A 110,993-nucleotide genomic window follows, 5' to 3' on the forward strand; every position below is an offset into this window, starting at 1 on the left:
TCGGCGACGCAATCGGCGGTGATGTCGTCGTGGGTCGGGCCGATGCCGCCGGTGGTGAACAGGTAAGTGTAGCGCGCCCGCAGGGCGTTCACCGCCTCCACGATCATCGCGGCCTCGTCCGGCACCACCCGCACCTCGCGCAGATCGATCCCGGCGGCGGTGAGGAAATCGGCGATGGTGCCGATGTTCTTGTCCTTGGTGCGCCCCGACAGGATCTCGTCGCCGATGACGAGGATCGCGGCCGTGATCGAATCGGAAGGCTGGTCCATGGGACTCTGTGGTCGGAGGGCATGCTAAGGCCGGATCGGGATCCGGCCGATGGTCATCCTGCGCCCATCGGTCTCGCCGCCGCAGCGGTGAACCTTCGGCGGCGGATGATCAGCAGATAGCGCGGCCGCCGGCCCGGACCACACGAACCCGGAGATATCCACCCGATGCTCTTCGCCGCGCCGCTCGCGCCCGGATTGCTGGTGCAGCGCTACAAGCGCTTCCTCGCCGACATCGAGACCGCCGACGGCCTCGTCACCGTGCACTGCCCCAATCCCGGTGCGATGCTGGGCCTCAACCTGCCGGGCCGGCCGGTGCTGCTCTCGCGCTCGAGCAATCCGACCCGCAAGCTGCCGCTGACCTGGGAACTGGTGGAGGCCGACCTGCCGGGCGGCCCGCAATGGGTCGGCATCAACACGATGCGCCCCAACGCACTGGTGGCCGAGGCGTTTCGCGCCGGCGTGATCGATGCGCTCGCCGGCCACGACCTGTTCAAGCCGGAGGTCCGCTACGCCCAGGCCAGCCGCGTCGATTTTTTGGCGAGCGGCGCGGCCACCGGGCCTTGCCATGTCGAGGTCAAGAACTGCCACCTGATGCGCCGGGCCGGCCTCGCGGAATTCCCGGATTGTGTCGCCGCCCGCAGCGCCCGGCACATGCGCGACCTTGCCCAGGTCGTCGCCGAGGGCGGACGTGCGCTGGTGATCATCGTGGTGCAGATGCACGCGGAGGCGTTCGACGTGGCCCGGGACATCGACCCGGCCTTCGACCGGGCGTTCCGCGACGCCCGCGCGGCGGGCGTCGAGGTGCGAGCCTATCGCTGCGCCGTAAGCGCTGCTGGCGTCGCCCTGACGGACGAGATCCCGGTGGTTACGCCGGCCTGATCCAGGCCGTGCACACCGCGACGGGACTGTGTTAGCATCGCAGAGTCACCGCCGCGGTCCCGACGAAGCCCATGGCCGACTCTGCGCAGCTCGAACACCGTCTCTTCGACGCTGCCGCGTTCCGCGCCTTCCTGGAGACGCGCCCATCCGAAGAGCGATGGGAGCTGATCGAGGGCATCCCGATGCAATCGGCCGCGCCGAGGATCGCGCATCAGCGGATCGCGAGCAATTTCGAGCGGCATCTGAATGCCGTTTTGCGCCGCCTGCGGCCGGCCTGGCGCGCCGACCGCGAGATCGGGATCGAGGTCTCCAGCCGGTCGTCGTATCGACCCGAGCCTGAGGTCACGGTGATCGACGCGGAAACCGATACGGAGCGCAGCTTCACCGATCGCTTCTACCTCGTGATGGAAGTGCCCTCGGCCAGCGATCGCGGCCGGGTCCTGGAGAGCAAGCTCCGATTCTACCGCGCCCATCCGCACAACGGCTTCATCGTGGTGGCCGAGCAGGACATGCTGTCGGTGGCTGTCCACGAGCGCCGCGATGCCGGGGCCTGGACCGTCACGACCTACACAGCACCCGACGACCAGCTCGTACTGGGTGATTTCGGCCCGATCTGCAGCCTCGCCGACATCTACGCGGACACGCATCTCGACCCACGCCGCTGACCGGGCTGGCTGAAGGCTACGCCGCCGTAACGGACGCGCTACGCTCGTACATCAGGTTCAGGCGGGAGCGCGAGATCTCGCGATAGCCGAACTTTTCCAGGTGCTTCGGCAGGTCGATCTGCCACTGGCCGGTGCCGTTCTCGATCAGCAGGATGCGCGGGAGCAGCGCGTCCGGCGCCTCGCGCAGGAACGGCTCAAGGATCAGGTCTTCGGCGCCCTCCACGTCGAGCTTGACGGCGTCGACGCGGGTCAGGCCCTCGGCCCGCAGCAAGTCGAGGAGCGTTACCGCCGGCACGGTGATCCGGGCGCCCTCGTTGGTGCCGACGATCCGCAAGCTCGATTCGCCGCGGTTGCGGGGGTCGATGAACAGGGTCAGCTCGCCGGCCTTGTCGGCCACCGCGCAGGCCACCGCCTTCACGGTGTGGAACGGGTTCTGGGCGATGTTGTAAGTCAGGCGCGCGAACACGTCGGGCTGCGGCTCGACCGCGACGATCCGGGCGGCCGGCCCCGAGAACGCCGCCACGCACAGGGCATAGGCGCCGATATTGGCGCCGATATCGAGGAACACGCAATCCTGCGGCAGGCGCTCCTGCAGCAGCGCCCGCTCCTGCGGATCGAAGAATTGCGGCGTGAACAGCACCTTCTTCTCGCAGTTGTTGTTGTAGGGGTGCAGCCGCATCCGCGCGCCGTAGCGGGTCACGTCGAGGGGCTTGCCGCCGAGCCGCGAGATCGCGATCCGGCGCAGGAACAGCGCGAGGCGCCGGCCGTACCAGGATTCGGCCGGGATCCGGTTCGTCCGGCGGGTGATCGCCGCGACGAGGCCGGCCGGTTCGTAGGTGCCGTAGGGCTTAGGATCGGTCATAACCGGGGCGGTGTGCCAGCCGGCGCCCTTCCCCGCAAGCAGATGGATCCGCGTTGCTCCTTTGGGGCGCAGTGGTCTAAGCGTCGCGCTTCGTGAGAGTACCGACACGGCACGGGTTGCGCGGCATGGATCCCTTCGATTCGGACGGCGTGCGGATCGCCTATATCGACGTGCCGCCGGCGGAGGGGGCCGGTACGCCGATCCTGCTGATCCACGGCTTCGCCTCGAACCACGCGGTCAACTGGGTCAACACCCAGTGGGTGCGAGCCCTGACCCAGGCCGGCTACCGGGCGATCGCGCTCGACAATCGCGGCCACGGCGAGAGCGAGAAGCTCTACGATCCGGCGGCCTACAGCTCCGAGGCCATGGCGGGCGATGCGATACGGCTGCTCGACCATCTCGGGATCGAACGCGCGCACGTGATGGGCTACTCGATGGGCGGCCGGATCACCGCCCATATCGCTTTGGACCATGCCGACCGGGTCCGCTCCGCCCTGATCGGCGGCCTCGGCATGCATCTCGTCGAGGGCAAGGGCCTGCGGTCCGGGATCGCCGAAGCCCTCGAAGCGCCCCCCGGCACGCCCGCGCCGAACCCGACCGCTGCGGCGTTCCGGACTTTCGCCGAGCAGACGCGCAGCGACCTGCGGGCGTTGGCCGCCTGCATGCGCGGCTCGCGCCAGACGCTGAGCCGGGCGGAACTCGCCCAGATCGAGGTGCCGGTGCTGGTCTCGGTCGGCACGCTCGACACCGTGGCAGGCTCCGGCCCGGCCCTGGCCGCTCTGATGCCCGATGCCCGCGCTCTGGAGATCGAGGGCAAGGACCACTCCACGGCGGTCGGCGCCAAGCCGCACCGGGACGGGGTGCTGGCCTTCCTCGCCGCGCAGCCCTGAAATCAGCTTTTCAGGCGGTAGCCAGTACGAAAAATATAGGTGACGAGGCCGAGGCAGATCACCAGGAACAGGGCGGTTATCCCGAGGCTGATCGCGATGCTGACATCGGCCTTGCCGAAGAACGCCCAGCGGAAGGCGCTGATCAGGTAGACGACCGGGTTGATCAGGCTGACCGCGTGCCAGAACGGCGGCAGCATGCTGATGGCGTAGAAGCTTCCGCCCAGAAAGGTCAGCGGCGTCACCACGAGCAGCGGCACCAGCTGCAGCTTCTCGAACCCGTCGGCCCAAAGCCCGATGACGAAGCCGAACAGGCTGAACGTGACCGCGGTGAGCAGCAGGAAGCCGATCATCCAGACCGGATGATCGATGCGCAAGGGCACGAACAAGGCCGAGGTCGCCAGGATGATCAGGCCGATCAGGATCGACTTGGAGGCCGCCGCGCCGACGAAGCCGAGCACCACCTCCAGGGGCGAGATCGGAGCCGACAGGATCTCGTAGATCGTGCCGGCGAAGCGCGGGAAATAGATCCCGAACGAGGCGTTCGAGATGCTCTGGGTCAGGAGCGAGAGCATGATCAGGCCGGGCACGATGAACAGCCCGTAGGGCACGTCATCCACCGCCGAGACCCGGGATCCGATCGCGGCCCCGAACACCACGAAATACAGGGTCGTCGAGATCACCGGGGCCAGGATGCTCTGGCCGGCGGTGCGCCAGAAGCGGCCCATCTCGAACCGGTAGATCGCGCGGACCGCCGGCCAGTTCATGCTCATCGTTTCGCTCATGCCCGTGTCTCCCCTTCGCGCACGAGGCCGACGAAGATGTCCTCCAGGGAAGACTGCTCGGTGTGGAGATCGCTGAACTGGATTCCGGCGGCCGCCAGGCCGGTGAGCAGCCCGGTGATGCCGGTGCGCTCGGCGCGTGTGTCGTAGGTGTAGATCAGCTCGCGGCCGTCGCCGGCGAGCGCCAGCTCGTAATCGGACAGCTCCGGCGGAACCGCGGGGATCGGCGCCTGGAGCTGAAGGGTCAGCTGCTTGCGCCCGAGCTTGCGCATCAGCGCGGCCTTCTCCTCCACCAGGATGATCTGGCCGCGCCGGATCACCCCGATGCGGTCGGCCATCTCCTCGGCCTCCTCGATGTAGTGGGTGGTGAGGATCACCGTGACGCCCTGCTGGCGCAGGTCGCGCACGAGGCGCCACATGTCCTGGCGCAGCTCCACATCGACGCCCGCCGTAGGCTCGTCGAGGAACAGCACCCGGGGCTCGTGCGACAGGGCCTTGGCGATCAGCACCCGCCGCTTCATCCCGCCCGACAGGGTCATGAGGCGGCTGTCGCGCTTGTCCCACAGGGACAAGGCCCGCAGGATTCTTTCGATATGGGCCGGATCCGGCCGCAGCCCGAACAGTCCGCGGGAGAAGCTCACGGTGTTCAACACCGTCTCGAAGGCGTCGGTGGTCAATTCCTGCGGGACGAGGCCGATGGCCCGCCGCGCGGCGCGGTAATCCGAAGCGATGTCGTGGCCGTCGACCGTGACCGTGCCGGAACTCGGCGTGACGATGCCGCAGACGATGTTGATCAGCGTCGACTTGCCGGCCCCGTTCGGGCCGAGCAGCGCGAAAATCTCGCCCTTCTCGATGGCGAGGTCGATGCCGCTCAACGCGGTAAAGCCCGACGTGTAGGTCTTCGACAGCTTCGAAATGGAGATGATCGGCATCAGGGCCTGAATCGAATGCGGGGCCTCGTGCATCGGCGACCGCAATCCCGGCTCGGGGATGCTGCGTGCCGAAGAGGTCGCGATGGTCCTTGCGGCCCGCCGGTCCGGCGGCCCGCTCTCGGAAGCGGGCGCCCCTATAGCATGCCGTCGGCCCGGCTCTCACTGCGCTCACGTGCGCGAGCGCACAACCGGACCGCGACTCTACGTGTCGGTGCAGCGCTCGACCATCGCCAGGCATCGCCGGCGGGCTTCCGGATCGCGGATGCGCGAGAACGCCGCCAAGATCGCTGCACATTCCCTAGCGGTCGGACCTTCAGCCGGCGGGTCGACACGGCGGCGGCGAAAGACCGAGATGGGAAGGTTCAGCATGTCGGCCAGCTGGCGGAGAAGCCGCTCCTGCTCGCTGAGGCGCGGTGCGGCATCGAGGGCTACGAAGCCTCCTGCGTCGGTCATCGTGCCTTCCAGCCCAAACTGAAGCCGAGCATGGAAGCGCGCACGTCGACAGACCTGTCGCTTCCCGGGACAACATCCGAGGCGGCCATTCATGAGTTTTTGCTGCGCCGCAATCAATCGTTGCGCATCTCAGTAGTCAACCGAAATTCAAGTGTCGGTTGAATTTCGGATAACGTTGCAAATTTCTCCATGAAAAATGAATTTTGCGAGGAGTTTTATTATCATAATCTTCGAATCAGCAGTGCAGAATGCAATCGACGATCGCGTAGATCGATTGAATCGCCGTCGAGAACGCGCTTAGATGAATCGTCACCGGCGGCCTGAACTAGCAGGACGCCGACAATGCGTTGGCGTCAGGCGAAGTGGATATCGGTTCCGCGTCAGCGGGCGCGTTCAATCACTGGCTTTGAGCTATTCGCAATCGCAACGCCACGGTACACGACGCTGCCTCGGCAAGGCCGTTGGCTAAGCGGACACAAAGCTCGATCCGGTCCTGATTGGCGCTCCTCCAACCCAACCCCCTCATCCTGAGGCGTGAGCGAAGCGAGCCTCGAAGGAGCCCTCCAGTCTGCGCGCGATCCCTGGAGGGCTCCTTCGAGGGCGCCGCTGCGCGGCGCCGCCTCAGGATGAGGGGGGTGGATTGGACGGACGCCGATCAGGACGAAGCCAGCCCTTGTCGTGTCCCGTGTCGCAACCCGATCGGGAACGGCTCTAGCCGCCGCTCCGGAGGGTGACGAGCGCCGCGAGACCGATCAGCGTGGCGAGGCCGAGCAGCCTGCGCCAGGGATTGACGCCGCGCACGAGCTCATCGATCGCCCACCAGCCGAGGGCGAGGTCGGCCGCGATGCCCAGCCACGACGCGATGGGTTCGGCGCCGCGGGCGAGCCAGGCGGCCAGCGTGAGCCCGAGGAACAGCCAGAGCGGCAGGTTCGGCCATTGCGCGACGGTGATGGCGCCGGTCCGGCGATCCCGGAACATCCAATCGCGCGCCCGCACGATCGCGTTGGTCGATGGCTGCGTCATGAGCCTGCGCCTTCCCTGTTGCCACGCGACCGTGCGGCGCCGCATGGCCGGCCTGCCGAACCCGGCTTAAGACCGGTTCAGCAGCACAGGTTGATCTTAACCATTCATCAACCTTACCGGATGGAAAGCGCGGAACAATCCCTAACAGTTCCTGAAACGACTCGCGAAAGAGTCGTTAATCAGGTGATAATCCAGCATCCGAGCAACGACGAACCCCTTGATAAATAAGGACCGATCATGAGCACGCGTTTCGAAGACCTGAAGTTCATGTTCCTGCTCAGCGCCGTCACCCTGCTCGGCAGCGGCCTCGACATCATCCTGCGTTGATCGGCGCCATGCGCCGGGGCGCAGTCCGAGCGTTGCTCTGCCCGATGGCGCGTCCGAGGGCCGAACGAGCAACCGACTCGCGCGATTGACCCCCTCCGCGGCGATGCGCGCCGACGGGAACGTTGACGACCCGGGACGCGCCACCGCGCCAACGGCTCGGCGAGGCCAGTCCCGATGCGGAGAGCGAGCTCTGGCCGGAGCGGAGGAAATCGCGCAGATCAGCCACTCGCGCCTGGCGCTCGGCGCGGAGTACGAACCCGCCGACCACGAGACCAATCAGTCCGGACGTTTCGAGAACCGCCGCAACCACGTAACCCGGACCCATCTCACGTCACCGTCTGCACCGAAAAAACCGCCTGAGCCGGCGGTCTATGACCCTGTGGGCAATCGTGGTTACCGAGATATTAACGGCGTCGTAAATTGATACATACGGAGGTCGTTTCGGCTGTTATTGAACAGTCAAGGCAAAATTCAGTTCTGTCCGACGTCCGCGTATTCAGCTGATCAGCGCTCTTTCCAGGCGAGGAAATGCCGCGCTGGACCGGAATTTCATTGGATCCGCCTCTGCGGATAGTAATGACAGGTAAAATTTCTGTCGTCGGATCGTAAATATGAACTGGTATTGAGTAGCGGGCGTTCGGCGAAAGCGCCCATATGCCAATGTCCACCTGTCCGATTGCCGGCTTCGGAGCTGCTCTGGGCCGACGCTGGCACAGCGCAGGCGGAATTTGCCTTTTCCGTGAGGCTCCCTACGCTTGCTCTCATCCAGGGAGATTGCCATGGCTGAACCTGCGACGCGGCGCATGAATGCGGAGGAGTTCTTCGCGTGGCAGCTCGGCCAGGATGGGCTCTACGAGCTCGTGGATGGCGTGCCGGTGCCGCACATCAAGATGATGACCGGCGCGAGCACCCAGCACGATCAGGTGACCGTCAACATCATCGCCACGCTGCATCAGCAGCTCCGCGGCAGCGGCTGCCGCCCGACGACGGACGACATTGCCCTGCGCACGAGCATCGCGACGCTCCGGCGTCCCGACATTACGGTGGAATGCGGTGAGCGCGTGCGCGATATCTACGAAAGCCGCGCGCCCCGGCTCGTGGTCGAGGTGCTCTCGCCCTCGACCAGCAGCGTCGATCGGTTCCGGAAGCTCGACGAGTACCGGCGTCACCCGACCCTGCGCGGCATCCTGCTGGTGGAGACGCGCTTCCCAAGCGTCCTGCTCTACCGCCGCGTGGAAGACGCGTGGCTGGCAGAGACCTACGAGGCGCTGACAGACATCATCGACCTGCCCGAGATCGGTGCCCGGCTCGCGCTATCCGACATCTATGAGGCGGTGGCCTTCGAGCCGGGGCGCGAGCCGACTTGATGCGCCCTACCACATGTCCAGGGCGACGCGGGCCTCGTCCGACATGCGGCTCTGATCCCACGGCGGATCGAACACCATCGTCACGGCACAGGATTGCACCCCCGGCACGGCGCTGACCGCGTTCTCGACCCAGCCCGGCATCTCGCCAGCGACGGGGCAGCCGGGGGCCGTGAGGGTCATGTCGATCGCGACCTTTCGGTCGTCGCCGATATCGACCTTGTAGATCAAGCCGAGCTCGTAGATGTCGGCCGGGATCTCCGGGTCGTAGACGGATTTCAGCGCGGCGACGATGTCGTCGGTCAACCGGTCCAGCTCGGCCGGCGGGATCGCCGAGGCGGCTTCGACCGCGGGGGCGTTGGCGCCGCCGGTGATTGTGGCGTCGGTGCTCATGGTTTCCTTCTCCCCCGGGCCCGCGCAGACGGAACCGGTTTCATCGCAGCTCGCGCATCGCCCGCCCGATCAGGTCCGGGACGCTGCGCCGATCAGGCGAACATCATCTCGGCTTTGCCGAGCGCCTCGGCAAGGGCGTCGATCTCGGCGGTGGTGGTGTACAGGCCGAACGAGGCCCGGCAGGTGGACGTCACGCCGAATCGCGTGAGCAACGGCATGGCGCAATGCGTCCCGGCGCGCACCGCGACGCCCTGGCGGTCGATCACCGTGGCGATGTCGTGCGCGTGCGCGCCCTTCATCTCGAAACTGACGACGCCGCCCTTGCCCTTGGCCGTCCCGATGATCCGCAGGGCGTTCATCGCGCCGAGCCGCTCGTGGGCGTAGCGGGTCAGCGTCGCCTCATGGGCCGCGATGTTCTCCCGACCCAGCCCCAGCATGTATTCGAGCGCCGCGCCGAGCCCCACTGCCTCGACGATCGCCGGGGTGCCGGCCTCGAAGCGGTGCGGCGGGTCGTTGTAGGTGACCATGTCTTGGCTGACGGTGCGGATCATCTCGCCGCCGCCCTGGTAGGGCGGCAGACGCTCCAGCCATTCCTTCTTGCCGTAGAGGACGCCGATGCCGGTCGGCCCGTAGACCTTGTGGCCGGTGAAGACGAAGAAGTCGCAATCCAGCGCGCGCACATCGATCGGCTGGTGCACGGCACTCTGCGCGCCGTCGAGCAGCACCGGCACGCCGTGCGCGTGGGCGATGCGCACGATCTCCTCCGCCGGCGTCACCGTGCCCAGCACGTTCGACATGTGGGTGATCGCCACCATCTTGGTGCGCGGCGTGAACAACTTTTCGTACTCATCGACCAGGAAGTTGCCGTCCTCGTCGACGGGCGCCCACTTGATCACCGCGCCGCGCCGCTCGCGCAGGAAGTGCCAGGGCACGATGTTGGAGTGATGCTCCATGATCGACAGGATGATCTCGTCTCCCTCGCCGATCAGCCCGGCCCAGCCCATGCTGGACGCGACCAGGTTGTAGGCCTCGGTCGCGTTGCGGGTAAAGATGATCTCGTCGGTGGAAGCGGCGTTGAGGAACTGGCGCGTGGTCTCGCGGGCGCCCTCGAACCCCTCTGTGGCAGCGTTCGCCATGAAGTGCAGGCCGCGATGGACGTTGGCGTAGCCGGTCTCCATGCAGGAGACCATCGCGTCGATGACCTGCTTCGGCTTTTGCGCCGAGGCCGCGTTGTCGAGATAGACCAGCGGCTTACCGTAGACCGTCTGCGACAGGATCGGGAAGTCCTTGCGGATCGCCGCGACGTCGTAGCCGGTGGTGAGGACGGGTGCGTTCATCGTCGCGACCTTTTGAGACCTGAGTCCGTCCCAGGGGCAACCCCATCGGAGGTGCCGGAGTGAAGCGGAGGCCTCGACAGAGGCCTCCGAACGAGCGTTGCGATCCCCGATCGGGATCGGTTGAGAGGTCAGGCGCGCGCCGCGAGCCAAGCCTCGATCTCACCGATCAGCGCCGCGCGGGCGCCCTCGTGCGTGACCGACTCGACAGCCTCGCCGACGAAAGCCTGGACCAGCAGGCTCTCGGCCACGGCGCGGGGCAGGCCGCGGGCCATCAGGTAGAACAGCAGGTCGTCGTCCGGGGCGCCGCAGGTGGCGCCATGGCCGCAGGCGACGTCGTCGGCGAAGATCTCCAGCTCCGGCTTGTTCATCATCTGCCCCTCGTCGCTGAGGAGCAGGCAATCCGACTTCATCTTGCCGTCGGTCTGCTGCGCGGCCTGCCGGACGATGATCTTGCCCTGGAACACGCCGGTGGCGTCCCCGTCGATCACCGTCTTGAACATCTCGCGGCCGACGCCGCCCACGGCGGCATGGTCAGCAAGCAGCGTCGAATCCGCCAGCTGACCGTTGCCGAGCATCGCGGCGCCGTTGACCACGGCGTTCACGTTCTCGCCCGCGACATGCATGAAGATCTGGTGACGCGAGAGGACGGCCCCGGTGACGAGGTTGACCGTCTCCAGCTGCGACTCGTCATCGAGACGCACGCTGATCGTCGAGAGCGCGATGGCGGCGTCGCCCTCGCGGTTGAGCCGGGCATGGCGGAACACCGCCTGCTTGCCGACCCGCACGTCGAGGGCGTCGTTCGGCTGGTAGGTCAGGCCGTTCGGACCCTCGTGGCTCTCCAGCAGGGTCAGCTCCGCGCCGTCGCCGAGATCGACCAGTACGCGGGTGGCGGTCGAGAAGCCCTCGGACCCGGTGCCGATGAAGCGCAGGTGCAGCGCCCGCTCGATCTTCGTGCCGGCCGCCACCGAGATCAGAGCGCCGTCGGCCAGGAAGGCGGTATTGAGCTGGTAGACCGGGTTCTCCCGGGCCTGCTCGACGGGAGCCAGCAGCCTGAGGCGCGCATCGCTCTTGCCCATCGCGTCGTTGAGCGGCGTGACTGTGAGGCCTTCCGGCAAGCCGTCGAGGTCCGAGAGCGGCCGGATGAGATGGCCGTTGACGAAGGTCAGGCGTGCGGCATCGATACCGGCAAAGCCCTTCGCCGAGGCGACGGCGGCCTGCGCGGCCTCCGGCGACGGAGCCTCGGCCGGGGGCACGGCCTCCTTCATGGCGGCGCGCAAGTCGGTGTACTTGAACGCCTCGACCCGCCGGCTCGGCAGGCCGGTGGCTTCGAAGAAACGGAACGCCTCCTCGCGGGCGATCGCCTCTTCCGAGGCGAAGCTCTTGCGCGCGGATTCGAACAGGCTCGACAGCCCGGTCTCGGCGCTGGTGCGCAGGTTCTGGATGTCGGCCATGGGCTTACGCGGCCTCGTTGGTGCGGTACTCGGCATAGCCCGACGCCTCGAGTTCGAGTGCCAGATCCTTGCCGCCGGTCTTCACGATCAGGCCCTTCGACATGACGTGCACGGTGTCGGGCACGATGTGGTTGAGCAGCCGCTGATAGTGGGTGATCACCAGGAACGAGCGGCCTTGGGCCCGGAGCGCATTGACGCCCTCGGAGACGATGCGCAGGGCGTCGATGTCGAGGCCGGAATCGGTCTCGTCGAGCACGCAGAACTTCGGCTCCAGCAGCGCCATCTGGAGGATCTCCATGCGCTTCTTCTCGCCGCCGGAGAAGCCGACGTTGAGCGCGCGCTTGAGCATCTCCTTGTTGATCTCGAGCTTGTCGGCGGCCGCATTCACCTTGCGGATGAAGTCCGGTGTCGAAATCTCGCCCTCGCCACGCGCGCGGCGCTGGGCGTTGAGACAGGCCTTCAGGAACGTCATGGTGCCGACGCCGGGGATCTCCAGCGGGTACTGGAAGGCCAGGAAGATGCCGGCAGCGGCGCGCTCGTCGGCGGCCATCTCCAGCACGTTCTGCCCGTCGAGCAGGATCTCGCCGTCGAGGACCTCATAATCCTCCTTGCCGGCGATGACGTAGGACAGGGTCGACTTGCCCGACCCGTTCGGCCCCATGATCGCCGCGACCTCGCCGTCGTTCACGGTCAGGTTCAGGCCGTTCAGGATGCGGTTGTCCTCGATCTGTACGACGAGGTTCTTGATTTCCAACATGTTAGTTCAAGTCCTAGAGTCGTTGTCTGACGGCGGCTTGGAAAAACCAGCCGGTCACAAAAATTTCTGGAGTGCAGCGATCACCGCGACAGCCGCAGCGATGATCGCGCCGAGTTTTACGGTCATGCGAAGTTCGAGTTCACGAAGCGAGCCCTCGATCTCCGTCTTGATCGCCTTGATATCGGATCTCAGCGCGCGTTCGACATCCTGCAAATCCGCCCGCGTGGCGGAATCGGCAAGGATCATGTCGCGGGCGAGTTCCGCATGCGCGACGGCCTGCTCGCGACCGACACCCACCTGTTCCAGTCGCTGGGTGAACTTGAGGGTGTCGAACGCGAGAGCCATGACGCCTGCTACCCCACGGAGCCTTCGAGGCTGATCGAGATCAGCTTCTGAGCCTCGACAGCGAACTCCATCGGCAGCTGCTGCAGCACGTCACGGACGAAGCCGTTGACGATGAGTGCGGTCGCCTCCTCCTCGGAGAGGCCGCGCTGCAGGCAGTAGAACTTCTGGTCCTCGGAGATCTTGGAGGTGGTCGCCTCGTGCTCGAACACCGCCGAGGCGTTCTTCGACTCGATATAGGGCACGGTGTGTGCTCCGCACTGGTCGCCGATCAGCAGCGAGTCGCAGTTGGTGAAGTTGCGGGCGCCCTTGGCCTTCTTGTGGGCCGAGACGAGGCCCCGATAAGTGTTCTGCGAACGCCCGGCGGAGATGCCCTTCGAGATGATCCGGCTGGTGGTGTTCTTGCCGAGGTGGATCATCTTGGTGCCGGAATCGACCTGCTGCATGCCGTTCGACACCGCGATCGAGTAGAACTCGCCGCGGGACTCGTCGCCGCGCAGGATGCAGGACGGGTACTTCCAGGTGATCGCCGAACCGGTCTCGACCTGGGTCCAGGAGATCTTCGAGCGGGCACCGCGGCAATCGCCACGCTTGGTGACGAAGTTGTAGATGCCGCCCTTGCCCTCGTTGTCGCCCGGGTACCAGTTCTGGACCGTCGAGTACTTGATCTCGGCGTCGTCCAGGGTGACCAGCTCGACCACCGCGGCGTGGAGTTGGTTGTCGTCGCGCTTCGGGGCGGTGCAGCCCTCGAGATACGAGACGTACGAGCCCTTGTCGGCGATGATCAGCGTGCGCTCGAACTGGCCGGTGTCGCGCTCGTTGATGCGGAAATAGGTCGACAGCTCCATCGGGCAGCGGACGCCCGGCGGGATGTAGACGAACGAGCCGTCGGAGAAGACCGCCGCGTTCAGCGTCGCGAAGAAGTTGTCGGTCGAGGGCACCACCGTGCCCAGGTACTTCTTCACCAGCTCCGGATATTCCTGAACCGCCTCGGAGATCGGCATGAAGATCACGCCGGCCTTCGAGAGTTCCTTCTTGAAGGTGGTAGCCACCGAGACCGAATCGAACACGGCGTCGACCGCGACGCGGCGCTCCGGCGCGATGCCTTCCAGCACCTCGACCTCGCGCAGCGGGATGCCGAGCTTCTCGTAGGTCTTCAGGATCTCGGGATCGATCTCGTCCAGCGACATCGCCGCCGGGCGCTTGGGCGCGGCGTAGTAGTAGATGTCGTTATAATCGACCTTGTCGTACGAGACCCGCGCCCACTCCGGCTCCTTCATGGTCAGCCAGCGCCGATAGGCGTCGAGGCGCCATTCCAGCAGCCAGGCCGGCTCGTTCTTCTTGGCCGAGATGAAGCGCACGACATCCTCGGAGATGCCCTTGGCGGACTTCTCCATCTCGATGGTGGTCTCGAACCCGTACTTGTACTGGTCGAGGTCGATCGAGCGGACCCGGTCGATTGTTTCCTGCACGGCAGGCATTAGCATCTCCTGGCAAGCCCGGTTTCAAGGACCGGGAAGCGTCTGTCGGAAAGCGTGGGACGCGGTCGCTCAGGCCGCGTGCCCTCGCCGCTTATATAGGGGCTGCAAGGCCCGTTCGCAGGCGTCGAGAAAGCGTGACGCATCCTCGTCCACCGTGTTCCAGCCGAGGCTGACGCGCAGCGCCCCCCCGGCAAGCTTGGGATCGACGCCCATCGCCGCCAGCGTCGCCGAGCGCGCGACCTTGCCCGAGGAGCAGGCCGAGCCCGACGACACCGCCACGCCGGCGAGGTCGAGGGCGATCAGCGCCGCGGGGGCGTCGAGGCCCGGAACCGCGAAGCTGAGCGTGTTGGGCAGGCGCGGCGCATCGGCCGCGAACACCACCGCGTCGGGTGCCCGCGCAAGCACGCCCGCTTCGATCCGGTCGCGCAGGCCTGAGAGGCGTGCGGCTTCCTGGTCGAGCGCCGCGCCGGCGATCCGCGCCGCCTCGCCCATGCCGACGATGGCCGGCAGGCACTCGGTGCCGCAGCGCTGGCGCTGCTCCTGGCCGCCGCCGCGCAGAAAGGCGCTGTCCAGGGCGACGCCATCGGCCAGGATCATCGCGCCGACGCCCTTCGGCGCCGCGAATTTGTGGCCCGACAGGGTGAGCGCATCGAGCCCCAGCGCGTCCATGTCGAGGGCGATCTTGCCGACCGCCTGCACGGCATCGCTGTGCACCAACGCTCGGCCATGGGCGCGAGCCAGGGCGACGATCTCGGGCAGGGGCTGGATCGCGCCGGTCTCGTTGTTGGCGGCGTGGACCGAGATCAGCACGCTCTCGCCCGCCAACGCGGCAAGACGGTTTTCGAGGATGGCGAGGTCGATCACACCGTCCGGGGTGACTGGCAACTGCTCGACTGCGTCCTCGTGGAAGCGATGGCCGGCGGCCACGCAAGGGTGTTCCGTCGCCGAATGGAGAAGCCGGGTCGGCCTTGGCTGCCCGCGGCGGCCGAGCGCGCCGGACAGGACTGCGTTTGCGGCTTCCGTCCCGCCGCTGGTGAACACCACCTGCGCCGGGCGAGCGCCGACCAGGGCGGCGACCTGGGCGCGGGCGGCTTCCAGGGCGGCGCGGGCGGCACGCCCCTCCTGGTGGATCGACGAGGGGTTGCCGGGCAGCATCAGCGCGCGCGCCGCCGCATCCGCCACGGCCGGGCGGACCGGGGCGGTCGCGTTGTAATCGAGATAGGCGCGGGCCCGACTCATGCTGATTCCGTGTCGTCCCCTAGTACGGCGCGTACAATTCCTTGCCCGCGCACCGGTCCGCCGTGCTAAGGCGCGCCGACAAATGAGGTCTCGCCAACCGAAAGGCTGGCACAGGGAGCTAGCATGGCCTGCCGGCTCGCCATACTTTAGAATAGTTCTAATCGCCTAGAACTGTTCTAAGAGCGTTTGTATGGTGTGCGTGCGGCGAGTCAAGGCTGCCTCTTCACTGCCCCTGATCGCGCGGCCGGCGACCGCTGAAACGAGAGTCGAACGATGCCCGAAGTTATCTTCACCGGCCCGGCCGGACGTCTGGAAGGCCGGTACCAGGCCCCCAAGAAGCGCGGCGCGCCGATCGCCATCGTGCTGCACCCGCACCCCCAGTTCGGGGGCACGATGAACAATCAAATTGTGTACAACCTTTTCTACACCTTCGCCAATCGCGGCTTTGCAGCCCTGCGTTTCAATTTCCGCGGGGTCGGCCGCAGCCAGGGCGCGTTCGACCACGGATCGGGTGAGCTGTCCGACGCGGCCGCGGCGCTCGACTGGGTGCAGTCCGTCAACCCGGAGGCGAAGTCGTGCTGGATCGCCGGCGTGTCGTTCGGCGCGTGGATCGGCATGCAGCTGCTGATGCGGCGTCCCGAGATCGAGGGCTTCATCTCGATCGCCGCGATGGCCAACCGGTTCGACTTCACCTTCCTGGCCCCCTGCCCCTCGTCCGGCCTGTTCGTGCACGGCTCCGAGGACCGGGTCGCGCCGGCCCGGGATGTCATGCCGGTGATCGAGAAGGTGAAGGTGCAGAAGGGCGTCATCATCGAGCACCAGATGGTCGAGGGGGCCAACCACTTCTTCGACGGCAAGGTCGACGAGCTGACCCAGACGGTCGACACCTATCTCGACAAGCGCCTCGGCAAGCGCGAAGAGGCCGCCTGAGGCGGCGGGCCTCGCGCCTTGACGGGGGCAGGCCCGGGGAATACGGCGCGGGCTTCGAACGCCGCGGCTGAACCTTTGCAGGTCTGATGTCAGAGAGCCCGTCCGACCAACCTGTCGTGCTGCTGGTGGAAGATGACGGCCTCCTGCTCATGGAGGCGTCAGACACCCTGGCGGATGCCGGCTTCACCGTGCTGGAGGCCAGCCACGCCGACAAGGCGCTCAAGGTCCTCGAAAACCGCGACGATGTCGGCGTCCTGATGACGGATGTCGACATGCCGCAGGGCTCGATGGACGGGTTCGCCCTGGCCCGTCTGGTGGCGCATCGCTGGCCGTCGATCCCCGTGCTGGTGGTCTCCGGCATGGGCACGCCCGGCCCGAACGACATGCCGGACGGCGCCCGGTTCATTCCGAAGCCCTACGAGCCGACGACCCTGGTCCGAACCCTGCAGGCTTTCCTCCGTCGCGCGGCGTGAAGCCTTTCCCGGCTCGGGCGCATCGACGATCCGGGCGCCGAACACCCGACCGAGAGCCATGACGGATTTGAGCCGCAAGCACCGTTTCGCGACCCGGGCTATCCATGCCGGCGCGGCGCCGGACCCCGCCACCGGCGCGCGGGTCCAGCCGATCTACTTCACCAACGGTTTCGTGTTCGAGTCCACCGAGCAGGCGGCCGACATCTTCGCCGGCCGCCGGTCCGGTTTTTCTTATTCGCGGGGCTCGAACCCGACGGTGGCCGCCTTGGAGCGGCGGGTGGCCGACCTCGAAGGCGCCAAGGCCGGCGTCGCGGTCTCTTCCGGGCAGTCGGCGATGCTGCTCGTGCTGATGACGCTGATGAAGAGCGGCGATGCCTACGTGGCCTCGCCGCGGCTGTTCGGCGGGTCCCTGGGCCTGATGCGCCGCCTCGACGGCCGCTACGACCTGAAGCCGCGCTTTGCCGCCGGCATGACCCCCGAGGATTTCGAGGCGGCGATCACGCCGGACTGCCGGGCCATCTTCTGCGAGTCAATCGTGAACCCGTGCGCCTCGGTGGTGGATCTCGACGGGATCGCTGCGGTGGCCCGTCGCCACGGCCTGCCCCTCGTGGTCGACAACACCCTGGCCTCGCCGGCGCTGATCCGGCCGATCGAGCACGGTGCGGACATCGTCTGGCACTCGACCTCGAAGTTCCTGAGCGGTTCGGGCCAGACCATCGGCGGCATGATCTGCGATGCCGGCTCCTTCGACTGGACCCGGACCAGCGGCTACAACCTGATCACCGAGCCCTGGCCTGACTACGACGGCCTCGTCCTGACCAAGAGCTTCCCGGAGACGCCCTTCGCGGCGGCCTGCCGGTTCTTCGGCCTGCGCGACCTCGGCCCCGGCCTCTCGCCGATGAACGCGTTCCTGACCCTGATGGGCATCGAGACGCTGCCGCTGCGCATGGAGCGCCACTGCGCCAACGCCCGCGCCGTCGCGGCCTTCCTGAAGGACCATCCGGCGGTCGCCTGGGTGAGCTATCCCGGCCTGCCGGGCCAAACCGGAGAGGAGCTCGCCCGGCGCTACACGCCGCAGGGGCCGGGCTCGATCTTCACCTTCGCGCTGAAGGGCGGCGAGCCGGCGGCCCTGGCATTCATCGCCGGGCTGGAGCTGATCTCGCACCTCGTCAACATCGGCGAGATCAAGTCCCTGGCGATCCACCCGTCCTCGACCACGCACCGGCAATTGCCGGAGGGCGAGAAGGCTGCCGCCCAGGTCGGCCCCGAGACCGTGCGCCTGTCGATCGGCCTGGAGAACGAGGCCGACTTGATCGCCGACCTCAGCCAAGCGCTCGACAAGCTCGGCTGAGGGGATAGGGTCTGGCGGCTGACGCGCAGGATCGGGTCTATCCCAACCCTGCCCTCATCCTGAGGTGTGAGCGCAGCGAGCCTCGAAGGAGCCCTCCAGGGATCGCGTGGCCGGCTGGAGGGCTCCTTCGAGGCGACCGCTTCGCGGCCGCACCTCAGGATGAGGGAATTGGGTTGGAAGGGCGCCGCCGATCATGGCCTGGCGGGCCCCTTGTAGCGTACCGTCGCGGCCGGTGCTCAACGGCGGTTCTGACCTCGGCTCAGCGTCGCCGCTCCAGGATCGACACGTAATTGGCGACCGCCGCGCCGCCCATGTTGAAGATCCCGGCCAGGTTCGCGCCGGGGACCTGCATGTCGCCGGCCTCGCCCATGAGCTGGAGGCAGGCCATCACGTGCATCGAGACGCCCGTGGCGCCGACCGGATGGCCCTTGGACTTCAGCCCACCGGACGGGTTGATCGGCAGCCGGCCGCCCTTCTCGGTCAGGCCCTCGCGGACGACGCGGAAACCCTGGCCGGGTTCGGCGAGCCCCATCGCCTCGTACTCGATGAGTTCGGCGATGGTGAAGCAGTCGTGCGTCTCGACGAAGGACAGGTCGTCGTTGCCGATTCCAGCCTGCGCGCGGGCCTTCTCCCAGGCGAGCCGAGCGCCCTTGAATTCGGTCGGGTCCCGGCGCGACAGGGGCAGGATGTCGTTGACATGCGCCCGGGCGCGGAAGCCGATTGCGCGGGCCAACCCTTCGGCGGTCTCGGCATCGGCCACCACGAGGGCGGCGGCGCCGTCCGAGATCAGCGAGCAGTCGGTGCGTCGGAGCGGAGCCGCCACGTAGGGGTTCTTGTCCGAGACGGTGTTGCAAAACGCGAAGCCGAGATCTTTTCGCAATTGCGCGTAGGGGTTTGCGACGCCGTTGCGGTGGTTCTTGGCGGCAATGCGGGCCAGTTCTTCGCTGCGATCGCCGTAGCGCTGGAAGTAGCCCGCCGCGATCCGCCCGAACACGCCGGCGAAGCCGCCCTCGATGTCGGCCTCCTCCTTCCGGTAGGAGGCCCCGAGCAGGATGTCGCCGGTCTCGGCCACGGATTTCGCCGTCATCTTCTCGGCGCCGACCACCAGGGCGATCCGGCCGCGGCCGCTGTCGACGAAATCGAGGGCCGCGTAGAGCGCCGCCGAGCCGGTGGCGCAGGCGTTCTCCAGATGCGTCGCCGGCGCGTGGGCGAGGCCCGGCCGGTTCAGGGCGACCTGCGACCCCTCGAAACCCTGCTTCGAGAAGCCGGTGTTCATGACGCCGACATAGATCCCGTCGACCTGGGACTCCTCGACGCCGGCATGTGTCAGCGCCTCGCCCGACACCCGTGCGATCAGGCCCTCGACATCCGGTTCCTCGAGCTTGCCGAAGGGGGTGTGGGCCCAGCCCACGATGCAGGCACGCGTCATGTTGTCGACTCCTCCCGATTCTTCGCCGAACGATGGGCCCGGCATCCGCAGGGATCAAGCCGCGCGTCAGCCGGGCTCGCCGTCCCCGATCAGGAAGTCGAAGTCGCAGCCTTCCGGCGCCTGGGTGACGGTGCGCCGGTACAGCGCCTTGTAGCCGCGCTTGGGTGCCGGCGGCGGTTGATGGTCCGCGAGGCGCCGGGCGATCTCGGCCTCGCCCACCATGAGGTCGATCCGCTTGTCCCGGATCGACAGGCGGATCCGGTCGCCGTCGCGCACGGCCCCGAGCGGGCCGCCGATGGCCGCCTCCGGGGCGATGTGCAGCACGATCGACCCGAAGGCGGTGCCGGACATCCGCGCGTCGGAAATCCGCACCATATCCTTGATCCCCGCCCGAGCGAGTTTCTTGGGGATCGGCAGGTAGCCGGCCTCGGGCATGCCGGCGGCATGCGGTCCGGCATTCTGCAGTACCAGCACGTCGCCCGGCGCCACGTCGAGATCCGGGTCGTCGATGCGGCGGCTCAGGTCTTCGAGGCCGGTGAACACTACCGCCCGCCCCTCGGATTCGAACAGCTCCGGCGTCGCGGCGGCGCGCTTGAAGATCGCCCCGTCGGGAGCGAGGTTGCCGATGAGCGCGACCAGCCCACCCACCGGCGAGACCGGGTTGTCGAAGGCGCGGATCACCGCGCGGTCGACCCAGCCGGGCGGCTCGTCCAGGCGTTCGGCCAGCGTACGGCCCTCCACGTCCACGGTATCGAGGTGCAGGAGCGGGCGCAGTTCGCGCAGCAGCGCACCCATGCCGCCGGCCGCATGGAAATCCTCCATGTAGCCCTCGCCCACTGGCTTCAGGTCGACCAGCACCGGCGTCTCGTCCGAGATGGCGTTGAAGCGCCCGGCGGGGATGCGGATACCGAGGCGCCCGGCGATGGCCGTGAGGTGCACGATGGCGTTGGTCGAGCCGGACACCGCCATCAGGACCCGGATCGCGTTCTCGACCGATTTTTCCGTGATGACCTGCGCTGGCGTGACCTTGGTCTGGATCAGCCGCACGGCGGCGCGGCCGGTCTCCTCGGCGGCGACGAGCCGGTCCGAATGCACCGCCGGGATCGCGGCGGTGCCGGGCAGCGACATGCCGAGTGCCTCGGCGATGCACGCCATGGTCGAGGCCGTGCCCATCACCGCGCAGGTGCCGGCCGTGACCGAGAGCCGGCCCTCGACCTCGGCGATCTCCTCCGCATCCACCGTGCCGGCCCGGTACTTCGCCCAAAAGCCCCGGCAATCGGTGCAGGCGCCGAGGCGCTGACCCTTGTGGCGGCCGGTGGACATCGGGCCGGTCACCACCTGGATCGCCGGAAGGCCCGCGGAGGCCGCGCCCATGAGCTGGGCCGGCACGGTCTTGTCGCAGCCGCCGATCAGCACGACCGCGTCCATCGGCTGGGCCTGGATCATCTCCTCCGTGTCCATGGCCATTAGGTTGCGGTACATCATGCTGGTCGGGTTGAGGAAAACCTCGCCCAGCGACACGGTCGGGAAAGGCCGCGGCAGGGCGCCGGCGGCCAGCACTCCGCGCGAGACCGCCTCTACCAGTTCCGGCATGCTCCGATGGCAGTTGTTGAAGCCGGATGGCGTCATGGCGATGCCGACCACCGGCTTGTCGAGGAGCGTGCGCGAGATGCCCATGGACCGGGCGAAGGAGCGGCGCAGGTAGCGGGCGAAATCCCGGTCGCCGTAATTGGTCAGGCCCCGGTCGAGGCCGTGCGGTTCGGCGGTGCCGGACTCGTCGCTCATCGTTTCGCTCCCGAAGTGGTCCAGCTCAGCGCAGGTGGAACGCGATCCAGGCGACCGCGACAAACACCGCGCCGGTGATCAACCATTGCGCGAAGACGCGATAGCGGATTCTCACGCCGCGAAAAGCTCCGGATGGCGGGCGCGGAGCGCCAGGATCAATGTCAGCGTCTTCAGATCGGTGAGTTCGGCCCGGTCCGCCAGGCGGGCGAGTTCGGTGAGCGGCATTTCCACGATCCGGATGTTCTCGTGTTCACCCTCGGCGCCGCCACCCTGCTCGGCGCGGTCGGCCTTGCTATAGGGCGCGAGGTAGAGGTGCAGTTTTTCCGTGGTCAGGCTGGCGCAGGAATAGGTCGCGCCGACAAATTCCAGCTCGCGCAGGCGCAGACCCACCTCCTCCAGCACCTCCCGGCGACCGTTCTCCTCCGGGCTGCCGTCCTCGATCAGGCCGGCCGGCGCTTCGAGTTGGACCTGCTCGCCGGCGGCGAACAGGGGCGGCACCCGCAGCTCGCGCACCAGCGTGGCGACCTTTCGCTCGGGATCGTAGGGCAGGACGCCCACCGAGTTGCCGTGATCCTCGATCTCGCGCTCCACCACGGCACCGTCGGCGAGGCGCACTGTCGCGATCCCGAACCGGCTCCAGCCCTCGTGGATGAACCGGACGTCCAGGATCTCGGCTGTCATGGCGTATTCCCGTCTGCTGGGCCGGTGCACGGCACAGAACGACCTACACGAGGACGGGGCGTCGGGTTCCGCGTATGACGATTCGGAACGCTTCGAAACTGCGTCGCCCCGTCTGATCGGGATAGATCCGGAATGACGATGCAGTGCCGTTGCCAGTCGATATCACTGGACGAACGGCACCGCGTTCCGCGACTCAGGCTGCAATCTGCAAAGCTTCGACGTTTTTCTCGAAGCGACGCCAATGCCGTGAGCGTTCGGCCGGCGGCATCTTCTGATCGCGAAGCTGATAGACCCACTCATGCGCGAACGAGAGGTCGCCGACATCCAAGGTTATGCGGGTCTCGACGGATACGCTGCTCGGATCGATCGTCGGGTCGTCGGGAACGAACGGGCCGATCGTGATGTCCAGCCCGTAACCTTCGCGCAGAGCTCTGGCGATCTCCTGCTTCGGGCTATGCAGGCGCACGATGAACGGGTCGATTAGCGCTGGCGTCACGCTCGCGTTGTAGGCGCGCGTCAGCAACCGGTACATCTGCAACGGTCCGGCGAAATCGAGGTGGGCCGTCACAAGGACGAGGACGAACGCATTCAGCGAACGATCATAGGCCCAAAGCAAACCTTCCGGGTCGAGACCGAGCCGCTTCAGCGTGTCCCGATACTCGGCGCCGGCTCTCAGATGCTCAAACGGTAACGTGAGTCCAGCCACTGCAACACCCCATTCGCCCCCAGAGCGGCCGCGCACATATCTTCGGCCATCTTTAATGGCATCGCTCCCGGATTATAGGACTCCGTCCTTCGCCAGAGAAGCACGGTCATCCAGGCCGGTCCGACAGGGTCGCGTTTGAGCTGTGCACGATCGATACCCGCCAGGGCCATCAAATCGGTGAAATTGTGCGTGTAAAGATCTGGCCGCTCGGCTTGTGACGGCCATCGGTTGAACCGCTGGTGCCGGCAGACGGCTGCCTTCAGAGCGCATTCAGCGGCAAAGCCTGCGTGACTCCAGGCATCGATCGTATGCCGAGCAGCCAGCAACGTACGTGCAACTCCGGCCTGCTTCTCGGCAAGCCGGAACCAGTCTCTCGCGGTTTCGGGCTGTCCACCCAGGTCGAACACCGGCGTAAAGTGGCATGCGCCGATGCAGGGGGCAACGATGCCGCTGTCGAACCTATCAGTGACTCTACGGAGTGAACTGCCCGATCCGTAGGGCAATCCCCGGTCATCTTAAAGAATTCGCCCTCGATCATATCGAGGGACGGCGAACTTGCAGGTGGTGAATGGAATATCGACGACCAAGACTGTTTGTCGAATCGCTTGCCCAAACTCGGAACACGATCGGGGTGTCGTCGACGTTCAAATGATGGTGCCGGAGGAGGGATTTGAACCCCCGACCTTCGCTTTACGAAAGCGCTGCTCTACCACTGAGCTACACCGGCAACCGGCAAGGCCGGCGAACCGACCTCGACCCTCTGCCCCGAGCATGATTCGGGCCAGAATCCCGCGACGGCCTGAACCGTCCCGGACGTGGCAGGCTCATAGCGGTCCGACCGGCGCAAGGCAAGGCCGATGGCGCCGTCAGAGACGCGGGTCGGCGGCGAGTTCATCCTGCAGGAACGCCCGCACCTCCCCCCGGTCGATCCCGGGGGCGATGAAGCTCTGGCCGATCCCGCGGGCGAGAATGAAGGTCAGCGCGCCGTCGCGGACCTTCTTGTCCTGCGCCATCGCGTCGAGGAGGGCATCGGCGTCGCCGCAGCCGCCCGGCACCGCCTGGAGGCGGGTCGGCAGCCCGGCGAGCGCCAAGTGGTTGGCGACGCGGCCGGCATCCTGACCGGCGCAGAGCCCCAGCCGAGCCGAGAACCGGAACGCGAGCGCGGTGCCGATCGCGACCCCCTCCCCGTGCACCAGCCGGGCCGAGTCGTAACCGGTCAACCGCTCCAGGGCGTGGCCGAAGGTGTGGCCGAGGTTAAGCAGCGCGCGCTCGCCGTCCTCCCGCTCGTCGCGGGTGACCACCGCGGCCTTGGCGCGGCAGCAGGCGGCGACCGCCTCCTCGCGCTCCGGGCCGCCGGAAAAGATCCCGCGCCAGTTGGCCTCGCACCAATCGAAGAAGCCGGCATCCGCGATCAGCCCGTATTTGGCGACCTCGGCATAGCCGGCGCGCATCTCCCGTTCGGACAGGGTGTCGAGGGCCGCTGTGTCGGCGAGGACGAGGCGGGGCTGGTGGAAGGCGCCGATCAGGTTCTTGCCGAGCGGCGCGTTGATCCCGGTCTTGCCGCCCACCGAGGAATCGACCTGGGCGAGCAGGCTGGTCGGCACCTGCACGAAGCGCACGCCGCGCCGCAGGGTCGCGGCCGCGAAGCCGGCAAGGTCGCCGACCACGCCGCCGCCGAGCGCCACCACGAGATCGCCGCGCTCGACCTTGAGCGCCAGCAGGCCGTCGCAGACCTGCGCGTAGCCGGCGTAGGATTTCGAGCCCTCGCCCGGCGCCACCGTGACGACGCCGGACCCGAGACCCGCGCGCTCCAGGCTGTCGCACAGGCGGGCGCCGTAGAGCGCCCCGACGTTCTCGTCGGTGACGATCGCCGCCCTGCGGGCCCCGAGGGCGGCGATCCGTGCGCCCGCTGTCTCGATCAGGCCGCGGCCGATCAGGATGTCGTAGGCGCGGCCGGCATCGAGCGGCACGTGGACCGTCAAGGGAACCGGATGGGACGAGGGCTCGGTCAAGGACAGGCTCACTGCAGGGTCACTGGGCGGCGATGGGGCTCGGGGCCGCGGCGGTCAGATGGGCGTCCAGAGCCTCCAGCACGTCCTGGACGACGCGGTCGTGCGAGACCTCTCTGGAGATCACCACCACGTCGGCCGCCGCGTAGACCGGGTGGCGGACCGCCATGAGGTCACGCATCGTCGCCTCGGGATCCTCGGTTTGGAGCAGAGGCCGGCTGCCGCGCTTGCGCACCCGCCGCATCAGCACGTCGAGATCGGCCTTGAGCCAGACCGAGATGGCGGATTCCCTAATCCGCACCCGGGTCGCCTCGCGCAGGTAGGCGCCGCCGCCGGTGGCCAGCACCAGGGGGCCGGCACGCAGGAGGCGCGAGATGACCCGCTCCTCGCCGTCCCGAAAACTCGGCTCGCCATAGATCGCGAAGATGTCGGGGATGGTCAGGCCGGCCGCCGCCTCGATCTCGCTGTCGGCATCCTTGAAGATCAGCCCGAGCCGGCTGGCGAGGCGCCGGCCGACCGTGCTCTTACCCGCCCCCATCAAGCCGACGAGCACGATCGAGCGCAGGCCCAGCGCCCGGCGCAGGCGCGCCTCGATCGGTTCACCGACATCCTCTTCGTTCATCGACGGCAGCATCGCATGGTCGCGGCGTCTCCGGCTCCCTGTCGGCCGCCCCGTACGCGCCTCGCCGGGGGCTTCCAATCCTGTGCCAGGCTCTTAGCGCGATTCAAGCGGCCTGCGAAACGCATCGCTGTGTCCTTGCGGGCCTTGTCAGCGCCGCGATCGCGTGGTGGAAACCGATCTCTCGCGACATCTTGGGGGTGGCTTTTCGCGCGCTCCCCTCCCCGCCGACTGCGCTCGTCTGCCCGAGGTTCGACCGACGTGCCGACCCTGTTCCGTTTCTTCGCCACCCTCGCGATCCTAGCCGGGCTCGTCTTCGCGGCGATGTTCGCGCTGGCGAACTTCGTGGTGCCGACTCCCCGGGAGATGATCGTGACCATCCCGGCTTCGAAGCTCCAGCCGGGCAACCGTTGAGCGCGGCGGCGGCAGAGAGTCCGGCCCGGCCCCCCGCTCCGGAGGTCGCCGCCTACCTCGACATGCTGGCTGCCGAGCGCGGGGCAGGCGCCAACACACTGGCAGCCTACCGGCGCGACCTCGACGATTATCTCGCCTATCTCGGCCGCGAAGGCATCCCGCTCGAGGAGGCCGATACGCACAGCCTCCGGGCGTTCGTGGCCGATCTGGAGACCCGCGGGCTCATGGCGTCTTCGGCCGCTCGGCGCCTGTCCTGCGTGCGCGGCTTCCACAAGTTTCTCTACGCCGAGGGCTATGCCGAGGCCGATCCGAGCGTCGCGGTCTCGGGGCCGCGCCGGGGCCGGACCCTGCCGAAGGTGTTGTCGATCGCCGAGGTGGACGGGCTGCTGGCCACCGCGCATACGGCTGCGGCCGACAAGGAGGCGGGGCCGGCGCGCCGCGCCCGCCGGATGGTCTGCCTGCTCGAGCTTCTCTACGCCACGGGATTGCGCGTCTCGGAACTCGTCGCCCTGCCGCGGGCCGCGGGCACCACAAGCGAGCGCTACCTGTTCATCAAGGGCAAGGGCGGCCGCGAGCGGCTCGTCCCGCTGACCGAGGCGTCCCGAGCCGCGATGACCGTGCATCTCGCGGCGGTGCCGGAGGAATCCCCCTGGCTGTTTCCGGCCGACAGCGACAGCGGCCACCTCACCCGGCAGGCCTTCGCCCGCGACCTCAAGGCAGTGGCGGTCGCTGCCGGATTGCGCGCCGACCGGGTGAGCCCGCACGTGCTGCGCCACGCTTTCGCCAGTCATCTGCTGCAGAATGGCGCCGATCTGCGCATCGTCCAGGAACTGCTCGGCCATGCCGACATCTCGACCACGCAGATCTACACCCACGTCCTCGATGAGCGCCTGAAGGCGATGGTACGAGACCTGCACCCGCTCATGGATGGATGAACGGCGGAGACGATCTGTGTCCCTTCGCCCGTTCGCGAGAATTGTACAGGATTCACGAACTGACTAAGAGTGACCTGTCGGCATACCGGTACGATAGCCCGCCTTTACCAGAGAGAGTTCAACCAATGTCAGGCCCGACTGCTTCGCAGAGCGGCGCTCAGCCGAACCAGGCGGGTCGCGCGACCGGCGACCAGCCGTCGCAGCGGGATCGGCAGCGCCTCGACAACCAGCTGTGCTTCGCGGTCTACGCCGCTGCGCATGCATTCGGCCGTGCCTATCGCGCCCTTCTCAGCCGCTATGAGCTGACCTACCCGCAATACCTCGTCCTGCTGGTGCTGTGGGAGGAGGACGGGCTGTCGGTCAAGGAGATCGGCAACCGCCTGTTCCTCGATTCCGGCACCCTGACCCCGCTCCTTAAACGCCTGGAAGCCTCGGGCCGCGTCCGGCGCGCCCGGGACCGGGCCGACGAGCGGCAGGTCAGCATCTTCCTGACTCCGGCCGGCCAGTCGCTGCGGGACGTGCTCGCCTGCGTTCCCGACGAGGCGGGCGACCGGACCGGCCTCGACATCCAGGGCCGGAAGGATCTGCTGAACGACCTCGTCACCCTGCGGCTCGGCCTTCAGTCCGGTCTGATCCCGGAATAACGGGTCGTCGGGGCCTAAACGGAAAAGGGCACCCGCGCGGCTGCGCGGATGCCCTCATTGCGGCTGCGCTCTCGCGCGATGTTTCAGGACTGCGTCTTGAGGTAGGCGATCACGTCGTTGATCTTCTTGTCGTCCGGGTAGCCCTGGAAGATCATCTTGGTGCCGGGGACCTTGGTCTTCGGGTTCTTCAGCCACTCATGAAGATTGGCCTCGTCCCAGGTGATGCCCGAGTTCTTCAGCGCGGCGGAGTAGTTGTAGCCCTCGTAGGTGCCGGCCTTGCGCCCGACGACGCCCTTCAGGTCCGGACCCACGCCGTTCTTCTGGAAGTTGTGGCATGCCTTGCAGGGGGCGAACGCCTTCTCGCCTGCAGCCGCATCACCGGCCTCCTGGGCCTGCACTGAAAGTGGGATCAGGGCGGCAAGGACGGCGCCGAGAACGAAAGAACGCATGGATTTCCTCCTTATGGCCGCTGTCGCGGCAGCGTTTAGAGCAGAGCTTGCCTGCCTGGAACAGCTCTAAATGATTACACGTACATGGTGCAACGGCCTAGCCTAACGAGGTCGTCGTCCTGCTGATTGCGTGGACGGCCAGACCCTCAACACCGATCCTCGCGCTTCGCTGCCTGCGGCGGATGGAAGCTGGATCGCGGGGTGCCGGGGCGTGGCTCCGCTCGGCCAGAACGATGTCGGTCGGTCTCTGAATCCGCAACGCAGCTTTCCGAAAGCCGGCGATCGCCTTACGGGACGTTGCTCTAAGCAGGTCGGGCCGGCCAATCGGGCGCCGGGCCGCGGCGTCGCGATGGAGCGCCCCTCATGACCTTTCGCGGCCTAGCGATCTTCCTGACGCTCTGCGGCCTCGCCGCGATCGTGATCACGCTCGTCGAAGAGCCGGACCGCGTTTCGGTCGTCCTCGGCAAGCTTGGCGAGGGCGGGATGTGGACGGCCCTGGCGGTCTTCGTCGGGATTGCGGCGGTTCTCGGCTATCGGCGGCGCGACGCGGCCCGGCGCCGTCGCTGAGAGCCTGTTTGACGGCGTGATCGCAGTCGCGTGACGGTTCTAACTGACGTGTATCCCACTCGTCCCCTCATCCTGAGGTGCTGCGCAGCAGCCTCGAAGGAGGCCTCCAGCCAGCTGCGCGATCCCTGGAGGGCTCCTTCGAGGGCTCCGCTCCGCTACGCCACCTCAGGATGAGGTCGAGATTGGGAAAAACCGGTCACACAGGCTCTGAGCAAGCGCCGGCGCGCTCAGAGGCCGTGATAGCTCCGGTACCAGGCCACGAAGCGTTCGATGCCGAGCTTCAGCGGGGTCGCCGGCCGGAAGCCGGTGTCGCGGGCGAGGTCGTCGATATCCGCGTAGGTGGCCGGCACGTCGCCGGGCTGCATCGGCAGCAGGACCGTCTCGGCCTTGCGCCCGAGCGCGTCTTCGAGGAGCGCGATCATCCGCATCAGCTCCACCGGCTCGTTGTTGCCGATGTTGTAGACCCGATAGGGCGCCGCGCTGGTGCCGGGATCCGGGTCGGCGCCGCTCCAGGCGGGGTTCGGCGCCGCCGGCTTCTCGGAGAGCGCGACGATGCCTTCGACGATATCGTCGATATAGGTGAAGTCCCGGCGCATCCGGCCTTCGTTGAACACCCGGATCGGCTCGCCCGCCAGGATGGCGCCGGCGAACAGGGACATCGCCATGTCGGGCCGGCCCCAGGGCCCGTACACGGTGAAGAACCGCAGCCCCGTCGTCGGCAGGCCGTAGAGGTGGCTGTAGCTATGCGCCATCAGCTCGTTGGCCTTCTTGGTCGCCGCGTAGAGGCTCACCGGATGGTCGACGTTCTGATGGATTGAGAACGGCATGGCCGTGACCGCACCGTAGACCGAGCTCGACGACGCGTAGAGCAGGTGCGCGACGCCGCCGTGGCGGCAGGCTTCGAGGATGTTGAGGAAACCGACGAGATTGCTCGACGCATAGGCGTGCGGGTTCGTCAGCGAGTAGCGGACGCCGGCTTGCGCGGCGAGGTGGACGACGGTCCGAAAGCCATGGCGGCGGAACAGCGCATCGAGACCGGCCGCGTCGGTCAGGTCGAGGCGCGCGAAGCTGTAGCCCGCAAACGGTTCGAGGCGTCGGAGCCGCGCCTCCTTGAGGCCGACGTCGTAATAGGCGTTGACGTTGTCGAGGCCCACGACCTGCCGGCCGGCTTCGAGATAGCGCAGCGCGAGCGCGTTCCCGATGAAGCCGGCGACGCCCGTGATCAGGACAGGGGGCTGGGACATGATCGGGTGCCGCGAACCGGCCGTGCCGCCGGGGTCGGCCATCGGTATCATGAGTCCGCCTCCGTTTCATCCGCGGTCACCGTCTTGCGGCATGGGAAGGGAGACGATTAGTCTCGCGCTCCGTGAAGACCGACGAACCGAAGCTGCCGGAAAGCCTGACGCGCTTCCTCGCCGCGCCCCCCGCGGATGGGGCCGCGCCGGCGTCACGGCCTGCCGAGGCGAGGCTTGGGCCGATCGATCGGCGTTCCGCGCACCAGGCTCTGGAATCCGCGCTGCTGCGCGGCTTCGTCTCCGTCACGTCGGGCCTCGTCTGGCTCCTCGTGCTCGGCCTGGTCCTGCGTCATCTCGCGCGCTGAATTGCATCCGTCGCCTGTGGATAGCGGTCGATCCGGCATGGGCCTGCGCGATCGACCGGTACTTCAGCGGCCAAGTCCGGTATTGGGGCGCCGATAGCTGGGCCGTATCGGCTTAGCCGACCGCTTCGGGCGGGTCTGTTCGTGGGGATGGGACGATGGCTCTGACCGGGCGCTTCTGGTTCCGGAAATCCTGGACCGGCCGGCTCGTGCTGCTGGTCGAGGAGGTCCGTCCGCGCTGGTTCGGCCGCGGTGCCGGCAAGCCGCGCTGGCGCAATGCCCGACTGATGGATTTCGCCGAGCCCGAATTGCGGCCGCTGATGGCGATGGAGAAGCTGCACCGCACGGGCGGCCCATCCGCCACCGTCCACAGCCTCCGGCCGGTTCCCTTGGCCCCGATGGCGCAGGCCGCCAACGGCTGAGTCGTGCCGCTGACCCGAGCGCGTCCGATCCCCATCTGAACGGTTCGCTCGCTGCACGAGCGATCGACACCGGGGACGACGGCCATGCCGCGCTATTTCTTCCACACCCAGATCGGCGAGGACACGATCACCGATCCGACCGGCTTCGAGCTCCGCGACCCGGATCAGGCTTGGGAGAAGGCCCAGGAGACGATCCGCGCGGCCCTGGCCGATCCGCAGAACCAGGCCCGGCTGATGACCGCCTGCCTGATCGTCACCGACGCGGCGGGCGAGGTGGTGCTGGAATTTCCGTTCAGCGAGGCCGTCTCCCTCCCGCCGGACGCGGATCCCACGCTGCATTGAGCGCAAGCCGCCGCGCATCGTCTGCCCTACATCGCGGCGAAAGCCACGCATGAGGAGCAGCGCCAGCATGGATTCGCCCCCGAACGATCTCGACACGCACGCCCTTGGCCGCGCCGCGCCCGGCAAGGGTCTCGCCCGCGAGGCCTGTCCCTATGCCGAGGGCACGCAGGCGCGCACGCGCTGGCTTGCAGGCTACGACGAAGCCGTCTCCGATGGGGCCGAGCCGGTGACCGGGGGAATCGCCCAGCACCCGCCGACCGGGGAGCCCACGCGCTGATGGACGCCAAAACCACGCTACACGCCAGCGCGGCACCGCATCCCGCCCTCGACCGCAAGGCGGTCGGCGCCGTTGTCCTCGGCAACGCCCTCGAGTTCTACGATTTCACCGTCTACGCCTTCTTCGCCAAGCCGATCGGCGAGGCGTTCTTCCCGGCCACCGATCCGACCCACAGCCTGCTCGCGTCGCTGGCCCTGTTCGGCATCGGCTACGTGATGCGGCCGATCGGCGGCGTGCTGATCGGCGCCTTCGCGGACCGGGCCGGGCGCAAGCCCGCGATGCTGATCACCATCGCGCTGATGGCGCTCGGCATGCTGATGCTCGCCGCCTGCCCGTCCTACGCGGCGATCGGCGGCTGGGCGCAGGTGATCGTCATCGCCGGCCGCCTCATTCAGGGCCTGGCGCTCGGCGGCGAGGTCGGCCCGTCCACCGCCTACCTGCTCGAAGCGGCGCCGCCGGCCAAGCGCGGCTTCGTGACCAGCTGGCAGATCGCCAGCCAGGGCTGCGCCGCCCTGTTCGCCGGCATCGTCGCGACCATCCTGGCCCTCATCGTCGGTGACCAGGCGATGTCCGCCTGGGGCTGGCGGGTGATGTTCGCCCTGGGCCTCTGCGTCGTCCCGGTCGGCCTGGTGATCCGCAGCCATCTGCCGGAGACGGCCGGCGCCGAGGAGGACCCGCACGCCGCCCCCTCGACGCTCGCGGTGGTCAAGCGCCTCCTGAGCGAGCATGGCCGCCTGCTGGGTCTGACCTTCCTGGTCATCGCCGCCTCCACGGTATCGAACGCGGTTGGCACCAACATGCCGGTCTATGCCGGTGCGACCCTCGGCCTGAGCGAGACCGCCGCCACCGCGGTGCCGATCGCGCTGGGCCTCGCTTCGGTCATCTTCCCGCTGCTCGGCGGCTGGCTGGCCGACCGGGTCGGCCGGCGCCCGGTGATGATCTGGCCGCGGGCGCTGATCCTGGTGCTCGCCGTGCCGGCCTTCGCCTGGGTGGTGAACGCCCCGAGCGCGGCCAGTGTCTACGCGGTGACGTTCCTGCTCTCGGCCCTGTCCTCGATCAACGCCGCCGCGGTGATCGTCGGCATCCCGGAGGCTCTGCCGCGGGCGGTGCGCAGCGCCGGCCTGTCGATCGTCTACGCGCTCTCGGTCTCGGTCTTCGGCGGCAGCACGAACTACGTGATCAACTGGCTGATCGCGGTGACCGGCGACCGGCTGGCGCCGGCCTATTACCTGGCGGCCTTCAGCCTGGTTGGGACCATCGCCGCCTTCCTGCTGCCGGAGACCCGGGGCCGCGACCTCGACGCCGAACGCGAAGCGTAGCGTTGCATGTGCGCTCCCGCACGGCCCGGAAGCGGGGCCGTGCGGGAGCGCGTTCTCGGCGCTAGGTCGATGCCCGCCGCGGGCCTAGACCGCGCGCATGCCCAGCCCCTCCGAGACGCGCCGTCCGCTGGTCCTCGCCGCGGTGATGGCGGCGATGTTCATGATCGCCATCGAGGCGACGATCGTCTCGACCGCCATGCCGCAGATCGCCGGGCAACTCGGCGACCTCCACCTCTATGCCTGGGTGTTCGGCTCCTTCCTGCTCACCCAGACCGCGACCACGGTGGTGTTCGGCAAGCTGTCCGACCTCTACGGACGCCGCCCGGTGCTGCTGTTCGGCATCGCGGTCTTTCTGGCCGGCTCCCTGCTGTGCGGGCTGGCCTGGTCGATGCCCTCGCTGATCCTGTTCCGGCTGGTGCAGGGTGCCGGCGCCGGGGCGATCCAACCGGTGAGCCTGACGGTGGTCGGCGACCTCTACCCGGCTCGCGAGCGCGGCAAGGTCCAGGGTTATCTCGCCAGCGTCTGGGGCATCTCCTCGGTGGCCGGACCGCTGGTCGGCGGCCTGATCATCGGCCATCTGAGCTGGCCCTGGATCTTCTGGATCAACCTGCCGGTGGGCGTCGTCGCGGCCGCGCTGTTCCTGGGCTACCTGCGGGAGAGCGTCGAGCGCCGCAGCCGCCCGATCGATGCGCTCGGCGCCGCCCTGTTCACCGCCGCGATCGCGGCGCTGATGATGGCGCTGACCGAGGCCGGCACCTCGGCGGAAGGGGCGCTTTGGCCCGCTCTGGGCTTCGTGGTCGCCGCCTTCCTGTTCGTGCTCCAAGAGCGCCGGGCCGCCGACCCGATGCTCGACATCCGCCTGTGGATGCAGCGCCCGATCGCCACCGCCAACGCTGCGACGCTGCTCTCCGGCATGACGGTGATCGGCCTCACCGCCTTCCTTCCGATGTACGTCCAGGGCGTGCTGCGGCAATCGCCGCTGGTCGCCGGCCTGACCCTGACGCTAATGGTGCTCGGCTGGCCGATCGGCGCCACCACGGCGGCGCGCAACTTCGTGCGATTCGGCCTGCGCCCGACGCTGCTCGTCGGCGCGACCCTGCTGCCGCTCGGTGCCACCGCTTTCGTCGCCCTGGGGTCGGCGACCTCGCCGATCGTGGCCGCCTGCGGATCGATCGTGATGGGGCTGGGCATGGGCTTTCTCTCGACCGCCGCCATCGTGATCATCCAGGACAGCGTCGCCTGGGCCCAGCGCGGCGCCGCCACCGCCTCGAACATCTTTGCCCGCAACCTCGGCTCGACCCTGGGCGCCACCGCGCTCGGCGCCGTGCTGAACTACCGGTTGGTGCATCCCGCAAGCGGGCCGGCGGTCGATTCCGACCAGCTCCGCCGCCTTCTCGACGATCCCGCCAGCCTCGGGGCCGGCGGCGACGCGATCCGGGACGGGCTCCAGCACGCCCTCCACGGCACGTTCTGGACGGTTTTCGCCGTGGCGTCGCTGACGCTCCTGCTGTCGCTGTTCGTGCCGCGGGTGGCGATCTCGGATGCGCCGCACGAAATGGTCGTGGAATAGGCTGCTCCTCGACCTTTGACCTCGCGGCTAAGGCCGCCTAGCGTCCGCCCATGCCCCTCGTGCCGCCTCCGCGCCCCGCAGCCTCGCCCGCGGCGGATATTCCGCCGACCAGCGTGCTCACCGCCAACCAGCCCGAATGGTCGGTCGGCGAGCTGGCGGGCGCGCTCAAGCGCACCCTGGAGGACGCGTTCGGGCATGTCCGCCTGCGCGGCGAGATCTCCGGCTATCGCGGCCAGCACGGTTCCGGCCATGCCTATTTCTCCCTGAAGGACGGGCAGGCGCGGATCGACGCGGTGGTGTGGAAGGGCGTGTTCGGGCGCCTGCGCCAGAAGCCCCAGGAGGGGCTGGAGGTGGTCGCCACCGGGCGCATCACCACCTTCGCCGGCAAGTCCTCGTACCAGATCGTGGTCGAGAGCCTGGAGCCGGCCGGCCTCGGCGCCTGGATGGCCCTGCTGGAGGAGCGCAAGAAGCTTCTCGCCGCCGAGGGGCTGTTCGCCCCGGAGCACAAGCGGGCGATCCCCTACCTGCCCCGCGTGGTCGGCGTCGTCACCTCGCCCACCGGGGCGGTGATCCGCGATATCCTCCACCGGCTGGAGGATCGGTTTCCGCGCCCCGTCCTGGTCTGGCCGGTGCGCGTCCAGGGCGACGGAGCGGCGGAAGAGGTCGCCGCGGCGATCCGCGGCTTCAATGCTTTGGGTCCGGACAGCGCCATCCCGCGCCCGGACGTGCTGATCGTTGCTCGGGGCGGCGGCTCCATCGAGGATCTCTGGGCCTTCAACGAGGAATGCGTGGTCCGCGCCGCCTTCGAGAGCGCGATCCCGCTGATCTCGGCGGTGGGGCACGAGACCGATACCACGCTCATCGACTACGTTTCCGACCGAAGGGCGCCCACCCCGACCGGTGCCGCCGAGATGGCCGTGCCGGTCCGCGCCGATCTGATCGCCACGGTCTCTGACCTCTCCGCCCGGGCTGTCGGTTCGATCGGCCGCCGGGTCGAGCGCGACCGTTCGGACCTGCGGGCGCTGGCCCGAGCCCTGCCGAGCGCCGACGCCCTGCTGGCGGCCAAGCGCCAGCGTCTCGACCTCGCCGAGGCGCGCCTCGCCCCGGCGCTGGCGGCCGGCGCCAGCCGCCACCGCGCCCGGCTGCAACTCCTCCTCGACCGGATGGCGCGGCGCTCGCCGGACGTGGCTCTGGCCAATGCCCGCGCCCGCCTGGCCCGGATCGATCACCGGCCGCTGACCGCCCTGCGCAACGACGTGCAGCGCAAGGGTGAGGCCCTGGCTCAGCTCGGCCGCCGCCTCGTCGTCGCCCGGGATGCCAGCCTGGAGCGGGCGCGGGCGCTCCAGGCGCGTCGGTCCGACCGCCTCGTCGCCCTGTCCGATCGCCTGACCCAGGCCGGCTTGCGCGGCGTCGAGCGCCGCCGCGATCGGCTGGAAGGCCTTGCGCATCTCCTCGGCTCGCTCAGCTATCGGGCCGTGCTGGAGCGTGGCTACGTGCTGGTCCGCGACGCCGCCGGCCTGCCGGTCCGCCACACCGCCGAGGCCGCCGCCGCCAGCCGCCTCAGCCTGCAATTCGCCGACGGGACGGTGCATGCGGTGCCGGATGGGACGTCCGACCCCTCCGTCTCCGCCAAGTCCACCCGTCGCACCGCGCGGACGCAGCCGGCCTCCGGTGCGGAGACGGGGAAGCGCACGCCCGCGAGCGCCGCCGCACCGACGCGGCAGGGGTCGCTCTTCTGAACCGCGCTTGGGGGCTGAGCGGCGTGTGGATCGACATCTGGGATGGGCGGCCCTTTGCCGGCGCCAAGATCGCCCTCATCCTCGGGACCGAGATCCTCGTCTACCGGCGCGACGACCGGCCGGACATCCCGTTTCCAGGGCTTTGGGACCTCCCCGGCGGCGGCCGGGAGACCGATGAATCTCCGGCAGACTGCGCGCTGCGCGAGACCCACGAAGAATTCGGCTTGATCATCGAGCCTGAGCGGATCGTCTGGCAGCGTCGCTATCCAAGCTGGTCGGGCACTGGGGCCGCGGCCTATTTCTGTGCCGCGCCCCTACTGCCGGTTGAAGTCGAGAAGATCCGCTTCGGAAGCGAAGGCACCGATTGGACCTTGATGCCGGTCGAATGGTTCATCGCCCATCAACAGGCGGTGCCGCATCTGCAGGAACGCGTTTTTGATTATTTACGATCTGCCGAGAACTCGCCAGTGCAGCAATAGATCATAGATGGTGACGGATATCCAAATCATTCCCCTCATCCTGAGGTGCCGGAGCGTAGCGTAGGCCTCGAAGGAGCCTTCCAGGGATCGCGGAGACTTCTGGAGTGCTCCTTCGAGACTTCCGCTGCGCGGAAGCTCCTCAGGATGAGGTCGAGGATGGAAAGGGCTTTATTTACGGACACACCGAAATCGCTGATGGATCAAATCGGTTCCGGCCCAACCCGGTAGTGATAACGGTATAGCTCCCGTTCGAATCCCAGTCCCCGGTACAGCGCCCGGGCCGGCGTGTTCGCCGCAACCACTTGGAGGCAGGCCGCCCGTGCGCCCTGCCCCCGGGCCCAATGCAGCAGCGCGCCCACGGCGCGTTTGGCATGGCCGCGCCCGCGCAGATGTTTGACCGTCGCCACCGATTCGATCACCAGCAGGTCGCTGTCGAGCACCCCGAAGGCGAAGGCGCCGATGCCGCCGTCCACGGCCGCCGCCGCAAAGGCCCGCGGCAGGATCAGGGTCGCCACCGTGTCGCGAAACGCCTGCGCGGCTGCCGCGTCGGCCCGGTTCACAGCGTCGCGAACGGCCAGCCATTCCGCATCGGGCGCCGACGTGAGCCTGACTGCCGGATCCGGCGCGCCCGAAAGGTCGTCGAGGTCGCGGAACAGCGTGCAGGTCTCGTCGACGACGGTGTAATCGCCCCCGGTCAGGAGCGGCTCCATCTGTGGCGCGATCGCCGGTACCCGAAAAATCGCCCGGCGCCCGAGGGCGGCATAGAGCGCCTGCCCGGCTGCGATCGCCGGCTCGGGGGCACCGCTGCCCCGCAGGGGATTCAGGGAGTTCTGTCGCTTCGAGGTGCCGCCGGTGGCGCGCAGCAGGTAGCCGTGGACGAGGAGTTGGCGCGGGCTTGGCCAGGCGTTGAGGCAAGCCTCTTCCACGCGCCAAGCCAGATCGAAGTCGGACGTCATGATTCGCTCCGTCCTTCTGATCCCACGCCGATCGGGAGCGCGCCACCCCGGTGCGATCGGGTCCATGCGGCGTCGCGTACGCTTGAAGCATTCCAGCCTCGCGCGATCTCCGCGTCATGTCCGCGCCCGACCTTCTTTTCAGTCTCCATTTTCTGGGCGGAAGCGCCCGAACCTGGGAGCCCTTCTCACGCACCCTCGGCGATACGCCGACCTGCGTGCCCGTAGATCTGCCGGGCTTCGGCAACGCCGCCGGGACGACGGGCCATTCCATCGACGCCATGGCCGACCATGTGGCGGCGGTTATCCGCTCGAAGGCGCCGGCGCGCTTCGCCATCGCGGGCCACAGCATGGGCGCGAAGGTGGCGCTGGCCCTCACCCGCCGCTCCGAAGATGGCGAACCGGGCCTGGAAGGGCTCACCGACCTGATCCTGATCTCCGGCTCGCCGCCGAGCCCTGAGCCGATCCCGGAGGATCGCCGCGCCAAGATGATCGCCTGGATCGACGCGGATCCGGCAACCCGCCTGCGCGAGGCGAAGGCCTTCGTGCGCGCGAATGTCGGCGATGGGCTCGACCCGGAGATCGAGGCCCGCGCGATCGCCGATGTCCTGCAGGCCGCACCCGCTGCCTGGAAGGCTTGGCTTGAAGCTGGTTCTCACGAGGATCTGAGCCGCCGGATCGGCATCCTGCGCACGCCGGCCCTGATCATGGCAGGGTCCGAGGATGCCGATCTCGGAGCCGATGCCCAGCACGCCCTCATGGTGCCGCATCTCGCCCATCACCGGGTCGTCACGGTCGACGGCGTCGGCCATCTGCTGCCGCTGGAGCGTCCCGAGGCCCTGGCCGACCTGTTGCGCGAGCATATTGCCGACCGGCCGCGCGCGGATACTGCCCCGGCTCCCGAGGTGCCGCCGGCCTATTCCGCGCTGATCGCGTCCGAGCGGGTCAACAGCCGCCTGCGCACGGCCCTCGCGGAGCGCGCGGAACCCGACGATCCGGTCTACCAGCCCAAAACCCTCGATCCAGTGGAACTCGCGATCCTGCGCGCCGCCTGCGCCCGGGTCCTGCCGGCGCCCGGCCTGGACATCGCCGCCCGGCTCGACAAGCGCCTAGCCTCCGGGGCCGGAGACGGCTGGCGCTTCGTCGCCCTGCCGCCGGACCCCGAGGCCTATCGGGCTGCCCTGCGCACCCTCGACGCGGCCGCCCGTGCCGCTCACGGCCGTCCCTTCGTCGTCCTCGAAGGGCGGGAGCAGGATGCGCTGCTGACGCTCGCGGAGCGCGGCGACCTGTCGGTGCCGGAGACCCTCGGTGGTCGCCTCGACAGCGACCGGATGCGGTTCTGGTTCGAGGATCTGCGGGCCGATGCGGTGCGCCTGTGGCTCGCCCATCCGGCGGCCCTGGCGCGGGTCGGTTTTTCCGGCATCGGCGCTGGCGGCGACCGGCCGGGCCCGATCGCGGACGGATTGCCGGGCTTCCACGAAGTCGGGCTCGACGCGCCGGAACCCTGGGAACCGCGCCCGACGCATGGGGAGACGGCACGATGAACCTCGACGGGATGCGGACCTACCGCACGGACGAGTCGGTCGATGCGGTCATCGTCGGTACCGGGGCGGGCGGCGCGCCGCTCCTCGCCCGGCTGGCCGCGGCCGGCCTCAAGGTCGTGGCCCTGGAGGCCGGACCGAATTTTTCGCCGGAGCGCTTCGCCTTCGACGAGACCCTGGCGGACGAGATCTACTGGACCGAGGAGCGCCTGAGCGGCGGCTCCACCCCGGAGGCGTTCGGCGCCAACAACAGCGGCACCGGGGTCGGCGGCTCGACCCTGCATTGGGGTGCCTTCGTGCCCCGGGCCGATGCCCGCGACCTCCGGCTCCACACCGAGACCGGCGAGGGCGTCGACTGGCCCCTGAGCTACGATGAACTGGCCCCGTTCTACGAGCGGGTCGAGCGCTTCATCGGCGTCTCGGGGCCGCAATCCTATCCCTGGGATCCGGGCCGCCGCTATCCGCTTCCACCTGTGCCGCGCAACGCCCCCGCGCAGATCATGGCCGGCGCCTGCGATGCGCTCGGCATCCGCTGGGCCGACGCCCCCGCGGCGGTGGTCTCGCAGGATTTCGAATCCGAGGGCGGCCCCCGCCGCAACGCCTGCATCAATTGCGGCTTCTGCCACCAGGGCTGCCGCAACGGCGCCAAGACCAGCATGGACGTCACTTACCTGCCGCTCGCGGTCACCCATGGGGCCGAGATCCGAGCCGGGGCCTTCGTCCACGGGCTCGAGCGCGGCACCGACGGCCGGGTCAGCGCGGTGGTCTACACCCAGGACGGCCAGGAGCGGCGCCAGCGTTGCGGCACGGTGTTCCTTTGCGCCGGCGCCGTCGAGACGCCGCGGCTTCTGCTGCATCTCGGGCTCGCCAATTCCAGCGATCAGGTCGGCCGCAACTACATGGGGCACGTCGCCACGCAGGTCTGGGGCACCTTCGCCAACGAGGTGCGGATGAACCGCGGCTACCCCTCGTCGCTGATCACCGAGGACTTCATCCGCGCCGGGTCCGACTTCGCCGGCGGCTACCTGATCCAGAGCCTCGGCGTGGTGCCGCTGACCTTCGGCAACGCGGTGGCGCGCGGGCGCGGCCTGTGGGGCCAGAAGCTGCTCGATTATCTCGACGGCTACAACCACGTCGCCGGCATCGGCATCAACGGCGAGACGCTGCCGTGCGACGCCAACGTGCTGACCCTGTCCGACGAGACCGACGCGCGCGGGATGCGCAAGGCGCAGATCAGCTTCGGCTACAGTCGCAACGAAGAGCGCCTCAACGCCCACGCCACCAAGGTGATGCGCGACCTGTGGCAGGCGGCCGGCGCCGACGACATCTGGGTGCTGGAGCGGGTCGCCCACACGATCGGGACCTGTCGGATGGGGCGGGACGGGTCGAGCGCCGTAGTCGATCCTGTCGGCCGCAGTTTCGATATCGACAACCTGTGGATCTGCGACGGCTCGACCTTCCCGAGTTCGCTCGCCGCGAACCCGGCCCTGACCATCATGGCGCTCTCCTTGCGCACCGCGGAGGCTTTTTTGGCCGCCGGGGGCTGAGATCAGCCGGGCTCGGCGCGTAACGCGGCGAGCCCGCGCCGCTGTCGACCATCGGCATCGAAATTCGCCGGATCGAGCCAAGCCTTGAGGCCCGCCCGCACCCGTGGCCATTCGGCGTCGGTGATGGAAAACCACGCCGTGTCGCGGGAACGGCCCTTCACCACCGTGGCCTTGCGGAAGATGCCCTCGAAGGTGAAGCCCAAGCGCAGCGCCGCCGCCCGGGATGGAGCGTTGAGGCTGTCGCATTTCCACTCGTAGCGGCGGTAGCCGAGTTCGTCGAAGGCCCGGGCCATCATCAGCGCCATCGCCTCGGTCGCCGCAGGCGCGCGCTGGAGCTGGGGCCCGAAATGCAGATGGCCGACCTCGATCACGCCGTTGCCGGGATCGATCCGGAGATACGAGGCGATCCCTCGCGGCGCGCCGCTCGCCGGGTCGAGGATCGCGTGGAACAGCGGATCCTCGCTCGCCGCCCTAGCGTCGAGACGGGCCCGTAACGCGGCCTCGCTCTCCGGCATTTCGTCGGGCAGATAGGTCCAATTCCGCTGGTCGGGCGCCGCGCTGTAGGTGGCGAATAGGCCGGCCGCATGGGACTCGGCGTCCAAGGGTACGATCCGGCAGAAGCGGCCCTCCATCGGCGCCCGCGGTGGCCGGGGGCGCGCGGTCCAGTCCGGCAGGGCTGGTCCGATCGGCTGGCCGAAGGCGTTGAGGCGCTGGCTCACGATCCGCTCCGCTCGGTAACCATATCGGCGAGGATCGCCTCGCCCTCCGCCCGCATGCCGGCGATCACGCCGGCGCGGTCGGCATCGGGCCTGTTCTGGCTCATCTTCCACTTCCCCTCGATGCGGGTGATCGGGATCTCGATGCCGACGATAGCCTGCAGCTGCGCCGCCACGAACGGCGCGGGCGCGTCGTCCACCGCCCAGGGGGTAGCGCGCGGCGCCTCGCGCAGGGCGGTGAGGTCGGCGATCTGCCGGCGCAGCCAGTCCACATCCTCGATCACCCTCGGCCGGCCCCAGGCATGGACCGTGGCGTAGTTCCAAGTCGGCACCACCCGGCCGTGCTCGCGCTTGCTCACGTACCAATCTGGAGTGACGTAGCCCTGCGGCCCCTGGAACACGACGAGGCATTCGTCGGCCTCGGCCAGCGCCTGCCATTGCGGGTTGGCGCGCGCGAGATGGGCGCGCAGCGTGCCGTACGGGCCGGATTCATCCAGTAAGAACGGAACCGGGTTGGCGACCAAGCCGTCCGAGCCCCTGGTGATCAGCAGGCCGAGCGGGTGGGCGCGGATCAGCCCGTGCTGCGCAACAAGCGTGTCGTCTCGGAAGTGCGGCGGCTGATACATCGGACCTGACCTTTTGACGCCGCGATGCTTGACCGTGGAGCGGACCAGGCGAAAGGTCCGGTTTCCAAAATCCGACTGGACCGCTTTCCGCCATGGCCCGGGGCCCGCTACCGCTGCCCGTCAGCCTCGATCCGGCCGCACCGACGCCGCTCCACGTCCAGTTGCGCGAGAGCCTGCGCGCCGCGATCCTCGACCGGCGCCTGCCGCGCGGGGCCCGGCTGCCGGCTTCCCGGATGATGGCGGCCGATCTCGGCTGCGCCCGGGGTACGGTGGTGCTTGCCCTGGAGCAGCTCAGCGCGGAAGGCTACCTCACGGCCCGGTCTGGCTCAGTCACCCGCGTCGCAGCGCTTCTGCCGGACGACACCCTCCCCCGAACCCAAGTGGCGGAGCCCACCGGCACGGCGATGCCAAGCCTATCGCGCCGGGGCGCTCGCCTCGTCGTGGCGCCGGCGCGGCGGTTCATGGCCGGCCCTGGCGTGCCGGATGCGTTCGCGCTCGGGCGGCCGGCCCTCGATGCCTTCCCGTATGCGGTCTGGGCGCGCCTGCTCCAGGCCGAGTGGCGCCACGGACCGGCCGAGCGACCCGATCCGCGCGGTTCGCCGGCCCTCCGGGCGGCCATCGCCACCTATCTGGCGCAGGCGCGGGGTGTCGCCTGCGAGGCCGACGACGTGATCGTCACGGCGGGCATCCGCCAGAGCCTGCGCCTGCTCGCCGAATTGTTGCTCGATCCCGGCGAGACGGCCCTCGTCGAGGAGCCGGGCTTTCCCGGGATCGCTCAGGCGCTCGCGAGCGCGGGCCTGCGCCCGATCCCGATCCCGGTCGGCCCCGGCGGGCTCTCGGTGGCCGGTATCGGGCAACTTCTGCGGGATGCGCGGCTCGCCGTGGTGACGCCAGCCCATCATTACCCGCTGGGCCACGTGATGAGCCTGGAGAACCGGCTCGACCTCCTGGCCTGGGCGGAAGCCGCCTCCGGCTGGATCGTCGAGGACGATTACGACGGCGCCTATCGGTATGCCGGGCGTCCGCTGGCGCCGCTGCGCGCTTTGGATCGCGGCGGGCGGGTGATCTACGTCGGCAGCTTCTCCAAGCTGCTGCTGCCCGCGCTCGGCCTGAGCTACCTCGTCCTGCCCCGTGGACTCGTGGCGCCGGTGAACCAAGCGCTCGCCGAGATCGGCCCGGCGCCCCCCGGGATCGGCCAATGGGCGCTGGCGCGCTTCATCGAGGACGGGCATCTCGCCGGCCATCTGCGCCGGACCCGGCGGCTCTACGCCCTGCGCCAGGACGCCCTGGTCGACGCCGCCCGCCGCCACGCCGCCGACGTGATGAATGTCGCCCCGATGGAGGGCGGGATGCACGTGATCGCCCGGCCCGGCCCGGCTTGGCCGAACGCGCTCGGCGATGCCGAAGCAGTCGCGCGCCTCGGCCGGGCCGGAATCTCGGCGGTCGCGCTCTCGGCCTACCATGTCGGACCGCCGGAGCCGGGGCTGCTGCTCGGCTACGCGGCGGTGCCCGAGCGGGCGATCGAGCCGGCTCTTCGGCGCATGGCCGAGACGCTGCGGGCGGCCGATTGAGAGCCGGTTTGAATCCTCAGTTGCAGTCGAATAGAGGTTCCAACCGACGGAGATCCCAATCTCCTCCTCATCCTGAGGCCTCCGCTTCAGTCCGGCATCTCAGGATGAGGCCGAGGGTTGGGATGGACTGATCGAGCGGGCACTGAGCCCCCACGTGAGTCCCGGCGGGTCATTCACCGCGCGGGGTCAGCGTCACGGTAACGGGGCCGCGGCCCGCGCGCAGTTCCAGGCTCCGCAGGGTCTTGGGCCGCACGGTCGCGCCGCTCGATGGGCTGACGCGCTGCACCCGTTCGCCGTCGATGCGCAGGCTGACCACGCCCTCCGCGGTGATCCGCAGTGACGTGACGTTTCGGAAGGATTTGAGCGCCACCGCGGTCCAGGCCGGCCCGACTTCGATCCGCGTCGGGGCCGGGACGACGTCGCGCCGGGCCAGCGCGAGGGCGGCCAGACCGACGATGGCCGCGAGCGCCAGCACGGCCTGACGAAGCCGGACCAGCCTTTTGCGCCGACGCGGATTCGGGTGCACCGACGGGATCGGCGGCGGATGCGCTGCGGCCGGAGGCAGCTCCTCCACCGGCGGTTCGGGTGGCGGCATCGGCGCCGCGACAGGGCTGGCCGGGGCTGCCTCCTGCGCCATGGGCGGCGGCGGAGGTGGTGCAGGAGCCGGCGGCGGAGGGGCCGGCGGTTCGACCTGCGGCCGTACCTGTTCCGCCCCGCAGAACGGGCAGAAGCGCACCGGGACGTAGTGGCCGCGGTCGCAGGCGGTGCAGCGCCGGGGCGCGGTCGGGATTTCAGGGGGCACGGCGGAGCGCGGGTCAGTGCACGAGCGTGCGCGTTTCCATGAACCGGGCCAGGCGCTCCACCAGCGGCATGACCATCACCCGGTCGAGCTGCCGCAGCAGCCCGTGGCGCGCATGCGCGACATTCGCCTCGGCCTGCGCCCGCGCCCGGCGCTGCCAGGCGGCGCGGTCGCGTCGGCAATCGGCCCAGGCCGCCTCGATCGACCGGAACACCTCCGGAAGGCGCTCGATCGGGTTTGTGATCCGGTCGTAATGGTGGTCGATCAGGCTGCCGAAGGTGTGGAAGCCCAACTCGGACAGGAGCGCCACGGCGCGGGGCGCGCCGACCATCACGAAGGGCAGCCCCATGGCGGCGGCCTTCAGCGACTTCTCCGTGATGCGCTCGACGCCCAATTCAAAAAAATCGGTCTCGGAGATGATGGTCAGGTCGCAAGCCTTATAGGCCTGGGTATCGAGCGTCAGGACCATGTCGCCTCCCGGCGCCGGGGTGTCGATCCGCCTGGCCTGTCGGGGGATCCAGGTCCCGACATCCGCCAGCAGCGGCCCGAATGCCGCCGCGATCTCCGGCGGGGCATGGAACACGTCGATCCCGCCCGCCTTCGGATTGTCCGGGCCGATCCCGTGGAACGCGATCAGGCCCTCGCGGTCGAGGCGATGGAGCTGGAACCAGCGGAAGAGCAGCACCCGGTGCCAGCGCAGGGCCGCGTTCTGGCAGAGAAATCGGGCCGGTCCGGTGGCTTGAGCGAACGGTGCGTAGCCGGTCCGGTCGAGGGGATGCTCGGAAAAAAGCCTCGGGCCGGCCTCTTCGTCGAGCCAGAGCGCGACTTGGAGCGGGAAGAAGTCGAAGGTCCAGAATCGCAGGCCCTCGCCGTAGAGCTGCTCGTAGTCGAGCCGGAGCGCCCGGTTCTGGCTGACCAGGATGACCTGCGCCCGTGGGATGCCGAGCGTATCGAGGTTGCGGTGGAGCGCCTCGAAGGTCGGGGCGTGCAGGCCCGGCCCCTCGTTCGACAGGTCGAGGATCAGCGCCGCCCTTCCGGCGCGCAGGTTCTCGACGTCGCCGGGCTCGAGGAGGTCCAGCCGTCCGTTCGCCTCCGGGAAGCCGAGGCGGACGAAATCGAGCACCGGCAGGCAGAGGATGTGATTGGCCGCGCCTGGTTGGGCCGTGACGGTGATCCGCTTGCCCATCCAGCCGAGCGCCGCCGGCAGGAAATGGCCGCCCTCCCCGCGGGGAACCAGGACGATCTCAGGGGCGGTTTGGCTCATCGCGATGCTCGGGCGGCCGGTCGCACGGTGGTCCGCCGCCTGAAAGCCGCGCGACGCCGGATAAAGGCTTCGCGCGGATGCGTCGATCCCCGATGCCGTTCAGGCCGGGACCAGCTCCGCCGCGCGCACCGGGGTCGGTCCCGCCCGATAGGCGGCCGACGCCTCGTCGGTCCGCCAGCAGGCCACCTTATGTCCCTGGGAAATCTCGCCCACCGGCGGCATCTCCTGGCGACATCGCTCCTCGACCAGGAAGCAGCGCGGCGCGAACGGGCAGCCGGGCGGACGGTTGGCGAGGTCGGGCGGGCTGCCCGGGATCGTCTGGAGCCGAGAGCCCTTCGCCAGCGCCCCTTCCGCGCGGCTTCGGAGCAGGCCGATCGTGTAGGGATGGTGCGGGTCGAGCACGACCTGATGCGCCGTCCCAGTCTCGACGATCTTGCCCGCGTACATCACGGCGATCCGGTCGGCGACCTCGACGGCGGCGCCGAGATCGTGAGTCACGATGATGATCGACAGGCCGAGGTCGCGCTGCAATTCGCGCAGCAGCAGCAGCACCTGGATCTGCACGGTCGCGTCGAGGGCGGTGGTCGGCTCGTCGGCGAGCAGCACCTGCGGCCGGCAGGCGAGCGCGAGCGCGATCATGGCCCGCTGGCGCATGCCGCCCGACATCTCGTGCGGGTAATTGTCCAGGCGCCGCTCCGGGCTCGGGATCCGCACCCGCTCGAACAGGGCGAGCGCGCGCTTGCGGGCATCGTCCTTCGAGATTTTCTCGTGGCGATGGATCGCCTCGGTGATCTGCCGGCCGACCGTGTAGACCGGGTCGAAGGCCAGCAGCGGCTCTTGGAAGATCATCGAGACGTCGCCGCCGCGGAAATCGGCGAGCTGGCGCTTGCTCAGTGCCTGCACGTCCCGGCCGGCCGCCAGGATCATGCCCTCGATCCGGCTGCGCCCCTCGTGAAACAGCCGCAGGATCGCCCGCAGGGTGACGCTCTTGCCCGAGCCGGACTCGCCGATGAGTGCCATCGCCTGCCCGCGCTCCACGGTGAGGTCGACGCCATCGACGACCTGCACCTTGCCGAAGGCGACGCGCAGGTTTTTGAGGGTGACGGCGGGTTCCGGGTTCGACATCGGGGCGCTCATGCCGCGAGCGCCCGAGCCGGGGCGGCGGAATGGCCCGAGCCCGGCTGGCGGGCGAGGCACGACACCCGGTGCAGCGGCCCGACCGTGTCGAGGGGCGGCTCCTTCTCGCTGCAGACCGGCTCGGCGAGGCTGCAGCGGGGATGGAACCGGCAGCCGGAGGGCGGGTCGATCGGGTTCGGCGGGTCGCCGGCCAGCAGCGCCACCTCCGTGCGGTTGTCGGGGTCGAGGGACGGCATCGAGGCCAGCAGCGCCTCGGTATAGGGGTGTGCCGGCGCGTCGAGCACCGTGTCGGACGGGCCGATCTCGGAAACCCGGCCCAAATACATCACCATCACTCGGTCGGAGATGAACCGGACGACGTTCAGGTCGTGGCTGATGAAGATGTAGGTCAGGCCGAACTCGGCCTTGAGGTCGAGCAGCAGGTTGAGCACCTGTGCCTCCACGGATTTGTCCAGCGCCGAGACCGCCTCGTCCAGCAGCACCAGCCGCGGCTCCAGGGCCAGCGAGCGGGCGATGTTGACCCGCTGGCGCTGGCCGCCGGAGATTTCGTGCGGGTAGCGGCCGGCGAAGCGCTTCGGCTCCAGGCCGACCCGGGCCAGCAGGGCGCGGGCGCGCTCCACCGCCTCGCGGCCGGGCACGCCGTTGACCTTCGGGCCGAAGGCGATCGACTGCTCCACGGTCATGCGCGGGTTGAGCGACGCGTAGCTGTCCTGGAACACCATCTGGACCTGGCGACGGTACGACCGCCACGGCATCACCCGCTCGCCCACCGCCTGGCCGTCATACAGCAGGGAGCCGGAATCGCGCTCGATCAGGCCCATGAGCAGCTTGGCGGTGGTGGACTTGCCGCAGCCGGATTCGCCGACGATGCCCAGGGTCTCGCCCTTCAGCACGTCGAAATCCACGCCGTCGACGGCGCGCACCACCTGCTTCTTGCCCCCGGCCTTGCGGACCGGGAAGTGCTTGTAGAGTCCTGAGACCGACAGGAGCGGCTGGGCCGGTCCGCCGCGGTCGCGGGCGAACGGGTCGGGGGCGTCCGGGATGACGCTCACTGGCGAATCTCCATGGCGGCGCGCAGGCCGTCCGAGAACATGTTGAAGGCGATCGAGACGACGAAGATGCACACGCCCGGCAAGGCCGCGACCACCGGGTTGGCGTAGATCGCAGTGCGCAGGGTGTTCAGCATCAGGCCCCATTCCGGCTCCGGCGGGCGCACGCCGAGACCGAGGAACGACAAGCCCGAGGCCAGGATCATGGAGACCGAGATCAGGCTGGTGGCGTAGACGAAGATCGGCCCGACGACGTTGCCGAGCACCTGCACCCGCATAATCGTCAGCGGCGAGGCGCCGGACAGCTTGGCGGCGTCGATGTAGTCGCGCTTGCGGATGCCCGTGGTGACGCTCTCGGCGACCCGGGCGATCTGGGGCACGAACACGCAGGTCAGCGAGACGATCGAGTTAAAGATGCCGGCGCCCAGCGCCCCCGAAAGCGCGATCGCCAGCAGCACGGAGGGAAAAGCAAAAAAAACGTCGATGGTGCGCATCAGGATCGTGTTGGTCCAGCCGCCGACATAGCCGGCCAGGATCCCGATAGCGGAGCCGATCACGAAGGCGATCAGCACCGGGGTGACCCCGATGAACAGCGACAGCCGCGAGCCCAGCATCAGCCGGCTGATCATGTCGCGCCCGAGCTCGTCCGAGCCGAGCCAGTAGGTGGCGTCGCCGACATGCTTGAGGCGGCGCAGCATCGACCCCTTGTACGGGTCCATCGGGGTGATCCAGGGCGACAGAATCGCGATCAGGACCACGAGCAGGATCACGGCCCCGGCCCCCATGGCCACGGGATCGCGCATCAGCCGGTGGCCGACATGGCCCCAGAACCCCCGGGACGGGACGAAGGCGGCCTCCGGGACGGCGTCTCCGGTGGAGAGCACGCCGCCGTCGAGGGCCATGGAGGCTGCGGTGATCGGTGCGGTCATCATCGGCCTCCGGGTCAGGCGCGTTCGATGCGCGGGTCGAGGGCGGTCTGCATCACGTCCACCAGCAGGTTGAGGACGACGAAGAACATCGCCAGCACCAGGATCGAGCCCTGCAACAGGGGCAGGTCGCGCTGGAAGATCGCGGCGTTGAGGAGGAAGCCGGTGCCCGGCCAGGCGAACACGGTCTCGACCAAGATCGAGCCGCCGAGCAGGTAGCCGAGCTGGAGGCCCATGATCGCCAAAGCGGTCGGGGCGGCGTTGCGCACCACGTGCTTGAACACGCCGAACTCGTCCATGCCCTTGGCGCGGAGGGCCTCGACGAAGTCCTGGGACAGGATGTCGGCCACCAGCGCGCGGACCGTGCGGGCGATGATGCCGGTGGGGATCACCGACATCGTCACCGCCGGCAGGATCAGGTAGCGCAGGTGGTCGAAATCGGGCCGCCAGTTGCCGGAGCCGTCGGGCCCGGCGCCGGTGGGCGGCAGCCAGCCGAGGGTGGCCGAGAACACGATCACCAGCACCATGCCGAGCCAGTAATGCGGCACGCTCACGCCGAAGACCGAGAGCGCCGAGGCCGCCCGGTCGGCCACCGAGTTGCGGTGGTAGCCGGCCACGAAGCCGAACAGCGTCCCGAAGGTGAAGCCCAGCAGGGTCGCCACGGAGGCGAGGATCAGCGAGTTGACCACCGCGCGGCTGACCTCGCCCAGCACCGGCCGGCCGGTGGCGATGGAGGTGCCGAGATCGCCGTGGAGCACGTGCCACAGCCAGATCAGGTACTGGACCGGCAACGGCTTATCGAAGCCGTAGGCGGCCTTCATCTCGTTGATGGTCTCCTGGGTCGCGTCCGCCGGCAGCACCGCGCTCAGGGCATCGCCCGGCGCGAGGTGGACCAGCAGGAAGCAGACCAGGCTGACTCCGAACGCCACCGGCGTGACGTAGACCAGGCGTTTGAGGATGTAGATCAGCATCACGGGCCCCGATGTCGCGTTCCAGTCGGACGTGTTCCCTCGCAGGGGCTACGGGCAACACAGGTTTCGTTCGCAGCCGCAGCCCTGCCGCAGACTGGATAAGGCGCGGGGCCCCTCTCCCGTGCGGGAGAGGGACAGGGTGAGGGGTGCGACCTCTCCGGAAGGACCTGATCCCTCACCCCAACCCTCTCCCGCTCGGGAGAGGGAGCGCGTTGCGACTTGCAACAGCGCTTGTGCCTCACACGGGGGCCGCCCGTAGCCCTGAAGGTACGGAGACCGGCCCTGCTTTAATCACCGCCCCGCCGTCGCGATGGTGATCTTCGAAAAGTCCTGGAACCAGTTCTGGGCCTGGACGAAGCCCTTGACCTTCGGGCTCATCGCCCGCGGGTTCACATCGTGCGTGATCATGATGAACAGCGCGTCGTCGACGTACTTCTCGTGAACCTTCTCCAGGACCTTCGTCTGCTCGGGCTTGTCGAAGGTGGTGCGGACCTGGTCGAACAGCTTATCCATCGCCGGGTCGTTGTAATAGCCCCAGTTCGTGCCGTTCGGCGGGGCGAAGTTGCTCTGCAGATGGCGGATGAAACCGGTGAACGGGTCCTGGATGAAGTATGAGTAGTTGATCGCCGAGACGCCGCGGGAGATGTCGGCCTTGGCGCCGGCCCGCCAGATGTTGATCAGCGTGTTCCACTCGACCACCTCGTAATCGACCTGGATGCCCACGTCGGCGAGGTTCTGCTGCACGAACTCGTTCATCGGCAGCGGCTGCATCTGGCCCGAGCCCGACGCCGAGATCGCAACCTTCAGCTTCAGGGGCTTGGCCGGGCTGTAGCCCGCTTCGGCCATCAGCTTCTTGGCGGCGTCCGGATCGAACTTCACGTCGAAGCTCGGGTGGCCGAACCATTGATGGCCGGGGGGCATGAAGCCCTTGGCCGGGATCGCGAGGCCGCCGAGCAGCTCCTTCAGGCCGTCGCGGTCGATGGCGAGGTTGGCGGCCTTGCGCACCCGGATATCGTTCCAGGGCGAGCCTTCGACCCGGGACAGGTGCCAGGTCCAGTTATGCGGATAGGCGTTGGTCACGATGGTGAAGCCGGCGCCCTTCAGCGACGCCACGGCGTCGGGCGCAGGCGCCTCGATCCAGTCGACCTGGCCGGAGCGGAGCGCCGCGACCCGGGCATTGGCCTCGGGCAGCGGCACCAGCACGAGCTTGTCGAGCTTCGGGACCCGGTTCGTGTCCCAGTATTCCTTGAACGGCACCATCTCGGCGCGCTCGCGCGGAGCGAACAGGGTCAGCTTCCATGGGCCGGTGCCGGCGGGCTGCTTGGCGAAGGCGTCCCAGGATTTTCCGACCTTTTCCCACTGCGCGGGCGAGGACATCATGATCCAGGCGATCTGGTAGGGCAGCGTCGCGTCTGGGGCCTTGGTGATGATCTCGACCGTCTGCGGGTCGACCGCCTTGTAGGAGGCGACCGCCGGGATCCGGGTCTTGCCCTGTGCGGACTGGCGCGGGTCGTATTGCGGCGCGTCCGACTTCAGCAGCTTGTCGAGGTTCCACACCACCGCGTCGGCGGTGAAATCGGAGCCGTCGTGGAATTTCACCCCCGGCCGGAGCTTGAAGGTCCACTTGGTCTTGTCGGTGGCGTCGACCGCCCAGCTGGTGGCGAGGCCGGGCACGAGGTCGGAGGCCAGCTCGGCGCTCGACAGGTCCCAATTGATCAGCCCGTCATAGACCGTGTAGCCGAGAAACCGCATGCCCTCGCCGCCATTGTCGGTCTGGCCGGTGGTCAGCGGGATGTCGGATGCGGTCATGCCGATCCGCAGCGTGCCCTGCGCGAGGGCGGCTTGGCTCGCGGAGAGCATGAGGGCGCCGGCCAGCGCCGCACGGGCGCCAAAGGTTTTCAGACGAGACAGCATATCGGTTCGGATACTCGCGTTGGTCCGGGAGGGCGGGCCCGGAATACGCTCGACCGTATGCAAGCTCGCGGCCAACCGGCTTTCGTCCATGCACGGCCCCCTCGCCGCTAGGCGGTCTCGATGACGCTCACATGCGCGGCCACCACCCGCCAACCCTCCGGAAAGTGCACCCAGGTCTGGCTCTGGCGGCCGGTCTTGCCGGGGGCGTTGTCCCGAGTGAACAAGGTCATCGCGGTGGCGAAATCGCGCCCGTAGGTGGTGATCACCGTCTGGGCCAGCATCCGTTCCAGGCCTACGGGCGAACGGGCGCGCCGAAACGCCCGGATCGCGTCCATGCCGTAGAGGTTTTCGCCGGCCCCGTACCGGATGGTCCTGGGATCGTCCTGGAACAGGGCCTCCAGGGTGGCGACATCGTTGGTGGTGAGCGCGATCTCGTAGGCCCGGAACGCGGCCTCGACCTCGACCCTCACGGCGGGATCATCGATGACCATCAGGCGATCTCCGCCACGGGGGCCGTGCAGATCCCGTCCCGTTCGAGCTGACGCGCCACGCGCAGGGCCAGATCCTCGCGCCAGGGGGCGGCGATCACCTGGACGCCGAGCGGCAGCCCGGCATCGAGCCGCACCGGCACGGCCACCACCGGCAGGCCGATGAACGAGATCGGCTGGGTGAACAGGCCGATATTGGCCCGCACCGGCAGGGTCACGCCGTCGAGGACGAAGTGCGTCTGGCCGCCCTTCGGTGCCCGGCAGGGCGTCGCTGGGGCCAGGATCACGTCGACGCCGTCGAACAGCTCCAGCACCGCGTCACGATACCAGCGGCGGAAGCGCTGGGCGCGCTCGACGAAGGGAGCCGGAATCATCGCCCCGGCGATCAGCCGATCCCGCACCGCCGGGTCGAAATCCCGCGGCCGGGTGCGCAGGCGGTCGAGGTGAAGCGCTGCGCCCTCGGCGGCGGTGATCAGATAGGCCGCGGCCCGGGCGCGGTGGGCCTCCGGGAGCTCGACCGTGCGGCTCGCGCCGAGCGCGTCGGCGACGCGGGCGACGGCCGTAAACGCCTCCGGGTCGCCGCCGCGGGCGAAGTAGCCCCCCGCCACCGCGATGCGCAGGCCGCCAATCCCGGTTTCGAGGCTGGGAAGAGCGGGCTCGGGCGCCCGGGTGGTGGCGACCGGATCCTCGAGGTCGAGGCCCTGCATCGCGTCATAGGCGAGGGCGAGGTCGGTCACGCTCCGGGCCATCGGGCCGAGATGGTCGAGGCTGCCGACGAACGGGAAGCTGCCGGCCCGGCTGATCCGCCCGTAGGTCGGCTTCATCCCGAAGCAGCCGCAGAAGGCCGACGGCACCCGGATCGAGCCGTTGGTGTCGGAGCCGAGCGTCAGCGGGACCAGCCCAGCCGCTACCGCCGCGCCGGAGCCCCCGGAGGAGCCGCCGGTCATGTGGTCGAGGGCGTGAGGATTGTGGGCGTCGCCGTCGTGGACGTTCTCGCCGGTGAAGTCGTAGGCGTACTCGCCCATGTTGACCGCGCCGACCAGGATCGCACCGGCGGCCTCCAGGCGCCGCACCACGGTGCCGTCGCGGGCGGCCGGCGGGCGGTCCCGGTTGATCTTCGAGCCGGCCCGGGTCGGCAGGCCGGCAACGTCGATCAGGTTCTTGACCGCGAAGGGCACGCCGGCGAGCGGGCCGACGGCCTCGCCGCGGGCGATCGCGGCATCGAGCGCCTCGGCTCGGGCCAGCGCGCGCTCGCTCAGCACGTCCGTGAAGGCGCCGACGCGCCCGTCGATCCGGGCGATCCGGTCGAGGGCGGAGGCCACGGTCTCGCGGGCGCTCGCACGGCCTTCGGTGATCGCGGCGGCGATCGTCACGGCATCGGAGGTGGCCGGCACGCTCATGCCTCGAACCTCGGCGCCGCCTCGACCTCGTCGGGGAGCGGGAAGCCCGCCACGAGCTCGGCCGCTGCGGCGAGAACGCGGAGGTTCGCGGTGATCGGCTGCATCCAGGCCGGATCGATGTCGAGGCCGAGCAACGGCGCCGTCACCGCCGCGTAGGCATCCGGGTCGAAGGGCGGGGGCGTCTCAGGCATCGCGTTCCTCGTACCGGCCTTCCAGGCAGCCAGCTCTTGTTCCGGGTTGCAGGCATCGTGCCGGACCTGCTTTGCGCACCGGCGCATCGCCTGATCCGCGATGCTCAATCCCTGGGCAGACACCCCGGCTTATCAGACCGATTCCAGATCGTGGACGCGCCTGCCATTTTCTTGAGCAGATCACGGGAGGGCGACCGTCAGCGGCTCGATCGACGCGAAAACACAATCCGCCGCTGTGCCGTCCTCGTGGACGAGCATCGCAAAGGTGCCTGGCGCTTGCAGGGTCATCATGTGCGCGTGCCAAGCGCCCGCGCGATAATTGATGCCGGCATGGCCCGGAACCCGGAACGCCTGGATCTTGGCTTCGTCGGGACTGCCGTCGCGATCCGGGGCGACGACCACCACGTAGGCCTCGACCGAGAGCGGCAAGAAGGCTTGGTTCGAATGCGGGTGCCGCTCCAGGCGACGCAGGGGCATCAGCCGGTCCATCGGTTCGCTCTGGATCAGCGCGAGGTTGGCGCGCGCCGTCGACCGGGTGTTCTGCAGCGTCCCGGCTTGGTCCTGGCGCGGCCGCGTCGCCGGAGCGTGCAGGAGGTCGCCGTAGGGCGCAAAAGCCTCAGTGGTGATCTCGGCGATCGTGATCGTGCGCATCGAGGCTCCATCGGTTCGGGATGCCGACATCTCGGCGAAGGGACGATGCGGTATCGGTGCCACACCACCGGTCTTGCCGTCCCGAAGGGCGCGACCTAACTCTTGCGCATTCGATCGAGCCTGCGGCTCGGCCCACCCGGCAGCCGGCGAAACGCGGTTCGAGATCGCCGCGTCCCATCGTCGGTTTGAGGTTTTTCGGCATCGTCGGGCAAATCTTTTACAGAGTCGCCGTGGATTGTCGCCTTGGCGGCCACCTCAGCTTGCAGACACGATTGCGTCTTGGGGCAGGCTGGGTTTAAGGGCTGTCCCGTTTTTATCAGACATGGTCCGACCCGAGCGCTTTTGCGTGATCCGAGCGCTCGGGTCGGACCATCGGTATTGCCGATGGATCGGTGCGGTTCCAGGGCCCGGGGACGGTCCTGGAACCCGTAGTCTCCGTACGTGGCCGGCGTCGCCGGTCGTCCCCGCGAAACGCGTGACGTACCCAACCGAGAAAGGTCAGATGAGCGCATTCGACTACCGGAATTTCGACGATCGCCGCCAGCATTCGCAGAGCGCCAAGGCCGCCCTGCTGGCCAAGTTCAAGGCCCGCCCGCCGGCCGACGATCCCGAAGTGATCGCCAAGGCCCAGGCCCGGGCCGCCATCGCCCAGGCCCGTGAAGAGCGCGCCCGCGAGCGCGAGACCGCCCGGATTGCCGCCGAGCGGAAGGCCGCCGAGGAGAAGCGTCTGCGCGAGGAGGCCGAACTCACGGCGCGCCTAGCCCGCGAAGCCGCCGAACTCGCTGCCGCGCAAGAGCGCAAGTCCGCCGAACTCGCATTGAAGAAGGCGCAGCGCGACGCCCGCTACGCCGCCCGCAAGGCCAAAGCCAAGCGCTGAGGCGCCGCGCCGGCTCCGGCGCGCATCTATCGAGTGCTCGAACGCCGTCCGCCCCCCGAGGCGGGCGGCGTTGTCGTTCCGAGGGGCACCGATCCTTCGATCCGAAGGCGCAGGGGCCTCTCGAAATCGGACTGCGCTCGACACACCGCTGCGCAACCCTCCCCGATCGAAGCGGGTTGAGAGCTGCCGCCGTCTTGTACGAGGCGCGGTGTGCCCGGTTGTCCTTCAAGAAGACGACGCGAACGGCGAGGAAGCGATGCGGTCTCAAACCCTGCTGGCGGCGCTGCCGCTTGTTTGCCTCGGATCGGGCCTTGCCTCGGCGCAGGATCGCACCACCGTCACCGCTTGCGACACGCTGATCGCCGCGCGCCGGATCGATGCCGCGACCGGGCCGGCCCGCGACGCACCGGAGGCCGGATGCCGCCAAGTCCCGAAGGCCGATATCGGTTCGGTGGAGCAGCGGGCGCTGATCGGCGGCGCTCCCTATGAATGCATGACGATCACGGGTGCCGGCCGCTGCCTCTGGGTCGTGCCGTGAGGCTGTGAGGGCCGAGCGAGGCCGCATTCCGGCACGGGCCAGCAGTCTGACGAAGCTTCACGGCAGGGGCTATGCGCCCTATCTCGGCGGCTCGGTCCCAAGAGGAATACGCCCCGGTATGTTGAGTATCCAGGCCAGGACGCGGGTCGCCGCATTGGTGTCGGCTGCAATCCTCATAGCGTCACTCGGAATCGTGCCGGCCCGGGCCGAGCCGCCGATCCGAAGCCCGGAGGACGCGGCCTGCCGGAACGAGGCCCGCGCCAAGGTTTTTTCCGCGCCCAATCCCAACGGACTGGAACTCGAGGATATCGGTCGGCAGATCTATTTCGCCTGCATGGCTCGGACCACGCAGGCCGCGGCATCGCTGCAGAAGCCTACCGGGAAGCGGACGCATCACCGGCATCGGCGGCACTGACGCGCCGCCGGCCTTCCGCGCTCAGGAGTCCAGAGGGGCGCCGATTCGGGCGCGCAGCTTGTGGCGGAGCGCCTCGTTGCCGCCCTCCGCGTTCAAGGCCGTCATCAGCCGCAGAAGCTGGCTGAGCGGGGTCGACCGGCATTCGATCGCCTCGGCGATCTGGTCCGGCAGAGGTTTGGCCGCCGGCACGAAGCGCGGTGCGGGGCTGGCCTGGTGAGTCTGGGGCATGCGCGGCGCTCGTGCTTTGAGACGTTCCAGATGGCGGGCGGGTGGCTACGCCTTCCCGCTGCCCCGCGCCAGCCCCATTCGCGTTTTTACGTAGCCGGCATCATGCACCGTTACCGCGCTGCAACACGGCCTGCAGGAAACCGTGGAGGACGCGGGTCTGGCCGCCGAAAGGGCTTGCTTTCGCGGTCGGTCAGCTTGTCGCCAGCGGTGATTGGTCGAATCCGTCGAGCAGATCCTGCGGATCACGGTAGATGGCGATGCAGCCCGCCGCCGACAGGTCGGACTCCGGAAAGCCGCCGCAGAGCACGCCGATGGTGCGCAGGCCCGCTTTTGACGCTGCCTCGGCGTCGTAGGGCGTGTCGCCGATGACGATCATCTGGTCTTTGTCGAGACCTTCGAGCTTCTTCACTGCGGCTTCGAAGATGTCGGGATGCGGCTTCGAGCGATCGGCGTCGTCCGAACTGGTGACGACATCGACGAGGTCGGCGACCTCAAGAATCTCCTGATAGCGCTCGACCTCTGGGCCTTTGCCCGAGGAGGCCAGGGCGATCTTCAGGCCCGCTGCGCGGATCCGATCGAACAGCGGCCGGACCCCTGGGAACGGCCGGACCTTGGGAAGGTATTTTGTCTTGAACAGATCGGAGCGGAAGCTCTCGATCTCCTTCCCCTCGCGCGCGATGCGCTCCTTCGGCAGGAACACCGGCATCAGCTCGTCGCCGCCCTTGCCGATCTGGCTGCGGACCTTGGCCTCGTCGGTCTCGACCCCGAAATGCGCGAAGGCTTCGACCCAGGCGCGGGCGTGCAGGTCGACGCTGTCGAGCAGCGTCCCATCGATGTCGAAGATCACGGCGCGCATCACGGGCCTCCTTGTGGCGCACGGCGTACGCGTCAGGGCGGACAACGATGGCGGGCGCGGCCTGTTCCTGCTGCGCGCAGTCCGGCAACGGCAGGAGCCCGCCCCCGGTGAGGGGACGGGCTCCTGAAACCAGCCGGGATGGCGCCCGCGGGCGCCGTCGGCTCAGTGCATCGAGGCTGGGACGCGGGCCGGCTTGGCCTTGGCGGCGAGGCCGGCCGTGACGGCGGCCTTCGAGGCCTTGGCGGTCTTCGCGGCGGCCGGCTTGGCGAGGGCGACCTTGGGGGTCACGGTCTTGGCGGCAGCGGCCTTGGCCGGGGCCTTCGGGGCAGCAGTCTTGGCGGCGGCCTTCGGCGCAGCAGCCTTCGGAGCCGAAACCTTGGCGGCCTTCGCGGCGACCGGCTGGGCTTCGGCGGCCTGGCCGTCGGCCAGCACCACGCCGGCGCGCAGCTCGGCCTCGGCGCGGATCCAGTGGGCGACCGCGTGACCGTGAATCCGGCCCTCGTTCTCCCAGATGTAATAGGCGCATTCGCGCACGTGCTGCTCGCTGATCTGCATGCGTTCGATCTCCTGTCCGTCCTGGGATCGACGATGCGAGCGTAGGGTTAAAGGGCGGTTAACCCTGACGGCCTGCGCGGTCTTGGTCGGTCGATCGCCCTATCCGGGGATGCCCAGAACCCGCCGCGCCTCGGTCAGCAGCACCGCGTGCCGGGCCGCCCCGGGGCCGTCGGTCGGCGCCTCGCGCCCGGCTCGGGCGATGATCTCCTGGAACCGGCGCCGGTCGAGGGCACGGCCACCAATGCTGTCGAGCACGGCACCGAGCACGGCCCGGACGGCCTCTGTGCGCTCGTCGGCCTCGGCGACGGCGTCCGCGGAAGCCGCGCTGGTCCGCGCCTCGGCCAGATCCGCCTCCAGGGCGCTCGTTCTGGCCCGGGTTGCCTCCAGCTCGGCCGTCAAACGCTGCACGTCCTGCCAGGCCAGATCGTGCTGGTGCGTGCGCAGGGCGAGCAGCACCTTGAGCGACGCCGCATCCTCGCGCGCGGCTTCCAGCTTGGCCTGCGCGGCCCGCAGGTCGTTCAGCAACTCCTGCGCGATCATCCCATCCCCGGTTACATCCACCGCCGGCTCCGTCAGCATGTCGTTTGGCCCGTCCTGACGGCGCGTGGCGCGAATGTCCACTCTCCAGGCGCCCGGCCCCGGTTGAGAAAATCCACCCGCCGGTCCACATGGGAGGCGGTGCCTTATGGTGCCTGTCCCGGCCGGCCTTGAACCGGCGCAGCGGAGTTCGCCGACCATGTTCATCCAGACCGAAGCCACGCCGAACCCGGCGACCCTCAAGTTCCTCCCCGGCCGCGTCGTCCTGCCCGAATCCACCTTCGAGGCGCGGGATGCCGAGACGGCCGTACGCTCCCCCCTCGCCTCGGCGCTGTTTTCCGTCCCGGGCGTCGCCGGCGTGTATTTCGGCCACGACTTCGTCTCCGTCACCAAGGCGGAGGACGGCTCGGAATGGGCGCAGGTGAAGCCCGCCATCCTCGGCGCGATCATGGAGCATTTCCAGTCCGGCGCCCCGGTGATGGCCGAAGGCGGCCTCGATGATCAGGGCGACGAGGACGAGTTCTACGATGCGGCCGACCACGATACGGTCGTGACCATCAAGGACCTGCTGGAGACCCGGGTCCGACCGGCGGTGGCCGGTGACGGCGGCGACATCACCTTCCGCGGCTACAAGGAAGGCGTGGTCTATCTGGAGATGAAGGGCGCCTGTTCGGGCTGTCCCTCCTCCACCGCCACCCTGCGGCACGGCGTGCAGAACCTGTTCCGGCACTTCCTGCCGGAGATCCGCGAGGTTCAGGCGATCTGAGGCCCGACGCGGTCATCGAGACGCGCCCATGATGACCGACGCCGGCGGTGAGGAACCGCCGGCGTTTTTGCGTTGTGGTTGTCTGCCTTAAGGACCGGCCGATGGTGTCGTCGCCGCCCGTGGCTCTCAGATTTCCGGCTGAGACGCGCTCCCGGTTGCAGCGAAGGCCGCTTGCGGCGCTCGAACCGCTGGGCCTGGATCCGCTCCGCGTCGCGTACGGCGATCGACAGAATGTAACCAGCTGGGTCTCATTACGGTAAATCGCTCGATATCAATATTAGATGCGAAAGTGTTTTGTATTATGCCCCTATTAATACTAATATCGTGTCTGTTAGGGTGTTGAAAAATATTTATGAGTGGAATGTGAAGTATTATTGCAGCATCAAGACAATGCAAATTGTTGCGGTTCTGCCTTGACGTAAGGTTTCGTCATGCGGTTCGTATCTCATGGTCTTCCGGGGATTCGCATGAACCTGCTCAGCCGCACGAACATTGTCACGAAGCTGCTGGCGATCAACCTGATCATCGCGGTGATCGTGGGCGGTTGCATCTGGTTTGCGCAATCCCGGATGACGGTGATCGACCAGATCTACACGAGCCTGATCGCCCGGGAGGCCAAGGCGGTGTCGAACGTGCGGCGGACCAACCGGCTGCACAACACGTTGAACTACCTGATGTATCGGACGATCGCGGAGACCGACCCGGAGCAGATCCGCAAGGCGGGCGCGCAATTCGACATCATCATCGGGCAGACCGACAAGACCCTGTCCGATCTCGCGCAACAGGTCCCGGCCTTCTCCGATCTCATCCAGGCCCAGCGCGAGCGCACCGCGCGCTTCGTGACGGAGGCGTCGGAGGTGCGGCGTTTGGCGGTCGCCGGTGAGGAGAGCGCCGCCCTCAAACAGGCGCGCGAGAAGAGCGAGCCGATCTTCGCCACTCTCGGCGTTGAGGGGACGAAGCTCGGGGACGCGATCGAAGACTACATGCGCAAGCGCTCGCGGGATCTCACGGACGAGACCAATGCGACGCGCTACAGCCTGATCGGCTTCGGAGCCCTCGGCCTGTTCATCGGCATCCTCTGCTCCCTCCTGGTTTCCACCGTCGGCATCACCCGACCGCTCGACCGCTTGGTCGCGGTGCTCCAGCGCATGGCCAAGGGCGAGATCGAGGCCGAGATCGCGGAGGCACGCCGGGGCGACGAGATCGGCGCGGTCGGACGGGCCGTGGAGGACATCAAGGCCATGGTCGTGCAGAAGGCCGCCGAGGAGGCCGAACTCAAGCGGAAGGCTGACGAAGCCGCGGCCGAGGCGCGGCGGCGCACCATGGTTGAGCTGGCCGATCATTTCGAGGAGGCAGTGGGCGGCATCGTCGGCCGGGTCTCGACCTCGGCCACCGAGCTTCAGGATACGGCGCAGTCCATGACCGCCACCGCGACCCAGACCGCCGGCCAGACCACGACGGTCGCTTCCGCGGCCGAGGAGGCGGCCGCCAACGTCAACACCGTGGCGGCAGCCGCCGAGGAACTCGGGGTCTCGATCGGTGAGATCGGCCGCCAGGTCGAGGGGGCCTCCGACCTGGCCCAGCGGACGGTGGGCGAGGCCGACCAGACCGGTGCCCTGATGCAGGAGCTGAGCAGTTCCGTGGCGCGGATCGGTGACGTGGTCGGGTTGATCGCCTCAATCGCCAGCCAGACCAACCTGCTGGCGCTGAACGCGACCATCGAGGCGGCCCGCGCCGGCGAGGCCGGGCGCGGCTTCGCGGTGGTCGCCGCCGAAGTGAAGGAACTGGCCGAGCAGACCGCCAAGGCTACCGAGGAGATCGCCGCCCAGATCGGCCGGGTCCAGGGCGCCACCGGCCAGGCGGCGTCGGCGATCGGCTCGATCGTGGGCCTGATCCGCGAGATCAGCGGCGTGGCGACTAGCATCGCCGCCGCGGTCGAGGAGCAGAGCGCCGCGACCCAGGAGATCGTCCGCAACGTTGCGCAGGCGGCGAGCGGCACCGGCGAGGTGACGCACAACATCGTCGGTGTGGCGAAGGCCTCCGAGGCGACCGGCTCGGCGGCCAACCTGGTCCTGACCTCGGCCTCCGAATTATCCCGGCAATCCGAGCAGCTGAACGTCGAGGTCCGCGAATTCCTCACGGTCGTCCGGGCGGCCTGAGGCTCGGCGCGTCCGCCGACCGGCGCAAGCCGGCAACACTTCACCGCCAACGCGGTTCTCACCGCCGCCCCGCGCTGACGGGCCGGCGGTTTTGTTCTATCGCTAGGGTCTTCGCGCTCTTCGGGGCGGAATGGGAGCGGTCGCCGGTCTGGACCGGCATGCGGGAGTGGACGTGCGTATCCTTGCCATCGACACAGCGCTGGACATGTGCGCCGCCTGCGTCGCCGCGGACGATGCCGACGCGCCGCTCTCGGCCGAGTCGCTGCCGATGGTGCGTGGCCATGCCGAAGCGCTGCTGCCGTTGATCGAGCGGGTGATCGCCCGGGTCGAGGGCGGTTTCGAAGCGATCGATCGCATCGCCGTCACGGTCGGGCCCGGCAGCTATACCGGCTTGCGGGTCGGCCTCTCGGCGGCCCGCGCCATCGGGCTCGCCACCGGCAAGCCGGTGGTCGGCGTCGGCACCCTCTCGGCCCTTTTGGCGCCGCTGTTGGCGGAATCGGTCGAAGGCGTGATCGCGGCTGTGATCGACGCCCGGCATGGCGCCGTCTACGTCCAGGCCCTCGGTCCGAGCGACGGCCTCGCCCCGGCCCACCTGCCGGTGGAGGTTGCCGCGGAACGGCTCGGAGCCGGCCCCGTCGTGCTCACCGGCTCGGGTGCGCCCCTGGTGGCGGCTGCCTTGGCCGCCCGCGGGGTGGAGGCCCGGGTCGCCGGCCTCGGCGCGGCCGAGATCACCGCCGTGGCGTCGCTCGGTCTCGTCGCCGATCCGGCCCAGGCCCTGCCGCGGCCGCTCTACCTCCGCGGGCCCGATGCCCGGCCCCAGGATCATGCCAGGATCGCGCGGCAATGACGCGGCCCCTCCCGTTCTGGCCTCTCGACTGGTGGGCCGCCTGGTGGGACGCCCTCACCCCGGAGCCCTACGTCGCCCCGCTCGCGGACGCCGGGCAGGCGCCGGCTTTGGCCCGGCTTCACGCCACCGCCTTCGCCCGACCCTGGGAAGCCCACGAGTTCGAGCGCCTGCTGTGCGAGCGCTCGACCCAAGCCCATGCCCTGTGGCGGGCCGGGACGCTCCAAGGCTTCGTGCTGTCGCGCCGCGCCGCCGACGAGGCCGAGATCTTGACCATCGTGCTGTCGCCGACGCTGCGCGGCGGCGGCCATAGCCGCCGGCTCCTGCGCGAGCACCTGTCCAGCCTGGCGCATTCCAAGATCGCCCGGGTCCACCTGGAGGTCGACGAGGGCAACGCCCCCGCGCTCAAGCTCTACGCCCGGCACGGCTTCCGAAAGGTCGGCGAGCGCACCGGCTACTACCTCAAGGCCGACGGCAGCCGGGCGACCGCGCTGACCATGAGCGCCGACCTGTAACGGCGTGAGCCGGTTCGGCGTCATCGCGCGGGTCGCGGCCCTCGCCCTCGCCTTCCTGGTGCTGGCGCCGCCGCACTGGATCGCCCTGCGGCTGCTCGGCCGCCGCCCGACCCTGGCGCCGATCCTGTTCCATCGGTTCTTCCTGTGGCTGTTCTCGGTCCGGGTGACGCAGAGCGGCACGCCGCCGGAAGCCGGCGAGGCGGCGCTGGTTCTGGCCAACCACGTGTCGTGGCTCGACATCGTCGCGATCGGGTCGCTGCGGCCGCTCTCCTTCGTGGCGAAGTCCGAGATCGCCGGCTGGCCGGTGATCAGCGCGCTCGCGGCCCTCCAGCGCACGATCTACATCGACCGGCAGCGAAGGGGCGCCACCGCCACGGTCAGCGCCGCTATGGGCCATCGCCTGGCCGAGGGCGAGCTGGTGGTATTGTTCGCGGAAGGCACCACCGGCGACGGCAACCGGCTCCTGCCGTTCCGCTCCGCCCTGGTCGGCGCGGCGCGCGCTGCCCTCCAGGCCGAGGCCGGGCGGGGCCGCGTGCGCCTCCAGCCCCTGGCGATCGCCTATCCGAGGCGCAACGGCCTGCCGGTGGTGCGCGCCGAGCGCTCCGAGATCGCCTGGTACGGCGACATGGAACTGGCGCCCCATCTGGCCGCCTTTGTGAACGGCGGCCCGATCGACGTCCACGTGGTCTGGGGCAAGCCGATCGTCTTCGAAGCCTCGACCGACCGGAAGGCCGCCACCGCCGCTGCCGAGGCCGAGGTGCGCACCGCCCTCCAGGGCATCCTGACCGGCCGCGGCGAGGCCCAGCCCACGGCCGGCACCCGCCCGGCCGCACCCGGGCTCGACCTGGGCGGCTCCGAGATCGCGACGGTCTGAGGCTTTTCCCGGCAGTCGGATTGTGCCTGCGCGATCCGGCTTTCCACGTCATCGCGAACGCAGCGAAGCAACCCGGCGACGCATTACGTCCTCCCGTCGCCCGCTGCTCTAGGTTGCTTCGCTGCGCTCGCAATGACGGTCGAGCCCGCGACTGCGAGAACCCGGTAAATCCACCCCCTGAATACAGGATGCATCTCTGTTGAGCGGGCCGTGTCCCTCTGCTAGCTAGGCCGAAACCCGTGAAGTCGGGATACCGGGAGGACGACCGTTGCAAACCTGGAATCAGGTCTATGATCCGTTCGGGAGCCCCTGGCTCTCGACTCTGGCGGCCTCCGTGCCGGTCATCGCCCTCCTCGCCATGATCGCGAGCGGTCGCGTCAAGGCGCACATCGCCGCCGTCATCGCCCTCGGTCTCGCCATGCTGGTGGCGATCGTCGGCTTCGGCATGCCGACCGAGCTCGCCTCCCGGGCCGCCATCCTCGGGATGGTGACGGGCTTCTTCCCGATCGGCTGGATCATCCTCAACGTCATCTTTCTCTACCGGCTGACGGTGGAGAAGGGCTGGTTCTCCGTCCTGCAGCAATCCGTGGCCGGCATCACCGCCGACCGGCGGCTGCAGCTCCTCCTGGTGGCCTTCGCGTTCGGCGCATTCTTCGAGGGCGCGGGCGGCTTTGGCACGCCGGTCGCCGTCACCGGCGCGATCCTGATCGGGCTGGGCTTCTCGCCGCTGGCCGCCTCCGGCCTCTCGCTCATCGCCAACACCGCCCCGGTGGCGTTCGGGGCGCTCGGCGCGCCGATCCAGGGCCTGGCTTCGGTCACCGGCTACCCGCCCGAGATCCTCGGCGCGATGATCGGCCGGCAGCTGCCGCTGTTCTCGCTGATCGTGCCGTTCTGGCTGATCTGGGTGTTCGCGGGCTTCCGCGGCATGATCCGGGTCTGGCCGCCGATCCTGGTTTGCGGCGCGTCCTTCGCCGTGGCGCAGTTCCTGATCTCGAACTACGTCAATCCCTGGATCGTCGATATCGGCGCCTCGCTCGCCTCGATGCTCTGCCTCGTGCTGTTCCTCAAGGTCTGGCAGCCCCGGGAGGTCTGGACCTCGCCGGCGCTGCGCGGTCACGATCCGTCCCTGGCGCTCGTTAACCCGCGCCCGGTGGCGCTCGGCGCCGGCGTCCCGGGTACGCCCCCGGTCAATATCGGCGCGCGCACCGCCTCGCAGGGTGAGATCCTACTGGCCTGGATGCCGTGGATCATCCTCTCGGTGATCGTGGCGATCTGGGGCACCGGCTGGTTCAAGGGTATCGTGAACCCACTCTTCACCTGGAAATACGAGGTGCCGGGCCTGCACAACGTGATCCTGAAGGTGCCGCCGGTGGTGGCCAAGCCCGTCCCCGAGGGCGCGGTCTTCCTGTTCACCTACATGTCCTACACCGGCACGGGCGTGCTGATCGCCGCGATCATCTCGGGCCTGATCATGCGCTTCTCGCCGGTGCGGCTCGTGACCGCCTATGTCGAGACCATCTGGGCGCTGCGCTACTCGCTGATCACCATCGCGGCGATGCTGGCGCTGGGCGTGCTCACCCGCTACGCGGGCGTCGACGCCACCCTCGGCCTCGCCTTCGCGGGAACCGGCATCCTGTACCCGTTCTTTGGGACGCTGCTCGGCTGGCTCGGCGTGGCGCTCACCGGGTCGGATACGGCCTCGAACGTCCTGTTCGGCGGCCTCCAGCGCATCACCTCCGAGCAGCTCGGGCTCCCGGGCGTGCTGATGGCGGCGGCGAACTCGTCGGGCGGCGTGATGGGCAAGATGGTCGACGCCCAGTCGATCGTCGTCGCCTCCACGGCCACCGGCTATTTCGGCCAGGAGGGCAAGATCCTGCGCTTCGTGTTCTGGCACTCGATCGCGCTGGCCTGCCTGGTCGGCCTGTTCGTGATGCTCCAGGCCTACGTGCCGTTCTTCCAGCAGATGGTCATCGACGTCCCGGCCACCGCGGCGGCCCACTGACGACGGGGCGGCGGGCAAGCCCCGCCGCCTCTCAAGATCGTAAGGGCTCCGCCCCAAAAAGCCCCGCCAAGGGCTGGGCCCTTTGGAAACCCCGCCTTGCTGTGGGGTGTCGCGACGGCCCGCGCGATCCGTGCTACAGGCTCCCGCCCGCCGGTCCGCGCAGGATCGGGGTGGGCTTATGGGGAAGCGGACGGTTTTAGGGCGGCACGCGTTGAAGAAGGCCTTTGTCAAATCCTACGGTTGCCAGATGAACGCCTACGACGCGGCCCGCATGGCCGACGTGCTGGGCGCTGAGGGGTTCACGGCGACCGATTCGGTAGAGGAGGCCGACGTCGTCGTCCTCAACACCTGCCACATCCGCGAGAAGGCCGCCGAGAAGGTCTATTCCGAGCTCGGCCGCCTGCGCGTCCTCAAGGGCGAGCGGCAGGCCCGGGGCCTGGACACCCGCATCGTCGTGGCCGGCTGCGTCGCCCAGGCCGAGGGCGCCGAGATCCAGGCGCGCCAGCCCGCGGTGGACGTGGTGGTCGGCCCGCAGAGCTACCACCGCCTGCCGGACCTGCTGGCCCGCTCCCGCGAGCGCCGGGTGGTCGACACCGAATTCCCGATCGAGGACAAGTTCACGCACCTGCCCCGGCGTCGGACCTCCGGGCCGAGCGCCTTCCTCACCGTGCAGGAGGGCTGCGACAAATTCTGCGCCTTCTGCGTGGTGCCCTATACCCGCGGCGCCGAAGTCTCGCGTCCCGTGGCGGCGGTGCTGGCCGAGGCGGAAAAACTCGCGCAGGGCGGCGCCCGCGAGGTCACGCTGATCGGCCAGAACGTCAACGGCTATCACGGGCTGGGCCCCGACGGCGCCCCGGTCGGGCTCGCGGACCTGATCCGGGCGGTGGCAAAGATCCCCGGTCTCGCCCGGATCCGCTACACCACGAGCCATCCCAACGATTTCGACGACGCCCTGGTGCGGGCCCATGCCGAGGTGCCGGCCCTGATGCCCTACCTGCATCTGCCGGTGCAGTCGGGCTCGGACCGGATCCTCGCCGCCATGAACCGCAAGCACAACGGCGACCAGTATCGCCGCCTGATCGACCGCGTGCGCGCCGCCCGGCCCGATACCGCCCTGTCCTCCGACTTCATCGTCGGCTTCCCCGGCGAGACCGATGCCGATTTTGCCGACACCCTCAAGCTGGTGCGCGACATCGGCTTCGAGAGCGCATTCTCGTTCAAGTACAGCCCCCGCCCTGGCACGCCCGCGGCCGACCGGAGCGACATGGTGCCCGAATCGGTGATGGCGGAGCGGCTCGCCGAGCTGCAGGCGCTGCTGGACGCGCAGCGCTATGCCTACCAGCGGGCTGCCGTCGGCCAGGTCTTCGACGTGCTGGTCGAGAAGGCGGGCCGGCATCCGGGTCAAGTCGCGGGCAAGACGCCGCACCTTCTGGCCGTGCAGTTCGACGCCGCGCCCCACCATATCGGTACGATCGTGCCGGTCCGAATCGAGCGGGCCGGGACGAACAGCCTGTTCGGGCAGTTGGCCTTCGAGGCCGCGGCGGCGTGAGGATCAAGTGATGGGGATGGCGGTGAGGATCACAGGTTGAGCGCGTCGGACGGGTCTGGCGTGCGCGGCGCCCTTCGGGGCCGCGGGCCGGCGGCCAAGCCGGCCGAATCGGATGAGACGGTCGAGGTGCCGCTGACCTTCGACGACAACCGCCTCGCGAGCCTCGTCTTCGGTCAATACGACCAGAACGTCGCCCATATCGAGCGCCGGCTCGACGTCACCGCGACGGCACTCGGCAACCACCTCGTGATCAAGGGCTCCCCCGACGCCGCCGAGAAGGCAAGGCGGGTGTTCCAGAAGCTCTACGCGCGGGTGCGGACTGGCGGCAGCGCACTGACGCTCGGCGATGTCGACGGCGCGATCCGCGAATCCACCGCCCAGGCCAGCCTGTTCCCGGCCGAGGCGATCGCCGCCGAGGCCGACAAGCCGCATTTCGAGCAGATCGCCACCCGCAAGCGCGGCGCCGTGCGCGCCCGCAATCCGGCGCAGGACCAGTACATCAAGCTGCTGCGCACCAACGAGCTGGTTTTCGCGGAAGGCCCGGCCGGCACCGGCAAGACCTGGCTCGCCGTCGGCCACGCCGTGTCACTGCTGGAGCAGGGCCATGCCGAACGGCTGATCCTGTCGCGCCCGGCGGTGGAGGCCGGCGAGCGTCTGGGCTTCCTGCCCGGCGACATGCGCGACAAGGTCGATCCGTATCTGCGCCCGATCTACGACGCCCTCTACGACTTCATGGAGGCGCGCCACGTCGACCGCGGCCTGCAGACCGGGATCATCGAGATCGCGCCGCTCGCCTTCATGCGCGGGCGCACGCTGACCAACGCCGTGGTGCTCCTCGACGAGGCGCAGAACACCACCTCCATGCAGATGAAGATGTTCCTGACCCGCCTCGGCGAGGGCTCGCGCATGATCATCACCGGCGATCCGAGCCAGATCGACCTGCCGCCGGGCCAAAAATCCGGCCTGGTCGAGGCGGTGAACGTGCTCGACGGCGTCGAAGGAATCGGCCGGGTCACCTTCAAGGACGTGGACGTAGTCCGTCACGATCTCGTGCGCCGGATCGTCACCGCCTACGAGCGTGCCTTTCACGGCGACCATGAGGCCGACCGCAATCCCAACCCCCGGCGCCGGCCCCTGGCGTGAGTGTGATGTCGGTTCACGCGCCCGCGGGCGTCGAGCTCTACCTGCCTAGCGCCTGTCGGGATGCGCAGTCACAAGGCATGTTCAGCGTGATGCAACCGGCCCCCTCTCCCGTGCGGGAGAGGGTTGGGGTGAGGGATCAGGTTTCTCCGTACAGGGCGCATCCCTCACCCTGTCCCTCTCCCGCACGGGAGAGGGGACCCGCGCTTTCTGCGGACGCTGATGCTGCGGCTGGCCCCATGCAGAACCGTGTTGTTCGCCCTTTCCCGAGCGGGAAACTGAATAGCCGCGTGGGTCTCGCGCAATGAGCGGCCACGACATCGACATGTCCGTCGAGGATGAGCGCTGGGAAACCGCGATTCCCGACCTCGAATCACTGGTCATCCGCGCCGTCGAGGCGGGGCTGGCGGCGGCCCCCGCGCCGCCGGATGGACCCGTCGAGGTCAGCGTCGTGCTGACCGATGACGCCGCGATCCAAGAACTCAACCGCACCTGGCGCGGCAAGGACAAGCCCACCAACGTGCTGTCCTTCCCAGCCGCCTCGCAGCCCCGCCATGCGGGTGCCGCGCTGCCCCTGGGCGACGTGGTCCTTGCCTACGAGACCCTTGTGCGCGAGAGTGCGGAGCAGTCGAAGCCGCTCCAGAATCACCTCGCGCACCTCCTCGTCCATGGCACCCTGCATTGTCTCGGTCAGGACCACGAGATCGGCGAGGCCGAGGCCGATGCCATGGAAGCGCTCGAAGTCGCGGCCCTCGCGACCTTGGGCATTCCCGATCCCTATGCCTGAGCGGCCGATTCCCCACCGCCCCCAGATCCGAGAGACATGAGCAACGATCGAAGTCGCGGCGCGGCCCTGGCCGCGCCCAGTTCCACCGAGGGTGAATCCCAGTCCCGGGAGCCCTGGTACGACCGCCTCCTGCAGGCGCTCCACCTCAAGCCGCGCGATTCGCTGCGTGAGGGTCTCGAGGAGGCACTCGCCGAGCCCGATGCCGGCGAGAGCGGTCTCACCCCCCTCGAGCGGGTGATGCTCAAGAACGTGCTCGGCCTGCACAAGGTGCGGGTCGACGACGTCATGGTCCCTCGGGCCGACATCGTCGCCGTCTCGAACGACACCAATCTCGGCGACCTGCTCAAGCTGTTCCGCACCGCCGGCCATTCCCGGCTGCCGGTCTACGGCGAGACGCTGGATGACCCCCGCGGCATGGTCCACATCCGCGACCTCGTCGATCACATCGCCGCCAAGGCCGAGCCGACCCGGCGCACCGCGACTGCGGTCCGGCCCGCAATCCCCGCCGAGGGCGAGGCCGACGCCACCGTGGCGCCGCGGCCTGCCCGTCGGGCGCCCGTGCGGCTGCCCCGGGCGCTGGATCTCGGCAAGGTCGATCTCACCACAACGCTCGCCGCCGCCCGCATCCAGCGGCCGGTGTTGTTCGTCCCACCGTCCATGCCGGCCATCGACTTGCTGGTGCGGATGCAGGCGACGCGCACTCACATGGCCCTGGTCATCGACGAGTATGGCGGCACCGACGGGCTGATCTCGATCGAGGACCTGATCGAGGTGGTGGTCGGCGATATCGAGGACGAGCACGACGTCGCCGAGGCCAAGCAGGTGCAGCGGGTCGACGGTGAGGACGAGGTGTTCGTGGCCGATGCCCGCACGCCGCTGGCCGAAGTGTCGGAGGCCACCGGGGTCGATCTCGTGGCCGCGGTCGGCGACATGGCCGAGGAGATCGATACCCTGGGCGGCATGATCGTCACCCTGGCCGGGCGCGTCCCGTCTCGGGGCGAGCTGATCGTCGGGCCGGGCAACCTCGAATTCGAGGTGCTCGATGCCGATCCCCGCCGCTTAAAGCGGCTGCGGTTCCACAAGGGCGCGGCGCGGATCGGCAACGTCGTGCCCCTGGCCCTGCCTCCGCCCTCACCCCCGCCAGTCCCCGAGACGCCGCACCCATGATGGTCTTCGCGTGACGGGTGCTGCGTGGCGGTCATGACCGTGGGTCATGCCCGGGACGTTGCCGCCCCGAGTGGTCCCATGGGCCGCCCTTCCCCGGGCTTCGTGCGCGCCATCGCCCGGCTGACCGGCTGGCGGCGGCTCGGCCTCGCCTGGCTCGCCGGGGCGCTCGGCGCCCTGGCGATGCCGCCCTTCGGATTCCTGCCGGCGCTGGCCGTGTCCCTATCGGTGGCGGTCTGGCTCATGGACGGGGCTGCCGCGGACCGGACCGCCCTACGCAGGCTCCGGCCCTGCTTCCTGCTCGGCTGGGCCTGGGGCTTCGGCTATCTCACCGCCGGCCTGTGGTGGCTCGGCCAGGCCTTCCTGGTGGAGGCCGACGAGTTCCTGTGGGCGCTGCCGCTCGGCGTCGTCGGCCTGCCCTTCGCGCTCGGCCTGTTCTACGGGGCGGGGTTCGGCGCGGCCGGTCTGCTCTGGGCGCGCGGCCCGGCGCGGATCGCCGCCCTGGCCTTCGGGATCGGCGCCGCCGAGTGGCTGCGCGGCCACCTGTTCACGGGCTTCCCCTGGAACACCCTCGGGATGGCGCTCGCCCAGAACCTCTGGCTGATGCAAGGGGCCGCCGCCATCGGCCTCTACGGCCTCACCATCCTGGCCGTGCTGATCTGCGCCGCGCCAGCGACCCTGGCGACCGGCTCGCATCCGCGCAGCCGGTTCGGGCCGAGCGCCGCCGCCGCGATCGTTCTGATCGGCCTGGCGCTCTACGGCGCCGCACGCGTCGGCCCCCCCGATCCGGTCGTGACCGGCGTGCGCCTGCGCCTCGTTCAGCCGAATCTGCCGCAGGATGCGAAGTTCAGGCCTGAGAACCGGGCCGACATCGTCGATCGCTACATCGAGCTGAGCCAGCGCCCGACCGAGGCCGGCGCGCCCGAGCCGACCCATATCGTCTGGCCGGAATCCGCCTTCCCGTTCCTGATCCAGCGCGATCCCGATGCGCTGGCCAAGGTGCTGGCCGGTCTCAAGCCCGGCCAGCAGCTGATGACCGGCGCGGCCCGGGCCGAAGAGCCCCTGCCCGGCGAGCGCCTGCGCTACTTCAACGCTGTCATGGTGATCGGACCGGACGGCGTGATCTCCGACACCTACGACAAGGTCCACCTCGTCCCGTTCGGCGAGTACCTGCCGGCGCCTCTCGATGCGGCGCTTCGGGCCCTGGGCCTGCGCCAGTTCGTGGCGATTCCCGGCGGCTTCTCCGCCGGGACACTGGCGGCGCAGCGGATCCTGACCGTGCCGGGCCTGCCGCCCGTGGCGGCCACGATCTGCTACGAGGCGATTTTTCCGCACGCGATCCTGCCGGCGACGGCCGCTTCGGTGCCGCGGCCGCCCGGGCTGATTCTGAACGTCACCAACGATGCCTGGTTCGGCGACACGCCGGGCCCCCGCCAGCACCTCGCCCAGGCGCGGCTGCGCGCCGTCGAGGAGGGCCTGCCCCTGATCCGCGACGCCAATACCGGGATCTCCGCGGTGATCGACCCGCATGGCCGCATCCTCGCGCAGACCGAGCTCGACACGGAAACCTGGCTCGATGCCGACCTGCCTGCTCGGATCGTGGGCGGCACCCTGTACGGCCAGTTCGGCGATGCCGCCTTCGCGCTGATGCTTGCGGCCTGCCTGGGCGGCGCCCTCACCGCCCGTCGACGGTCATGAGCCCGGAGCGGACGGCCCCGGGCCGGCTCCTGCTCGGCCTCGCGCTGATGCTGGTGGCGTTCAACCTGCGCCCGGCGCTGAGCACGATCGGGCCGCTCCTGGCGACGATCCGGGAGAGCACCGGGCTCAGCGCCGGCGGCGCCGCGATCCTCACCACCCTGCCGGTCCTGTGCCTCGGCATCGCTTGCGCGTTGGCGGCGCCGCTGATCCGGCGGATCGGGCCCGATCTCGCCGTGCTGGTCGGCGCCACGATCCTGGCCGCCGGCTTGGCCCTGCGCGGTCTCGGCGGCCTCGGGCCGCTCTTCACCGGAACGGCGCTGGCCGCCATCGGGATCGGTCTCGACAACGTGCTTTTGCCCGCCCTGGTAAAGCGCGACTTTTCCGGCAGCAGCGGCCTGATGACCGGCCTCTACACGATGACACTGTGCCTCGGCGCGGCGGCCGGCGCGGGCGCGGCGGTTCCGGTGGAGCACGCCCTCGGCGGCGGCTGGCCCTCGGCGCTCGCGGTCTGGGCGCTGCCTGCGCTTGTGGCGGGGTTCCTGTGGATCCCATTCGCCCGTCGCACCGCCTCGAAAGCCGCGCCCTCTGCCGGACGTTTGCTGCGCAATCCCCTGGCCTGGTGGGTCACGGGCTTCATGGGCCTGCAATCCTCCCTGGCCTACACCCTGTTCGGCTGGCTGCCCCTGCTGCTCCAGGCGCGCGGCCTTTCGGCGCTCGATGCCGGCCTCTACGCCTCGCTGATGACCCTGGTCCAGGCGCCGGGCGCCCTGATCACTGCCATGCTGGCCGCCCGGGTGCGGGACCAGCGGGCCTGGATCGTCGCGATTCCGGGGCTGACCGCGGTCGCGTTCCTGTTGCTCGCCTTCGGACCGGAAGCGTTGCGCATCCCGGGGGCCTGTGCCCTCGGCTTCGGCATCGGCGGCTGCTTCGGCCTCGGGCTGACCTTGATCGTCCTGCGCGCCGCGGATGCCGCCAGCGCCGCCGGCCTCTCGGCCATGGCGCAGGGCATCGGCTATACCGGCGCCTGCCTCGGCCCCCTGGCCTTCGGCTTCGCCCACGAGGCGACGGGTGGCTGGGGCCTCGCCGGCGGCCTGTTCGTCACCATCGCGATCACCGCCATCCTGGTCGGGCAGTCCGCCGGCCGCGACCGCAAGGTCAGCGCCGCCGCGCCGGACTTGGGCAGCGCGCCGCTTCAGCCGTCGCTGCCGGCCAGCGGCCGCTGACCGGGGCGGACGCCGCCCGTCCGCAAGATGCCCGCAGGTCGCCCCTCGCCCGCGACAGTCGAGCCAGCGATGCCGGAGGTGCTGGCCAAGCACTCTTGACGCAGAACGACGCTGGGCCAGGATGACGTGGAGTATTCCGCCGAGTCCGCAAGCTGACGTGACCGGCGTCCTGCTTCAGGTGGACACTATGGCACGCATCGACAGGTCGACGCTTCTTCTGGTTGCAACTGCCGTCATCGTGCTCCCGCTGACGATGACCGGTGCCGAGGCGCGCGGATTTGGGGGCGGGTTCCACGGCGGCGTCGGGACCCGGGTCGGCGCCTGGGGGCGGCCGCTCGGACCGGTCCGGCCGGGCCCCGCGATCATCGGTGGGCGGCCGTACCGGCCCGGCTTCGCGTTCCGGCACCCGTACACCTACCGGCCGTGGTATGGCGGCTACTACGGCTACGGGCTTGCCGGCCTCGGGCTCGGGTTTGGCCTGGGCAGCCTGTGGGGCGATTTCGGCGATCCGTTCTACGACGACGCCTATATCTACGCGTCGCGGGTCTACAGGCCTCCAGTCTACGTGGCGCCGGCCGATGTGCCGCCGGTGGTGGAGGCGGACCCGGCCGATCTTTCCGCCGCCGTCGCAGCCTGCGCCCGGCGCTTCCGGACCTACGATCCGGCCACACAGACCTATATCGGCAAAGGTTACGTCCGCCGCCACTGCCCCTGAGCGCCGATCGCGCCTCGGGATGAGGCCAAAAAGAAGGCCCCGCGGGTTTTCACCCGCGGGGCCTTCATTCAGTCAGGGCCGGTTCGGCGCCGCGTAAAAAACTTACTCGGCGGCGACCCGATGGGCCTGGGAGCCGTCCGTGTAGGTCTCGGCCTGCAGGCGCTTGTGCGGCGCGGCGCGGCCCGGCAGCGGCGGCAGGGCCTTGGCCTTCTCCAGGTCGATGCCCGCACCCTCTGCGACGCGGCGGCCGTAATCCTCGTCCGCGTGCCAGAAGTGCCAGACCATCCGCAGTTGGATCGGCTCCGGGCACTGCTTCATGTCGCCGACCAGATTGGCGATCAGGTCGTCCCGCTCCCAATCCTGGAACGAGCGGTACCGGACGCCGGCCTGAGTGTAGTCGTCCTCGGTGCGCGAGGTCTGGTAGCGACCGAGCTGGCCCTGCACCGGCTGGCGGTACTCCTTGGCCGGCTTGGGCGCCTCGCGCAGGCCCTCGGCTAGGGTCGAGGGCTCGTAGTTGATGTGCTTGTTCGGCCCGGTGCCGTCGACCGAGTAGGTCATCTGGCCGTCCCGCTGGTTGGAATAGACCTTCACGCCCGGCTGCGGCGCGTTGATCGGCAGCTGCAGGTAGTTCGGGCCGACGCGGTAGCGCTGGGTGTCCGAGTAGGACAGGGTCCGGCCCTGCAGCATCTTGTCGTCCGAGAAGTCGATGCCGTCGACCAGCACGCCGGTGCCGAAGGCCGACTGCTCGACCTCAGCGAAGAAGTTGTCCGGCACCCGGTCCAGCACCATGCGGCCCACCGGCAGCAGCGGGAACTGGTCCACCGGCCACAGCTTCGTGTCGTCCAGCGGATCGAACGACAGGTGGTCGTTCGGGCCGTCCGGCATGATCTGCACGCAGAACTCCCACTCGGGGAAGTTGCCGGCCTTGATGTTGTCGTACAGGTCGCGGGTCGCGTGGCCGACATCCTTGCCCTGGATTTCGGCGGCCTGCTGCGAGGTCAGGTTGCGGACGCCCTGCTTCGGCTCCCAGTGGAACTTGCAGAGCACGGCCTCGCCCTGGTCGTTGACCAGCTTGTAGGTGTTGACGCCGGAGCCTTCCATCTCACGGTAGTTGGCCGGGATGCCCCAGGGCGACTTGAGGTGCGTCACCATGTGGATCGACTCGGGGTGCTGCGCGACGAAGTCGAAGAAGCGCCACGCCTCCTGGCGGTTGGTCACCGGGTCCGGCTTGAACGCGTGGATCATGTCGGGGAACTTGATCGCGTCCCGGATGAAGAACACCTTGAGGTTGTTGCCAACCAGGTCCCAATTGCCGTCGACGGTCTTGAACTTCACCGCGAAGCCGCGCGGGTCGCGCTCGGTCTCCGGGCTCTCCTTGGCGCCGGCCACCGTCGAGAAGCGCACGAACATCGGCGTCTTCACGCCGGTCTCGTTGAGCACGCGGGCGCGGGTGTACTTGGAAGCCGGCTCGTTACCGATCTTGCCGTAGGCCTCGAAGTAGCCGTGGGCGCCGGCGCCGCGAGCATGGACCACGCGCTCCGGAATGCGCTCACGATCGAAGTGGGTGATCTTCTCGATGAACTGGTAGTTCTCGAGCGTCGCGGGGCCGCGCTCGCCGACCGTGCGGGTGCTCTGGTTGTCGCGGACCGGATGGCCCTGGCGGGTCGTGAGAATCGGGCGTTGATCGCTCATGCGTCTCGTCTCTCCGTGAAGCCTGTGAGCGGGATATGGGGCCGACTCGGCAGACTGGAACCGTTCCGACGAGGTTATGGACCCTGGCGGGCCCAATGGCTAATGCATCGTCGCAAACGCCATGATAGACGCAGCATATGAATTTCTCGGGTTTGTCGCTCCGCGACCTGGAATATGTCGTGGCGGTGGCCGACGAGGGCCATTTCGGCCGGGCGGCCGAGCGCTGCAATGTCAGCCAACCGACCCTGAGCGTGCAGGTGCGCAAGCTGGAGGGCGCCCTGGGGCTGACCCTGTTCGAGCGCTCGAACCGTCGGGTGCTGCTCACCGAGGCCGGCCAGGGCATCGTCCGGCAGTCGCGGATCGTCCTGGCCGAGGCCCAGCGGCTGCTGGCGCTCGCCACCGAGGGCCGGGGCTCGCCGCTCACCGGCCGGCTGGTCCTGGCCGCGATCCAGACGCTCGGGCCCTACTTCTTCCCGCTGGTGCTGCGGCCCCTGCGCCAGCAGTACCCCCTGTTGACCCTGTCGCTCTCCGAATCGCGCACCGCCGAGATCGTCGAGGGCCTGCGCGACGGGCGCATCGACGCCGCCCTGGTCTCGCTGCCGCTGCCCCCCGTCGGGCTGGCGGTGGCGCCGCTCTTCGTCGAGCCGTTCTGGCTCGCCTGTCCGGCCGAGCACGCGCTGGCCCGCGGCGGTGCCCTCTCGGCTACCGAGATCGCCGGGCCGGACCTGCTGCTCCTCGACGAGGGCAATTGCCTGCGCGACCAGGCGATCGCCGCCTGCGGCGCGGGTTCTTCCGTGGGCCGCCACGCCACCAGCCTGGAGACCCTCCGCTCGATGGTGGCGGCCGGGACCGGTTACACCCTGCTGCCGGCGCTGGCCGTGCCCCCCGGCCCCGACCCGACCGGCCTGACCGTCACCCGGTCCTTCGACGTCGACGGTCCGGGCCGCACCATCGCGCTCGCCTGGCGGGCGAGCGACCCGCGCGCGCCCGGGCTGGCGAACTTGGCTGCGTTCTTCCGCGCGCATGCACCGCCCGGCACGGCGGCCTGCCGGGATGAGACGGCTTAGCTTTTTCAGGGTTTGGGTTCTGGGGCGCGGACGTTCGTTGGCCCGCCCTGTCATCCCGGGGCGCCGCAGGCGAGCCCGGGATCCAGATCCGCTGACAGCGCAAGTTCCTGATACAACGAAGTTTCTGGATTCCGGGCTCCGCTGCGCGGCCCCAGAATGACGGGGTGATTCACAAAGCAGCTCGCTGGTTCGACGAACCGTGCTGCCGGTGTGCCGCGGACCTCTCAATAATTACCACTCCCGAACACGATCCGGATTGTGATGTGTGATCACTCGCCGGATCGCAGAGAATGCCCCGGCCGGCGCGAAACGGCGGCGCATAGGAGCAAGCTCATGCGGCGCAGACTGATCGCGACCCTGGTCGCCTTTCTCACCCCCGCGACAACCCTCGCCGCCTCCCAAGATAGCTTTGCCCGCATCGACGCCATCGACCGCGCCTCTCTGGTGATGACCGTGGAAACCGGCATCGTCCCGCGGGACCTCGGGGTGCGGATCGCCCAAGCCCTCGATCAGGTCGCCTCGGAGGCCGCCAAGCCGGGCGCCGAGCGGCCGGACGATTACCTGCGGATCGAGCCGCTGATCACCGCCATCGCCGGCCCGGATGCCACGCGGATGCATTCCGGCCGCAGCCGGCAGGACATCATCCCGACCGTGCTGAAGCTCGACCAGCGCGACCGGCTGCTCGACCTCGCCGAGGCTCTGGATGGGACTCGCGCCGCGCTCCTGACCGTCGCCGAGCGGGAGGCCGACACGATCGTCCCGGCCTACACCAACGGGGTGCAGGCGCAGCCGACTACGCTGGGCCATTACCTGCTCGGCTATGCCGGGGCGCTTGCCCGCGACGCGGACCGCCTGCGCGAGAGCTGGGCGCGGGTGAACCTGTCGCCGCTCGGCGCTGCGGCCCTCGGCACCTCCAGCTTTCCGGTCGATCGCGGCCGGCTCGCCGGGCTGCTCGGCTTCGATGCGCCGGTGGAGAACAGCTACGATGCCGGCCAGCTGGCCCCGATGGATCTCGGCCTGGAGCTGACCGGCCTGTCGGCCAACCTCGCCACCACGGCCAGTAGTTTCGCGCAGGACCTCTACGCCCAATACCACCAGACCCGGCCCTGGATCCTGCTGCGCGAGGGCGCGCTGACCGGCCCGAGCAGCATCATGCCGCAGAAGCGCAACCCGGTGGCGCTCTACAGCCTGCGCATGAAGGCGAGCGACGTGGTCGGCGCCGCCCAGGCCTTCGTCATCATGGCCCACAACGTCGAGTCCGGCATGCCGGACTACAAGCGCAACCAGGGGGAGCCCCCGGGCCGGACCATCTCCGAAGCGGCCGAGACCTGCCGGCGCTGGACCCGGGTCCTCGACGGGCTGGTGATCGACCGGGACCGGGCCGCCGACGAGGTCGCGGCCGACTATTCCACCACCACGGAGCTCGCCGACACCCTCCAGCGCGAGGCCGACGTGCCGTTCCGGCTCGGGCACCATTTCGCCTCCGAGCTGGTCAGCTATGGCCGCAGCCACGACCTGCGCCCGGCCGATCTGCCCTTCGCCGAGGTGAAGCGGATCTACGCGGAGGCCGCCGCCGGCTCGGGCCTCAAGCCGGACCTGCCCCTCGACGAGGCACGGTTCCGGGCGGCCCTGTCGGCGCGGGGCATGATCGACGCCGCCAAGGGCCTGGGCGGCCCGCAACCCGCGGAGGTCCGGCGCATGCTCGCCGCTGCCCGGACGCGCCTCGACGCTGACCGGACCTGGCTGGCCGATCGCCGCACCGCGCTCGCGGCGGCACGCGGCCGACTGGATGCGGCTTTTGCGAATATCAAAATGGGGCCGTAGGGCCGTTCCTGATCGGCACCCCTCCAGCCCACTTCCTTCATCCTGAGGCGCGAGCGCAGCGAGCCTCGAAGGATAAGGGAAGTGGGTGGGATTGGCCGGGTGGCGGGCGTCAAGCGGTCGAAATGCTTCATCTTGAGAGAAACGGGCTCACGAAACCCCACGCGAACACCGGACCTCCCCAACCCTGACATCGGCATTCCCAAAAATCTTTGCCGTGACAGGGCCCATATTGCGGTGTAGCGGCCCTCACGCCCGACAATCAGTGCGGGTGCATTCCCCCCGCCGGTCGCCTTGCCCCCCTTCCGCACCCTCGGCCTCTGGGCCGCCCTCGTCGCCGTGTCCGCGGCCGTCTCGTACGGGCTGCTGCTCGCGCAGTTCCCAGCGGCGTTGCTGCTCGGCCCGATGATCGCGGCCATCGCGTTCGGGGTCGGCGGCTCCCGGCTGCACGTGCCGCGCGTCGCCTTCAACGCCTCTCAGGCGATGATCGGATGCCTGGTCGCCCACGCCGTCACCGGGCAGATCGCCCAGACCCTGTTCGAGGACGGGCCGCTGATCGTAGCCGTCGTGCTCGTGACCGTGGCGGCGAGCGGTTTCGTCGGCTGGGTCCTGACCCGGTTGCGGGTGCTGCCCGGCACCACGGCGGCCTGGGGTTCTTCGCCCGGGGGCGCCTCGGCCATGGTGGCGATGGCCGAGGATTTCGGCGCGGATCCGCGGCTCGTGGCCTTCATGCAATATGTCCGCGTGGCCGCGGTCGTGTTCTCGGCCTCGCTCGCCGCCCGATTCCTGATGGAGGCGCCAATCCCGGGGGCGGCCGCCGGCGCGGCTGAGGTGACCGGGCCGGTCGCGCTGCTGGCGACCCTTGCTGTGGCGGTGGTCGGTGCCGGCGCGGCCCTGGCCCTGCGGGTCCCGGCCGGCGCCCAGATCGGCCCGATGGTGCTCGGCAGCCTGCTCCATGCCAGCGGTCTGGTGCGGATGTCCCTGCCGGCGCCGATCCTCGAACTCGCCTATGCCTGCATCGGAATCTATGTCGGCCTGCGCTTCACCCGCGAGACCCTGCGGCTGACCTTTTCTGCGCTGCCCGGCATCCTGGCGGCGACGTTTTCGGTGATCGCCCTGTGCGCCGCGTGGGGTTGGGGCCTGACCTTCCTGCTGCCGATCGACCTGCTCACCGCGGTGCTGGCCACCAGCCCGGGCGGCCTCGATTCCGTGGCGATCATCGCGGTCGGCTCGAAGGCGGACGTCTCCTTCGTGCTCGCCGTGCAGACCCTGCGGCTGTTCGTGGTGCTGCTCACCGGGCCGCTGCTGGCCAAGTGGATCAGCCGGTCCGTGCCGGAGGGCGCGGCTCGATGAACGCTTTGGTCCTCGCCTTCCTGAATTCCTGGCGCGGCCTGCGCCACGGCGCCCGCACCGAGCGGGCCGTGCGGCAGGAGCTGATGCTGCTGGCGCTCGGCGTGCCGGTGGCGCTGCTGCTCGGCTCGACCCTGTGGGTCCGGGTGGCCCTGATGGCGAGCCTGCTGCTGATGCTGGCCGCCGAGTTCCTGAACACCGCCGTAGAAAAACTCTGCGACCACGTCCATCCGGGCCATCACCCGATGATCGGCACCGTGAAGGACCTGGCCTCGGCCGGCACCTTCATGGCGCAGGTGGCGGCGCTGCTGGTGTGGGTGGCGGCTTTGGTGGAACGGGTGGGGTAGCAGACCCGATCGGGCGCGTCGCTCGCATCTCGCGGCGCGAGGGTCTATCTCCGGCCATCCGCGCCACGCGCCCCAAGTCCCAAAAAATGACCGACTACATCCGAAAGATCCTGACCGCCCGCGTCTACGACGTGGCGATCGAGAGCCCGCTCGATCCGATGCCGCGGATGACCCAGCGGCTCGGTCGGCCCGTGCTCCTGAAGCGCGAGGACCTGCAGCCGGTCTTCTCGTTCAAGCTGCGGGGCGCCTACAACAAGATGTCGGGACTGAGCCCGGACCAGATCGCCCGGGGCGTGGTCTGCGCCTCGGCGGGCAACCACGCGCAGGGCGTGGCGCTGGCAGCGGCCAAGCTCGGGGCCCGGGCGGTGATCGTGATGCCGCGCACCACCCCGTCGATCAAGGTCGATGCCTGCCGGGCGCGGGGCGCCGAGGTGGTGCTGCATGGCGACGCCTTCGACGAGGCCCTGGCCCAGGCGAAGATCCTGGAGGCCGAGCAGGGCCTGACCTTCCTGCACCCGTTCGACGATCCCGAGGTGATCGCCGGCCAGGGGACGATCGGCAAGGAGATCCTGGAGCAGCATACCGGGCCGATCGAGGCGATCTTCGTGCCAGTGGGCGGCGGCGGTCTGGCGGCCGGGATCGCGACCTTCGTGAAGTACCTGCGCCCGGGCACCAAGGTGATCGGCGTCGAGCCGGAGGATGCCGCCTGCATGGCCGCGGCGCTGGCTGCCGACACACGGGTCAGCCTGCCTTCGGTCGGGTTGTTCGCCGACGGCGTCGCCGTGCGCCAGGCCGGCGAGGAGACCTTTCGGCTTTGCCGCGAGCATCTCGACGAAGTCATCACCGTCGACACCGACGCCATGTGCGCGGCGGTCAAGGACATCTTCGACGACACCCGGGCGGTGTCCGAGCCGTCCGGGGCGCTGAGCCTCGCCGGGGCCAAGCTCTATGCCGAGCGCGAGGGTGGCGACGGCACCCTGATCGCGATCTCCTCGGGGGCGAATCTCAATTTCGACCGTCTGCGCCACATCGCCGAGCGGGCGGAGATCGGCGAGCAGCGCGAGGTCCTGCTCGGCGTCACCATCCCGGAGCAGCCCGGCGCCTACCGGGCGTTCATCCGGGCGCTCGGGCCCCGGGCGATCACCGAGTTCAACTATCGCCACGCGCCGGGGGCGGAGGCGCAGATCTTCGTCGGCATCAACGTCGCCGGGGGCAAGCGCGAGAAGCAGGCGCTGATCGGCGACCTACGCGAGGCCGGCTATCGCGTCCTCGACATGAGCGACAACGAGATGGCCAAGGTCCATGTCCGCTACATGGTCGGCGGCCGGGCCGTGGGCGTGGCGCATGAGCGGCTGTTCCGCTTCCAGTTCCCGGAGCGGCCGGGGGCGCTGATGAAGTTCCTGGACGCCCTGGGGCCGAACTTCGACATCACCCTGTTCCACTACCGCAACCACGGCGCTGATTACGGCCGGGTGCTCGCCGGGATCGCGGTGCCTCCGGCCGAGCGCGTCCGGTTCGACGAAGCGATCGAGGCGCTGGGCTATCCGGCCACCGACGAGACCGAGAACCCTGCCTACCGGCTGTTCCTGGATGGCGAGGCGGCGGCCTGACTCTCAGCTGTCGACGGTATCGACCGAGATTACGTCGTCTGTCGCGCGCAGCTTCGCGGCGATCGCCTCGAAGCTGGTGCGCGACAGCCGGACGAAGGTGACGGTCACCTCGTCGAGATCCGGGTCGGAGGCCGGCCGGGTGGTGAACTGGCGGACCCGCGAGGCGCGCTCGCCCGTGACGTCGTGGAGCGTGTCGATCGACATCGTGCCCTTGCGGACGGTCATCCGCAGGGTTTGCGACCGCATCCGTTCGCGCCAGCGCTCCTCGAACGGCTTGATCCCGGCCAGGATGCCGACCACCAGGGCCGTGGTCGCCAGGGCCGGCACGTAGAGCCCGCTGCCCACCGCCAGGCCGATCGCCGCCACGCCCCAGAGGCTCGCCGCCGTGGTGAGGCCCTTCACCACCTCGCCGCGCAGCAGGATCGTACCCGCCCCGAGGAATCCGATGCCCGACACCACCTGCGCGGCCATGCGCGAGGGATCGAGCACGATGTTCTTGGTGCCGAGCACGTCGCTGAAGCCGAAGGCCGAGACGATCATGATCAGGCAGGAGCCGACGCAGACGAGCATGTGCGTCCGCAAGCCCGCCGCCCAGAGCAGCCGCTCGCGCTCCAGCCCGATCACGCTGCCGGCCAAAGCTGCTAGGGCGAGCCGGGTCACCATCTCGGCGTTGCTGATCAGAATCGCCTCCGTCTCTCCGCGTTACGCGGATCGGTTCTGGAGGTACCGGAAGGGCGGATCAAGGCGGGTTCGGGATTCGACCGTACTCCGTCATTGCGAGCGCCGCGAAGCAACCCTGGGACGCGCCACGTCCTGGGATTGCACGCTGCCCTAGGTTGCTTCGCTGCGCTCGCGATGACGGCGAGGCGGTGTCGTCGAGAGATCCCTGCTCAGGCCACCCCGAGCGCCGCCTTCTCCACCTCGTAGGCCGCCCGCACGGCCGCAGCGCCATAGGACCGCTCCAGCCGTCGCACGGTGAAATGCGCGCGGGCGGTTGATTGGAAGTGGCTCATGAAGGCGGTGTTCACTGCGGCGCCGCCGAAGGCGCCCAGAACCGGCACCGCCTGGGCGGCGACCTTCTGGGAGACCACGAGACCGAACCGGGCCGCGATCTGCGCGGTGAATCGGATCAGCGCCGGGGCCGACTGGTCGAGCAGGGTCTTGCTGCCCGCGTAGCGAGCCGCCTCTGACAGGGTCTTGGCCAGGGCCGCGCGCACGGCGAAGTAGCCGCTCTCGGTGAGCGCCGAGCCGGCCTCGGTCTCGGGCGGCGTGCGACCGCCCAGCGCAAAGACCTGGACGCAGGCCAGCGCGCCCTCCGGCGTTTCTAGATCCTCGCCCTCCTCCCGGGCGATCTCGGCGATCGAGCGCAGCATCAGTGTGGTCGAAACCGGAAGCTCCACCGCCAGGGTCGCGAGCCCGAACGCGCCCCCGATGGCGCCGGAGAGCGCGGCGAAGGCCTTGTGCTTGGTGTCGCCCGAGCCCAGCAGCCGGGTCAGCCGGCTCTCCGTCTTGGCGACGCCAGCCTCGATCGCGGTGCCGTCCGCGGGGACCACGTTCGTGCGCGGCAGCGTCGCCAGGGCGACCCGCAGGGCGCCGCGCATCGCCGCCTCGGTGGACCGGCCGACCGCTTCAGTGACCGGGGCGGGCAGCGAGCGGCCGATGATGTCGAGGGGGGCACCGGCGGCCGAGGACAGGCGGGCGGCCAGGCTCGGCCGCTCCAGCACCTGCACGGCCCGGCGCAGCGCGGCGAGATCGGCGTCGCTCAGGGCCGTCTCGGGAATCGTCGCCGGCACGGTCGCGTCGGCGCGGGTGAGGTCGGTCGTGCTCATCCGTGAATCCCTGGGTCTGTTCGCGTCACGCAGTGCCGGAGGCCCGCGCCGTGGAAGGAAGCTCGGGCGCCGGGATGCGGTTCCCCGCCTCCTCGGCCGCCCGCGCCGCGGCCTCGTCCTGTCGCTGCCCGTGCCGCCCGACCGCGAGGCACAGGATCAGCACCGGGATCCCGACCAGCGAGGTCATCACGAAGAAGGCCGGATAGCCGATCGCCGCGACCACGAAGCCCGAGGAGCCGGCGATCAGCTTGCCCGGCAGGGCGTAGAGCGAGGAGAACAGCGCGTACTGCGTCGCCGCATAGGCTGTGCTGGTGAGGCTGGACATGTAGGCGATGAGGACGATGCCCGCGAAGGATCCGCAGAAGTTCTCGATCGAGATCGCTACCGTCAAGCGCCAGATCTCGGGGGCGCCGGCCGAGAGCCATGCGAAGGCGAGATGCGAGGATGCGGCCAGGAAGGCGCCGAGCAGCAGCATCGGGAACAGGCCCAGCCGGGCGAGCGCCCAGCCGCCGGCGAAGCCGCCGGCGATGCCGACCCAGATGCCGTAGAGCTTCGTGACGGTGGCGATCTCCTTCAGGTCGAAGCCGAGCGCCCGGTAGAGCGGGCTCGCCATCACGCCGGAGAGGAAGTCCGGCAGGCGGTAGAGCGCCACCAGCAGCAGGATGCCCCAGAGCGCGCCGCCGAAGCGCCCGTGCAACTCGGTCAGCGGCTCCAGAATGGCCCGGCGCATCGACCAGAACCGGGAATGGCCGGTGGCATCGGCCTGAACCCGGCGCGGCGCGTCGAAGGCCGGCGCCAGAAGCGCGGCGATCATGCCCACCAGCATCAAGGCGGCCATGGTCAGGTAGGCGAGGGTCCAGCCGCCGGACGCGGCGATGAACAGCGCACCCGCCCCGGCCGCGATCAGCCCGAGCCGGTAGCCGAGGTTCGAGGTCGCCGCCAGGATGCCCTGGAAGTCGCTGCCGGCGGCGTCGATGCGCCAGCCATCCACCACCACGTCCTGGCTCGCCGCGCAGAACGCCACCAGGAAGGCGCCGAGCCCCAAGAGCGCCAGGTTGGTCTTCGGGTCCGAGAAGGCCATGAGGATCAAGCAGAGTGCGACCGCGGCCTGCGTCGTCACCATCCAGGCCCGGCGCCGGCCGAGCCGCGCGCTTAGGACCGGCACGTTCAGCCGGTCGATCGCCGGAGCCCAGAGGAATTTCAGTGAATACGGGAGCGCGACGTAGCTGAACAGGCCGATCGCCCGCACGTCGATATCCGAGAAGGCGAGCCGGAGCGTGAAGGTCCCGAGCACCAGCAGCAGCGGCAGGCCGGAGGAGAATCCGAGCGCCAGCATCAGCACGATCCGCCGGTCCTCGACGATGTCGCGCAGGTGGAAGCGACGCAAAGCCTGTGGCGGGTTGCCCATCGCATGGAACTCCTGAGCTCTGTTGGCCTTGATCCCGCGAAATCGTGGCAGCCTTGGGCCGTTCGGGTCTTGGCTGAATCGGGAGGCCGAGCGCCTTTATCATGGTCGAAGCATGCTTAACGTGGTGTCCACGTTCCGCAGCCGCGGAGCGTGCGGACGGTCGCCCCGCGTCCAAGTTATGTCGACCAAGTGTGGAATGATGTGTTGAGTGCTCGTCCCGAACCCAGCCCGCCGCACGCGATGCTGGTCGATGCCTTCGCGCGCAGTCCATCCCCGATGGTCATCACCGACGCGCGCGCGCCCGACAACCCAATCTCCTGGGTCAACGACGCGTTCCTGGAGCTGACCGGCTTCGACGCTGACGAGCTGCTGGGGCGCAACTGCCGCATGCTCCAGGGAGCGCGAACCGATATGTCCGAGGTCGCCCGGATCCGGGCCGCCGTCGAGGCGGGCAATCCGGTGACCGCCGAGCTGCTGAACTACCGCAAGGACGGCTCCACCTACTGGAGCGCGATGACGATTACGCCGGTCCACGATGCGGCCGGGCTCGCGTATTTCTACGCGGCGCAAGCCGACATGACCCATACCCGCGAGCGCGAGGTGACGATGCGCGTCACCAACGACGAGCTGGAACGTCTGGTCGCCGCGCGGACCCACGACCTGAGCGCCGCCCTGGAGCAGAAGACCGCCCTGCTCCACGAGGTCGATCACCGGGTGAAGAACAATCTTCAGGTGATCTCGTCGCTGATGTTGCTCAAGGCCCGCCGCACCCCGGAGGGCGATGCCCGGGACGCGCTTCAGGGCATGGCGGAGCGGATCGGCGCGCTCTCGACGGCGCATCGGATGCTCTACTCGGAGGGTGACTGCACCCATTTCAACCTCGGCGACTTCGCTGCCGAGTTCCTGTCCGACGTGAATGCAGGCCTCGATCAAGACAAGCAGCGGGTCGAGGCCGAGGTCGAGCCGATCGCGGTGGCGGCCGCCATGGCCGCGCCGCTCGCCCTGCTGATTCACGAGCTGACCGCCAACGCCCTGCGCCACGCCTTTCCGAACGCCCGGGAGGGGCGCGTCTCGATCACGGCCCGCCGCACAGCGGCCGGCATGCAGCTCACGATCCGGGACGACGGTGTCGGCTTGGCGGCGGCGCCGCCCAACCCCGCGGGCTTCGGCCGGAATCTGGTGGAGATGGTGGTCCGCCAGCTGCGCGGGACCATCGCCTGGGCTGATGCCGGGCCCGGCACCCATGTCGAGATCGATATCCCGCTCCAGCTGCCGACTTGAGAATTCGGCCCGAACGCTTCAAGCTCGTGAAACGCTCAGCGGTCGAGACACCAAAAGGGAGATCGCATGAGGGGTGGGAACGCCGGCGCGGATGCTGCGCTCCGCATCCTCGTGGTCGAGGATGAGGTGCTGATCGCGCTCGAACTCGAATGCCTGCTCGACGATCTCGGGCATGTCACGGTCGGCATCGCCGGGAATTCGGCCGAAGCGATCGCCCTCGGCCGCTCGGCCGAGCCCGACGTCGCCTTCGTCGACATCCACTTGGTTGACGGCCCCACCGGCGTCGAGGTTGCCCGGGCGCTCGCGGCCGATCCGCGGATCACCGTGGTGTTCATGACCGCCAACGCCAAGCGCATCCCGGCCGACTTCGCCGGCGCCATCGGGGTGATCGCGAAACCTTATTCCGAGCGCGTGGTCGCCAGCATTTTAGACTGGGTCGCCGACCGTCGGGCCGGCCGGGCGCCGGAGCACGGGGCGCCGGACGGATTTCATTTCGCGCCGGCGCCGTAGTTTTTTTGCAACGGGCGCTCCCCGACCACCCCCCTCATCCTGAGGCGACGGAGCGAAGCGAAGGCCTCGAAAGAGGCCTCCAGCCAGCCGCGCGATCCCTGGAGGGCTCCTTCGAGGCTGCTGCGCAGCACCTCAGGATGAGGGGGTTTGGTGGGAGACCCCGCACACTCCACAATCACCGCTTCTCCGCCCGCTCCCGCTTCAGCCGGTAGAGCGCATCCAGCGCCTCCCGGGGCGTCAGCGCGTCCGGGTCGATGGCGTCGAGGAGCGCACCCAGCGGATCCTCCGCCGGGGGCTCCGGCGGTGGCGGCGGGGCGAGCGCCGCGAAGAGCGGCAGGTCGTCGATCTTGGCCCGGGCCGGGCGGCCGCGCTCAGCCTTCTCCAGGCTCTTCAGGATCGCCCCGGCCCGCGCCACCACGCTGCCCGGCAGGCCGGCCAAGCGGGCCACCTGCAAGCCGTAGCTGCGCTCGGCGATGCCCGGCACGACCTCGTGCAGGAACACCACGCCGTCCCGGTGCTCAGCCACCTTCAGGGTGGCGTTGTCGAGCCGGGCCAGACGGTCGCCGAGCGCCGTCAACTCGTGGAAATGCGTGGCGAACAGCGCCCGGCAGGCATTGGCCTCGTGGAGATGCTCCAGGCAGGCCCAGGCGATCGACAGCCCATCGAAGGTCGCGGTGCCCCGGCCGATCTCGTCGAGGATCACCAGGGAGCGCCGGGTCGCCTGATTGAGGATCGCGGCGGTTTCCACCATCTCGACCATGAAGGTCGATTGCCCGCGCGCCAGGTCGTCGGCCGCGCCGACCCGGGAGAACAGCCGGTCGACCCGGCCGATCCGGGCCGAGGCCGCCGGCACGAAGGCGCCCATCTGGGCCAGCACCGCGATCAGCGCGTTCTGGCGCAGGAAGGTCGACTTGCCGCCCATGTTCGGGCCGGTGATCAGCCGGATCCGGCCCCGCGTCTCACCCGACAGGTCGCAATCGTTGGCGATGAACGGCGCGCCGGCCCGGCGCAGGGCCGCCTCGACCACAGGATGGCGGCCGCCGGTGATGGCGAAGGCCAACGAATCGTCGACCTCGGGCCGGCGCCAGTCCAGCTCGACCGCGAGCTCGGCGTTGCTGGCGGCGACGTCGAGCGACGCCAGGGCTTCGGCCGTCCGGGCGATCGTTTCGGCCTGGCCCAGGATCCGGCCGGCCAAGTCATCGAACACCGCGGCTTCGAGGGCCTCGGCCCGATCGGTCGCGCCGGCGATCTTCCGTTCCAGGTCGCCGAGCTCGACGCTGGTGAAGCGCATCGCGTCGACCATGGTCTGGCGGTGGACGAAGTCGCGCTGCAGACCCTTGAGGCAGGCCTCGCCCACCGATTGCGGAACTTCGATGAAATAGCCGAGCAGGTTGTTGTGCTTGATCCGCAGGGTCCGGCAGCCGGTCTCCTCCGCGTAGCGGGCCTGGAGCGCCGCCACGACCTTGCGCGAATCCTGACCGAGCAGCCGCGCCTCGTCGATCTCGGCGGCGTAGCCCGCGCGCACGAAATTGCCGTCCCGGCGGGACAGCGGCAGGTCGTCGGCCAGCGCCGCGCGCAGAGTCTCGGTCAAAGCCGGGTCGGCCGCCCCGCAGGCCTGCGCGATCCGTGTCAGCTCCGCCGTGGTCGCGTCAGCTTGTGTTAGGACGGTGCCGAGCCCGGCGGCCGCCGCAAGCCCGTCCCGGATCGCCGCAAGGTCGCGCGGTCCGCCGCGGCCGAGCCCGACTCGCGAGAGGGCCCGGGCGAGGTCGGGCGCCCGCGCCAGCGTATCGCGGATCGTGCGGCGCAGGGCGTGATCCTCGACCAGCAGCGCGACCGTTTCATGCCGCTTGGCGATCCGGGCCAGATCGGTGAGCGGGCCGGCGAGGCGCTCGGCCAGCAACCGGGCGCCGTTGGCCGTCACCGTCCGGTCGATCGTGTCGAGAAGGCTGCCCGCCCGCGCGCCCGAGAGGGTTCGTGTCAGTTCCAGATTGGCGCGGGTGGCGGCATCGATGGCGAGCGTCGCCCCGGCCTCCTCCCGGCTGGGCACCGACAGTGGCGCCCGGGCGGCGATCTGGGTTCGGGCGATGTACAGCAGGGCCGTCCCGGCAGCCTGGATCTCGGCCCGGGTGAAGCTGCCGAAACCGTCGAGCGTCGAGACGCCGTACTGCTCGCGCACTCGCCGCTCGGCCGCTGCGGGCTCCAGTTCCGCCTGTGCCAGGGGGACGATCGCGGCCCGACTCTCCTGCCAGATCCGCGCAAGCTCCGGATCGGCGTGGATCGCCTCGGACAGGACGATCTCGCGGGGATCGTGCCGGGCGATGGCGCCCGCGAGATCGCCCGCGGGCACCTCGCTCAGGGAGAAGCGACCGGTGGAGATGTCGATGGCGGCCAAGCCGTAGGCAGTAGCGCCCTCCCCAGTCTTGCGCCGCCCGATCGCTAGCAGAAGATTGGCGCTGGCCGGATCGAGCAGGCGATCCTCGGTGATCGTGCCCGGCGTGACGAGGCGCACCACCTCCCGCCGGACCACCGATTTCGGACCGCGGCGCTTGGCCTCGGCGGGGTCCTCGGTCTGCTCGCAGACTGCGACGCGGTTGCCGAGCGCGATCAGGCGGCTGAGGTAATCGTCGGCCCGGTCCACCGGGACGCCGCACATTGGGATCTCGGCACCGCCATGCCGGCCGCGCTTGGTCAGCACGATGCCGAGCGCCCGGGATGCGATCTCGGCGTCGCCGAAGAACAACTCGTAGAAATCCCCCATCCGGTAGAACAGGAGGCAGTCGGGGTTGGCCGCCTTGATCTCGATGTACTGCGCCATCATCGGCGTGGCGCCGGACGGATCCAGGCTGGCGGCAGGCGGCGTTTCGGGGGCGGTGCGGACGGCGGTTCGGACCATGGCGCCTCTTAGCAGAGTGAGCCCGCCGAATCAGGCCGTGCCGAGCAATGCGCCTGGGGAGAAACCATCGCCACTCTAAGGTGAGGCTTCTCCGAGACAAAAAACCCGGCGCTGTGGGCGCCGGGCTGTCATTCAGATCGGGTCAGCTCGCTCAGTAGCGCGGGCCGCCGGTGGTGTTGCCGAGGTTCTGCTGGTAGCCGCGCAGGGCTGGGTTCTTTGCGTTCGGGTTGCCGTGCCGCATCGTGTTCAGGCGGCGCGCCCGGCGCTCGTGGCGTGTGGAATGGTGCCGGTGCATCCGATGATGATGCATCACGACGGACTCGACCATGTCGTGCCCGGCCAGGCCCGGTTGCGGCATCGCAGGAGCCGCCTGAACCGACGCCGTGCCGGCGACAAGACCGCCGAAGAATACGCCGACGGTCAGCAGTGAACGAAATGACATTGTTGAAATGCTCCAGTCCAGTCCGAGAAGTGCCAGCACAATGGTTTACGGGCGGGGATGTTCCGGAAAGACATCGGAAAAAGCATCTGTGCAATCTGACAAAAGGGCTGGATTAAGGCGGGCTCTGAACCGTGGCGCAGTCATTAGACGTCCATTAAAGCGGGCTTGACTTCGTTGATACAACTTCTGCGGTGATAAAGTCCGCCCGATTACACGGTCCGCATTCGGAGCCCGTGGCAACGCGAGCGGGAACGGCTCTAGGCCAGAAAGTCGCGCAGCGCCGTATTCACGGCAGCGGGCTCTTCGTGCGCAAGCCAGTGGGTCGCTTGCGGATACCAGGCGATCCGCCCGTCATCGCAGAGGTCCAGGCTCGCCTCCGCCAAGCCCGGTTGCAGGGCGGTGTCCTGTTTGCCCCAGAGGATCAGGGTCGGCACGCGGACCCGCGGTGGCTCCGCCCGCGGCAAGCGGGCCAGGGCGCGATACCAGTTCAGCATGGCCGTCATCGCGCCAGGCTGCAGCCAGGCCTCAACGTAACGGTCGATGTCGGCGGGTGCGAAGGCGCCCGGCCGGCTGCTGCTTGTCAGCGCATGCCGAAGGGCACGGCAGCGATCCAGCGTGAGCAGCCGCTCCGGCAGGACGGGCAGCTGAAACAGGCCGACATAGGAACTGCGCAGCCACTGCCCCGGGTGGCGGCGGATATAGGAGCCGACGATGCCCGGATGCGGCGCGTTGAGGATCGCGAGCCGCGCGATCCGGTCGGGATAATGGCTGGCGGTCCACCACGCGACGAGCCCGCCCCAATCGTGGCCGACGAGGCGGATCGTTGCGAAGCCGTAGGCGTCGGCCAGGGCGATCACGTCGGCGGCCAGCTTGTCGAGGTGATAGGCGGCCACGCCCCGTGGCTTGTCGCTGAGGCCGTAGCCGCGCTGGTCCGGCACGACGAGCCGCAGGCCAGCTTCGGAGAGCGGACCGATCTGGTGGCGCCAGCCGTACCAGAATTCCGGGAAACCGTGCAGCAGGATGGTCGCCGGCCCCGAATCCGGGCCGGCTTCGGCCACGTGCAGGCTTACCTCCGGCAGGCCGACCCGGCGAAACGCAACGCCTGCCACATCCATCATCAGGTCCCGCGCTCCGTCCCGTCAGAAGCCGAGGGCGGAACAGGCGCCCGCCTCGGCGTCGAGTTGGTCCCTGAGGCGGTCCGGGGTGGTCCGCGTCCAGAGGCAGAGCAGGACGAAGGCCGCACCGTGCAGCAGGGCACCGGTCGCCGGGACATAGGGCGATCCGTCGCCGTCCCGAAGGTTTTGCGTGGCGTTCGTTTTGGCCGCGGTGTGTGGTCTGACAGAATGGGTCATCATGATCTTCAGGCTCGACGTATCGTCTCCTCAGGAAGATCGTCGCCCGGGGCATTCGGTTACCGGCCGCCGTTTGCCGCAGTGCGCTGGCGCACACCCGCCGGACTTTCGGTTTCGTCACCGGTTCAGCGCATCGGATCGAGCCACTGCGCCAGATGCCCGGCCGCAATGTTGGCGCACGTGTCCCAGTAGCCGAGCTCGGCGGATTCGCGGAAGCTCGACCAGGCGCGCAGGTCGATGCCAGCGAGCGGCGGTTTGAGCAGGGCCGTGGCGTGGGCCGCCGCCACCATGGTCTGCGCGTCGCTCGAGACCGTGGCGGCGCGCAGCAGCAGCGGCGCGAGGCCCGGCATCGCCAACGGCGAACCGATCAGCCGGCGCAGGAGCCGGCCCCGCCAGCCCCGCATCGGCATGTCCTGGAACGCGCGGTCGCTGCCGACATCGACGGCCAGGACCGGGCCGCGCTCCAGTCCTGCGGCCACGTCCGCCGGCACGTTGTTCATCATGCCGCCGTCGACCAGCACGCCTTCGTCGCACAGGACCGGGGGCAGCAGGCCCGGGATGGCGATGCTGGCCCGCAGCGCCTTGGGCAGGTCGCCGTCGCGATGAATCATCGCCCGCCCGGTGGTAAGGTTCGACGAGACGCAGAAGAACGGCAGCCACAGATCCTCGATGCGCGCGCCGCCGTAGCGCTCGGCGAGGCTGGCATCGACCTTGGCGCCCCGGGTCAGGGCGTGGATCGGCAGCGTGTAATCGTTGATCAGGTTGCGGCCGGTGAAGGCGGCTTCGGTGTGCTCCCGGATCTCGCCGAGGCTCCAGCCCATGGCGAGGCTGGCGGCGATCACCGCGCCCATGCTGGTGCCGCCGACGAAGTCCGCCGCGCAGCCGGCCTCGTCCAGGGCTTGGAGCACGCCGAGATGGGCCAGCGCCCGCGCGCCGCCGCCGCCGAGCACGAGGCCCCGTCCGGCGCCGCAGGCGAGCCGGGCGAGCCGAGCCATGTCGTCCGGCCGGCCGGGGCGGATCTGGATCCGCATGGCCGTGGGCAGGCCGGCGACGTCGGGGTGCAGGGCCTTGGGCCGCTGCGCCTGGGGATCCTGGCGCACCACCAGATCCATGCGGATCCAGTCGGAGCGCACCCGCTCCAGATAGGCGGTCGCGCCCGGGCGCGGCGGCGCACCGGGTTCGGCCAACAGCAGGATGTGGTCGCCGAGGCGCTGGCTCAACCGGGACCACGGGCCGTCGATCTCCCGGGCCAGGAACACGGTCCGCACATGCCGGGCCTCGAAGGCGTGGACCCAGTCCTCGTCCGCTCCCTCCGGCCATCGGGTCAGGCAACCGGTCTCGCCCGGTAGGATCGCGTCCAGGGCGGCGGCGAAGGCCCGAGCGAACGGCTCCGGATCGGGGCCGTCGGTCACCGCGAGCACGACGAAGGTGCGCGGTGCATGGTGCACCGAGTGGCCCTCATAGAGGGCGCGCAGGCGCTCGGCGAGCATGCGGGCAAAGTACAGAAGCGTGTGCGGATGCTCCGTGATCACGGCCTCGAAGGCTGCGCGGGTCAGGCACAGGAGCTGCGAATCGCGCAGCGCCATGACAGTCGCGGCCCGCGGCGCGTCGGACAGGAGCGCCATTTCGCCAAAAATCTCGGGCGGCCTCAGGCGGGCGATCCGGGTCTGCAGCCCGTGGTGGTCGCGGGTCGAGACGCCGACCGCGCCGGAGACCAGGGTGTAGAGCGCGTCACCGGCATCGCCCTGCTCGAACAGGGTCCGGCCGCCCGGCACCGCCATCGCGACCATGCGCGCCCGCACCGCCTCGGCGGCGGTGGCGTCGAGGCCGGCCAGGAACGGAATCTCGGGCGCCCTCACCCCTGCCCCACCATAATCGCGGTCTCGCCTGGCCCCCGATACGCTCGCATCCCGCCGCTCCTGGTCCGCGTCCCCCGTGTCCCATCATAGCGTGTCGGCAGCCGCTACGGTCTGCCCGTCTCTGAAACGGATCGCTCTTCGCGCCGCCGCGGCCGTCCGGTACAGGCAGGACAACGGTATAAACAGGGAGGCAGCGATGTCGGTGGCTGGTCGGATCGCGATCGTGACCGGGGCGGGGACGGGAGTCGGCAGGGCTTCGGCCCTGGCGCTTGCCGGCGCCGGGTGGAGCGTGGTGCTGTCCGGGCGGCGACAGGCGCCCCTCGACGAGGTCGCGGCGCGGATCGAGGCCGGCCGAGCCCTCGTGGTCCCCACCGACGTGACCGACCCGGATTCGATCGCCAACCTGTTCGCGCAGACGACGTCCCGCTTCGGCCGCCTCGACCTGCTGTTCAACAATGCCGGGATCGGTGCGCCGCCGGTGCCCCTGGAGGATCTGCCGCTCGACACGTGGCGCCAGGTGGTCGACACCAACCTCACGGCCCTGTTCCTGTGCACCCAGCACGCCTTCCGGATCATGCGCGACCAGGATCCCCGGGGCGGCCGGATCATCAACAACGGCTCGATCTCGGCGCATGCCCCGCGGCCGAACTCGATCGCCTACACGGCGACCAAGCACGCCGTGACCGGCATCACCAAGGCGACGTCGCTCGATGGGCGCGCCTACGACATCGCCTGCGGCCAGATCGATATCGGCAATGCCGATACCCCGATGGGCGGCAAGATGAAGGCCGGGGTAGCCCAGCCTGACGGCTCGACGCGGGCCGAGGCGGTGATGGATCCGGACCATGTCGGCGACGCCGTGCTGATGATGGCGAACCTGCCGCTGGAGGCCAATGTCCAGTTCATGACCGTCATGGCGACCAAGATGCCGTTCATCGGCCGCGGCTGACCTTTTTTATTCGAGCTCGGCGCTCTTAAGCGCCGATCCGGCCGGGCGACGCACCCGCGCTTACCAACAGCCACGCTTTTTCCGTGTGCTCCGCGCGGCGCCGATTGACGCCCGGTTTTATAACTCATACAAATCGCTCAACAAAAACGGCCGGGTTGCAATCCCGGTCGCGCATGGAGCGAGGGCCCTCGCGACCTGTGCGCCGCCTTCGCCGATCCTGTCGCCGAGCGTCTGCACGTCGTTCGAAGATCAGGCTGCGCCGGTGCTGAAGACTTTCGGTCGGCCTGAACAGCCGTAATCGAATTGATCAATTCAGTTTCCGTGCCGAACCGGTCTCGTCGAGCCGGTCGGCCGGTGACGTCTGACAATCAAAAAAACATTCGCACAACGCGAGGCGCGTGGATCACGCGCAGGACGACGAGACGACCGGGGGGACTTAATGATCACCAGGCAGACATTTCTCAAGCTTGCGCTCACCGCCGCGATGCTGGCGGGCGTCGCCGTGCCCGAGGCACTTGCCGCCAACGGCGACCTGATCGGCGTCGCCATGCCGACCAAGTCGTCCCAGCGCTGGATCGACGATGGCAACAACATCGTGAAGCTGCTGGCCGCCAAGGGCTACAAGCCGGACCTGCAATACGCCGACGACGACATCCCCAACCAGCTCGCCCAGATCGAGAACATGCTCACCAAGGGCGCGAAGGTCCTGGTCGTCGCGTCGATCGATGGGACGACGCTCAGCGACGTGCTGTCGAAGGCGAAGGACAGCGGCGTCAAGGTCATCGCCTACGACCGCCTGATCAAGGGCACCCCCAACGTCGACTTCTACGCGACGTTCGACAATTTCCAGGTGGGCGTGCAGCAGGCGAGCTCGATCGTCGACGCGCTCGGGCTGAAGGACGGCAAGGGCCCGTTCAACATCGAGCTGTTCGGCGGCTCGCCGGACGACAACAACGCCTACTTCTTCTACGATGGCGCCCTGTCGGTGCTGCAGCCCTACATTGACGCGAAGAGGCTGGTGGTGCGGTCCGGCCAGGCCGGCATGGACAAGGTCTCGACCCTGCGCTGGGACCCGGCCACGGCCCAGGCCCGCATGGATAACCTGCTCTCGGCCTATTACGGCAGCGCGAAGCTCGACGCGGTCCTGTCGCCCTACGACGGCATCTCGATCGGCATCATCTCGTCGCTCAAGGGCGTCGGCTACGGCTCCGGCAGCCTGAAGATGCCGGTGGTCAGCGGCCAGGATGCCGAGCTGCAATCGGTCAAGTCGATCGTGGCCGGCGAGCAGTATTCGACGATCTTCAAGGATACGCGCGAGCTGGCCAAGGTGACGGTCGCGATGATCGACGCCATCGAATCCGGCCAGCAGCCGGAGGTCAACGACACCAAGACCTACAACAACGGCAAGAAGGTCGTCCCGTCCTACCTGCTGAAGCCGGTGGTGGTCACCAAGGCCAACTGGAAGCCGGTCCTGGTGGATACGGGCTACTACACGCTCGACCAGCTCAAGTGAGCCAAGCGGGGCCGGATATGCCGGCCCCGACAGATCCTAGCCGATGCCGGCAAGTTTGGCATCGGCGTTCGATCCATGAACGACGAGCCGAAAGTGGTCGCATGCAGCCCGTCCTCGAAATGCGGGGGATTACGAAGACATTCCCCGGGGTCAAGGCGCTCTCGGACGTCAACCTGACGGTCCGGCCTGCCGAGATCCACGCCCTGGTCGGCGAGAACGGTGCCGGAAAATCGACGCTAATGAAGGTCCTCAGCGGGGTCTATCCGCAGGGCACCTACGAGGGCGAGATCCACTACGAGGGCCGGCTCAGCCAGTTCCGGGACATCTCCGACAGCGAGCGCGTCGGGATCGTGATCATCCACCAAGAGCTGGCGCTGGTGCCGTTCCTGTCGATCGCCGAGAACATCTTCCTCGGCAATGAGCCGGCCCGGTTCGGCATCATCGACCGGGATCGCATGTTCACCCGGGCGATCGAGCTGCTCAAGACCGTCGGGCTCGAGGAGAATCCCGATACGCTCGTCACCCATCTCGGGGTCGGCAAGCAGCAGCTCGTCGAGATCGCCAAGGCGCTCTCCAAGAAGGTCAAGCTGCTCATCCTCGACGAGCCGACGGCGAGCCTGAGCGAGAAGGACAGCGACGCGCTCCTGCGCCTGCTCATCAGCTTCCGGGAGCAGGGCATCGCGTCGATCCTGATCTCGCACAAGCTCAACGAGATCTCGAAGGTAGCCGACCGGATCACCGTCCTGCGCGACGGCACCACGGTCGAGACGCTCGACTGCCAGGACGGGTCGATCGACGAGGATCGCATCATCCGCGGCATGGTCGGCCGCGCGATGGCGAACCGGTATCCGGCCCGCGAGCCGCGGATCGGCGATGTGATGCTGGAGGTGCGCGACTGGACGGTGCACCACGCCGTCCACGCCGACCGCCCGGTGGTGCGCAACGTCAACCTCACCCTCCGCAAGGGCGAGATCGTGGGGATCGCCGGCCTGATGGGCTCGGGCCGGACCGAGCTCGCCATGAGCCTGTTCGGCCGCGCCTACGGTCAGGGCATCTCGGGCCGCGTCCGGATCGAGGGCCGGGATGTCGATGTCTCGACCATCGGCAAGGCGATCGCGGCAGGCATCGCCTACGTCACCGAGGATCGCAAGCAGCTCGGCCTCGTGCTCGACGAGACCATCACCAAGAACACCACCCTGGCGAACCTCCCGGGCGTGTCCACGGCCTCGGTGATCGACGAGGACAAGGAGCGCGGCGTCGCCACCGACTACCGGACCAAGATGCGCATCCGGTCCTTCGGGGTCGCGCAGCAGACCGTGAACCTCTCGGGCGGCAACCAGCAGAAGGTCGTGCTCAGCAAGTGGCTGTTCACGCACCCCAAGGTGCTGATTCTGGACGAGCCGACCCGCGGCATCGATGTCGGCGCCAAGTACGAAATCTACGCGATCATCAACGAGTTGGCCGATGGCGGCCGGGGCGTGCTGATGATCTCGTCGGAGATGCCGGAGCTGCTCGGCATGTGCGACCGCATCTACGTGATGAACGAGGGGCGTTTCGTGGGCGAATTCCAGCGCTCGGAGGCGAGCCAGGAGGCGATCATGCGCGCGATCATGCGCTCGAAGGAACTGAACGGATGACCGAGATTTCCGCGGCCAAGACGATGCCCTCCGGCCCCGATTCGATCCCGGAGGCCAAGCCCGCCGCCGATGCGCGTGCGAAGCGCGGCTTCCTCGGGACCTCGCAGGTCCGGGATTACGGGCTGCTGATCGCCCTGCTGCTGATCACGCTGTTCTTCGAGTACACGACGAACGGCGTGCTGTTCCAGCCGCTCAACCTCACCAACCTGATCCTGCAGAACAGCTACGTCGTCGTGATGGCGCTGGGCATGCTGCTGGTCATCGTGGCCGGCCATATCGACCTGTCGATCGGCTCGATCGTCGGCTTCGTCGGCGCGCTGGCGGCCCTGCTGATGGTCCGCTTCGGCCTCGATCCCCTTTCCGCCACGATCATCTGCCTCGCGGTCGGCGCGGCGATCGGCGGTCTGCAGGGGTCGTTCGTCGCCTATCTCGGGATCCCGAGCTTCATCGTCACCCTGGCCGGCATGCTAGTGTTCCGCGGCCTGACCCTCGCCCTGCTCCAGGGTGCCTCGATCGGGCCGTTCCCGGAGGTGTTCCAGCTTCTCGCCAAAGGCTTTCTGGTCAATTTCGCCGGCCCCTGGACCTCGGTGCTGATCGGGGCCGTGCTTGCGCTCATCCTGTTCGGCATGAACTGGCAGCGCCGCGCCGTACAGGTCCGCCATGGCAGCCAGCCCGACAGCCTGGCCGCGTTCGTGGCCCGCAACGGCATCACGACCATCGTGATCCTCGCCTTCGCGTATCAGATGAGCGCGTATCGCGGCCTGCCGAACGTGCTGATCGTGATGTTCGTGCTGGTGATGCTCTACCGGTTCATCACCACGCGGACGACCATCGGGCGGCGGATCTATGCGCTCGGCGGCAACATCAAGGCCGCGTGCCTGTCGGGCATCAAGACCGAGCGGCTGACCTTCCTGACCTTCGCCAATATGGGCGCCCTGGCGGGACTCGCCGGCATGATCTTCGCCGCGCGGCTCAACACGGCGACCCCGAAGGCCGGCGTCGGCTTCGAACTCGACGTGATCGCGGCCTGCTTCATCGGCGGCGCGTCGGCGGCCGGCGGCATCGGCAAGGTCTCGGGCGTCGTCATCGGGGCGTTCATCATCGGCGTGATGAACAACGGCATGTCGATCCTCGGCATCGGCATCGACTACCAGCAGGTCATCAAGGGCATCGTGCTGCTCGCCGCGGTCTGCCTCGACGTCTACAACAAGAAGAACCGCGCCTAACCGGGAGCGGTAACCGGCCCCGCGGATCTACGAGGTCCGCTGGGGCTGCTGGTCGTCGCTGCCCTGCCGTTGGCTCGGTACCTTGGAGAGGTCGGAGGCGGGCTGCATGATCTTTGTCATGAGCAGCGGATGCGGCTGCGGACCCGGCAGGAACCGGATCGCCTGGGGCTCGGGCGCCGGCGCCGGCGGCGGATTCGAAGTCGGTGTCGGTTGCCGGGCTGGTTTCTTGGGCGCGGGCATCGCCGAGAAGCCGACGCACAGCACCAGGCACGACAGCCCGGTCACGACGCCCTCCACGGTCGGGTCCGGATGGGTCATCAGGTAACCGAGCCCGCCGAGCCCCGAGCCGGCGGCCAGGATGCGAGATAGGGACGGATACGAGGGCATGCCCGACACTCGGGCCTGCGTTCTTGCGGGTCGGTCAAACCGACCGGTTCAATTGTCGCGATCCGGGCCAGCTCTGCCCTGGGCGCATAGGGGCGCCGGACGGCTCAGGTCTTGCGCGCGACCGTGAAGCGGGCGGCATCTCGCAGGGTCCGGGCCTTCTCGCCCCAGAGCGCCACCGCGTCCTCGCAGACGCCGACCAGGCGGTCGCACTCGGCCCGGGCGCCGTCGAGGCCGAGGCGGTCGACCAGCGTGGCCTTGCCGGCGTCCTTGTCCTTGCCGGTGGCCTTGCCCATCGCCTCCGGGGAGGCCTCCCGGTCTAAAATGTCGTCGGCGATCTGGAAGGCCTGGCCGAGCGCCAGCCCGTAGCGGAGCAGCGCCGCGCGCTGCCCTTCATCCGCGCCGCCGACGATCGCGCCGGCTTCCACCGAGAAGGCCAGGATCGCCCCGGTCTTCATCGCCTGCATCCGCAGGGTGTCGTCCACGTCCATGGTGGCCGCGCCGAACCGTCCCTCGGCGGTGAGGTCGAGGAGCTGGCCGCCGACCATCCCGCCGAGGCCGGAGGCGCGGGCGAGCCCGAGCACCAGGTCGGCCCGGATCCGCGGGTCGGGCTGCCAGGTCGGGTCGGCGACGATCTCGAAGGCCAGCGTCTGCAGGGCGTCGCCCACCAGGATCGCCGTTGCCTCGTCGTAGGCCTTGTGCACCGTCGGCTTTCCGCGGCGCATATCGTCGTCGTCCATGGCCGGCAGGTCGTCGTGGACGAGGCTGTAGCAATGCACGAGCTCAACCCCCGCGCCCGCCGCGAGCGCCGCGGCCTCGGAACCGCCGAGCATCCGGGCGGTCTCGATGGCGAGGAATGGGCGGAGACGCTTGCCGCCGCCGAGCACGGCGTGCCGCATCGCCTCCATCAGGCGCGGCGGCCGGGCAATCTCGCCGGGGCCGACCTCGGGTCCGAGACGGTCGACCAAAAAGGTCTCGACCGTCTCGGCAACCTGCGCGAGCCTGTGGGAAAACTCGGAGGCGGGGGTGCCAGCCTTGACCGAACCGGTCTGAGCCTGCGTTGAGGAAGTCGAGGTCATCGGGCGCTGCGTCCGGTCTTGGCCTGGCGAAATCAATCGGGCGTCGCTTTGCGCGGAGATGAAATCACGTTCGACCGAACCGGACCCAGGCGGAACGCGGCAGCGCGCGGCGTCCCACGAGACTTGCCACGCGCTCGCCCAAGGCGCTCCCGCCGTGTGCGCCGGATCGTGGGAGCGCTTCTGCTGCTCCCCGCCGCCGGATTCATCTTCACGCTCACGCTGGCGCTCGTCTATAGCGCGGTGACGCCGCCGTCGACCCTGATGCTCGGACGGTGGTTGACGCTTCAGCCTGTGAGCCGCGATCCGGTGCCGCTCGCCGCGATCGCGCCGGTGCTGCCGCAGGCGGTGATCGCCTCGGAGGACCAGCGCTTCTGCCTGGATTACGGGGTCGATTTCGGGGCGATCCGGGAGGTCGTGGAGGACGAGGATTCGCCAAGCCGGGGCGCCTCGACCATCGCCATGCAGACGGTGAAGAACGTCTTCCTGTGGCCGGGCCGCTCCTACATCCGCAAGGTTCTGGAGATTCCCCTCGCGCTGGCGCTCGACGCCCTCTGGGGCAAGCGGCGGATGATGGAGATCTACCTCAACGTCGCCGAGTGGGGCGACGGCATCTACGGCGCGCAGGCGGCGAGCCGTCATTGGTTCGGCAAGGATGCGAGCCGGCTGACCCGGAGTGAGGCGGCCCTCCTGGTCGCCGTGCTGCCGAACCCGATCACCCGCAGCGCCGGCCGCCCCTCCCCCGGGGTCCGCCGCCGCGCCGCGCAGATCCAGGCCATGATGGGCCAGATCGAGGGGCTCACGGGCTGCCTGCGACGGAAATTTTCTTACGATCCGGCGCTCGATGGCTGCTCGCTGGCGCTTTTGATCGACGCGAGGGTGCGCCGGCGCACGAGGCCGCTGACGGGGCGGATCAGGAGCCAGTAGGGCGTGAACTTCAGGCGTGCGGCGCAGCTCGCGCAGGACACGCGCGTCTCGGTGACGAGCCGGGTCCGGCCGTCGGGATCGCGCTGCACTGTGAAGGCCAGGGCGAGCTTGGCCGCGTGGGTAGCGTCGAACGCCAGGAAAGCGGCGCCGTCGGCGATCGGCTCCAAGCCGAAATCCGGGCGCCAGAATCGGCCGATCAAGCCGTAGACGATCTCGCTCTCGCTCCGGGCGAGCAGCGTGAAGTCGTGGAAGCCGAACGGCGCGCGCACCGCTTCCGGCTTGCCGAGGAGACGCATCGGCAATTCCCGCAGGCCGATCACGAGCCGGAAGAACCGATCCGAGTCCGGCCGATAGGCGACGACGCTGTCAAGGATCGCGGCGGGTTCGGCGGCCACTAGGCAAGAATGCGTCTCGCTGAACTGGTAGCTCGGCAGGTATCGGTCGATGCGGCGCATGGCGGTGTCAGGTAGCGTCAGCTGAATGTGTTCGAGCCGATCGTCCCGCGCCGTCATCGCGAGCGCAGCGAAGCGACCCAGTACAGCGCGCGCTCCCCGAACAAGGCGCGATGCTGGCTTGCTTCGCTGCGCTCGCAATGACGGGGTCGGCCGCCCCAAGCCTATCAACCAGAGACCACATCGGCCGCCACTTCAAAGATGCATCGGCCGCCAATCCTGTGCGTCCGGCTGGTCGCGTTCGACCATAAAATCGTCGCTGACGCGCGGCCCATTCAAGAAAAAATTGTCCCAGCGCTCGCCCTGCGGCACGAGCACTCGGCTGCGGCCGATCTTGAGGATATCGACACGCCGCACGTCGACTGGAAAGGCCACAGCTTCAGGAAGCAACACCAACTGATCGTGATCGCAGGTGTAGACGGTCGAACCGGCCATGGGCGTCCCCGATTCGCGAAATCCAACCCCATCCATGATTGATCGGACCACACGCGGACACAAGGCCGTTCCGGGCGGTAGCAGCCGCCGAATCGGCTCTGTAAGAGGGGCGCCAGCTTCGCCACACCGGGACCGCCTGATCATGAACGACGCCGTCTACGACCTCACCCTCGAGCGCATCGCCCTGATCCGCCGGATGGTGGTCGCCTGGAACGGCGCCGAGCCCGGCGCGCCGATGATCCACCCGGAGGCGCCCTACGGCAGCCACGACCGGGACGGCGATATCGCCAACGTCACGGGGGACGACGATGGCGCCGAGGAGGAGCATCGGGCGCTCGAGGATGGGATCGCGGTGTTCTCGCAGAACGCCCGGCTCAAGCCCGGCCGCTACCAGTATCACAATCCGCTCGCCAAGCTGGATTGCGCGGCGATCACCGATGTCTTCCGGGACGTGGCCACCGGCGAGACGCCGGAGCACATCACCTTCGCGGTGACGGACGCGCATCTCGCGCTGATCCCGCGGCTCAACCACGTCTGGGACGCGGATCACGGCGTCCCGCGCATCGACCTGGACCGGCCCTATGGCGGGACCGGGTCGTACACGCTGGCCATGGGGCAGCATATCGGTGGCGCCACCGACGAGGACAGCCTGGCCCGGCTCCACCGCGAGATGCAGCCGGCCTTCCAGATCTTCCTGCGCTACGCCGATCTCGGGCCCGGCCTGTTCCGCCGGAATGCGGCTTCGGTCTGGGAGCCCGCCTGAGCGCGGGCCCCCGGGGGACGCTCAGGCGTCCCGCTTCTTGCGCTGCGCCAGGGTGCGCAGCCGGAGCGCGTTGAGCTTGATGAAGCCCGCCGCGTCGCGGTGGTCGTAGGCGACGGCGCCCTCCTCGAAGGTCACGAGATCCTGGTCGTAGAGCGAGTGCGGGCTCTCGCGGCCGATCACGTGGACGCCGCCCTTGTAGAGCTTCAGCCGCACCGTGCCGGTGACCTTCTCCTGGCTCTTGTCGATCAGCGCCTGGATCATCTCGCGCTCGGGCGAGAACCAGAAGCCGTTATAGATCAGCTCCGCATATTGCGGCATCAGCTGGTCCTTGAGGTGGGCCGCGCCGCGGTCCAGCGTGATCGACTCGATCGCCCGGTGGGCCGGCAGCAGGATCGTGCCGCCCGGCGTCTCGTACATGCCGCGGCTCTTCATGCCGACGAAGCGGTTCTCCACGAGGTCGAGCCGGCCGATGCCGTTGTCGTGGCCGAGCTGGTTGAGCTTGGCCAGCAGGCTCGCGGGCGACAGGGCCTCACCGTCGATCGAGACCGCATCGCCCTTCTCGAAGCCGATGGTGACGATGGTCGGCGTGTCCGGCGCCTGCTCGGGCGAGATCGTCCGGGAGAAGACGTAATCGGGCACCTCGACGGCCGGATCCTCCAGCACCTTGCCCTCCGAGGAGGCGTGCAGGAGGTTGGCGTCCACCGAGAACGGGCTCTCGCCACGCTTGTCCTTGGCGATCGGGATCTGGTGCTGCTCGGCAAACGCGATCAGCTGCTCGCGCGAGCGCAGGTCCCATTCGCGCCAGGGGGCGATCACCGTCACGTCAGGCTTGAGCGCGTAATAGCCGAGCTCGAACCGGACCTGATCGTTGCCCTTGCCGGTGGCGCCGTGGCAGACCGCGTCGGCCCCGAGCCGCTCGGCGATCTCGATCTGCTTCTTGGCGATCAGCGGCCGCGCGATCGAGGTGCCCAGCAGATAGACGCCCTCGTAGACCGCGTTGGCCCGGAACATCGGGAACACGTAATCCCGCACGAACTCCTCGCGCAGGTCCTCGATGAAGATGTTTTCGGGCTTGATCCCGAGCAGCTCGGCCTTGCGGCGGGCCGGCTCCAGCTCCTCCCCCTGGCCGAGATCGGCCGTGAAGGTGATGACCTCGCAGCCGTAGGTGGTCTGCAGCCACTTCAGGATGATCGAGGTGTCGAGGCCGCCGGAATAGGCCAGCACCACCTTCTTCACGGGGCTCTTCGCGGGATCGGACATGCTGGTTCCGGAACTGGTGCAGGGTGTCGGCGGCTTATCGCGGGTGTCATCGGCCTGCAACCGGCGTGCCGCTTCGCGCGTAGCCTGTTGCCGGACGATCGACAGCGTTTCGCCTCATGACCGCCTTGCGGCCGTGTGAGGCACGGCGCGGCGCGGGCATTGCCTGATCCCCGCAGCACGAAGAGCATCGGAGAAGCCAAGTCCATGGCGCGCCAGCCAACCCTGGAGTTCTGGTACGAATTCGCCTCCTCGTATTCCTACCTCGCGGCGATGCGGATCGAGGCCGCCGCCGCTGAGGCCGGGGTCGCGGTACGCTGGCGGCCGTTCCTGGTCGGGCCGCTGTTCGCGTCGCAGGGCTGGACGACCTCGCCGTTCAATCTCTACCCGGCCAAGGGCAAGAACATGTGGCGCGATGTGGAGCGCGAGGCCGCCCGCCTCGGCCTGCCGCCGCTGACCCGGCCGGCGCAGTTTCCCCAGAACAGCCTCAGCGCGGTGCGGGCGGCGGTCTACGGCCACGACCAGGATTGGCTGGTGCCGTTCTCCAAAGCGGTCTTTTCCGCGAGCTTCGCGGAAGGCCGCTCGATCGCCGAGCCGGCCGCCGTGGTCGAGATCCTCGATTCGCTGGGGCTCGACGGCACCCAGACCGTGCGCGCCGCCGCCGGCGAGGCGAACAAGACCCGGCTGCGAGTCAGCGTCGAGGAGGCGCGCTCCCGCGGCATCTACGGCGCCCCGACGTTCTTGGCCGATGACGGCGAGCTGTTTTGGGGCAACGACCGCCTGGAACAGGCCCTGGCCTGGGCGGTGGGCGACCGCCCGGCCGGGATCCGGTAGGGCGGCGTTCACGGACCTGCGCCATCACGGGCATGCGATCCCGCATGCCGGCTCAGCCTCGGCCAATACGATCCCTTCTGTCCCGGACGGTATTCATGGTGCTGACCCGTCGTCACTTCATCGCGGCTGCTGCGGCCGGCACTGTCTTCAGCGCCGGGCTCGGGCGGGCCGCCGCGCAATCCTACGGCCAGCGTGTCCCCGTCACCGGCGATGACGGACGCGCCGTCGCCAACTCGATCCTGCCGGGTGAGATCACCGGGCAGATCCCGGGCCTGCGCGGCGTCACCTATGCCGGTCCGCGCGAGGCCCAGACCACCCTCTACGAGTTCTTCGACTTCAACTGCCCCTACTGCCGCAAGGCTGCCGCCGACGTGGTCGCCCTGCACGACTCCGATCCGGACCTGCGCATCGGCCTCGTCAGCAACCCGATCCTGTCCCCGCAATCCGCCCAGGCCGCCAAGGTGATGCTGGGGGTGCAGCGCAAGCTCGGCTCGGCCGCCGCCTGGAACTTCTACCGGACGCTGCTGAGCAAGCCCGGCCGCATCGATGGGCCCGGTGCGCTCACGGCCGCGGCCACCCTTGGCATCCCGCAGGCGGAGGTCGAGGAGATCGCCGACAGCGAGGAGGTCCGGCTGGCGCTCAAGAGCCAGATGCGGATGGCGGCCGATCTCGGCCTCTACGCCACGCCGTCCTACGTTCTCGGCAACAGCGGCATCCTCGGCCATCCGGGCGCCAACGCCATGGCGAAGATGATCGCCAGCACCCGGCGCTGCGATCGGCTGGCCTGCTGACGGATCGCGACCGCCGGCCGCCCGACTTGTGCCCGCCGGCGCGGCGTTGCAGATTCGGGCGTCTTGGAGAGACGGCCATGACCTACGAAGCGCTCAATCGCCCGGCCTTCACGACGGACGGGCCCGACCGCCGTTTCCCGATCGACGCGCTCGACGCCGTGACGCTCGCGGCCGACGCGCAGACGGAAGACGGCGAGACCGTGCCGGCGGGGACGGTCGGGACCGTCGTGGCGGTCTGGGGCGAGGCGGAGGCCTTCGACATCGAGTTCGACGCCCCCTTCACCGGTCTCGTCACGATCGGCCGGGAGATGATCCGCGAGCACCGGCGGCCGGTCTGAGTGCGGCCCTACGTCTCTTGGCCGTCCGGCTTCAATATCGCGCCGGCCAAGATCACCGGCTATCTGCTGAACCTGTCGGGCGGCAGCCCCGCAAAGGCCCGGTGGTGGCTCTCGCAAGGGTTTGATCCGGATCGCCCCGAAGTGCTGATCGAGGCCCTGTTCGAGCATACGTCGGCGACAAATTTCGTCGGTCTTCGTTTGCCGCCAAAGTTGTGGGGGCATCGCCTCGTCTTCGAGGGGCCGATCCGGACGCCCCTGGCCGCGACCCCGGAGGTGCGATCGGTCTGGCAAGTCAGCTACGGAACGCCGAACGGCCTCCGCGGCGTCGCGGACCTGGTGACCGCCCATCGGATCTGAATGCGGCCTGCCGGTCGCGTTCGAACGATCCACGGCGTCACACTTCTGCCGCCGTATCGCGCAGAGCCACCCCGGTCCGTGTTGCGTGCGGCCATGCTGACATGCTAGGCGGTCGCCGCGCCACAAGGGCTGGTCCTCGACCCGTCCGCGTTGCTGGCGCGATCCCACGTCCCGTACGGTCTCCGCACCGCGTTCCCGGCCGGAGCGCGCGGAGCGGGCGGGCAACAGAGAAGAGAGCGACGGGTGGCGCAGAACGGTTCCGAGGCTGGTCCCCTGGTTGCAGGCGTGGCGGGCCGGTACGCTTCCGCCCTTTTCGAGCTCGCGCGCGACGAGCGCCAGATCGATGCCGTCGCCGAGGGACTTAATCAATTCGATGGCCTGCTGAAGGAGAGCGCGGACCTGCGCCGTCTCGTCCGCAGCCCGGCCTTCACGCCCAACGAGCAGGAAGCCGCCATCGGCGCCGTGCTCGACCGCGCCGGGATCGGCGGCCTCGCCGGCAACTTCATCCGTCTCGCGGCCTCGAATCGGCGGCTCTTCGCCCTTCCGGGCATGATCACCGCCTTCCGGTCGCTGGTGCAGGATTCCAGGGGGATCGTCCGCGCCGAGGTGCGGGTGGCCGAACGGCCGTCCGATGCCCTGGTCGAGGAGATCAAGGCGTCGCTCCGCGACGTCGCCAAGGCCGAGATCGATCTCAACCTGGTCATCGACCCGAGCCTGATCGGCGGCCTCGTCGTCCGCATGGGCTCGCGCATGATCGACGCGTCCCTGAAGACCAAGCTCAACGGTATCCGCCTCGCGATGCAGACCGCGCGGTAAGCGCGCCTCATCCGATCCGAACAAGCACTGACGATTTAGCGACAGAGGCCCGAGTATGGACATCCGCGCCGCCGAGATCTCCGCGATCCTGAAGGACCAGATCAAGAACTTCGGCGAAGAGGCCGAGGTCTCCGAGGTCGGGCAGGTCTTGTCCGTGGGTGACGGCATCGCCCGCGCCTACGGCCTCGACAACGTCCAGGCCGGCGAGATGGTCGAGTTCGAGTCGGGGGTGCGCGGCATGGCGCTCAACCTCGAGCAGGACAACGTCGGCATCGTGATCTTCGGCTCCGACCGCGAGATCAAGGAAGGCCAGACCGTCAAGCGCACCGGCTCGATCGTGGACGTGCCGGTTGGCAAGGCCCTGCTCGGCCGTGTGGTCGACGGCCTCGGCAACCCGATCGACGGCAAGGGCCCGATCGCCTCCACCGAGCGTCGCCGCGTCGACGTGAAGGCGCCGGGCATCATCCCGCGCAAGTCGGTGCACGAGCCGATGGCCACGGGCCTGAAGGCGATCGACGCCCTGATCCCGGTGGGCCGCGGCCAGCGCGAGCTGATCATCGGCGATCGCCAGACCGGCAAGACCGCCATCGCCCTCGACACCATCCTGAACCAGAAGCCCGGCCATGCTGCCGGCGGGGACCAGGCGTCCAGGCTCTACTGCATCTACGTCGCCATCGGCCAGAAGCGCTCCACCGTCGCCCAGTTCGTGAAGGTGCTGGAGGACCAGGGCGCCCTGGAATACTCCATCGTCATCGCGGCCACCGCCTCCGACGCCGCGCCGATGCAGTTCATCGCGCCGTTCGCCGGCTGCGCCATGGGCGAGTATTTCCGCGACAACGGCATGCACGCCGTGATCGTGTATGACGATCTCTCCAAGCAGGCCGTGGCCTACCGCCAGATGTCGCTGCTGCTGCGCCGCCCGCCGGGCCGCGAGGCTTACCCGGGCGACGTGTTCTACCTCCACAGCCGCCTGCTCGAGCGCGCCGCCAAGATGGGCGACGCCGCCGGCAACGGCTCGCTGACCGCCCTGCCGGTCATCGAGACCCAGGCCAACGACGTCTCGGCCTACATCCCGACCAACGTGATCTCGATCACCGACGGCCAGATCTTCCTCGAGACCGACCTGTTCTACCAGGGCATCCGTCCGGCGGTGAACGTCGGCCTCTCGGTGTCGCGGGTGGGCTCCTCGGCCCAGACCAAGGCGATGAAAAAGGTCGCCGGCAAGATCAAGGGCGAGCTGGCGCAGTACCGTGAGATGGCGGCCTTCGCGCAGTTCGGCTCCGACCTCGACGCCTCGACCCAGCAGCTTCTGAACCGCGGCTCGCGGCTCACCGAGCTCCTGAAGCAGCCGCAATTCTCGCCGCTGAAGATGGAAGAGCAGGTCGCGGTGATCTACGCCGGCGTGAACGGCTACTTGGACAAGCTCCCGGTGAGCAAGATCCGCGCCTTCGAGGACAGCCTGCTCAGCACGCTGCGCACGAAGCATCAGGACCTGCTCAGCGCCATCGCCACCTCGAAGGACCTGTCGGACGAGAGCGCCGGCAAGCTGAAGAGCGTGGTCGAGGGCGTGGCGAAGTCGATCGGCAACTGATCGGACAGCCACAACGGTGACCTCCCCGCCTTCGGTGGGGAGGATCGGGATGGAGCCGGTGCCGCGGGCACTGTCGGCCGCTATACCCGGCACCCCCACCTTCGGCTCCTCTCCGCACGGGAGAGGAGAGGCCCTGGAATGGATCTGGACGCGGCCCGATGGCGAGTTTGAAGGACCTGCGCAACCGCATCACCTCGGTGAAGGCGACGCAGAAGATCACCAAGGCCATGCAGATGGTCGCCGCCGCCAAGCTGCGGCGGGCGCAGATGGCCGCCGAGGCGGGCCGTCCCTTCGCCGAGAAGATGGCCCAGGTGCTCGGCAACCTCGCCGGCAATCTTGTCGGCGGCGTCGGCGCACCCAAGCTCCTCTCCGGGACCGGCGCCGAGCAGACCCATCTCTTGGTCGTCTGCACCGGTGATCGCGGCCTGTGCGGCGCGTTCAACTCCTCGATCGTCCGCCTGGCGGTCCGGGAATACATCCAGAAGCTCACCGCCGCGGGCAAGACCGTCAAGATCATGACGGTCGGCAAGAAGGGGGCGGACCAGCTGCGCCGCCTCTACCGCGACCAGATCGTCGAGAGCATGGATATCCGCGGCAACCGCCCGGTGGATTACGAGTTCGCCGCCGAGATAGCTGACAAGATCCTCACCCGCTTCGAGGCCGGCGAGTTCGATGTCGCGACGCTGTTCTACTCCGAGTTCCGGTCGGTCATCTCGCAGATACCCACGGCGCAGCGCCTGATCCCGGCGGAGCTGCCGGCAGCCGACACCTCCGCGAAGAGCGCCAACGGCAACGCCGCCTTGGAGTTCGAGCCCTCCGAGGAGGCGATCCTGGAGACGCTGCTGCCGAAGAACCTCACCGTGCAGGTCTACCGGGCGCTCCTGGAGAACGCCGCGTCCGAGCAGGGTGCGCGCATGAGCGCCATGGACTCGGCCACCCGCAATGCGGGCGAGATGATCAAGAAGCAGACGCTGATCTACAACCGCACGCGTCAGGCCATGATCACCAAAGAACTCATCGAGATCATCTCGGGCGCGGAAGCTCTCTGAGGCTCCGCAACCTGAACGCACAGCTTGAAGGGTAGGTTTACGATGGCGAACACCGCACTCCCCGGCGCCGGCTCCAACAAGGTCGGCAAGATCACCCAGGTCATCGGCCCCGTGGTCGACGTCCAGTTCGACGGGCACCTGCCCGAGATCCTGAACGCCCTGGAGACCAAGAACAACGGCGCGCGCCTCGTCCTCGAGGTTGCCCAGCAGCTCGGTGAGAGCACCGTCCGCTGCATCGCCATGGACACGTCCGAGGGCCTGACCCGCGGCCAGGAGTGCACGGATACCGGCGAGCCGATCAAGGTGCCGGTGGGCATGAACACCCTGGGCCGCATCATGAACGTCATCGGCGAGCCGATCGACGAACTCGGCCCGGTGGTGTGCGACACCTACCGCGCCATCCACCAGCCGGCTCCGTCCTACGCCGACCAGTCGACCGAGGCGCAGATCCTCGTCACCGGCATTAAGGTGGTGGACCTGCTGGCCCCCTACTCCAAGGGCGGCAAGGTCGGCCTGTTCGGCGGCGCGGGCGTCGGCAAGACCGTGCTGATCATGGAGCTGATCAACAACATCGCCAAGGTTCACTCGGGCTACTCGGTGTTCGCCGGCGTCGGTGAGCGCACCCGCGAAGGCAACGATCTCTATCACGAGATGATCGAGTCCAAGGTCAACGTCGACCCGAAGGAGCATGGCGGCTCGGCTGAGGGCTCCAAGTGCGCCCTGGTCTACGGCCAGATGAACGAGTCGCCGGGCGCCCGCTCGCGGGTGGCGCTCACCGGCCTGACCATCGCGGAGCAGTTCCGCGACGAAGGCCAGGACGTGCTGTTCTTCGTGGACAACATCTTCCGCTTCACCCAGGCGGGCTCCGAGGTGTCGGCGCTTCTCGGCCGCATCCCGTCGGCGGTGGGCTACCAGCCGACGCTGGCCACCGACATGGGTGCCCTCCAGGAGCGCATCACCACCACCACCAAGGGCTCGATCACTTCGGTGCAGGCGATCTACGTGCCGGCCGACGATCTGACCGACCCGGCGCCCGCCGCCTCGTTCGCCCACCTCGACGCCACGACCGTGCTGTCGCGCTCGATCGCCGAGAAGGGCATCTACCCGGCGGTGGATCCGCTGGACTCGACCTCGCGCATGCTGTCGCCGGCGATCCTGGGCGAGGAGCACTACGACGTCGCCCGCCGCGTCCAGCAGACCCTGCAGCGCTACAAGGCGCTCCAGGACATCATCGCGATCCTGGGCATGGACGAGCTGTCCGAGGAGGATAAGCTCACCGTCGCCCGCGCCCGCAAGATCGAGCGTTTCTTCTCGCAGCCCTTCACGGTGGCCGAGGTGTTCACCGGCTCGCCGGGCGTGCAGGTGCCGCTGGAAGACACCATCAAGGGCTTCAAGGGCCTGGTGAACGGCGATTACGACGACCTGCCGGAGGCGGCCTTCTACATGGTCGGCACGATCGAGCAGGCCCAGGAGAAGGCCAAGAAGCTGAAGGCCGCGTAAGGCGTGGCATCCCCTCCCCCTTGCGGGGAGGGGTCGGGGCTCGGCGCTGCCGTCCGAGCCACCTCCACCTTCGCCCCGCGATGGGGCGGAGAGCGTGTTGCGGTTCCGGGATCGTCCTGAGATGGCCACCTTCCACTTCGATTTCGTCGGCCCCGAGCGGACGCTGTATTCCGGCGAGGTGACCGCCGTTCAGCTGCCCGGCACCGAGGGTGAGATGACCGTGATGCCGGGCCACGCCCCGGTCCTGACCTCGCTGCGGGTCGGCGTCATC

General features: G+C 68.9%; 113 protein-coding genes, 1 tRNA gene and 1 pseudogene (2 of these 115 only partly in view). 60 read left to right on the plus strand and 55 right to left on the minus strand.

Annotation, left to right across the window (positions count from 1 at the left end; translation table 11 throughout):
* Positions 1-269, minus strand: the start of a protein-coding gene (locus tag MKK67_RS27155) for a competence/damage-inducible protein A (protein ID WP_243971360.1). Its footprint begins 472 nt before the window's first position; 269 of the gene's 741 nt are visible here — the first part of the coding sequence; the start codon lies at positions 267-269; its stop codon lies off the left edge, out of view.
* Positions 270-434: 165 nt separating this feature from the next.
* Here MKK67_RS27155 and sfsA point away from each other — a divergent pair, with 165 nt between their 5' ends.
* Both sfsA and MKK67_RS27165 read left to right on the plus strand, forming a co-directional pair.
* Complete coding sequence (gene sfsA / locus MKK67_RS27160) at positions 435-1,148, plus strand: DNA/RNA nuclease SfsA (protein ID WP_243971362.1); 714 nt, start codon at positions 435-437, stop codon at positions 1,146-1,148.
* 71 nt (positions 1,149-1,219) lie between these two features.
* Positions 1,220-1,813: a Uma2 family endonuclease gene (locus tag MKK67_RS27165; RefSeq protein ID WP_243971364.1), complete on the plus strand. Its 594-nt coding sequence runs from the start codon at positions 1,220-1,222 to the stop codon at positions 1,811-1,813.
* A 16-nt stretch (positions 1,814-1,829) separates the two neighbouring features.
* On the opposite strand, the gene MKK67_RS27170 is transcribed toward MKK67_RS27165, so the two are convergent.
* The gene (locus MKK67_RS27170; RefSeq protein ID WP_243971366.1) at positions 1,830-2,675 is read right to left on the minus strand and encodes an FkbM family methyltransferase; all 846 of its coding nucleotides are present in this window, start codon (positions 2,673-2,675) and stop codon (positions 1,830-1,832) included.
* Positions 2,676-2,800: 125 nt separating this feature from the next.
* Between MKK67_RS27170 and MKK67_RS27175 the strand changes: the two genes are divergently transcribed.
* Positions 2,801-3,565, plus strand: a complete 765-nt coding sequence (locus MKK67_RS27175; protein WP_243971367.1) for an alpha/beta fold hydrolase — start codon at positions 2,801-2,803, stop codon at positions 3,563-3,565.
* 2 nt (positions 3,566-3,567) lie between these two features.
* Here MKK67_RS27175 and MKK67_RS27180 read toward each other — a convergent pair whose 3' ends face one another.
* The 4 genes from MKK67_RS27180 to MKK67_RS27195 form a co-directional block, all read right to left on the minus strand.
* Positions 3,568-4,329 carry an ABC transporter permease gene (locus tag MKK67_RS27180; RefSeq protein ID WP_243971711.1) on the minus strand — a complete coding sequence of 254 codons (762 nt, stop codon included), beginning with the start codon at positions 4,327-4,329 and terminating at the stop codon, positions 3,568-3,570.
* A gap of 14 nt (positions 4,330-4,343) precedes the next feature.
* Positions 4,344-5,276, minus strand: coding sequence for an ABC transporter ATP-binding protein (locus MKK67_RS27185; protein WP_409568453.1), 933 nt, complete (start codon positions 5,274-5,276; stop codon positions 4,344-4,346).
* Positions 5,277-5,477: 201 nt separating this feature from the next.
* Entirely contained in the window at positions 5,478-5,729 is a 252-nt protein-coding gene (locus MKK67_RS27190) for a hypothetical protein (protein ID WP_243971369.1), read from the minus strand.
* A gap of 711 nt (positions 5,730-6,440) precedes the next feature.
* Entirely contained in the window at positions 6,441-6,752 is a 312-nt protein-coding gene (locus tag MKK67_RS27195; protein WP_243971372.1) for a hypothetical protein, read from the minus strand.
* A 1,106-nt stretch (positions 6,753-7,858) separates the two neighbouring features.
* On the opposite strand from MKK67_RS27195, the gene MKK67_RS27200 reads away from it, so the two are divergent.
* Positions 7,859-8,446, plus strand: a complete 588-nt coding sequence (locus MKK67_RS27200; RefSeq protein WP_243971374.1) for a Uma2 family endonuclease — start codon at positions 7,859-7,861, stop codon at positions 8,444-8,446.
* 6 nt (positions 8,447-8,452) lie between these two features.
* Here MKK67_RS27200 and MKK67_RS27205 read toward each other — a convergent pair whose 3' ends face one another.
* The 7 genes from MKK67_RS27205 to MKK67_RS27235 form a co-directional block, all read right to left on the minus strand.
* Positions 8,453-8,836: an SUF system Fe-S cluster assembly protein gene (locus MKK67_RS27205; protein WP_007566736.1), complete on the minus strand. Its 384-nt coding sequence runs from the start codon at positions 8,834-8,836 to the stop codon at positions 8,453-8,455.
* A gap of 92 nt (positions 8,837-8,928) precedes the next feature.
* Positions 8,929-10,173: a cysteine desulfurase gene (locus MKK67_RS27210; protein WP_243971376.1), complete on the minus strand. Its 1,245-nt coding sequence runs from the start codon at positions 10,171-10,173 to the stop codon at positions 8,929-8,931.
* A 128-nt stretch (positions 10,174-10,301) separates the two neighbouring features.
* Positions 10,302-11,624 carry a SufB/SufD family protein gene (locus MKK67_RS27215; protein ID WP_243971378.1) on the minus strand — a complete coding sequence of 441 codons (1,323 nt, stop codon included), beginning with the start codon at positions 11,622-11,624 and terminating at the stop codon, positions 10,302-10,304.
* A 4-nt stretch (positions 11,625-11,628) separates the two neighbouring features.
* A complete protein-coding gene (gene sufC, locus MKK67_RS27220) occupies positions 11,629-12,381 on the minus strand; it encodes a Fe-S cluster assembly ATPase SufC (RefSeq protein WP_243971380.1) in 753 nt (250 codons plus the stop codon).
* A gap of 54 nt (positions 12,382-12,435) precedes the next feature.
* Positions 12,436-12,726: a CCDC90 family protein gene (locus MKK67_RS27225; protein ID WP_243971382.1), complete on the minus strand. Its 291-nt coding sequence runs from the start codon at positions 12,724-12,726 to the stop codon at positions 12,436-12,438.
* 8 nt (positions 12,727-12,734) lie between these two features.
* Positions 12,735-14,204 (minus strand): Fe-S cluster assembly protein SufB, encoded by a 1,470-nt coding sequence (sufB, locus tag MKK67_RS27230; protein WP_243971384.1) that lies wholly within the window; start codon positions 14,202-14,204, stop codon positions 12,735-12,737.
* Positions 14,205-14,273: 69 nt separating this feature from the next.
* Complete coding sequence (locus MKK67_RS27235; protein WP_243971386.1) at positions 14,274-15,443, minus strand: cysteine desulfurase family protein; 1,170 nt, start codon at positions 15,441-15,443, stop codon at positions 14,274-14,276.
* Between the two features lie 273 nt (positions 15,444-15,716).
* Here MKK67_RS27235 and MKK67_RS27240 point away from each other — a divergent pair, with 273 nt between their 5' ends.
* From MKK67_RS27240 to MKK67_RS27250, 3 genes are all read left to right on the plus strand, one after another.
* Entirely contained in the window at positions 15,717-16,373 is a 657-nt protein-coding gene (locus tag MKK67_RS27240; RefSeq protein WP_092045953.1) for an alpha/beta hydrolase, read from the plus strand.
* A gap of 86 nt (positions 16,374-16,459) precedes the next feature.
* A complete protein-coding gene (locus tag MKK67_RS27245) occupies positions 16,460-16,846 on the plus strand; it encodes a response regulator (RefSeq protein WP_243971388.1) in 387 nt (128 codons plus the stop codon).
* Positions 16,847-16,904: 58 nt separating this feature from the next.
* A complete protein-coding gene (locus MKK67_RS27250; protein ID WP_243971391.1) occupies positions 16,905-18,197 on the plus strand; it encodes an O-acetylhomoserine aminocarboxypropyltransferase/cysteine synthase family protein in 1,293 nt (430 codons plus the stop codon).
* A gap of 259 nt (positions 18,198-18,456) precedes the next feature.
* On the opposite strand, the gene MKK67_RS27255 is transcribed toward MKK67_RS27250, so the two are convergent.
* From MKK67_RS27255 to MKK67_RS27290, 8 genes are all read right to left on the minus strand, one after another.
* A complete protein-coding gene (locus MKK67_RS27255; RefSeq protein ID WP_243971393.1) occupies positions 18,457-19,626 on the minus strand; it encodes an acetyl-CoA acetyltransferase in 1,170 nt (389 codons plus the stop codon).
* 66 nt (positions 19,627-19,692) lie between these two features.
* Positions 19,693-21,411, minus strand: a complete 1,719-nt coding sequence (locus MKK67_RS27260) for an IlvD/Edd family dehydratase (protein WP_243971395.1) — start codon at positions 21,409-21,411, stop codon at positions 19,693-19,695.
* Between the two features lie 111 nt (positions 21,412-21,522).
* Complete coding sequence (locus MKK67_RS27265; protein ID WP_243971397.1) at positions 21,523-22,092, minus strand: NUDIX domain-containing protein; 570 nt, start codon at positions 22,090-22,092, stop codon at positions 21,523-21,525.
* A gap of 193 nt (positions 22,093-22,285) precedes the next feature.
* On the minus strand, positions 22,286-22,798 hold the full coding sequence (locus tag MKK67_RS27270) for a hypothetical protein (protein WP_243971400.1): 513 nt from the start codon (positions 22,796-22,798) through the stop codon (positions 22,286-22,288).
* Positions 22,765-23,205, minus strand: a complete 441-nt coding sequence (locus tag MKK67_RS27275) for a hypothetical protein (protein WP_243971401.1) — start codon at positions 23,203-23,205, stop codon at positions 22,765-22,767. The genes MKK67_RS27270 and MKK67_RS27275 overlap by 34 nt, the downstream gene beginning before the upstream one ends.
* Before the next feature lie 245 nt (positions 23,206-23,450).
* Positions 23,451-23,525: transfer RNA gene (locus MKK67_RS27280), tRNA-Thr, on the minus strand.
* Positions 23,526-23,664: 139 nt separating this feature from the next.
* Positions 23,665-24,810, minus strand: a complete 1,146-nt coding sequence (aroB, locus tag MKK67_RS27285; RefSeq protein ID WP_243971403.1) for a 3-dehydroquinate synthase — start codon at positions 24,808-24,810, stop codon at positions 23,665-23,667.
* Positions 24,811-24,829: 19 nt separating this feature from the next.
* A complete protein-coding gene (locus tag MKK67_RS27290; protein ID WP_243971405.1) occupies positions 24,830-25,429 on the minus strand; it encodes a shikimate kinase in 600 nt (199 codons plus the stop codon).
* 258 nt (positions 25,430-25,687) lie between these two features.
* Between MKK67_RS27290 and MKK67_RS27295 the strand changes: the two genes are divergently transcribed.
* The 3 genes from MKK67_RS27295 to MKK67_RS27305 all read left to right on the plus strand — a co-directional run bounded on the left by MKK67_RS27295 (position 25,688) and on the right by MKK67_RS27305 (position 27,419).
* A complete protein-coding gene (locus MKK67_RS27295; RefSeq protein WP_058190531.1) occupies positions 25,688-25,840 on the plus strand; it encodes a hypothetical protein in 153 nt (50 codons plus the stop codon).
* Positions 25,837-26,775 carry a tyrosine recombinase gene (locus MKK67_RS27300; RefSeq protein WP_279601860.1) on the plus strand — a complete coding sequence of 313 codons (939 nt, stop codon included), beginning with the start codon at positions 25,837-25,839 and terminating at the stop codon, positions 26,773-26,775. The genes MKK67_RS27295 and MKK67_RS27300 overlap by 4 nt, the downstream gene beginning before the upstream one ends.
* 125 nt (positions 26,776-26,900) lie before the next feature.
* Positions 26,901-27,419, plus strand: a complete 519-nt coding sequence (locus tag MKK67_RS27305) for a MarR family winged helix-turn-helix transcriptional regulator (protein ID WP_243971407.1) — start codon at positions 26,901-26,903, stop codon at positions 27,417-27,419.
* An 83-nt stretch (positions 27,420-27,502) separates the two neighbouring features.
* On the opposite strand, the gene MKK67_RS27310 is transcribed toward MKK67_RS27305, so the two are convergent.
* Entirely contained in the window at positions 27,503-27,868 is a 366-nt protein-coding gene (locus tag MKK67_RS27310; protein WP_243971409.1) for a c-type cytochrome, read from the minus strand.
* Positions 27,869-28,231: 363 nt separating this feature from the next.
* Here MKK67_RS27310 and MKK67_RS27315 point away from each other — a divergent pair, with 363 nt between their 5' ends.
* Positions 28,232-28,435 (plus strand): hypothetical protein, encoded by a 204-nt coding sequence (locus MKK67_RS27315; protein WP_243971411.1) that lies wholly within the window; start codon positions 28,232-28,234, stop codon positions 28,433-28,435.
* Positions 28,436-28,662: 227 nt separating this feature from the next.
* On the opposite strand, the gene MKK67_RS27320 is transcribed toward MKK67_RS27315, so the two are convergent.
* A complete protein-coding gene (locus MKK67_RS27320) occupies positions 28,663-29,679 on the minus strand; it encodes an NAD-dependent epimerase (RefSeq protein ID WP_243971718.1) in 1,017 nt (338 codons plus the stop codon).
* 122 nt (positions 29,680-29,801) lie between these two features.
* On the opposite strand from MKK67_RS27320, the gene MKK67_RS27325 reads away from it, so the two are divergent.
* From MKK67_RS27325 to MKK67_RS27360, 8 genes are all read left to right on the plus strand, one after another.
* Positions 29,802-30,035 carry a hypothetical protein gene (locus tag MKK67_RS27325; protein ID WP_243971413.1) on the plus strand — a complete coding sequence of 78 codons (234 nt, stop codon included), beginning with the start codon at positions 29,802-29,804 and terminating at the stop codon, positions 30,033-30,035.
* 155 nt (positions 30,036-30,190) lie between these two features.
* On the plus strand, positions 30,191-30,454 hold the full coding sequence (locus tag MKK67_RS27330; protein WP_243971415.1) for a hypothetical protein: 264 nt from the start codon (positions 30,191-30,193) through the stop codon (positions 30,452-30,454).
* An 84-nt stretch (positions 30,455-30,538) separates the two neighbouring features.
* On the plus strand, positions 30,539-30,796 hold the full coding sequence (locus MKK67_RS27335) for a DUF6894 family protein (protein ID WP_243971417.1): 258 nt from the start codon (positions 30,539-30,541) through the stop codon (positions 30,794-30,796).
* 67 nt (positions 30,797-30,863) lie between these two features.
* Complete coding sequence (locus MKK67_RS27340; protein ID WP_243971419.1) at positions 30,864-31,073, plus strand: Rmf/CrpP family protein; 210 nt, start codon at positions 30,864-30,866, stop codon at positions 31,071-31,073.
* Positions 31,073-32,392: an MFS transporter gene (locus tag MKK67_RS27345; protein WP_243971421.1), complete on the plus strand. Its 1,320-nt coding sequence runs from the start codon at positions 31,073-31,075 to the stop codon at positions 32,390-32,392. Before MKK67_RS27340 ends, MKK67_RS27345 begins: the two co-directional genes overlap by 1 nt.
* A 97-nt stretch (positions 32,393-32,489) precedes the next feature.
* Positions 32,490-33,962 carry an MDR family MFS transporter gene (locus MKK67_RS27350; protein ID WP_243971423.1) on the plus strand — a complete coding sequence of 491 codons (1,473 nt, stop codon included), beginning with the start codon at positions 32,490-32,492 and terminating at the stop codon, positions 33,960-33,962.
* Positions 33,963-34,012: 50 nt separating this feature from the next.
* The gene (gene xseA / locus MKK67_RS27355; protein ID WP_243971425.1) at positions 34,013-35,701 is read left to right on the plus strand and encodes an exodeoxyribonuclease VII large subunit; all 1,689 of its coding nucleotides are present in this window, start codon (positions 34,013-34,015) and stop codon (positions 35,699-35,701) included.
* Between the two features lie 23 nt (positions 35,702-35,724).
* The gene (locus MKK67_RS27360) at positions 35,725-36,180 is read left to right on the plus strand and encodes an NUDIX hydrolase (protein ID WP_243971428.1); all 456 of its coding nucleotides are present in this window, start codon (positions 35,725-35,727) and stop codon (positions 36,178-36,180) included.
* A gap of 200 nt (positions 36,181-36,380) precedes the next feature.
* On the opposite strand, the gene MKK67_RS27365 is transcribed toward MKK67_RS27360, so the two are convergent.
* On the minus strand, positions 36,381-37,136 hold the full coding sequence (locus MKK67_RS27365) for a GNAT family N-acetyltransferase (protein ID WP_243971429.1): 756 nt from the start codon (positions 37,134-37,136) through the stop codon (positions 36,381-36,383).
* A gap of 116 nt (positions 37,137-37,252) precedes the next feature.
* On the opposite strand from MKK67_RS27365, the gene MKK67_RS27370 reads away from it, so the two are divergent.
* Together MKK67_RS27370 and MKK67_RS27375 are read left to right on the plus strand one after the other, a co-directional pair.
* Positions 37,253-38,677, plus strand: coding sequence for an alpha/beta hydrolase (locus MKK67_RS27370; protein WP_243971431.1), 1,425 nt, complete (start codon positions 37,253-37,255; stop codon positions 38,675-38,677).
* Positions 38,674-40,221, plus strand: a complete 1,548-nt coding sequence (locus tag MKK67_RS27375; RefSeq protein WP_243971434.1) for a GMC family oxidoreductase — start codon at positions 38,674-38,676, stop codon at positions 40,219-40,221. The genes MKK67_RS27370 and MKK67_RS27375 overlap by 4 nt, the downstream gene beginning before the upstream one ends.
* 2 nt (positions 40,222-40,223) lie before the next feature.
* On the opposite strand, the gene MKK67_RS27380 is transcribed toward MKK67_RS27375, so the two are convergent.
* Positions 40,224-40,940: a GNAT family N-acetyltransferase gene (locus MKK67_RS27380; RefSeq protein WP_243971436.1), complete on the minus strand. Its 717-nt coding sequence runs from the start codon at positions 40,938-40,940 to the stop codon at positions 40,224-40,226.
* Positions 40,937-41,563 (minus strand): FMN-binding negative transcriptional regulator, encoded by a 627-nt coding sequence (locus tag MKK67_RS27385; RefSeq protein ID WP_243971438.1) that lies wholly within the window; start codon positions 41,561-41,563, stop codon positions 40,937-40,939. Before MKK67_RS27385 ends, MKK67_RS27380 begins: the two co-directional genes overlap by 4 nt.
* A 92-nt stretch (positions 41,564-41,655) precedes the next feature.
* On the opposite strand from MKK67_RS27385, the gene MKK67_RS27390 reads away from it, so the two are divergent.
* Positions 41,656-43,134, plus strand: a complete 1,479-nt coding sequence (locus MKK67_RS27390) for a PLP-dependent aminotransferase family protein (protein ID WP_243971440.1) — start codon at positions 41,656-41,658, stop codon at positions 43,132-43,134.
* 169 nt (positions 43,135-43,303) lie between these two features.
* Here the strand turns inward: MKK67_RS27390 and MKK67_RS27395 are convergent, their stop codons facing one another.
* The 11 genes from MKK67_RS27395 to MKK67_RS27445 form a co-directional block, all read right to left on the minus strand.
* A complete protein-coding gene (locus MKK67_RS27395; protein WP_243971442.1) occupies positions 43,304-43,771 on the minus strand; it encodes a hypothetical protein in 468 nt (155 codons plus the stop codon).
* A 178-nt stretch (positions 43,772-43,949) separates the two neighbouring features.
* Complete coding sequence (locus tag MKK67_RS27400) at positions 43,950-45,197, minus strand: hypothetical protein (protein ID WP_243971444.1); 1,248 nt, start codon at positions 45,195-45,197, stop codon at positions 43,950-43,952.
* A 99-nt stretch (positions 45,198-45,296) separates the two neighbouring features.
* Positions 45,297-46,322, minus strand: coding sequence for an ABC transporter ATP-binding protein (locus tag MKK67_RS27405; protein WP_243971720.1), 1,026 nt, complete (start codon positions 46,320-46,322; stop codon positions 45,297-45,299).
* An 8-nt stretch (positions 46,323-46,330) separates the two neighbouring features.
* Positions 46,331-47,386 carry an ABC transporter ATP-binding protein gene (locus tag MKK67_RS27410; RefSeq protein WP_243971446.1) on the minus strand — a complete coding sequence of 352 codons (1,056 nt, stop codon included), beginning with the start codon at positions 47,384-47,386 and terminating at the stop codon, positions 46,331-46,333.
* Entirely contained in the window at positions 47,383-48,312 is a 930-nt protein-coding gene (locus tag MKK67_RS27415) for an ABC transporter permease (RefSeq protein WP_243971722.1), read from the minus strand. Before MKK67_RS27415 ends, MKK67_RS27410 begins: the two co-directional genes overlap by 4 nt.
* Positions 48,313-48,326: 14 nt before the next feature.
* Entirely contained in the window at positions 48,327-49,280 is a 954-nt protein-coding gene (locus MKK67_RS27420; protein WP_243971448.1) for an ABC transporter permease, read from the minus strand.
* 291 nt (positions 49,281-49,571) lie between these two features.
* Complete coding sequence (locus MKK67_RS27425; protein WP_243971450.1) at positions 49,572-51,194, minus strand: ABC transporter substrate-binding protein; 1,623 nt, start codon at positions 51,192-51,194, stop codon at positions 49,572-49,574.
* A 107-nt stretch (positions 51,195-51,301) separates the two neighbouring features.
* Entirely contained in the window at positions 51,302-51,685 is a 384-nt protein-coding gene (gene hpxZ, locus MKK67_RS27430; protein WP_243971452.1) for an oxalurate catabolism protein HpxZ, read from the minus strand.
* Positions 51,685-53,082, minus strand: a complete 1,398-nt coding sequence (locus MKK67_RS27435; protein ID WP_243971454.1) for an AtzE family amidohydrolase — start codon at positions 53,080-53,082, stop codon at positions 51,685-51,687. The genes hpxZ and MKK67_RS27435 overlap by 1 nt, the downstream gene beginning before the upstream one ends.
* Positions 53,079-53,273 carry a DUF4089 domain-containing protein gene (locus tag MKK67_RS27440; RefSeq protein ID WP_243971455.1) on the minus strand — a complete coding sequence of 65 codons (195 nt, stop codon included), beginning with the start codon at positions 53,271-53,273 and terminating at the stop codon, positions 53,079-53,081. The genes MKK67_RS27435 and MKK67_RS27440 overlap by 4 nt, the downstream gene beginning before the upstream one ends.
* Positions 53,274-53,453: 180 nt before the next feature.
* Positions 53,454-53,924, minus strand: a complete 471-nt coding sequence (locus tag MKK67_RS27445) for an ureidoglycolate lyase (protein WP_243971457.1) — start codon at positions 53,922-53,924, stop codon at positions 53,454-53,456.
* A gap of 502 nt (positions 53,925-54,426) precedes the next feature.
* On the opposite strand from MKK67_RS27445, the gene MKK67_RS27450 reads away from it, so the two are divergent.
* The 3 genes from MKK67_RS27450 to MKK67_RS27460 all read left to right on the plus strand — a co-directional run bounded on the left by MKK67_RS27450 (position 54,427) and on the right by MKK67_RS27460 (position 55,754).
* Complete coding sequence (locus tag MKK67_RS27450; protein WP_243971460.1) at positions 54,427-54,801, plus strand: DUF6481 family protein; 375 nt, start codon at positions 54,427-54,429, stop codon at positions 54,799-54,801.
* 256 nt (positions 54,802-55,057) lie between these two features.
* A complete protein-coding gene (locus MKK67_RS27455; RefSeq protein WP_243971462.1) occupies positions 55,058-55,339 on the plus strand; it encodes a hypothetical protein in 282 nt (93 codons plus the stop codon).
* Between the two features lie 118 nt (positions 55,340-55,457).
* On the plus strand, positions 55,458-55,754 hold the full coding sequence (locus MKK67_RS27460) for a hypothetical protein (RefSeq protein WP_243971464.1): 297 nt from the start codon (positions 55,458-55,460) through the stop codon (positions 55,752-55,754).
* Positions 55,755-55,775: 21 nt separating this feature from the next.
* Here MKK67_RS27460 and MKK67_RS27465 read toward each other — a convergent pair whose 3' ends face one another.
* The 4 genes from MKK67_RS27465 to MKK67_RS27480 all read right to left on the minus strand — a co-directional run bounded on the left by MKK67_RS27465 (position 55,776) and on the right by MKK67_RS27480 (position 57,972).
* Complete coding sequence (locus MKK67_RS27465) at positions 55,776-55,982, minus strand: hypothetical protein (RefSeq protein WP_243971466.1); 207 nt, start codon at positions 55,980-55,982, stop codon at positions 55,776-55,778.
* Positions 55,983-56,172: 190 nt separating this feature from the next.
* The gene (locus MKK67_RS27470; protein ID WP_243971468.1) at positions 56,173-56,838 is read right to left on the minus strand and encodes an HAD family hydrolase; all 666 of its coding nucleotides are present in this window, start codon (positions 56,836-56,838) and stop codon (positions 56,173-56,175) included.
* A gap of 162 nt (positions 56,839-57,000) precedes the next feature.
* Complete coding sequence (locus tag MKK67_RS27475) at positions 57,001-57,393, minus strand: DUF2934 domain-containing protein (RefSeq protein WP_243971470.1); 393 nt, start codon at positions 57,391-57,393, stop codon at positions 57,001-57,003.
* 99 nt (positions 57,394-57,492) lie between these two features.
* Positions 57,493-57,972 carry an atp-dependent helicase gene (locus MKK67_RS27480; RefSeq protein ID WP_243971473.1) on the minus strand — a complete coding sequence of 160 codons (480 nt, stop codon included), beginning with the start codon at positions 57,970-57,972 and terminating at the stop codon, positions 57,493-57,495.
* A gap of 157 nt (positions 57,973-58,129) precedes the next feature.
* On the opposite strand from MKK67_RS27480, the gene MKK67_RS27485 reads away from it, so the two are divergent.
* From MKK67_RS27485 to MKK67_RS27545, 13 genes are all read left to right on the plus strand, one after another.
* Entirely contained in the window at positions 58,130-58,696 is a 567-nt protein-coding gene (locus tag MKK67_RS27485) for a NifU family protein (RefSeq protein WP_243971475.1), read from the plus strand.
* Between the two features lie 467 nt (positions 58,697-59,163).
* Positions 59,164-60,855 carry a methyl-accepting chemotaxis protein gene (locus MKK67_RS27490; RefSeq protein ID WP_243971477.1) on the plus strand — a complete coding sequence of 564 codons (1,692 nt, stop codon included), beginning with the start codon at positions 59,164-59,166 and terminating at the stop codon, positions 60,853-60,855.
* Positions 60,856-61,027: 172 nt separating this feature from the next.
* Entirely contained in the window at positions 61,028-61,702 is a 675-nt protein-coding gene (gene tsaB, locus MKK67_RS27495; protein ID WP_243971479.1) for a tRNA (adenosine(37)-N6)-threonylcarbamoyltransferase complex dimerization subunit type 1 TsaB, read from the plus strand.
* Positions 61,699-62,214, plus strand: a complete 516-nt coding sequence (locus MKK67_RS27500; protein ID WP_092040882.1) for a GNAT family N-acetyltransferase — start codon at positions 61,699-61,701, stop codon at positions 62,212-62,214. The genes tsaB and MKK67_RS27500 overlap by 4 nt, the downstream gene beginning before the upstream one ends.
* 4 nt (positions 62,215-62,218) lie before the next feature.
* Positions 62,219-63,088 (plus strand): lysophospholipid acyltransferase family protein, encoded by an 870-nt coding sequence (locus tag MKK67_RS27505; protein ID WP_243971482.1) that lies wholly within the window; start codon positions 62,219-62,221, stop codon positions 63,086-63,088.
* Positions 63,089-63,356: 268 nt separating this feature from the next.
* The gene (locus MKK67_RS27510) at positions 63,357-65,090 is read left to right on the plus strand and encodes an L-lactate permease (protein ID WP_243971485.1); all 1,734 of its coding nucleotides are present in this window, start codon (positions 63,357-63,359) and stop codon (positions 65,088-65,090) included.
* Positions 65,091-65,301: 211 nt separating this feature from the next.
* Positions 65,302-66,639, plus strand: a complete 1,338-nt coding sequence (gene miaB, locus MKK67_RS27515) for a tRNA (N6-isopentenyl adenosine(37)-C2)-methylthiotransferase MiaB (RefSeq protein ID WP_243971487.1) — start codon at positions 65,302-65,304, stop codon at positions 66,637-66,639.
* A gap of 60 nt (positions 66,640-66,699) precedes the next feature.
* Positions 66,700-67,782, plus strand: coding sequence for a PhoH family protein (locus MKK67_RS27520; protein ID WP_243971489.1), 1,083 nt, complete (start codon positions 66,700-66,702; stop codon positions 67,780-67,782).
* 301 nt (positions 67,783-68,083) lie between these two features.
* A complete protein-coding gene (gene ybeY / locus MKK67_RS27525; RefSeq protein WP_243971492.1) occupies positions 68,084-68,566 on the plus strand; it encodes an rRNA maturation RNase YbeY in 483 nt (160 codons plus the stop codon).
* Positions 68,567-68,602: 36 nt separating this feature from the next.
* Positions 68,603-69,733, plus strand: coding sequence for a hemolysin family protein (locus tag MKK67_RS27530; protein WP_243971494.1), 1,131 nt, complete (start codon positions 68,603-68,605; stop codon positions 69,731-69,733).
* A 33-nt stretch (positions 69,734-69,766) separates the two neighbouring features.
* Positions 69,767-71,428: an apolipoprotein N-acyltransferase gene (gene lnt / locus MKK67_RS27535; protein ID WP_409568448.1), complete on the plus strand. Its 1,662-nt coding sequence runs from the start codon at positions 69,767-69,769 to the stop codon at positions 71,426-71,428.
* Positions 71,425-72,651: an MFS transporter gene (locus tag MKK67_RS27540; protein ID WP_243971498.1), complete on the plus strand. Its 1,227-nt coding sequence runs from the start codon at positions 71,425-71,427 to the stop codon at positions 72,649-72,651. The genes lnt and MKK67_RS27540 overlap by 4 nt, the downstream gene beginning before the upstream one ends.
* A 187-nt stretch (positions 72,652-72,838) precedes the next feature.
* Positions 72,839-73,366, plus strand: coding sequence for a BA14K family protein (locus MKK67_RS27545; protein ID WP_243971500.1), 528 nt, complete (start codon positions 72,839-72,841; stop codon positions 73,364-73,366).
* Between the two features lie 102 nt (positions 73,367-73,468).
* On the opposite strand, the gene MKK67_RS27550 is transcribed toward MKK67_RS27545, so the two are convergent.
* Positions 73,469-75,058 carry a catalase gene (locus MKK67_RS27550; RefSeq protein WP_243971502.1) on the minus strand — a complete coding sequence of 530 codons (1,590 nt, stop codon included), beginning with the start codon at positions 75,056-75,058 and terminating at the stop codon, positions 73,469-73,471.
* Positions 75,059-75,195: 137 nt separating this feature from the next.
* On the opposite strand from MKK67_RS27550, the gene MKK67_RS27555 reads away from it, so the two are divergent.
* From MKK67_RS27555 to ilvA, 5 genes are all read left to right on the plus strand, one after another.
* Positions 75,196-76,125, plus strand: coding sequence for a LysR substrate-binding domain-containing protein (locus MKK67_RS27555; RefSeq protein ID WP_243971504.1), 930 nt, complete (start codon positions 75,196-75,198; stop codon positions 76,123-76,125).
* Between the two features lie 333 nt (positions 76,126-76,458).
* Positions 76,459-77,949 (plus strand): argininosuccinate lyase, encoded by a 1,491-nt coding sequence (locus MKK67_RS27560; protein ID WP_243971507.1) that lies wholly within the window; start codon positions 76,459-76,461, stop codon positions 77,947-77,949.
* A 291-nt stretch (positions 77,950-78,240) separates the two neighbouring features.
* Complete coding sequence (locus MKK67_RS27565) at positions 78,241-79,299, plus strand: AbrB family transcriptional regulator (RefSeq protein WP_243971509.1); 1,059 nt, start codon at positions 78,241-78,243, stop codon at positions 79,297-79,299.
* Positions 79,296-79,643, plus strand: coding sequence for a diacylglycerol kinase (locus MKK67_RS27570; protein ID WP_243971511.1), 348 nt, complete (start codon positions 79,296-79,298; stop codon positions 79,641-79,643). The genes MKK67_RS27565 and MKK67_RS27570 overlap by 4 nt, the downstream gene beginning before the upstream one ends.
* A gap of 26 nt (positions 79,644-79,669) precedes the next feature.
* Positions 79,670-81,253, plus strand: a complete 1,584-nt coding sequence (gene ilvA, locus MKK67_RS27575) for a threonine ammonia-lyase, biosynthetic (RefSeq protein WP_409568454.1) — start codon at positions 79,670-79,672, stop codon at positions 81,251-81,253.
* A 3-nt stretch (positions 81,254-81,256) separates the two neighbouring features.
* On the opposite strand, the gene MKK67_RS27580 is transcribed toward ilvA, so the two are convergent.
* The 3 genes from MKK67_RS27580 to MKK67_RS27590 all read right to left on the minus strand — a co-directional run bounded on the left by MKK67_RS27580 (position 81,257) and on the right by MKK67_RS27590 (position 84,490).
* Positions 81,257-81,916 (minus strand): MgtC/SapB family protein, encoded by a 660-nt coding sequence (locus MKK67_RS27580; protein ID WP_243971515.1) that lies wholly within the window; start codon positions 81,914-81,916, stop codon positions 81,257-81,259.
* A gap of 227 nt (positions 81,917-82,143) precedes the next feature.
* Positions 82,144-83,082, minus strand: coding sequence for an EcsC family protein (locus MKK67_RS27585; protein ID WP_243971517.1), 939 nt, complete (start codon positions 83,080-83,082; stop codon positions 82,144-82,146).
* A gap of 25 nt (positions 83,083-83,107) precedes the next feature.
* Entirely contained in the window at positions 83,108-84,490 is a 1,383-nt protein-coding gene (locus tag MKK67_RS27590) for an AmpG family muropeptide MFS transporter (RefSeq protein ID WP_243971519.1), read from the minus strand.
* Positions 84,491-84,730: 240 nt separating this feature from the next.
* Between MKK67_RS27590 and MKK67_RS27595 the strand changes: the two genes are divergently transcribed.
* Together MKK67_RS27595 and MKK67_RS27600 are read left to right on the plus strand one after the other, a co-directional pair.
* On the plus strand, positions 84,731-85,771 hold the full coding sequence (locus MKK67_RS27595) for a PAS domain-containing protein (RefSeq protein WP_243971724.1): 1,041 nt from the start codon (positions 84,731-84,733) through the stop codon (positions 85,769-85,771).
* A 66-nt stretch (positions 85,772-85,837) separates the two neighbouring features.
* On the plus strand, positions 85,838-86,281 hold the full coding sequence (locus MKK67_RS27600) for a response regulator (RefSeq protein ID WP_243971521.1): 444 nt from the start codon (positions 85,838-85,840) through the stop codon (positions 86,279-86,281).
* Between the two features lie 175 nt (positions 86,282-86,456).
* Here MKK67_RS27600 and mutS read toward each other — a convergent pair whose 3' ends face one another.
* The 5 genes from mutS to MKK67_RS27625 form a co-directional block, all read right to left on the minus strand.
* Positions 86,457-89,174, minus strand: coding sequence for a DNA mismatch repair protein MutS (gene mutS, locus MKK67_RS27605; protein WP_243971523.1), 2,718 nt, complete (start codon positions 89,172-89,174; stop codon positions 86,457-86,459).
* Positions 89,175-89,325: 151 nt separating this feature from the next.
* On the minus strand, positions 89,326-89,616 hold the full coding sequence (locus tag MKK67_RS27610) for a hypothetical protein (protein WP_243971525.1): 291 nt from the start codon (positions 89,614-89,616) through the stop codon (positions 89,326-89,328).
* 257 nt (positions 89,617-89,873) lie between these two features.
* The gene (locus MKK67_RS27615) at positions 89,874-90,731 is read right to left on the minus strand and encodes an alpha/beta fold hydrolase (protein ID WP_243971726.1); all 858 of its coding nucleotides are present in this window, start codon (positions 90,729-90,731) and stop codon (positions 89,874-89,876) included.
* A 24-nt stretch (positions 90,732-90,755) separates the two neighbouring features.
* Entirely contained in the window at positions 90,756-90,971 is a 216-nt protein-coding gene (locus MKK67_RS27620; RefSeq protein WP_243971526.1) for a hypothetical protein, read from the minus strand.
* 122 nt (positions 90,972-91,093) lie between these two features.
* A complete protein-coding gene (locus MKK67_RS27625; protein WP_243971528.1) occupies positions 91,094-92,827 on the minus strand; it encodes a patatin-like phospholipase family protein in 1,734 nt (577 codons plus the stop codon).
* Between the two features lie 196 nt (positions 92,828-93,023).
* On the opposite strand from MKK67_RS27625, the gene MKK67_RS27630 reads away from it, so the two are divergent.
* From MKK67_RS27630 to mmsB, 4 genes are all read left to right on the plus strand, one after another.
* Positions 93,024-93,776 carry an SDR family oxidoreductase gene (locus tag MKK67_RS27630; protein WP_243971530.1) on the plus strand — a complete coding sequence of 251 codons (753 nt, stop codon included), beginning with the start codon at positions 93,024-93,026 and terminating at the stop codon, positions 93,774-93,776.
* 439 nt (positions 93,777-94,215) lie between these two features.
* Positions 94,216-95,289, plus strand: coding sequence for a multiple monosaccharide ABC transporter substrate-binding protein (chvE, locus tag MKK67_RS27635; RefSeq protein WP_409568449.1), 1,074 nt, complete (start codon positions 94,216-94,218; stop codon positions 95,287-95,289).
* A 101-nt stretch (positions 95,290-95,390) separates the two neighbouring features.
* Positions 95,391-96,926 carry a multiple monosaccharide ABC transporter ATP-binding protein gene (mmsA, locus tag MKK67_RS27640; RefSeq protein ID WP_243971532.1) on the plus strand — a complete coding sequence of 512 codons (1,536 nt, stop codon included), beginning with the start codon at positions 95,391-95,393 and terminating at the stop codon, positions 96,924-96,926.
* Positions 96,923-98,152, plus strand: a complete 1,230-nt coding sequence (mmsB, locus tag MKK67_RS27645) for a multiple monosaccharide ABC transporter permease (RefSeq protein ID WP_243971534.1) — start codon at positions 96,923-96,925, stop codon at positions 98,150-98,152. The genes mmsA and mmsB overlap by 4 nt, the downstream gene beginning before the upstream one ends.
* A 27-nt stretch (positions 98,153-98,179) precedes the next feature.
* On the opposite strand, the gene MKK67_RS27650 is transcribed toward mmsB, so the two are convergent.
* Positions 98,180-98,539: a hypothetical protein gene (locus tag MKK67_RS27650; protein ID WP_243971536.1), complete on the minus strand. Its 360-nt coding sequence runs from the start codon at positions 98,537-98,539 to the stop codon at positions 98,180-98,182.
* 104 nt (positions 98,540-98,643) lie between these two features.
* On the minus strand, positions 98,644-99,615 hold the full coding sequence (locus tag MKK67_RS27655; RefSeq protein ID WP_243971538.1) for a polyprenyl synthetase family protein: 972 nt from the start codon (positions 99,613-99,615) through the stop codon (positions 98,644-98,646).
* Between the two features lie 123 nt (positions 99,616-99,738).
* Here MKK67_RS27655 and mtgA point away from each other — a divergent pair.
* A pseudogene (mtgA, locus tag MKK67_RS27660) lies at positions 99,739-100,431 on the plus strand (monofunctional biosynthetic peptidoglycan transglycosylase); the annotation flags it as partial.
* Between the two features lie 8 nt (positions 100,432-100,439).
* Here mtgA and MKK67_RS27665 read toward each other — a convergent pair.
* Entirely contained in the window at positions 100,440-100,994 is a 555-nt protein-coding gene (locus MKK67_RS27665) for a hypothetical protein (protein ID WP_243971543.1), read from the minus strand.
* Between the two features lie 192 nt (positions 100,995-101,186).
* Positions 101,187-101,426: a type II toxin-antitoxin system VapB family antitoxin gene (gene vapB, locus MKK67_RS27670; protein ID WP_243971545.1), complete on the minus strand. Its 240-nt coding sequence runs from the start codon at positions 101,424-101,426 to the stop codon at positions 101,187-101,189.
* 142 nt (positions 101,427-101,568) lie between these two features.
* Between vapB and MKK67_RS27675 the strand changes: the two genes are divergently transcribed.
* Positions 101,569-102,189 (plus strand): hypothetical protein, encoded by a 621-nt coding sequence (locus MKK67_RS27675; RefSeq protein WP_243971547.1) that lies wholly within the window; start codon positions 101,569-101,571, stop codon positions 102,187-102,189.
* Between the two features lie 21 nt (positions 102,190-102,210).
* On the opposite strand, the gene MKK67_RS27680 is transcribed toward MKK67_RS27675, so the two are convergent.
* Complete coding sequence (locus tag MKK67_RS27680; protein ID WP_147897495.1) at positions 102,211-103,449, minus strand: argininosuccinate synthase; 1,239 nt, start codon at positions 103,447-103,449, stop codon at positions 102,211-102,213.
* 204 nt (positions 103,450-103,653) lie between these two features.
* Here MKK67_RS27680 and MKK67_RS27685 point away from each other — a divergent pair, with 204 nt between their 5' ends.
* From MKK67_RS27685 to MKK67_RS27725, 9 genes are all read left to right on the plus strand, one after another.
* Positions 103,654-104,280 carry a 2-hydroxychromene-2-carboxylate isomerase gene (locus tag MKK67_RS27685; RefSeq protein WP_243971549.1) on the plus strand — a complete coding sequence of 209 codons (627 nt, stop codon included), beginning with the start codon at positions 103,654-103,656 and terminating at the stop codon, positions 104,278-104,280.
* 95 nt (positions 104,281-104,375) lie between these two features.
* Positions 104,376-105,071, plus strand: coding sequence for a DsbA family protein (locus MKK67_RS27690; RefSeq protein WP_243971551.1), 696 nt, complete (start codon positions 104,376-104,378; stop codon positions 105,069-105,071).
* A gap of 77 nt (positions 105,072-105,148) precedes the next feature.
* Entirely contained in the window at positions 105,149-105,409 is a 261-nt protein-coding gene (locus MKK67_RS27695) for a DUF4926 domain-containing protein (RefSeq protein WP_243971553.1), read from the plus strand.
* Positions 105,410-105,766, plus strand: a complete 357-nt coding sequence (locus tag MKK67_RS27700; protein ID WP_243971555.1) for a DUF6883 domain-containing protein — start codon at positions 105,410-105,412, stop codon at positions 105,764-105,766.
* Between the two features lie 243 nt (positions 105,767-106,009).
* Positions 106,010-106,582, plus strand: coding sequence for a F0F1 ATP synthase subunit delta (locus tag MKK67_RS27705; protein ID WP_243971557.1), 573 nt, complete (start codon positions 106,010-106,012; stop codon positions 106,580-106,582).
* A gap of 55 nt (positions 106,583-106,637) precedes the next feature.
* A complete protein-coding gene (gene atpA, locus MKK67_RS27710) occupies positions 106,638-108,173 on the plus strand; it encodes a F0F1 ATP synthase subunit alpha (protein WP_243971559.1) in 1,536 nt (511 codons plus the stop codon).
* Between the two features lie 158 nt (positions 108,174-108,331).
* A complete protein-coding gene (locus MKK67_RS27715) occupies positions 108,332-109,222 on the plus strand; it encodes a F0F1 ATP synthase subunit gamma (protein ID WP_243971561.1) in 891 nt (296 codons plus the stop codon).
* A 42-nt stretch (positions 109,223-109,264) separates the two neighbouring features.
* On the plus strand, positions 109,265-110,722 hold the full coding sequence (atpD, locus tag MKK67_RS27720; RefSeq protein WP_243971563.1) for a F0F1 ATP synthase subunit beta: 1,458 nt from the start codon (positions 109,265-109,267) through the stop codon (positions 110,720-110,722).
* A 121-nt stretch (positions 110,723-110,843) separates the two neighbouring features.
* On the plus strand, positions 110,844-110,993 hold the 5' end (the start) of the coding sequence (locus MKK67_RS27725; protein WP_243971566.1) for a F0F1 ATP synthase subunit epsilon. Its footprint extends 252 nt past the window's final position; the window shows 150 of its 402 coding nt (coding positions 1-150); the start codon lies at positions 110,844-110,846; its stop codon lies beyond the right edge, outside the window.

Source organism: Methylobacterium sp. J-072 (genome assembly GCF_022829425.1).
In the GTDB taxonomy this organism is placed as follows: domain Bacteria; phylum Pseudomonadota; class Alphaproteobacteria; order Rhizobiales; family Beijerinckiaceae; genus Methylobacterium.

Coding starts and splice junctions, on each gene's coding strand:
- MKK67_RS27315 (WP_243971411.1), top strand. CDS start 28,232: ATGACCTTTCGCGGCCTAGCGATCTTCCTGACGCTCTGCGGCCTCGCC.
- MKK67_RS27560 (WP_243971507.1), top strand. CDS start 76,459: ATGCGGCGCAGACTGATCGCGACCCTGGTCGCCTTTCTCACCCCCGCG.
- MKK67_RS27205 (WP_007566736.1), bottom strand. CDS start 8,836: ATGAGCACCGACGCCACAATCACCGGCGGCGCCAACGCCCCCGCGGTC.
- MKK67_RS27375 (WP_243971434.1), top strand. CDS start 38,674: ATGAACCTCGACGGGATGCGGACCTACCGCACGGACGAGTCGGTCGAT.
- MKK67_RS27370 (WP_243971431.1), top strand. CDS start 37,253: ATGTCCGCGCCCGACCTTCTTTTCAGTCTCCATTTTCTGGGCGGAAGC.
- MKK67_RS27475 (WP_243971470.1), bottom strand. CDS start 57,393: ATGCAGATCAGCGAGCAGCACGTGCGCGAATGCGCCTATTACATCTGG.
- MKK67_RS27420 (WP_243971448.1), bottom strand. CDS start 49,280: ATGCTGATCTACATCCTCAAACGCCTGGTCTACGTCACGCCGGTGGCG.
- MKK67_RS27455 (WP_243971462.1), top strand. CDS start 55,058: ATGCGGTCTCAAACCCTGCTGGCGGCGCTGCCGCTTGTTTGCCTCGGA.
- MKK67_RS27480 (WP_243971473.1), bottom strand. CDS start 57,972: ATGCTGACGGAGCCGGCGGTGGATGTAACCGGGGATGGGATGATCGCG.
- MKK67_RS27445 (WP_243971457.1), bottom strand. CDS start 53,924: ATGCGCACGATCACGATCGCCGAGATCACCACTGAGGCTTTTGCGCCC.
- mmsB (WP_243971534.1), top strand. CDS start 96,923: ATGACCGAGATTTCCGCGGCCAAGACGATGCCCTCCGGCCCCGATTCG.
- vapB (WP_243971545.1), bottom strand. CDS start 101,426: ATGGCCGGTTCGACCGTCTACACCTGCGATCACGATCAGTTGGTGTTG.
- MKK67_RS27260 (WP_243971395.1), bottom strand. CDS start 21,411: ATGAGCGACGAGTCCGGCACCGCCGAACCGCACGGCCTCGACCGGGGC.
- MKK67_RS27685 (WP_243971549.1), top strand. CDS start 103,654: ATGGCGCGCCAGCCAACCCTGGAGTTCTGGTACGAATTCGCCTCCTCG.
- MKK67_RS27180 (WP_243971711.1), bottom strand. CDS start 4,329: ATGAACTGGCCGGCGGTCCGCGCGATCTACCGGTTCGAGATGGGCCGC.
- MKK67_RS27385 (WP_243971438.1), bottom strand. CDS start 41,563: ATGTATCAGCCGCCGCACTTCCGAGACGACACGCTTGTTGCGCAGCAC.
- MKK67_RS27655 (WP_243971538.1), bottom strand. CDS start 99,615: ATGACCTCGACTTCCTCAACGCAGGCTCAGACCGGTTCGGTCAAGGCT.
- MKK67_RS27405 (WP_243971720.1), bottom strand. CDS start 46,322: ATGTCGAACCCGGAACCCGCCGTCACCCTCAAAAACCTGCGCGTCGCC.
- MKK67_RS27240 (WP_092045953.1), top strand. CDS start 15,717: ATGCCCGAAGTTATCTTCACCGGCCCGGCCGGACGTCTGGAAGGCCGG.
- MKK67_RS27570 (WP_243971511.1), top strand. CDS start 79,296: ATGAACGCTTTGGTCCTCGCCTTCCTGAATTCCTGGCGCGGCCTGCGC.
- MKK67_RS27630 (WP_243971530.1), top strand. CDS start 93,024: ATGTCGGTGGCTGGTCGGATCGCGATCGTGACCGGGGCGGGGACGGGA.
- MKK67_RS27210 (WP_243971376.1), bottom strand. CDS start 10,173: ATGAACGCACCCGTCCTCACCACCGGCTACGACGTCGCGGCGATCCGC.
- atpA (WP_243971559.1), top strand. CDS start 106,638: ATGGACATCCGCGCCGCCGAGATCTCCGCGATCCTGAAGGACCAGATC.
- mmsA (WP_243971532.1), top strand. CDS start 95,391: ATGCAGCCCGTCCTCGAAATGCGGGGGATTACGAAGACATTCCCCGGG.
- MKK67_RS27185 (WP_409568453.1), bottom strand. CDS start 5,276: ATGCCGATCATCTCCATTTCGAAGCTGTCGAAGACCTACACGTCGGGC.
- MKK67_RS27400 (WP_243971444.1), bottom strand. CDS start 45,197: ATGAGCCAAACCGCCCCTGAGATCGTCCTGGTTCCCCGCGGGGAGGGC.
- sfsA (WP_243971362.1), top strand. CDS start 435: ATGCTCTTCGCCGCGCCGCTCGCGCCCGGATTGCTGGTGCAGCGCTAC.
- MKK67_RS27665 (WP_243971543.1), bottom strand. CDS start 100,994: ATGCGCCGCATCGACCGATACCTGCCGAGCTACCAGTTCAGCGAGACG.
- MKK67_RS27345 (WP_243971421.1), top strand. CDS start 31,073: ATGGACGCCAAAACCACGCTACACGCCAGCGCGGCACCGCATCCCGCC.
- MKK67_RS27320 (WP_243971718.1), bottom strand. CDS start 29,679: ATGTCCCAGCCCCCTGTCCTGATCACGGGCGTCGCCGGCTTCATCGGG.
- sufC (WP_243971380.1), bottom strand. CDS start 12,381: ATGTTGGAAATCAAGAACCTCGTCGTACAGATCGAGGACAACCGCATC.
- MKK67_RS27500 (WP_092040882.1), top strand. CDS start 61,699: ATGACGCGGCCCCTCCCGTTCTGGCCTCTCGACTGGTGGGCCGCCTGG.
- MKK67_RS27600 (WP_243971521.1), top strand. CDS start 85,838: ATGAGGGGTGGGAACGCCGGCGCGGATGCTGCGCTCCGCATCCTCGTG.
- MKK67_RS27460 (WP_243971464.1), top strand. CDS start 55,458: ATGTTGAGTATCCAGGCCAGGACGCGGGTCGCCGCATTGGTGTCGGCT.
- MKK67_RS27620 (WP_243971526.1), bottom strand. CDS start 90,971: ATGATGACCCATTCTGTCAGACCACACACCGCGGCCAAAACGAACGCC.
- MKK67_RS27415 (WP_243971722.1), bottom strand. CDS start 48,312: ATGACCGCACCGATCACCGCAGCCTCCATGGCCCTCGACGGCGGCGTG.
- MKK67_RS27555 (WP_243971504.1), top strand. CDS start 75,196: ATGAATTTCTCGGGTTTGTCGCTCCGCGACCTGGAATATGTCGTGGCG.
- MKK67_RS27310 (WP_243971409.1), bottom strand. CDS start 27,868: ATGCGTTCTTTCGTTCTCGGCGCCGTCCTTGCCGCCCTGATCCCACTT.
- MKK67_RS27290 (WP_243971405.1), bottom strand. CDS start 25,429: ATGAACGAAGAGGATGTCGGTGAACCGATCGAGGCGCGCCTGCGCCGG.
- MKK67_RS27235 (WP_243971386.1), bottom strand. CDS start 15,443: ATGAGTCGGGCCCGCGCCTATCTCGATTACAACGCGACCGCCCCGGTC.
- chvE (WP_409568449.1), top strand. CDS start 94,216: ATGATCACCAGGCAGACATTTCTCAAGCTTGCGCTCACCGCCGCGATG.
- MKK67_RS27390 (WP_243971440.1), top strand. CDS start 41,656: ATGGCCCGGGGCCCGCTACCGCTGCCCGTCAGCCTCGATCCGGCCGCA.
- MKK67_RS27550 (WP_243971502.1), bottom strand. CDS start 75,058: ATGAGCGATCAACGCCCGATTCTCACGACCCGCCAGGGCCATCCGGTC.
- MKK67_RS27680 (WP_147897495.1), bottom strand. CDS start 103,449: ATGTCCGATCCCGCGAAGAGCCCCGTGAAGAAGGTGGTGCTGGCCTAT.
- MKK67_RS27595 (WP_243971724.1), top strand. CDS start 84,731: ATGCTGGTCGATGCCTTCGCGCGCAGTCCATCCCCGATGGTCATCACC.
- MKK67_RS27650 (WP_243971536.1), bottom strand. CDS start 98,539: ATGCCCTCGTATCCGTCCCTATCTCGCATCCTGGCCGCCGGCTCGGGG.
- ybeY (WP_243971492.1), top strand. CDS start 68,084: ATGAGCGGCCACGACATCGACATGTCCGTCGAGGATGAGCGCTGGGAA.
- MKK67_RS27580 (WP_243971515.1), bottom strand. CDS start 81,916: ATGGTGACCCGGCTCGCCCTAGCAGCTTTGGCCGGCAGCGTGATCGGG.
- MKK67_RS27200 (WP_243971374.1), top strand. CDS start 7,859: ATGGCTGAACCTGCGACGCGGCGCATGAATGCGGAGGAGTTCTTCGCG.
- xseA (WP_243971425.1), top strand. CDS start 34,013: ATGCCCCTCGTGCCGCCTCCGCGCCCCGCAGCCTCGCCCGCGGCGGAT.
- MKK67_RS27215 (WP_243971378.1), bottom strand. CDS start 11,624: ATGGCCGACATCCAGAACCTGCGCACCAGCGCCGAGACCGGGCTGTCG.
- MKK67_RS27425 (WP_243971450.1), bottom strand. CDS start 51,194: ATGCTGTCTCGTCTGAAAACCTTTGGCGCCCGTGCGGCGCTGGCCGGC.
- MKK67_RS27195 (WP_243971372.1), bottom strand. CDS start 6,752: ATGACGCAGCCATCGACCAACGCGATCGTGCGGGCGCGCGATTGGATG.
- MKK67_RS27175 (WP_243971367.1), top strand. CDS start 2,801: ATGGATCCCTTCGATTCGGACGGCGTGCGGATCGCCTATATCGACGTG.
- MKK67_RS27305 (WP_243971407.1), top strand. CDS start 26,901: ATGTCAGGCCCGACTGCTTCGCAGAGCGGCGCTCAGCCGAACCAGGCG.
- MKK67_RS27255 (WP_243971393.1), bottom strand. CDS start 19,626: ATGACGCGTGCCTGCATCGTGGGCTGGGCCCACACCCCCTTCGGCAAG.
- MKK67_RS27590 (WP_243971519.1), bottom strand. CDS start 84,490: ATGGGCAACCCGCCACAGGCTTTGCGTCGCTTCCACCTGCGCGACATC.
- sufB (WP_243971384.1), bottom strand. CDS start 14,204: ATGCCTGCCGTGCAGGAAACAATCGACCGGGTCCGCTCGATCGACCTC.
- lnt (WP_409568448.1), top strand. CDS start 69,767: ATGACCGTGGGTCATGCCCGGGACGTTGCCGCCCCGAGTGGTCCCATG.
- MKK67_RS27715 (WP_243971561.1), top strand. CDS start 108,332: ATGGCGAGTTTGAAGGACCTGCGCAACCGCATCACCTCGGTGAAGGCG.
- MKK67_RS27250 (WP_243971391.1), top strand. CDS start 16,905: ATGACGGATTTGAGCCGCAAGCACCGTTTCGCGACCCGGGCTATCCAT.
- MKK67_RS27435 (WP_243971454.1), bottom strand. CDS start 53,082: ATGAGCGTGCCGGCCACCTCCGATGCCGTGACGATCGCCGCCGCGATC.
- MKK67_RS27330 (WP_243971415.1), top strand. CDS start 30,191: ATGGCTCTGACCGGGCGCTTCTGGTTCCGGAAATCCTGGACCGGCCGG.
- MKK67_RS27545 (WP_243971500.1), top strand. CDS start 72,839: ATGGCACGCATCGACAGGTCGACGCTTCTTCTGGTTGCAACTGCCGTC.
- MKK67_RS27170 (WP_243971366.1), bottom strand. CDS start 2,675: ATGACCGATCCTAAGCCCTACGGCACCTACGAACCGGCCGGCCTCGTC.
- MKK67_RS27485 (WP_243971475.1), top strand. CDS start 58,130: ATGTTCATCCAGACCGAAGCCACGCCGAACCCGGCGACCCTCAAGTTC.
- MKK67_RS27450 (WP_243971460.1), top strand. CDS start 54,427: ATGAGCGCATTCGACTACCGGAATTTCGACGATCGCCGCCAGCATTCG.
- MKK67_RS27615 (WP_243971726.1), bottom strand. CDS start 90,731: ATGGATGTGGCAGGCGTTGCGTTTCGCCGGGTCGGCCTGCCGGAGGTA.
- MKK67_RS27395 (WP_243971442.1), bottom strand. CDS start 43,771: ATGGCGCAGGAGGCAGCCCCGGCCAGCCCTGTCGCGGCGCCGATGCCG.
- mutS (WP_243971523.1), bottom strand. CDS start 89,174: ATGGTCCGAACCGCCGTCCGCACCGCCCCCGAAACGCCGCCTGCCGCC.
- atpD (WP_243971563.1), top strand. CDS start 109,265: ATGGCGAACACCGCACTCCCCGGCGCCGGCTCCAACAAGGTCGGCAAG.
- MKK67_RS27365 (WP_243971429.1), bottom strand. CDS start 37,136: ATGACGTCCGACTTCGATCTGGCTTGGCGCGTGGAAGAGGCTTGCCTC.
- MKK67_RS27350 (WP_243971423.1), top strand. CDS start 32,490: ATGCCCAGCCCCTCCGAGACGCGCCGTCCGCTGGTCCTCGCCGCGGTG.
- MKK67_RS27245 (WP_243971388.1), top strand. CDS start 16,460: ATGTCAGAGAGCCCGTCCGACCAACCTGTCGTGCTGCTGGTGGAAGAT.
- MKK67_RS27690 (WP_243971551.1), top strand. CDS start 104,376: ATGGTGCTGACCCGTCGTCACTTCATCGCGGCTGCTGCGGCCGGCACT.
- MKK67_RS27465 (WP_243971466.1), bottom strand. CDS start 55,982: ATGCCCCAGACTCACCAGGCCAGCCCCGCACCGCGCTTCGTGCCGGCG.
- MKK67_RS27695 (WP_243971553.1), top strand. CDS start 105,149: ATGACCTACGAAGCGCTCAATCGCCCGGCCTTCACGACGGACGGGCCC.
- MKK67_RS27585 (WP_243971517.1), bottom strand. CDS start 83,082: ATGAGCACGACCGACCTCACCCGCGCCGACGCGACCGTGCCGGCGACG.
- MKK67_RS27335 (WP_243971417.1), top strand. CDS start 30,539: ATGCCGCGCTATTTCTTCCACACCCAGATCGGCGAGGACACGATCACC.
- MKK67_RS27530 (WP_243971494.1), top strand. CDS start 68,603: ATGAGCAACGATCGAAGTCGCGGCGCGGCCCTGGCCGCGCCCAGTTCC.
- MKK67_RS27490 (WP_243971477.1), top strand. CDS start 59,164: ATGAACCTGCTCAGCCGCACGAACATTGTCACGAAGCTGCTGGCGATC.
- MKK67_RS27610 (WP_243971525.1), bottom strand. CDS start 89,616: ATGTCATTTCGTTCACTGCTGACCGTCGGCGTATTCTTCGGCGGTCTT.
- MKK67_RS27540 (WP_243971498.1), top strand. CDS start 71,425: ATGAGCCCGGAGCGGACGGCCCCGGGCCGGCTCCTGCTCGGCCTCGCG.
- MKK67_RS27265 (WP_243971397.1), bottom strand. CDS start 22,092: ATGACAGCCGAGATCCTGGACGTCCGGTTCATCCACGAGGGCTGGAGC.
- MKK67_RS27440 (WP_243971455.1), bottom strand. CDS start 53,273: ATGCCTGAGACGCCCCCGCCCTTCGACCCGGATGCCTACGCGGCGGTG.
- MKK67_RS27225 (WP_243971382.1), bottom strand. CDS start 12,726: ATGGCTCTCGCGTTCGACACCCTCAAGTTCACCCAGCGACTGGAACAG.
- MKK67_RS27675 (WP_243971547.1), top strand. CDS start 101,569: ATGAACGACGCCGTCTACGACCTCACCCTCGAGCGCATCGCCCTGATC.
- hpxZ (WP_243971452.1), bottom strand. CDS start 51,685: ATGGTCATCGATGATCCCGCCGTGAGGGTCGAGGTCGAGGCCGCGTTC.
- MKK67_RS27165 (WP_243971364.1), top strand. CDS start 1,220: ATGGCCGACTCTGCGCAGCTCGAACACCGTCTCTTCGACGCTGCCGCG.
- MKK67_RS27470 (WP_243971468.1), bottom strand. CDS start 56,838: ATGCGCGCCGTGATCTTCGACATCGATGGGACGCTGCTCGACAGCGTC.
- MKK67_RS27190 (WP_243971369.1), bottom strand. CDS start 5,729: ATGACCGACGCAGGAGGCTTCGTAGCCCTCGATGCCGCACCGCGCCTC.
- MKK67_RS27340 (WP_243971419.1), top strand. CDS start 30,864: ATGGATTCGCCCCCGAACGATCTCGACACGCACGCCCTTGGCCGCGCC.